The sequence below is a fragment of the Staphylococcus sp. FSL K6-3157 genome (assembly GCF_038005145.1).
Lineage (GTDB): Bacteria > Bacillota > Bacilli > Staphylococcales > Staphylococcaceae > Staphylococcus > Staphylococcus equorum.
In genome coordinates this window covers 2,675,686-2,773,065 of the sequence record NZ_JBBOSM010000001.1, presented here as the reverse complement: position 1 = coordinate 2,773,065, position 97,380 = coordinate 2,675,686, and the positions used below count along the sequence as shown (strand labels likewise).

General features: G+C 32.4%; 83 protein-coding genes and 2 pseudogenes (1 of these 85 only partly in view). 49 read left to right on the top strand and 36 right to left on the bottom strand.

Features of this window, described 5'->3' with window-relative positions:
* Nucleotides 1-736 precede the first annotated feature (736 nt).
* The 8 genes from rpmH to MHB47_RS13290 all read left to right on the top strand — a co-directional run bounded on the left by rpmH (nt 737) and on the right by MHB47_RS13290 (nt 8,864).
* Nucleotides 737-874, top strand: a complete 138-nt coding sequence (rpmH, locus tag MHB47_RS13325) for a 50S ribosomal protein L34 (protein WP_000240855.1) — start codon at nt 737-739, stop codon at nt 872-874.
* Between the two features lie 158 nt (nt 875-1,032).
* Entirely contained in the window at nt 1,033-1,377 is a 345-nt protein-coding gene (gene rnpA, locus MHB47_RS13320; protein WP_002511870.1) for a ribonuclease P protein component, read from the top strand.
* A 161-nt stretch (nt 1,378-1,538) separates the two neighbouring features.
* Nucleotides 1,539-2,918 (top strand): tRNA uridine-5-carboxymethylaminomethyl(34) synthesis GTPase MnmE, encoded by a 1,380-nt coding sequence (gene mnmE / locus MHB47_RS13315; RefSeq protein WP_340757350.1) that lies wholly within the window; start codon nt 1,539-1,541, stop codon nt 2,916-2,918.
* A gap of 16 nt (nt 2,919-2,934) precedes the next feature.
* Nucleotides 2,935-4,812: a tRNA uridine-5-carboxymethylaminomethyl(34) synthesis enzyme MnmG gene (gene mnmG, locus MHB47_RS13310; protein WP_340757245.1), complete on the top strand. Its 1,878-nt coding sequence runs from the start codon at nt 2,935-2,937 to the stop codon at nt 4,810-4,812.
* Between the two features lies 1 nt (nt 4,813).
* Complete coding sequence (rsmG, locus tag MHB47_RS13305) at nt 4,814-5,533, top strand: 16S rRNA (guanine(527)-N(7))-methyltransferase RsmG (RefSeq protein WP_002506210.1); 720 nt, start codon at nt 4,814-4,816, stop codon at nt 5,531-5,533.
* 41 nt (nt 5,534-5,574) lie between these two features.
* A complete protein-coding gene (locus tag MHB47_RS13300; RefSeq protein WP_107516578.1) occupies nt 5,575-6,414 on the top strand; it encodes a ParB/RepB/Spo0J family partition protein in 840 nt (279 codons plus the stop codon).
* Nucleotides 6,415-6,616: 202 nt separating this feature from the next.
* Nucleotides 6,617-8,071 carry a carbon starvation CstA family protein gene (locus MHB47_RS13295; protein ID WP_340757241.1) on the top strand — a complete coding sequence of 485 codons (1,455 nt, stop codon included), beginning with the start codon at nt 6,617-6,619 and terminating at the stop codon, nt 8,069-8,071.
* A gap of 232 nt (nt 8,072-8,303) precedes the next feature.
* Nucleotides 8,304-8,864 (top strand): helix-turn-helix domain-containing protein, encoded by a 561-nt coding sequence (locus MHB47_RS13290; protein WP_340757239.1) that lies wholly within the window; start codon nt 8,304-8,306, stop codon nt 8,862-8,864.
* Nucleotides 8,865-8,941: 77 nt separating this feature from the next.
* On the opposite strand, the gene MHB47_RS13285 is transcribed toward MHB47_RS13290, so the two are convergent.
* Both MHB47_RS13285 and MHB47_RS13280 read right to left on the bottom strand, forming a co-directional pair.
* A complete protein-coding gene (locus MHB47_RS13285; protein ID WP_340757237.1) occupies nt 8,942-9,835 on the bottom strand; it encodes an NAD(P)-binding domain-containing protein in 894 nt (297 codons plus the stop codon).
* A gap of 67 nt (nt 9,836-9,902) precedes the next feature.
* Nucleotides 9,903-10,724, bottom strand: a complete 822-nt coding sequence (locus MHB47_RS13280) for a sugar phosphate isomerase/epimerase family protein (protein WP_340757236.1) — start codon at nt 10,722-10,724, stop codon at nt 9,903-9,905.
* A gap of 343 nt (nt 10,725-11,067) precedes the next feature.
* Here MHB47_RS13280 and MHB47_RS13275 point away from each other — a divergent pair, with 343 nt between their 5' ends.
* The 3 genes from MHB47_RS13275 (at nt 11,068) to MHB47_RS13265 (ending at nt 16,318) form a co-directional block, all read left to right on the top strand.
* Nucleotides 11,068-12,429 carry a gluconate:H+ symporter gene (locus MHB47_RS13275; RefSeq protein ID WP_340757232.1) on the top strand — a complete coding sequence of 454 codons (1,362 nt, stop codon included), beginning with the start codon at nt 11,068-11,070 and terminating at the stop codon, nt 12,427-12,429.
* Nucleotides 12,430-12,923: 494 nt separating this feature from the next.
* Entirely contained in the window at nt 12,924-14,369 is a 1,446-nt protein-coding gene (locus tag MHB47_RS13270) for an MFS transporter (protein WP_340757230.1), read from the top strand.
* Nucleotides 14,370-14,383: 14 nt separating this feature from the next.
* Nucleotides 14,384-16,318, top strand: coding sequence for a right-handed parallel beta-helix repeat-containing protein (locus MHB47_RS13265; RefSeq protein ID WP_340757228.1), 1,935 nt, complete (start codon nt 14,384-14,386; stop codon nt 16,316-16,318).
* 204 nt (nt 16,319-16,522) lie between these two features.
* On the opposite strand, the gene MHB47_RS13260 is transcribed toward MHB47_RS13265, so the two are convergent.
* A complete protein-coding gene (locus MHB47_RS13260; protein WP_340757226.1) occupies nt 16,523-18,841 on the bottom strand; it encodes a CDP-glycerol glycerophosphotransferase family protein in 2,319 nt (772 codons plus the stop codon).
* Between the two features lie 313 nt (nt 18,842-19,154).
* Between MHB47_RS13260 and MHB47_RS13255 the strand changes: the two genes are divergently transcribed.
* The 6 genes from MHB47_RS13255 (at nt 19,155) to MHB47_RS13230 (ending at nt 27,372) form a co-directional block, all read left to right on the top strand.
* Nucleotides 19,155-20,231, top strand: a complete 1,077-nt coding sequence (locus MHB47_RS13255; protein ID WP_340757224.1) for an acyltransferase — start codon at nt 19,155-19,157, stop codon at nt 20,229-20,231.
* A gap of 771 nt (nt 20,232-21,002) precedes the next feature.
* The gene (locus MHB47_RS13250) at nt 21,003-22,283 is read left to right on the top strand and encodes a condensation domain-containing protein (protein WP_340757222.1); all 1,281 of its coding nucleotides are present in this window, start codon (nt 21,003-21,005) and stop codon (nt 22,281-22,283) included.
* 592 nt (nt 22,284-22,875) lie between these two features.
* Nucleotides 22,876-24,792: a hypothetical protein gene (locus MHB47_RS13245; protein WP_340757220.1), complete on the top strand. Its 1,917-nt coding sequence runs from the start codon at nt 22,876-22,878 to the stop codon at nt 24,790-24,792.
* A 103-nt stretch (nt 24,793-24,895) separates the two neighbouring features.
* Nucleotides 24,896-25,414 (top strand): hypothetical protein, encoded by a 519-nt coding sequence (locus MHB47_RS13240; RefSeq protein ID WP_340757219.1) that lies wholly within the window; start codon nt 24,896-24,898, stop codon nt 25,412-25,414.
* A 503-nt stretch (nt 25,415-25,917) separates the two neighbouring features.
* Nucleotides 25,918-26,736 (top strand): oxidoreductase, encoded by an 819-nt coding sequence (locus tag MHB47_RS13235; protein WP_277580372.1) that lies wholly within the window; start codon nt 25,918-25,920, stop codon nt 26,734-26,736.
* Nucleotides 26,737-27,075: 339 nt separating this feature from the next.
* Entirely contained in the window at nt 27,076-27,372 is a 297-nt protein-coding gene (locus MHB47_RS13230; RefSeq protein ID WP_340757216.1) for a hypothetical protein, read from the top strand.
* 275 nt (nt 27,373-27,647) lie between these two features.
* On the opposite strand, the gene MHB47_RS13225 is transcribed toward MHB47_RS13230, so the two are convergent.
* Nucleotides 27,648-28,481 (bottom strand): aldo/keto reductase, encoded by an 834-nt coding sequence (locus MHB47_RS13225; RefSeq protein ID WP_340757214.1) that lies wholly within the window; start codon nt 28,479-28,481, stop codon nt 27,648-27,650.
* Nucleotides 28,482-28,746: 265 nt separating this feature from the next.
* The gene (locus tag MHB47_RS13220; RefSeq protein ID WP_021339314.1) at nt 28,747-28,845 is read right to left on the bottom strand and encodes a type I toxin-antitoxin system Fst family toxin; all 99 of its coding nucleotides are present in this window, start codon (nt 28,843-28,845) and stop codon (nt 28,747-28,749) included.
* Between the two features lie 257 nt (nt 28,846-29,102).
* On the opposite strand from MHB47_RS13220, the gene MHB47_RS13215 reads away from it, so the two are divergent.
* The gene (locus MHB47_RS13215; RefSeq protein WP_340757212.1) at nt 29,103-30,524 is read left to right on the top strand and encodes an APC family permease; all 1,422 of its coding nucleotides are present in this window, start codon (nt 29,103-29,105) and stop codon (nt 30,522-30,524) included.
* A gap of 232 nt (nt 30,525-30,756) precedes the next feature.
* Here the strand turns inward: MHB47_RS13215 and MHB47_RS13210 are convergent, their stop codons facing one another.
* From MHB47_RS13210 to MHB47_RS13190, 5 genes are all read right to left on the bottom strand, one after another.
* The gene (locus tag MHB47_RS13210; RefSeq protein ID WP_340757210.1) at nt 30,757-31,680 is read right to left on the bottom strand and encodes an SMP-30/gluconolactonase/LRE family protein; all 924 of its coding nucleotides are present in this window, start codon (nt 31,678-31,680) and stop codon (nt 30,757-30,759) included.
* A gap of 363 nt (nt 31,681-32,043) precedes the next feature.
* On the bottom strand, nt 32,044-32,208 hold the full coding sequence (locus tag MHB47_RS13205) for a hypothetical protein (protein WP_340757209.1): 165 nt from the start codon (nt 32,206-32,208) through the stop codon (nt 32,044-32,046).
* A gap of 42 nt (nt 32,209-32,250) precedes the next feature.
* The gene (locus MHB47_RS13200; RefSeq protein ID WP_340757207.1) at nt 32,251-32,559 is read right to left on the bottom strand and encodes a hypothetical protein; all 309 of its coding nucleotides are present in this window, start codon (nt 32,557-32,559) and stop codon (nt 32,251-32,253) included.
* 31 nt (nt 32,560-32,590) lie between these two features.
* Nucleotides 32,591-32,776, bottom strand: a complete 186-nt coding sequence (locus tag MHB47_RS13195) for a hypothetical protein (protein ID WP_340757205.1) — start codon at nt 32,774-32,776, stop codon at nt 32,591-32,593.
* 23 nt (nt 32,777-32,799) lie between these two features.
* Nucleotides 32,800-32,994, bottom strand: coding sequence for a hypothetical protein (locus MHB47_RS13190; RefSeq protein ID WP_340757203.1), 195 nt, complete (start codon nt 32,992-32,994; stop codon nt 32,800-32,802).
* Between the two features lie 402 nt (nt 32,995-33,396).
* On the opposite strand from MHB47_RS13190, the gene MHB47_RS13185 reads away from it, so the two are divergent.
* From MHB47_RS13185 to MHB47_RS13165, 5 genes are all read left to right on the top strand, one after another.
* Nucleotides 33,397-34,992, top strand: a complete 1,596-nt coding sequence (locus tag MHB47_RS13185; RefSeq protein ID WP_340757201.1) for a xylulokinase — start codon at nt 33,397-33,399, stop codon at nt 34,990-34,992.
* A 55-nt stretch (nt 34,993-35,047) separates the two neighbouring features.
* Nucleotides 35,048-36,295 carry an MFS transporter gene (locus MHB47_RS13180; protein ID WP_340757199.1) on the top strand — a complete coding sequence of 416 codons (1,248 nt, stop codon included), beginning with the start codon at nt 35,048-35,050 and terminating at the stop codon, nt 36,293-36,295.
* 20 nt (nt 36,296-36,315) lie between these two features.
* Complete coding sequence (locus tag MHB47_RS13175; RefSeq protein WP_340757198.1) at nt 36,316-37,098, top strand: glucose 1-dehydrogenase; 783 nt, start codon at nt 36,316-36,318, stop codon at nt 37,096-37,098.
* Nucleotides 37,099-37,495: 397 nt separating this feature from the next.
* Nucleotides 37,496-38,296 carry a Cof-type HAD-IIB family hydrolase gene (locus MHB47_RS13170; RefSeq protein WP_340757195.1) on the top strand — a complete coding sequence of 267 codons (801 nt, stop codon included), beginning with the start codon at nt 37,496-37,498 and terminating at the stop codon, nt 38,294-38,296.
* A gap of 108 nt (nt 38,297-38,404) precedes the next feature.
* Nucleotides 38,405-39,781, top strand: coding sequence for an MFS transporter (locus MHB47_RS13165; RefSeq protein ID WP_445684164.1), 1,377 nt, complete (start codon nt 38,405-38,407; stop codon nt 39,779-39,781).
* Between the two features lie 192 nt (nt 39,782-39,973).
* On the opposite strand, the gene MHB47_RS13160 is transcribed toward MHB47_RS13165, so the two are convergent.
* The 4 genes from MHB47_RS13160 to MHB47_RS13145 all read right to left on the bottom strand — a co-directional run bounded on the left by MHB47_RS13160 (nt 39,974) and on the right by MHB47_RS13145 (nt 43,255).
* Nucleotides 39,974-40,591, bottom strand: a complete 618-nt coding sequence (locus tag MHB47_RS13160; RefSeq protein ID WP_340757192.1) for a flavodoxin family protein — start codon at nt 40,589-40,591, stop codon at nt 39,974-39,976.
* Nucleotides 40,592-40,663: 72 nt separating this feature from the next.
* Nucleotides 40,664-41,371 (bottom strand): peroxiredoxin, encoded by a 708-nt coding sequence (locus MHB47_RS13155; RefSeq protein WP_340757190.1) that lies wholly within the window; start codon nt 41,369-41,371, stop codon nt 40,664-40,666.
* Nucleotides 41,361-41,753 (bottom strand): hypothetical protein, encoded by a 393-nt coding sequence (locus tag MHB47_RS13150; protein ID WP_340757188.1) that lies wholly within the window; start codon nt 41,751-41,753, stop codon nt 41,361-41,363. The genes MHB47_RS13155 and MHB47_RS13150 overlap by 11 nt, the downstream gene beginning before the upstream one ends.
* A gap of 353 nt (nt 41,754-42,106) precedes the next feature.
* Nucleotides 42,107-43,255: an alcohol dehydrogenase catalytic domain-containing protein gene (locus tag MHB47_RS13145; RefSeq protein ID WP_277580557.1), complete on the bottom strand. Its 1,149-nt coding sequence runs from the start codon at nt 43,253-43,255 to the stop codon at nt 42,107-42,109.
* 311 nt (nt 43,256-43,566) lie between these two features.
* Here MHB47_RS13145 and MHB47_RS13140 point away from each other — a divergent pair, with 311 nt between their 5' ends.
* The 3 genes from MHB47_RS13140 (at nt 43,567) to MHB47_RS13130 (ending at nt 51,704) form a co-directional block, all read left to right on the top strand.
* Entirely contained in the window at nt 43,567-43,689 is a 123-nt protein-coding gene (locus MHB47_RS13140) for a hypothetical protein (RefSeq protein ID WP_340757186.1), read from the top strand.
* A 240-nt stretch (nt 43,690-43,929) separates the two neighbouring features.
* The gene (locus MHB47_RS13135; protein WP_340757184.1) at nt 43,930-51,474 is read left to right on the top strand and encodes an amino acid adenylation domain-containing protein; all 7,545 of its coding nucleotides are present in this window, start codon (nt 43,930-43,932) and stop codon (nt 51,472-51,474) included.
* Nucleotides 51,475-51,620: 146 nt separating this feature from the next.
* Nucleotides 51,621-51,704 (top strand): hypothetical protein, encoded by an 84-nt coding sequence (locus MHB47_RS13130; protein WP_445684163.1) that lies wholly within the window; start codon nt 51,621-51,623, stop codon nt 51,702-51,704.
* A 362-nt stretch (nt 51,705-52,066) separates the two neighbouring features.
* On the opposite strand, the pseudogene MHB47_RS13125 reads toward MHB47_RS13130, so the two are convergent.
* The 3 genes and pseudogenes from MHB47_RS13125 to MHB47_RS13115 form a co-directional block, all read right to left on the bottom strand.
* Nucleotides 52,067-52,351: pseudogene (locus tag MHB47_RS13125) on the bottom strand (recombinase family protein); the annotation flags it as partial.
* Nucleotides 52,352-52,506: 155 nt separating this feature from the next.
* Entirely contained in the window at nt 52,507-53,052 is a 546-nt protein-coding gene (locus MHB47_RS13120) for a DUF1541 domain-containing protein (RefSeq protein WP_340757182.1), read from the bottom strand.
* Between the two features lie 18 nt (nt 53,053-53,070).
* Nucleotides 53,071-55,098 (bottom strand): heavy metal translocating P-type ATPase, encoded by a 2,028-nt coding sequence (locus MHB47_RS13115; protein WP_445684159.1) that lies wholly within the window; start codon nt 55,096-55,098, stop codon nt 53,071-53,073.
* Between the two features lie 252 nt (nt 55,099-55,350).
* Between MHB47_RS13115 and MHB47_RS13110 the strand changes: the two genes are divergently transcribed.
* Together MHB47_RS13110 and MHB47_RS13105 are read left to right on the top strand one after the other, a co-directional pair.
* Entirely contained in the window at nt 55,351-55,602 is a 252-nt protein-coding gene (locus MHB47_RS13110; RefSeq protein ID WP_340757344.1) for a DMT family transporter, read from the top strand.
* A pseudogene (locus MHB47_RS13105) lies at nt 55,602-55,847 on the top strand (DMT family transporter); the annotation flags it as partial. The gene MHB47_RS13110 and the pseudogene MHB47_RS13105, both read left to right, overlap by 1 nt.
* Before the next feature lie 473 nt (nt 55,848-56,320).
* On the opposite strand, the gene MHB47_RS13100 reads toward MHB47_RS13105, so the two are convergent.
* The 3 genes from MHB47_RS13100 to MHB47_RS13090 form a co-directional block, all read right to left on the bottom strand.
* Nucleotides 56,321-56,548: a hypothetical protein gene (locus MHB47_RS13100; protein ID WP_340757180.1), complete on the bottom strand. Its 228-nt coding sequence runs from the start codon at nt 56,546-56,548 to the stop codon at nt 56,321-56,323.
* A 124-nt stretch (nt 56,549-56,672) separates the two neighbouring features.
* Nucleotides 56,673-56,915, bottom strand: coding sequence for a hypothetical protein (locus MHB47_RS13095; protein WP_340757178.1), 243 nt, complete (start codon nt 56,913-56,915; stop codon nt 56,673-56,675).
* 16 nt (nt 56,916-56,931) lie between these two features.
* Nucleotides 56,932-57,216, bottom strand: a complete 285-nt coding sequence (locus MHB47_RS13090; protein WP_340757176.1) for a hypothetical protein — start codon at nt 57,214-57,216, stop codon at nt 56,932-56,934.
* 187 nt (nt 57,217-57,403) lie between these two features.
* Between MHB47_RS13090 and MHB47_RS13085 the strand changes: the two genes are divergently transcribed.
* On the top strand, nt 57,404-58,303 hold the full coding sequence (locus MHB47_RS13085; protein WP_340757174.1) for an Mph(C) family macrolide 2'-phosphotransferase: 900 nt from the start codon (nt 57,404-57,406) through the stop codon (nt 58,301-58,303).
* 458 nt (nt 58,304-58,761) lie between these two features.
* Here MHB47_RS13085 and MHB47_RS13080 read toward each other — a convergent pair whose 3' ends face one another.
* Entirely contained in the window at nt 58,762-59,292 is a 531-nt protein-coding gene (locus MHB47_RS13080; protein WP_340757172.1) for an NAD(P)H-dependent oxidoreductase, read from the bottom strand.
* Nucleotides 59,293-59,604: 312 nt separating this feature from the next.
* On the opposite strand from MHB47_RS13080, the gene MHB47_RS13075 reads away from it, so the two are divergent.
* The 6 genes from MHB47_RS13075 (at nt 59,605) to MHB47_RS13050 (ending at nt 65,055) form a co-directional block, all read left to right on the top strand.
* Nucleotides 59,605-61,011, top strand: coding sequence for a glycosyltransferase family 2 protein (locus tag MHB47_RS13075; protein ID WP_340757170.1), 1,407 nt, complete (start codon nt 59,605-59,607; stop codon nt 61,009-61,011).
* A 566-nt stretch (nt 61,012-61,577) separates the two neighbouring features.
* Complete coding sequence (locus MHB47_RS13070; RefSeq protein WP_340757166.1) at nt 61,578-61,673, top strand: type I toxin-antitoxin system Fst family toxin; 96 nt, start codon at nt 61,578-61,580, stop codon at nt 61,671-61,673.
* Between the two features lie 276 nt (nt 61,674-61,949).
* On the top strand, nt 61,950-63,320 hold the full coding sequence (locus MHB47_RS13065; protein ID WP_119544565.1) for a CitMHS family transporter: 1,371 nt from the start codon (nt 61,950-61,952) through the stop codon (nt 63,318-63,320).
* Nucleotides 63,321-63,583: 263 nt separating this feature from the next.
* Nucleotides 63,584-63,655 (top strand): type I toxin-antitoxin system Fst family toxin, encoded by a 72-nt coding sequence (locus MHB47_RS13060; RefSeq protein ID WP_340757342.1) that lies wholly within the window; start codon nt 63,584-63,586, stop codon nt 63,653-63,655.
* Nucleotides 63,656-64,075: 420 nt separating this feature from the next.
* Complete coding sequence (locus tag MHB47_RS13055) at nt 64,076-64,621, top strand: NAD(P)H-dependent oxidoreductase (protein ID WP_340757162.1); 546 nt, start codon at nt 64,076-64,078, stop codon at nt 64,619-64,621.
* 200 nt (nt 64,622-64,821) lie between these two features.
* On the top strand, nt 64,822-65,055 hold the full coding sequence (locus MHB47_RS13050) for an Lrp/AsnC ligand binding domain-containing protein (RefSeq protein WP_445684158.1): 234 nt from the start codon (nt 64,822-64,824) through the stop codon (nt 65,053-65,055).
* A gap of 131 nt (nt 65,056-65,186) precedes the next feature.
* Here the strand turns inward: MHB47_RS13050 and MHB47_RS13045 are convergent, their stop codons facing one another.
* From MHB47_RS13045 to MHB47_RS13025, 5 genes are all read right to left on the bottom strand, one after another.
* Nucleotides 65,187-65,987, bottom strand: coding sequence for an ABC transporter permease (locus tag MHB47_RS13045; protein ID WP_340757160.1), 801 nt, complete (start codon nt 65,985-65,987; stop codon nt 65,187-65,189).
* Nucleotides 65,988-66,336: 349 nt separating this feature from the next.
* The gene (locus MHB47_RS13040) at nt 66,337-66,804 is read right to left on the bottom strand and encodes a DMT family transporter (protein ID WP_056935113.1); all 468 of its coding nucleotides are present in this window, start codon (nt 66,802-66,804) and stop codon (nt 66,337-66,339) included.
* A 12-nt stretch (nt 66,805-66,816) separates the two neighbouring features.
* Nucleotides 66,817-67,248 (bottom strand): DMT family transporter, encoded by a 432-nt coding sequence (locus tag MHB47_RS13035; RefSeq protein ID WP_069814958.1) that lies wholly within the window; start codon nt 67,246-67,248, stop codon nt 66,817-66,819.
* 59 nt (nt 67,249-67,307) lie between these two features.
* Nucleotides 67,308-67,619, bottom strand: a complete 312-nt coding sequence (locus MHB47_RS13030; RefSeq protein WP_340757153.1) for an ArsR/SmtB family transcription factor — start codon at nt 67,617-67,619, stop codon at nt 67,308-67,310.
* 155 nt (nt 67,620-67,774) lie between these two features.
* The gene (locus tag MHB47_RS13025; RefSeq protein ID WP_340757150.1) at nt 67,775-68,320 is read right to left on the bottom strand and encodes a TetR/AcrR family transcriptional regulator; all 546 of its coding nucleotides are present in this window, start codon (nt 68,318-68,320) and stop codon (nt 67,775-67,777) included.
* A gap of 244 nt (nt 68,321-68,564) precedes the next feature.
* Between MHB47_RS13025 and MHB47_RS13020 the strand changes: the two genes are divergently transcribed.
* From MHB47_RS13020 to MHB47_RS13010, 3 genes are all read left to right on the top strand, one after another.
* Nucleotides 68,565-69,134 carry a flavin reductase family protein gene (locus MHB47_RS13020; protein WP_340757148.1) on the top strand — a complete coding sequence of 190 codons (570 nt, stop codon included), beginning with the start codon at nt 68,565-68,567 and terminating at the stop codon, nt 69,132-69,134.
* Between the two features lie 84 nt (nt 69,135-69,218).
* Nucleotides 69,219-69,614 (top strand): MerR family transcriptional regulator, encoded by a 396-nt coding sequence (locus MHB47_RS13015; protein WP_285325167.1) that lies wholly within the window; start codon nt 69,219-69,221, stop codon nt 69,612-69,614.
* Nucleotides 69,611-70,546: an alpha/beta hydrolase gene (locus tag MHB47_RS13010; RefSeq protein ID WP_340757145.1), complete on the top strand. Its 936-nt coding sequence runs from the start codon at nt 69,611-69,613 to the stop codon at nt 70,544-70,546. The genes MHB47_RS13015 and MHB47_RS13010 overlap by 4 nt, the downstream gene beginning before the upstream one ends.
* 289 nt (nt 70,547-70,835) lie before the next feature.
* On the opposite strand, the gene MHB47_RS13005 is transcribed toward MHB47_RS13010, so the two are convergent.
* Entirely contained in the window at nt 70,836-71,456 is a 621-nt protein-coding gene (locus tag MHB47_RS13005; protein ID WP_069802645.1) for a hypothetical protein, read from the bottom strand.
* Nucleotides 71,457-71,889: 433 nt separating this feature from the next.
* Between MHB47_RS13005 and MHB47_RS13000 the strand changes: the two genes are divergently transcribed.
* The 11 genes from MHB47_RS13000 (at nt 71,890) to MHB47_RS12950 (ending at nt 86,654) form a co-directional block, all read left to right on the top strand.
* On the top strand, nt 71,890-72,756 hold the full coding sequence (locus tag MHB47_RS13000) for a LysR family transcriptional regulator (protein WP_340757143.1): 867 nt from the start codon (nt 71,890-71,892) through the stop codon (nt 72,754-72,756).
* A 126-nt stretch (nt 72,757-72,882) separates the two neighbouring features.
* Entirely contained in the window at nt 72,883-74,376 is a 1,494-nt protein-coding gene (gene tcuA / locus MHB47_RS12995; RefSeq protein WP_340757141.1) for an FAD-dependent tricarballylate dehydrogenase TcuA, read from the top strand.
* 354 nt (nt 74,377-74,730) lie between these two features.
* Complete coding sequence (locus MHB47_RS12990; RefSeq protein ID WP_340757139.1) at nt 74,731-75,711, top strand: tripartite tricarboxylate transporter substrate binding protein; 981 nt, start codon at nt 74,731-74,733, stop codon at nt 75,709-75,711.
* Nucleotides 75,712-75,725: 14 nt separating this feature from the next.
* The gene (locus tag MHB47_RS12985) at nt 75,726-76,169 is read left to right on the top strand and encodes a tripartite tricarboxylate transporter TctB family protein (protein ID WP_340757137.1); all 444 of its coding nucleotides are present in this window, start codon (nt 75,726-75,728) and stop codon (nt 76,167-76,169) included.
* Between the two features lie 13 nt (nt 76,170-76,182).
* Complete coding sequence (locus MHB47_RS12980; protein ID WP_340757135.1) at nt 76,183-77,682, top strand: tripartite tricarboxylate transporter permease; 1,500 nt, start codon at nt 76,183-76,185, stop codon at nt 77,680-77,682.
* Between the two features lie 250 nt (nt 77,683-77,932).
* Entirely contained in the window at nt 77,933-78,364 is a 432-nt protein-coding gene (locus MHB47_RS12975) for a universal stress protein (protein ID WP_340757133.1), read from the top strand.
* Nucleotides 78,365-78,703: 339 nt separating this feature from the next.
* Nucleotides 78,704-80,278 (top strand): fatty acid degradation protein FadX, encoded by a 1,575-nt coding sequence (fadX, locus tag MHB47_RS12970; protein ID WP_340757131.1) that lies wholly within the window; start codon nt 78,704-78,706, stop codon nt 80,276-80,278.
* A gap of 18 nt (nt 80,279-80,296) precedes the next feature.
* Nucleotides 80,297-81,823, top strand: a complete 1,527-nt coding sequence (gene fadD, locus MHB47_RS12965; RefSeq protein ID WP_340757130.1) for a long-chain-fatty-acid--CoA ligase FadD — start codon at nt 80,297-80,299, stop codon at nt 81,821-81,823.
* Between the two features lie 93 nt (nt 81,824-81,916).
* The gene (gene fadE, locus MHB47_RS12960) at nt 81,917-83,125 is read left to right on the top strand and encodes an acyl-CoA dehydrogenase FadE (RefSeq protein WP_445684157.1); all 1,209 of its coding nucleotides are present in this window, start codon (nt 81,917-81,919) and stop codon (nt 83,123-83,125) included.
* A 53-nt stretch (nt 83,126-83,178) separates the two neighbouring features.
* Complete coding sequence (gene fadB, locus MHB47_RS12955) at nt 83,179-85,437, top strand: 3-hydroxyacyl-CoA dehydrogenase/crotonase FadB (RefSeq protein ID WP_340757128.1); 2,259 nt, start codon at nt 83,179-83,181, stop codon at nt 85,435-85,437.
* Nucleotides 85,438-85,469: 32 nt separating this feature from the next.
* Complete coding sequence (locus tag MHB47_RS12950) at nt 85,470-86,654, top strand: thiolase family protein (protein WP_340757126.1); 1,185 nt, start codon at nt 85,470-85,472, stop codon at nt 86,652-86,654.
* A 90-nt stretch (nt 86,655-86,744) separates the two neighbouring features.
* On the opposite strand, the gene MHB47_RS12945 is transcribed toward MHB47_RS12950, so the two are convergent.
* The 9 genes from MHB47_RS12945 to MHB47_RS12905 form a co-directional block, all read right to left on the bottom strand.
* Nucleotides 86,745-87,815 (bottom strand): hypothetical protein, encoded by a 1,071-nt coding sequence (locus MHB47_RS12945; RefSeq protein WP_064783290.1) that lies wholly within the window; start codon nt 87,813-87,815, stop codon nt 86,745-86,747.
* A 161-nt stretch (nt 87,816-87,976) separates the two neighbouring features.
* Complete coding sequence (locus MHB47_RS12940) at nt 87,977-89,782, bottom strand: assimilatory sulfite reductase (NADPH) flavoprotein subunit (RefSeq protein ID WP_340757123.1); 1,806 nt, start codon at nt 89,780-89,782, stop codon at nt 87,977-87,979.
* A 101-nt stretch (nt 89,783-89,883) separates the two neighbouring features.
* Nucleotides 89,884-90,345, bottom strand: a complete 462-nt coding sequence (locus MHB47_RS12935; protein WP_340757121.1) for a DUF3021 domain-containing protein — start codon at nt 90,343-90,345, stop codon at nt 89,884-89,886.
* Nucleotides 90,342-90,782 (bottom strand): LytTR family DNA-binding domain-containing protein, encoded by a 441-nt coding sequence (locus MHB47_RS12930; protein WP_340757119.1) that lies wholly within the window; start codon nt 90,780-90,782, stop codon nt 90,342-90,344. Before MHB47_RS12930 ends, MHB47_RS12935 begins: the two co-directional genes overlap by 4 nt.
* A gap of 315 nt (nt 90,783-91,097) precedes the next feature.
* Entirely contained in the window at nt 91,098-91,838 is a 741-nt protein-coding gene (locus tag MHB47_RS12925) for a cyclase family protein (RefSeq protein ID WP_340757117.1), read from the bottom strand.
* A 26-nt stretch (nt 91,839-91,864) separates the two neighbouring features.
* Complete coding sequence (gene metE / locus MHB47_RS12920) at nt 91,865-94,111, bottom strand: 5-methyltetrahydropteroyltriglutamate--homocysteine S-methyltransferase (protein ID WP_340757338.1); 2,247 nt, start codon at nt 94,109-94,111, stop codon at nt 91,865-91,867.
* Nucleotides 94,105-95,946, bottom strand: a complete 1,842-nt coding sequence (locus tag MHB47_RS12915) for a bifunctional homocysteine S-methyltransferase/methylenetetrahydrofolate reductase (protein ID WP_340757115.1) — start codon at nt 95,944-95,946, stop codon at nt 94,105-94,107. Before MHB47_RS12915 ends, metE begins: the two co-directional genes overlap by 7 nt.
* Complete coding sequence (gene metC / locus MHB47_RS12910) at nt 95,900-97,075, bottom strand: cystathionine beta-lyase MetC (RefSeq protein ID WP_340757113.1); 1,176 nt, start codon at nt 97,073-97,075, stop codon at nt 95,900-95,902. Before metC ends, MHB47_RS12915 begins: the two co-directional genes overlap by 47 nt.
* On the bottom strand, nt 97,072-97,380 hold the 3' portion of the coding sequence (locus tag MHB47_RS12905; protein ID WP_002506150.1) for a PLP-dependent transferase. Its footprint extends 795 nt past the window's final position; the window shows 309 of its 1,104 coding nt (coding positions 796-1,104); the start codon falls outside the window, past its right edge — the gene reads right to left on this strand; its stop codon occupies nt 97,072-97,074. Before MHB47_RS12905 ends, metC begins: the two co-directional genes overlap by 4 nt.

The window sequence follows — 97,380 nt, the reverse complement described above, 5'->3', positions numbered from 1 at the left end:
ATGAATAAACTCCAACTTTCATAAATTTTAAAAGTTATACACAAAAACAACAGGCTTAAATAAAACTAATCACAGCATGTTGATAATTATCCACAAGTTACACACAATCAGTGGATAACTATTTACTAACTATGATTTATACACAGCTGTTTAGTATATAATTCAATAAAGTAAACCCTGTATCTATCAATATTTACATGACTTATCCACACAATTATACTTTTTAACAATGACCAATGTCAAATGGCTGTGAATATGTTGTTAAAACGTAGATAATCTTGTTAATAACATATATATTATCCACAAAAATAGAAAACGTAACTGTGCATAAGTGGATAACTTAGAGGAACAAACAGTATATCAAAAATTTAGCCATTTGTGAGCTTGGGAAATAATTTATAAAGATTGTATGGAAAATGTATAAAGAAAAATGAAGGTAATGCGGTTTATTTTTTAGATAGTGATGTTTCTACTATAATAGGGTGAAGTTAGGGAATTTATAATTCAACACTTCCTTATATGCAATTGAATTTGGAAGTGTTTTGATTTTGCCTATAAAATCGCAAAGACTCAAATTGATGCTTGCTTTATAAAATATATTTTGTTATATTGTAGAAGTTGCTTGAATTATGACTAGAAATTAATAACAGTTAAATCAAGACTTAAGAGCAGAAGCGTATATTAATTTATCTATTATAATAGTTAGATAACCGAATAAAGATGGAGGTGTTTTTGCATGGTAAAACGTACTTATCAACCAAATAAACGTAAACATAGTAAAGTTCATGGTTTCAGAAAACGCATGAGCACAAAAAATGGTCGTAAAGTTTTGGCGCGTCGTCGTCGTAAAGGCCGCAAAGTACTATCAGCATAAGATCACTGACTCATCAGTGGTCTTTTTTTTGGTTTTAATGAAGGAAAATGACAGGAAATTACGTTAATTTTCGTTAGTAATTTAAGAAAATTAGTGATATAGATTAAACATATATAAAATATAATACATCCAATGAAGAGATAAGTGAGTGATGGTTGGTGGAAAAAGCGTATCGAATTAAAAAGAATGGTGATTTTCAATTTATTTATAAAAAAGGGAAATCAGTCGCTAACAGACAATTTGTAGTATACACAAAACCCAACAAAAATTTAGAGCATTTCCGCCTAGGAATAAGTGTTTCTAAAAAAATAGGTAATGCTGTAGTCAGAACCCGTATTAAAAGAGCTATTCGTGAAAACTTCAAGGTACACAAAGAAGACATGCTACCATTAGATATTGTAGTAATAGCGAGGAAGCCAGCTAAAGATATGGATACGTTACAAATTCAAGCGAGTCTTGAACATGTATTGAAAATAGCCAAGGCTTTTAATAAGCGTATCTAAGTAGGGTAGGGGAGCGGTTAATTAGACTGTCGTCAGTCTAACCTCAGACAAACCTAAGACTAACTGTGTATTTTTTCAATCAAGATGTTCGCTTTTTGATAGGAAACTCTTTACAATATTATAATGATAAAATTTAGACAATAAAGGAGGCGAGATGGATGATGGATTTAGATACAATAACGAGTATATCCACGCCAATGGGCGAAGGTGCGATAGGTATTGTACGTTTATCTGGTGCTGATGCAGTTAACGTTGCTGACAAGTTATTTAAAGGAAAACAAAAACTTGTAGACGTAACATCTCATACAATTAATTATGGTCATATTATTGACCCGGAATCAGAAGAAGTTATAGAGGAAGTAATGGTTTCTGTGCTACGTGCACCGAAGACTTTTACGCGTGAAGATATTGTTGAAATCAACTGTCACGGTGGTATTTTAACAATTAATAGAGTGCTTGAATTAACAATGAGTAATGGGGCACGTATGGCTGAGCCAGGAGAATTTACGAAACGTGCGTTCTTAAATGGACGTATTGATTTATCTCAAGCGGAAGCGGTAATGGATTTTATTCGTTCTAAAACCGATCGTGCATCAAAAGTTGCAATGAATCAAATAGAAGGCCGTTTGAGTGATATGATTAAGCGACAGCGACAATCCATTCTCGAAATCCTTGCACAAGTCGAAGTTAATATAGATTACCCAGAATATGATGACGTAGAGGACGCTACTACAGAATTTTTATTAGGTAAATCAAATGAAATTAAAACAGAGATTAATAAATTATTAGAAACTGGTACGCAAGGTAAGATTATGAGAGAAGGCTTATCTACAGTAATTGTTGGTAAACCAAATGTTGGTAAATCATCAATGCTTAATAATCTAATCCAAGATAATAAAGCTATTGTTACAGAAGTGCCAGGAACGACAAGAGATACATTAGAAGAATACGTCAACGTTCGAGGCGTACCACTAAGATTAGTAGATACAGCAGGTATTCGTGAAACTGAAGATATTGTAGAGCGCATAGGTGTTGAACGTTCTCGAAAAGCATTGGGCGAGGCTGACTTAATCTTATTTGTATTAAATTATAATGAAGCACTCTCTGAAGAAGACCGTAAACTTTATGAAGTAATCAAAAATGAAGACGCGATTGTTATTGTAAATAAAATGGATTTAGATAAACAATTAGATATAGATGAAGTTAAGGCAATGGTTGGAGATATGCCGTTAATCGAAACTTCTATGTTAAAGCAAGAAGGAATAGATCAATTAGAAATACAGATTAGAGATTTATTCTTTGGTGGCGATGTTCAAAATCAAGATATGACGTATGTATCTAATTCAAGGCATATTTCATTGTTAAAAGAGGCTAGAAATACAATTCAAGATGCAATAGATGCAGCAGAATCAGATATACCAATGGATATGATTCAAATTGACTTAACGAGAACTTGGGAAATATTAGGTGAAATCATTGGAGAATCCGCAAGTGATGAATTGATAGATCAATTATTTAGTCAGTTCTGTTTAGGAAAATAATAAGGAGGAAAATAGTATGGCTCAAGAATATGATGTAATAGTAATAGGAGCCGGGCATGCTGGTATTGAAGCAGGACTTGCTTCAGCTCGACGTGGTGCAAAAACGCTGATGTTAACAATTAACTTAGATAATATCGCGTTTATGCCATGTAATCCATCAGTTGGTGGACCGGCAAAAGGAATCGTCGTGCGTGAAATAGATGCCTTAGGTGGACAAATGGCCAAAACGATTGATAAAACGCACATACAAATGCGTATGTTAAACACGGGTAAAGGCCCAGCAGTGAGAGCATTACGTGCACAAGCAGATAAAGTATTGTATCAACAAGAAATGAAAAAAGTGATTGAAGATGAAGAAAACCTTGATATTATGCAAGGCATGGTAGATGACTTAATGATTGAAGATGATGTGATTAAAGGCGTACGTACTAATATTGGAACAGAATACTGGGCAGAGGCAGTTATTATTACAACAGGTACATTTTTACGTGGTGAAATCATCTTAGGAAACATGAAATATTCAAGTGGGCCTAACCACCAATTACCATCTATTTCATTAGCTGATAATTTAAGAAACCTTGGCTTCGAAGTTGTTAGATTTAAGACAGGTACACCACCTCGTGTAAATGCGAAAACAATTGATTATTCTAAAACTGAAATCCAACCAGGTGATGATGTAGGTAGGGCGTTTAGTTTTGAAACTACTGAATACATCTTAGATCAATTACCATGTTGGTTAACATATACAAATGCTGATACACACCAAGTGATTGATGATAATTTACATCTATCAGCAATGTATTCAGGAATGATTAAAGGTACAGGTCCAAGATATTGTCCATCAATTGAAGATAAATTTGTGCGTTTCAACGATAAACCACGTCACCAATTATTCTTAGAACCAGAAGGACGTAATACGAATGAAGTTTACGTACAAGGATTATCTACAAGTCTTCCAGAACATGTACAAAGACAAATGGTAGAAACAATCCCTGGTCTAGAAAAAGCAGACATGATGCGTGCGGGATATGCAATTGAATACGATGCACTCGTACCTACACAATTATGGCCAACACTTGAAACTAAAAAAATCAAAAACTTGTACACTGCTGGTCAAATCAACGGTACATCAGGTTATGAAGAAGCGGCTGGACAAGGTATTATGGCTGGTATTAATGCAGCAGCTAGAGTACAAAATAAAGATGAAGTTGTATTAAGCCGTTCTGACGCATATATCGGCGTATTAATTGATGATCTTGTTACAAAAGGTACAAATGAACCTTACCGTTTATTAACTTCTCGTGCAGAGTACCGTCTATTAATAAGACATGATAACGCAGATTTACGTCTAACTGATTTAGGTCATGAATTAGGAATGATTTCTGAAGAGCGTTATGCACGTTTTAATGCAAAACGAGACATGATAAAATCAGAACAAGAACGTTTAGCTAGCATCCGAGTGAAACCACATGATCGCGTTCAAGAAATTATTGAAGCACAAGGTGGTTCTCGCTTGAAAGATGGTATTTTAGCATTAGAATTGTTACGTCGTCCTGAAATGACTTACGACCTAATTCTTGAAATTCTGGATGAATCACATGCACTTCCATCTGATGTTGAAGAACAAGTAGAAATTCAAACGAAATACGAAGGCTACATCAACAAGTCGTTACAACAAGTTGAAAAAGTAAAACGTATGGAAGAGAAAAAAATTCCAGAAGACTTAGATTACAGTGTGGTAGATAGTTTAGCGACTGAAGCGCGTGAAAAATTAACAGAAGTTAAGCCATTAAACATTGCGCAAGCTTCTCGTATATCTGGTGTGAATCCAGCTGATATCTCAATTTTACTTGTTTTTCTTGAACAAGGAAAAATCCAAAGGGTGAAAAATTAAGATGAGTGTAGAATGGTTAACTAAGCAACTCAGTACACAAGGAATAGAACTTTCTGAAGAACAACAACGACAATTTCAAACGTATTATCAAATGCTTGTTGAATGGAATGAAAAAATAAATTTAACAAGTATCACTGAAGAACATGAAGTGTATTTGAAACATTTTTATGATTCAATTGCGCCAAGTTTTTATACGGATTTGACTAAAGAATTAACAATCTGTGATATAGGTGCTGGTGCTGGTTTCCCAAGCATTCCTTTGAAAATTATTTATCCGAATTTAAAAGTTACAATTGTAGATTCGTTAAATAAACGTATAAAATTTTTGAATCAATTAGCGGAAGCGCTAGACCTTGAAAACGTAAATTTCGTGCACGATCGTGCCGAAACGTTTGGCAAAGGAGTCTACAGGGAGTCTTATGATATCGTAACTGCACGTGCTGTTGCTAGACTTTCAGTATTAAGTGAATTGTGTCTGCCTTTAGTTAAGAAAGGCGGTCAATTCATCGCTTTAAAATCTTCTAAAGGTGAAGAAGAATTAGAAGAAGCACGTTTCGGTTTAGGTATCTTGGGTGGTAAAGTTCGAGAAACAATTTCATATGAATTGCCAGAAGAAGCAGGCGAGAGACAAATGATCCTTATAGACAAGAGAAGTCAGACACCTAAGAAGTATCCTAGAAAACCAGGAACACCGAATAAGTCTCCATTGCTTAACAAGTAAATGCAAATCAATACAATTAATTTAGAGGGAGCGCATGGAAAATGAAGAAACCTTTTTCTAAATTATTTGGTTTAAAGAACAAAGATGACATTGTTGGTTATATTGAAGAAGATCATAATAATAGCGTTGAATCTATTCATATCGAACGTATTGTGCCAAACCGTTATCAACCAAGACAAGTATTTGAGCCAAATAAGATAAAAGAACTCGCAGAATCAATAGAAGAACATGGTTTGTTACAGCCTATCGTCGTACGTCCAATAGAAGAAGATATGTTTGAAATTATTGCTGGTGAACGTAGATTTAGAGCGTTTCAATCACTTGGTAAAACACACGCAGAAGTCATTATTAGATATTTAGATGATGAAGAGACTGCAGTGGTTGCACTTATTGAAAATATTCAACGTGAAAACCTATCTGTCGTTGAAGAAGCGGAAGCATATAAAAAGTTATTGGAAATCGGGGATACCACACAGAGTGAATTAGCTAAAAGTGTTGGTAAAAGTCAAAGTTTCATAGCTAATAAACTGCGTTTATTAAAATTAGCACCTAAAGTCATCGAACGTTTACGTGAAAGTAAGATTACTGAACGTCACGCTCGTGCAATGTTAAGTTTATCAGAAGAAGATCAAGAAATAATGGTTGAAACTGTTATTAGCCAGAAGCTAAATGTAAAACAAACAGAAGCACGAGTGAAACAAAAAGTTGGCCCTGAAAAGGTGACGGCTCAAACATTTGGATTTGAAAAAGACTTAACTGACGCACGTGATGCAGTTGGTAAAAGTCTTGAAAGTATTGAAAAAAGCGGTATTAAGTATGAACATCAAGCTAAAGATCATGACGACTATTATGAAATAAAGATTAAATTATACAAACGTTAATATAACCAAAATAAAACAATCTGGGAAATAGATCCTAGATTAAATCACTGACTGTTAGAATCCTAATTGGAAATCTAACAGTCTTTTTATGTTTAAATTTTATTAAGTTAATATAAAAATTCCATTGTAATATTGTGATAAATCAGAAACTGTGATTAAATTAAGAAAACGCTTACACATTATCTAAAGGGGGGATGATAATATGATTACGTTTATCGTATCTATTATTTTATTAGTTATAGGTTATTTCACTTATGGTAAATACATCGATAAGATGTTTGGCACGAAAGTAGAACGACCGACACCAGCATTTCATCAGAGAGACGATGTCGATTACTTACCGATGAAGACATCATCTAATTCACTGATTCAATTATTAAACATCGCAGGTGTTGGTCCTATTTTCGGACCAATTATGGGAGCACTTTATGGGCCTGTCGCATTTATTTGGATTGTTGTGGGTTGTATTTTTGCAGGGGCGGTTCATGATTATTTAACTGGGATGATTTCAATCAGAAATAAAGGGGCTCATTTACCTGAGCTTGCTGGTAAGTTTTTAGGAAAAGTGATGAAACACTTTGTTAATATCTTTTCTATTTTATTATTACTTTTAACAGGGACAGTATTTGTTACAAGTCCGGCATTATTATTACATAATTTATTAGACGGACGTATTGCTTTAGGTATCATTATTTTTGTTATTTTTGTTTATTACGTTCTTTCTACAATTTTACCTATTGATAAAATTATTGGTCGTATTTATCCAATATTTGGGGCATTATTATTAATCAGTGCGGTTGGTATAGGGTTCCGTCTTATTCAAACGGGCGCACCGATTCCAGAGATTAACTTAAAAAACATGCATCCTGATGGGGCGTCTATTTTCCCATTATTATTCTTCACGATTACTTGTGGCGCATTATCTGGTTTCCATGCGACTCAAACGCCAATTATTTCTAGAACAACGAAAAAAGAAAATAATGGTCGTTTTATCTTTTACGGGATGATGATTGCTGAAGGGATTATCGCTATGATCTGGGCAGCAGCAGGCATGAGTCTATTTAATGGTTACAATGGACTTAGTGATGTATTAGCCCGTGGTGAGGCAGCATTAGTAGTAAGTGAAGCTTCTCATCTATTATTAGGTTCTGTATTTGGAACAATTGCAGTATTAGGCGTAATCATCTTACCGATTACAAGTGGGGACACATCTTTCCGTAGTGCCAGAATGATTATTGCGGATTATTTAAATTATGGCCAACGTAGTATTGTAAAAAGAATTATCGTAGCTGCACCATTATTTGTAATTAGTTTCGGTTTGACTCAAGTAGATTTTACAGTACTTTGGCGTTATTTCTCTTGGGCTAACCAAACAACCGCCACTGTTGCTTTATGGGTAGGGGCTATGTATCTACTCATGGCTAAAAAGAATTTCTGGGTTGCAGCAATACCAGCCGTGTTCATGACATGGAATATATTTACGTATATTCTTAGTCAGCCAATTGGTTTAGGATTAGATCTTACATTAAGCTATGTGTTAGCGTTTGGCCTGACGATACTATGGATTCTGTACTTTGGTTATCAATATAAGAAAATCACTGCAGGTGAAGAATTTGAATTAGATCACCAAATTCAATATCAGCAACAAGCAACTTAAGTTCTCATATTGGCAGTATTTGGATAATAGTTAATTAGTCTTTAGGGAGCGAAATACGGAATCAGATTTTGATTTCTATCTCGCTCCCTTTGTGCTGTCTAAAGGTAGTCTTAAAAACGTTGATATCATAGGGTGTAAAAACATTTTTACAATTGAAAAGGTGCATACGTCAAAGAACTTTGGTAGTCTAATAATAATTTCCATATTAATCTCAAGTTAAAGGAGCATGACAATGAATTTAGGTTCTCAAATTAAGTATTTCAGACAGCGTGATTATTTATCTCAAGAAGATTTAGCTGAGAAATTATATGTTTCACGACAAACAATTTCTAATTGGGAGAATGATAAGAGTTATCCAGATGTTCATAATTTACTTATGCTTAGTTCATTGTTTGATGTTTCTTTAGACGATTTAGTCACAGGAGATGTGGAGATTATGGAACAGAAATTAAAGCAAACGAACTTTAACTTGTGGTCACATTTAATGGTGTGGCCGATGTTATTAGCAGCGATTTTATTTGGTCCAGCAATTTATTATTGGGGAACGATTGGCATAGTCATTGAGGTTGTGCTATTTATTATTGCGATGTACGCTTCTATCAAAGTAGATTTAATTAAGAAGTCTAATAATATGCAAACTTACGATCGAATCGTAGCTTTTATGAATGGTGAAGATCCTAATGAGGTTAATACTACAAAACTTAGAAATACCCTGACATTTATATATACTTTCATATTAATCGTAGGCGGTTTTTTAATCATTATGTTATTAAGTATGTATTTTTTTAAATAGCAAGTTTCACGTGAAAAAACACCTTCGTTGAATTCGTATATTAAAATGAATTCAACGAAGGTGTTTTATTTGATTCTTTAATTACTCGTTACGGGTATTTTATGATTGGCCATTTTTTCAAAGAAATCAATAATAAAAGAATGGTCTTTTTTACCATTTCCATTCACCATTTCTGAACTGAAAATCTCTTTTACTAAGTTGGTAACAGGCAAGGGTACACCTATCGCATTTGCGGATTGCTGTATATTCCCTAAATCTTTAAAGTTCGTTTCTATTTTTCCACCTGGCTCGTAATTCCCGCTAATTATAGAAGGCATTTTAGCATCCATTATTGCGCTACCAGCTAGTCCACCATTAAGTGCTTCAAAAAGTTTGTTTAAGTCGATGCCTGATTTACTTGCGTAAACACATGCTTCTGAAAGAGCTGCAAGATTGGCACTTACTATTATTTGATTGGCCAATTTAGCTGCAGAGCCATTGCCATTTTCTCCAAAATGAACAATGTTTTCTCCTATTTCTTGGAATAAAGGAAGAGCTTTTTTAAAATGCCTTTCATCTCCTCCCACCATTATTGAAAGTTTTCCTTCCAAAGCCATTGGTTCTCCACCACTTACTGGTGCATCCATACAATAAATACCAAATGCTTTTAATTTACTTGAAAACATTTTGGAATCTTCAGTAGATACGGAACTCATATCGATAACAATTGTTTCTGGAGCGCTATTATTGGCAATACCATCTTCAGAAAACAATACTTCTGAAACATGTTGCGATGTAGGAAGCATCGTGATAATAATTTCACTATTTTCAGCGATTTCCTTAACTGAGCTACATGCATTACCTCCAAGTGCATTTAATTCATTAACTGCATTTGTATTTATATCAAAAAGATAAGTTTCAAAGCCACTTTTAATTATATGAAGTGCCATTGGTTTACCCATAATACCTAATCCAATAAATCCTATTTTCATATTAAACACTCCTAATTTTAATAAGTTTAGTGAAATACTTAATTATGAATTTTAATTTGAAAAATTATTATTTACTTATAATTGGTTGAAGATTTTGTTTCGCATAATTTCCTAGGTCTTTAACAACTTGAGTCGTATTTGTATGCTCTTCACCAATCTCATCTTCTAAAATTATCCAACCTTCATAATCATTATTTTTTAAAATATCTGTGCATTTTGTTAAATCTATATTTCCTTCACCCATGTTCTTCCATATCAAATCCTGTGAAACATCTTTAAAGTGAACGTGTTTTATCAATGGTAATGCTTCTTTTATTATTTCAGGTGCGTTCATGCCACCCATTGCAATGTGACCAGCGTCTGGTGTATATCCCATATATTTAGAATCTAAACCGTTAAAAAGAACTTCATAATCTTCTTTATACTTCCAGTATGATGTTTCATAAGAAATCGGATGCATTGAAGTTATTATACCGTGTTCTTCATATGCACGTTTTCCAAGATGATTAGCTCCTTTTATTATTTCTTGCTGTCTTTGTAGTAAATGATTACGGTTTTCTCCACTTCTTGATGGCACGTTCATAATGGCACCAGGGAAATGCTTAAGATATTCAAAAAAATGATTTTCGAGTGCTTGTTCTTTTTCAGATGCATGTCCACCTTCAAAGGCGTGAGGTATTGTTAATGCCGCTAACTTTAGACCTCTACGATCAAGTTCTTCTTTTAATTTGTTGGGTTCGTTTTGATATTTACCGAGTAAAGTGATTTGTACATCAACACCTACAAGTCCAGCACTTTCAATATCATTCATGACCTGATCCATTTTATCTGCTGCTACATCATAATCTAGCACCCAAGTTGATCCTTGGCATCCAAAGTTAATTGTCATAATTTATCCTCCTAATAATTGAAATACTCAAAATCTAAATAATGGAATCATTTAGATTAAGTGATTATAAATTAATAAAGCTATTTAAGATTTATAAAAAATTAAAATGAAAACGCTATCAATATATTTCAACCCTAACATCGAATTTTCGTTTGTCAACTAATCATTGAAAACAAACGAAAAAATAAAAAATAAAAAGAAATAATTTGAAAATAAAAACAAACTATAATAAGATGCACTTATATTTGTAAGCGATTTCAATAATTATAAAATTTTACTTTCAAGTTAATAAATTTTATAAAAAATAATATTAGAACAATTACTTAGGAAGAGGGAGATTAAAATGTTTGAAGAAATATGGCCACTAATAGGTGTAGCTATTGGAGTATCTATTTTACTTATATTAATTATTGTATTGAAACTAAATACTTTTATCGCATTGATACTTACCTCTATGGTAACAGGGATTATTCTGGGTATACCGATAGATAAAATTGTATCATCAGTTGAAAAAGGCATGGGGGAAACACTTGGAAGCATTGCAATTATATTTGGTTTAGGATCCATTCTAGGTAAATTACTATCAGATGGTGGTGGTGCGACTAAAATCGCAGACGAACTGATAAATGCATTTGGTGAAAAATACGTGACATGGGCAATGTTGATTGCATCATTTATCATAGGTATTTCATTGTTTTTAGAGGTAGCGTTTGTATTGCTAATACCACTTGTTTTCACATTAGCAAAAAGAATGAATATTTCTAATCTTACGGTTGGATTACCTATGACGATTTCAATAGCTATAACACATGGTTTTTTGCCACCTCACCCAGGTCCAGTAGCTGTATCACAAGCACTTCATGCAAATGTAGGACAAGTATTAATGTACGGTATGATTATAGGAATTCCGCTAACAATTATTGTTGGATCATTTTATACAAAATTAGCATATAAAATTGCGCCAACTGCATTTTCAAAAATGGGAAAAAGAGCTAGTATTGGAGAAATTAGAACATTTGAAGAAAATAATATGCCCAGTTTTGGGTTAAGTTTATTAACTGCATTAAGCCCTGTAATCTTAATGTTGTTAGCAACAGCAGTGCAATTGATAACTGGTCATGAAGATGGTAAGGCTAATGGACTCGAAGGTTTCATTTATTTTATTGGTTCTTCAACCACGGCTATGCTTATAGCAGTTCTTTTTGCGATTTATACTATGGGGATTAAAAGAAAGCAGTCTATGAATCAAATTATGACAACTGTTTCAAATGCGATTACGCCTATAGCTATGTTGCTTTTAATCATTGGTGGAGGCGGTGTGTTTAAACAAGTATTAATTGATGGTGGAGTAGGTGATACAATATCTAAATTATTCCAAGGTACTGAAATGTCTCCTATTATTTTAGCTTGGTTAGCGACAGCTATATTGCGCTTAGCCTTAGGATCTTCTACCGTTTCGGCGCTATCGTCAGTAGGAATTGTATTACCATTAATACAATCGAGTGACGTAAATATCTCGCTAATTGTACTCGCTATTGGCGCAGGCAGTGTATTTTGTTCACATGTTAATGATGCAGGATTTTGGATGTTTAAAGAGTATTTCGATTTAAGTATGAAAGAAACGTTTTTAACATGGTCATTGCTAGAATCATTGCTATCTGTATTAGGCCTAGGATTCATATTAATTGTGAATGCTATTATTTAATTTAAATTTATACTTACGCATACCTTTATAAAGTTTTATACATTATAAAATATCAAAGTAAAGATATAAATGAGCAGTCTATCATAAAAAGATTAACACAATTTAATAAATTTAGTTATAAGTTATGTTGGTGACGAAATTCTACAGAAGTAAGACACAAAGCCTTGTCAGCATTTTTTTAAAAAATAAAAAAGAGCAAATAGTGATAATCTCAAGCGAACATAATATTTAATATTACACATAAAATATAATTAATAAAAAAAAAGAAATATATCCAGAAAAGAGAAAGCGTTTACAAAAAAGTTGCGAGGTGGTATATTTACATTAATTTGGTTAGTTAAATTAACAAACCAACCAAAATAAGGGGGAATCGCTAAAAGTTAACGTGTAAAAATAACTATACATATTACTGGTTTGGACATTCTAATTTATGAATAGTTGTTTTGTTAATCATCTATGAGCAGACATACATTAAAAATTAATGGGGTGGGGTTATGTCCGATAGTTATGATTCTAAACAAAGTGATAAGAATGAACGATTAGGAATGCCAGAGAAAATTACTTTTGGTATTGGGGATTTTGGAGCAAATTATAGTTGGACCTTTATTGCATCTTTTATAACAATTTATATGACTGATGTAGTGGGTATTGCTGGTGCTGTTATTGGTACTATCATTCTAATTTGTCGATTTGCAGATGGGTTTTCGGATTTATTTATGGGAAGTATTATTGACAATACAAATACAAAAATGGGTAAGGCAAAGCCATGGGTATTTTGGACTGCTCCTATATTAGGTATTTTAACCTTTTTATTATTTAACGTGCCACAATCACTTGGAGATACTGGAAAAATAACTTATATATTCGTAGTATACTCCTTGATATCATTCGTTTTTTACACTGCTAATAACGTTGCGTATTCTTCACTTGTGTCGTTCATGACAAAGAATGAAACTGATCGTATTTCATTAGGTAGTATTCGCTTTATTTTCTCTAATCTTAGTGTATTATGTATCACAACATTCACGACGTTTTTAGTTTCTGGATTTGGAGGTAATCAGCAAGGTTGGACATATACAGCAATAATTTATGCTGCATTATGTGCTATACCATTAATGATTACAGGTTATTTTGTAAAAGAAAGAAACGTTGCAACTAAGCAATATAAAGAAACAAGTAAAAATACAAATGACAATACTAACAAGGAAACAAATAAACGTATACCGTTTACCTTAATTCTTAAAGTGTTAATCACAGAAAAATACTTTATTATTGCGATTATTCTTTATTTACTTTGGTACTTACGTCAAACAGATAATAGTATGAGAATTTATTACGCTACTTATATATTTAATGATCCAAACATTATGGCAATTTTAAGTATTGCTACTTTGGTTCCTACAATTTTGGGCTTACTATTTGCAGCTAAATTTGCTGAGAAAGTTGGGATTAAGCAGAGTATCATTATTGGTATAATCATCTCAATCATTTCATATGTTGTAATGGCTGTATTTTCAGAGAATTTAACTATGCTAGTTATAGGACTAGCTATTCATGGTGTTGGATTAGTTCCATTTACCGCTGCATTAAGCGGTATCGTTGCAGATATTGGCGATATTATATATTGGAAAACAGGTGTTCCAGTACAAGGATCGGTGTTTAGTTTAGCTAGTGCTGGGATGAAGATTGGATCAGGATTACAATCAGCTATTGTGGGGTGGTCATTGTCTATCGGTGGATATGTTGCAGGTACAGCAATGCAGTCAGAAAAAACAATTTTTGCGATAAAAGCGATGCAAATATACTTCCCATTAGCTATGGTCACATTAATTTTAATTTTTACATTCTTTTTAAATTATGAAAAATTCATAGGAAAAGTTAAGAAACAAATAAGAAATAATGAAGTGGGCGAACTGAGAAATAAACAAATATATAAATAAGCGGAGGTTATATTATGACAAAAAAATTATATGTAGCTAAAACAGGATCAGATTTTTCAAGTGGGAATAAAGAAGAACCGTTGTTAACAATCAATAAAGCAGCATCGCTCGCATTACCAGGTGATACTGTAATTGTTCATGAAGGCACATATAGAGAAGAAATAAACGACATAAATTCAGGATCAAGCGAGTCTCGCAGAATTACATTTGAAAGTGCAAAAAATGAAAAAGTTACTATAAAAGGCTCTGAAGAAATAAACGATTGGCATCTTGTAGAAGGAAATATATGGAAAGTAGAAGTGCCTAATCAATTATTCAAAACATTTAATCCGTTTTCAGTGAAATTATTTGGTGATTGGCTTGAGGTTGATAATAACCAGACTTTAGGACAAGTATATTTAAATGGTTATGCACTATTTGAAGTAAGTGCTTTTGATAGATTGAAAAATCCACAAAGAATCGAAAAAGTATTTGATCATTGGACAGAAAAAGAAGTTGATTTTGATTACGCTGATTTATCGACATTTTTATGGTATGCGGAAGTAAATGAAAATAGTACAACAATTTACGCTAATTTTCAAAACAATAATCCAAATGAAGAATTAATAGAAATCAACGTCAGAGAACACGTATTTTCGCCAAATCAAACACATACTAATTATATAACGATTCGTAATTTTGAATTAGCGCACGCTGCAACACAATGGTCTCCACCTACAGCTAAACAAACTGGTTTGATTGATACGAATTGGAGTAAAAAATGGATCGTAGAAAATAATTATATACATGATTCAATGTGTAGTGGTGTTTCAATTGGTAAAGAGATATCTACCGGACAAAACTTTAGTTCAATTAGAAAAGATAAACCTGGCTATCAATACCAAATAGAAACAGTTTTTAGTGCTGTTAACGCTGATTGGAATAAAGAAACGATAGGTTCACACATCATTAGAAATAATAAAATTAGCGATTGTGGACAAAATGCTATTGTGGGACATTTAGGGTGCGCTTTTAGTGAAATATATAATAACCACATCTTTAATATTGGTAATAGAAGAGCGTTTTTCGGATATGAAATTGCTGGTATTAAACTACATGCGGCTTTAGATACACAAGTTTATAATAATTACGTTCATAACTGCTCTTTAGGTATGTGGTTTGATTGGCAAACTCAAGGAACAAGAATTAGTAAAAATATATTTAATGAAAATACAAGGGATCTTTTTGTAGAAGTGACAAGCGGACCTTATCTCGTCGATAATAATATATTAACTGCTGATTACGCTTTAGATAATCATGCACAAGGTGGTGCTTACGTTAATAATATTATTAACGGTGAAATGGTTCATAGATTGATGCTAGATAGATCAACGCCTTACCATGTGCCACATAGTACATTAGTCGCTGGATTTGCTCCAGTCTATGGAGGAGACGATAGATTCTACAATAATATATTTATAGGGAAAAATGCTGTAAATAATATTGGAACGGAACTGTATAATGGTTATACAACATCTTTAGAAGAATATAAGTATTTGGTCTCTCAAGAAGAAGGAGATCACCAAGCGTATCATAAAATAAAACAACCTGTTTTTATTAACAATAATGCTTATTTCAATAAAGCCAAACACTTTGAAAAAGAAGAAAATAATTTAATAGATGAGAACTTTAATCCTGCATTATCTTTAGAAGAAGAATCAGAAGGTTTATATCTTAACATTTCATTACCACCATCATTTTTTGAAATTAAAGGAGAAACCCAATCAAGTGATACTTTACCTAAAGTAAGACTAGTAGATGCAGACTTTGAAAGTCCGAACGAAATGCCAATCAGTATTAATACTGATTTAGTAGAAAATATGAGAACGGATACTACACTGTTAGGACCAATTGAAAGTTTACAAGCTGGTGAAAACAAAGTGTTAATTTGGAAACGTACTGAAATTTAAGAATATCTAAAGGACTAAGTCATTATGATACAGATAAAACGCACAAGATAATTAAAGTACTCTATCTTTAATAAATGTGATACGACCACAATTTGAATCCCCCCTATAAATTAGACTTAAAAATCTAAATTTTAGGGGGGATTTTTCATTTATCTGAAACATTGTTAGCTCAGAGACTGACTATTTTAATTTTGGTTTTTAAGTTTATGAAAAGACTTCTTTTAATATCTTTTTGCTGGTATCATGCTTATCTTTTGTCATAAGTCTGTTAATCAATTTAGAATATTGGATGTTTTTAATGTTCTTCAATTGATTTGCTAATTGTCTTTCATCAGACGGTACTTCAGGGAAATCACCTAATTCAAATATATCAAAGTAAAAACCAACATCATTTTGATAATTTTTATCATCTTCTTGAAGTAAAAATATAGGTTTACTTAAGTGAGCGTAATCAAATATTGTCGATGAATAATCTGTAATCATTGCATCAGCTATAATATAAAGTTCTTGAATATCTATAAATTCATTATAAAAGCAGTGTATTCTAGAACTTAAATTATTATATTTATTTCTCAACTTACTTTCGTTGGGATGAAGTTTGACGATGATTTCATAATCTTTTGGTAAATAATCGAGTAAAACTCGTAAATCCATGTTTGTTAAAGATTCTCTTTCATCGTTTCTCCATGTTGGACAGTATAAAATGATTGTTTTATTTTCAAAATCTTTAATCATATATTTATTTAAAATTCTTGTTTTTTCGAAATCATTATTATGTTCAAGAAGATATTCATTTCTAGGAGCGCCTAAAGTTAAAATATTTAAATGGTTATTTTCTTCTAATTTAAAAGCTGACTTTAATAGCAATTTATTGATATCTGAGGAAGTAAATAAATAATCCCATTTATTCATACGGGGTAAAAATTGTTTTAATTGTAATTCTTTATCTTGATTGTTTTCTAAATCATTAACCATTTTTTTGAGTGGAAAGCCATGCCAAGTTTGTATAAATACTTGTTTATCATGCTTATATACTTTGTCCCATGAATTGCCATTCATAAAGACATACTTACATCTACGGAATGATTTGACGTATTGATCAGTTCCGAACCTCACTGGTATGAAACCGTGATTTCTAATCTCAATATCTACTAATGAATTGATGGAGCTTACAAAAATCTTTTTTTCTTTATAAAGTTCTTTGATTTTCAATGCAATATACTTAGGATCTCCGCTAAAATTATTACCATGGAAGGATTCTATAAAAACCTTAGTTTCCTCAGGCTCAATTTTATCTAACACCTTTACTTGTAGCTTGTTTTTTCTATAATTATAAAAAGATTTCATTTTCTTGAAGAAATAATTATTAGTTAATAAATGCTTAAACATTTTATTCTTTTTCAATTTTTCATATAAATCTCTTTTACTATTTAATTTATTAAGTTTAGTGTCTGATTGATCGATATTATATTTTATCTCTTTATTCGTAGTTAAAAAAGTTTGTTGATTTTCATGTTCAGCGATTTTACTAATGTATTCATCTATATAAGAATCATTTTTAAATTCATTTGTTAGATATGTTACATCTTCAATTCTATCTTCACTGGTGTATTTATGATTTAATAATGTTAATAATTTTTTACTGTCTTCAACAATATCTTTTTGTAAAAACTCAATACAATGATATTTACTATATATTTCTTTTAAAACATCGTCTCTCCCAGGATAGATGAGCGCTCTATTTCCTAACATGATAGTTTCTAAAATAGAATAGCCTAAAGTCTCATAATGCGATGTAGAAATATAAATATAATTGAGCGGTTCTTTTTCATTAATAAAAACATTATGATCTAAATTGTAATATCTCACTAAGTTTTTATATAAATTTTCTGAAGGGCCATATCCAATAATGTATAAATGTATATCTTCATAATTTCTATTATTAACAATATAATTCATTAGTTTTATAATATAAGATATATCTTTTACACCATCTTCAAACCTAGATTTAATTAAAAAATTTCTTTTTGTATTAATAGGTTTGTCACATATATCTACATGTTCTGCATTTACGTATTGATTAAAGACAGATTTAAATTTATATTTCTTTTGGAATTTTTCTTTAATTGATGGTGTACTAACTCTAATTGAATCTATAGCATCTAAACATAAATCAATATCATCATTTATATATTCCAATGGTCCGTGTATTTCGCCAACAATTTTTATGTTATTCTTTTCTTCTTTAACTGATCGTGCGTATTTAAATAAATCCTCTCTAGTTATAATTAATATGTCTCCATCGGCTAAAGCTTTTGGGTTATTTAATTGAAAAACTCTAAAGTTCGCATAATCAATGTCTTCATGTATTATTAATTTCGTAATTTGATTAATTTCAAAATTATTATAGTTAAAATAGTTCACAGTATGACCTTTATTTAAAAACGCTTTTATTAAATTAATATTACTTCTAGAAGTGCCCCCTTTTGAAAAAATATTAAATCCCACTATATTAATATTCACGTTATCCCCCCATATCTCAGCATTCCCAAAATTAAATAAAAAGCATTGATAATACCTATATTTAATATCTAAATATTATGCGCGTGTAAATTATATGTAAAATTTGTGTAATTATACTTTAAGCATATCATAACAATATTTATTAAAATATGATATATAAAGTGTTTTTGAAATTTATAGTTTTGATTAAATCCTATTATTATTTTATACAGAAGCAATGTGCTTTAATGAATGATTGTGATATTATGGAATAATTGTTTTTTTATTTAATTTCTTTAAAAATTTTTATTAAAACCATAGGAGATATTAGTTTATGAAATATTATGAAGAAATCCCTGTTATAAGAGCTGTAGCCACGATGTTAGTTCTTTGTATACATTTAACTGCTCAATTGTATAATTCAAATGGCATCATAATTGATCCCATTTTGTCATATTTTAACCAAATATCGAGATTAGGAACACCTATTTTCGCAGTAATCAGTGCATTTTTGCTTACAAGTTCAACTTTGAATAGAAAATTTAGTTTATTATATTTTACCAAATCAAGATTCACTAAAATCTTGATACCTTATATACTATGGACAACTTTATATATAGTATTGAGGCATCTTTTTACTAATACATATTACCCTCCAGGAACGCCTATAATAAAATACTATATACTTGGTACAGCTGAAATACATTTGTATTTCATTTTAGTAGTAATTCAATTTTATTTACTATTTCCATTTGTACACAAATTCAAAAAGGGGCTACCATTAATAATTGCATATATCGTTGCCACCATAATAAATATAATTTGGTTGAGTTATGGTAAAGGTGAAATTACATTCCAAAATGATTGGCTAAACGCTTTTGTTAATAGTAAAGCATTTATATTGAACTGGATTTCCTTCTTTTTCCTTGGTATTTGCTATGCGAAACATTATAAAGAAATTAATAGTTCAATATTAAAATATAAAATTTATTTCAAAATAATAGGAATGATATTATTTTTTGATTTAATAATCAGTATTGATATTACAAATTTATATGGTTCAAGTAGTATAGCTAACATAATTTATATACCATTCTTTCTTGCGCTATTAATTATATTGTATAACCATATTAAAAATTATAAGTATTTAACAAAAACTTTAACAGTTATAGGAAATTATTCTATGGGAATATATTTGATTCATGTTTTATTAATTATGATATATAGACAGTACCCTTATGCAGATATTGTTAACAATTCATCTACATTTGTTATTTCTTATATCTTTATATTGTGTCTTTCTGTGATATCTATTCATTTAATAAGTAAATTGCCTTTTTCGAGCTATATTGTACCGATTCCGGCTAAAAAAACAATTATTAATAAGCGTATTCGAAATGAGAAGACGTAGTAAAGATTTAAAAAAGGAATTATTAATTAGTAAATAAAGGTATAAAAGCTAGTGAATAGCAAGATGAAGAGGTTATTTTTGAAGCTTCAATATGGGCATTAAGATGTTTAAGAAGGAAACAATTTTCGGGACCACAAATCCAAACACCTACAAACAAAAAGTAGATGTAAAAGTATGCTTTGGATGTCTTAAGACTATTTTAGGTTTTATACGCATGTCACTTCGAGCTACTAAAAACTTTACTATATATGTAAGTGGATTTTCTTAAAAGTATGTACGTGTTAGAATATAAAAGTTGGTGTGTTACTTTTGTGTTTTTTATTGATAAGGAAGGAAGCGACATATATTAAAAATTCTATTTATAGCATTTGTAACGCCCACTTATAGTAGGTATGAAACTCATGTTTTCATATTGGCCGAAAAAGCGTGATAAATAATAAAGCGACGATGGATTCAGCTTACCCAAAATAACCTGGTAACTGCAATTAAATAGTTACCGAGCTCTATGTTTAGCAGGTGAGCACTCTAATTTGTAAATACGTTGAAACACCATATATATTTTGTGTTTTAAGAAAGTAGTAAAAATTGTTGAAACTCATAGAATAAATAATTCAAAACAACTTAAGAAAATTAACTTATTTTAAATTATGATGAGCAAATTTAAAATTGGTAGTATAATGTAAAATTCCAATTTATAACAAGCAATTAACGAAGATTTAGTAAAAACATGTTACAGCATTTCAAAATGTAACAATTTTCGGAGGATAAATAATGGAAACAGTTAGATTATCAGATGCACAAACTGAAGTTATTAAAAAAGAGGAATTTTACGAAAATACTAGTATTAATAATATAGCTGGTATCATCACTATTAACGAAGATTTGAAATTAGAAACAATAGAAAATGCTATGAACAATATAATAAATCAAAATGATAGTTATAAAATAAGGATTACGAAAGTAAATTCTGAATATAGACAGTATGTTGATGAATATAAAAGAAAGCAGTTTGATTATATCGACTTTACTAATGATAAAGAAGGTTATGATCAATGGATTAAGCAACAAGTCAAAAAGAATATATTTGCAACGGACAGTGAATTATTCGAATTTACGATATTAAAACTACCTGACGCAAATATAGGTATATTCTCCTTACACCATCATATTATTTCAGATGGATGGAGCACAACATTAGGTGGAAATGCTTTATGTGAATATCTAATTTATGGGATTCAAGAAGAAACTTCTGAATTTTCATATTTAGATTCTGTTAACGATGAATTAAATTATAAAAACTCACATAGGTTTGAAAAAGATAAACAGTTTTGGTATGAAAAATTAAAGGGTTTTGAAAATAATGAGTTGTTCAAAAATAAACTTGTAACTAATGGTCAAGGAAGTAGACAAAGTTATGTTTTATCAGAAAACTGTACACAAAAAATCAAAGAATTTTGTGAAAGTAACAAAATGAGTATTAGTAATTTATTTTCTGCTGCTATGCTTATTTTAAAACATAAAAAAACTGCATCAAATAAGAATTCAGTCGGTTTATTAGTACATAATAGAAATGAACCGTTTGAAAAGAATATCATAGGGGTATACGCAAGGATCTTACCGGTTATAGTAGATATTGATAAGAATGCCTCAATTAACCATTTTCTAACAACAGTAAAAACAGAAACTTTCAATTTACTTAAACATCGAAAATATTCTTATAAAGAAATAGTGGAAAATAACGGAAACAAAAAAGGGTTATTAGACTGTACAGTTTCATTTCAAAAAACACAATATAACTCTGATTTTGTAGAAAAAGGTTATTCAGATGAATGGTTTAGTTCTGATACTCATAATGTTCCGTTAGGACTAAATATAAGTAATAGAAATGGGAACAGCATGATAGATATAGATTATAATTATCAAACAGATATTATGAATGAAGCTGAAGTTATGAATTTGCATAAAGATATCATGGGAATTTTAAATGTCGTAATAGAAACTCCAAATAAAGCGATTAAAGATGTAGCAATTTATACAGATAGAAGTCAGTAAAGCATTGAACGTTAGATCGTAGAATTTAAAACATAGACAATTATAAAATTTGAAAAAGAGTGTTCAGAAAATAATCATTTTCTGAACACTCTTTTTAATTATTTAACTAGTAAAGTAATTGAATGCAGTTTGTTTTATATTTTCTTCGCTAATATATCTTTACGCAGAGGTTGGAACACTCTTTTTTACAACCTAAAAAGCAAGTTCATTTTAATTTTCGAATAAAAATTAATTGTAAATATTTACGTTTACAATTAATAATCATAACAATGTTTTCTTTATAAAACTTCATATTATAAATTTAATTAATATGTTATCATAGAAATCTGACAATTAATAATTATTAATTTATGTAAATGTTACAATATGTATATAAGTTCGACTTTATAATATGTTTTTGTTGTGATATTTAAAATCTTATTTTACATAAACTTACCAACTGATCTACTTATTATCGAACATATTTTTATATACGTAACGATTCAATCAATTATTATATTGCTTCCTGAACAACCGATTAAGCATAAAATGAAACATTTAAGTATTATTTACAACATTTTAAACAATAACTCGAATGGAAGGATGACATGTAATGAGAAATAACGTTTTAGATATTAGTTCTTTAGAAATAGACCATGTACTTGCAGGAGAAACCGAAATATATATTGTGCCAATCGTTGCCCCAGTATTGAGAAAAGGATATTCCAAAGGAAATGCTGTTGAATCTTTCAAACAAATCTTAGGTTCCTCTAAAATTGTGCAATCTTTTGATGTGACGATAGATCACAATGATGAAAATGAGCCTTTTAAAATATTTGAAGATCGAGAATACTGTGTTACAGACCTAACTTCCTTACATAATATAAAAGAAAATAAACGCCTTGACTGTAATTTTGGTTTAAGGATTTATATACCACATGAAAATGAATTTAAAGTAAATGTTATAAATAATGATATCTTAAAAGAGCTAAACATGCCTGATTTTGATATTTCTGATATAAGTAAAGGCTTAAAATTTGAAACGTTACAACCATTGAAAGACGCGATTATAAAACAAATTCAAAATAAAAATAAGCGTGGTGCTAAGCAAAAATTGTCTAATGAAAAAAAGAAAAAACAAATTATGTCTATTAACAAAAACGAAGATTTTTCAGACGTTCAATTTTTAAAAGATAATCTATATAGCACGCTCGATTCACTTATAGATAAAGTTTATTTAGATGATGAAAATTTAGAATTTAGAAGTATTATCGACGATAAAGGTTATAATGAAAAAGTATTGCCAACTTACCAAAAGCTTGAACAATTAACTGAAGATGACTTTAATAAAACAAAAAACGACAAATTAGTAGTCTTACAAAAAAAGAGAGAAGATATTATAAACAGTATATTCAATCAACTTGTTACTGATTTGTGGAGCAAAAGTATTGAAGCGGATAAAACGCGTAATTATAAATCAAATGATTCTCAATATCATAAATCTTACACACAAATAGAAAGTAAATTCCAAGAAGATTTAGGAGTTATTCCAAATAAAGTTGAAGAACAAACCAAAAAATTAGAAAAAGAATTTGAAATAGGTAAAAATGAACGTAGCGAAAAAGCACGCCGAGACATGGAAGAAAAAATAGAAAGAGAAGAAAGACCTATTTTAACAAACCGCATTCGTGAATATGAAAAGACATTATCAAATAAAGCAAAAAATTCCTATAATAATCAAATCAAAGTATTAGATGCTAGTGTTAAAAACAACTATGATTTGCATGTTTCTAAAATTGTAGATGACATTGTTCAACATCATCAAGAGACGATTGATACTAAAAAGTCGGAACTGCAAAACATTATGGAAAAAGATGTAGAAGCATTAGTTCAAAAAAGAAGTGAAGATGTCGATAAACTTAGAGGCGAGATTAGTAAGTTAGAACAAGACCTAATTCATAACGAATCAACATTTAACGAACGTTTAGATTTAGCAGTGAATCAAAAAGTAACTGATTATGAATTAAAAGACTCACAAATGACAGATGAAATTAATTGGTTAAGAGTAGAATTAGAAAAATCGAAAAGAGAAAGTACTGATAAAGACGAATCAATTCGTTCTAAAGAAATGGAACTTCAAAATAATAGAAGTCATTTAGACCGCTTAAATCAGCAATTAGAACAGAGTAACCAAACAAGTTTAAGTATTTCAGCACGTGCTATGGAAATTAAACAACAAGCCTTAAGTTTTTCAAATAATGATTTAAATCAATCGAATTTTAATAAAGTTGTTGAACCGCAAAACATTGATATAGGCAACTTATTAGACGATGGTGTTGAAAAAGCAAAGCGCTATGAACGTAGAAAAAAACCAACATTCTTCACTTGGTTAGGTGGTCTCTTTTTATGTGCCTTGTTAGGTTCTGGTACTTTATTTGGTAGTCACGTAGCCAATGCACAAGACACCACTGCAGACACGCAAACTAAAGTTCAAAATTCACACAAAACAGAATTGCCACAAAAGAAATAATAATGTTTAGAAGCACCTATTGTTAACAAAATAGCAGCCCCAATAGATAAATGAGCTAGCTTAATAACGCGGATCAATATTAAACAATATGGGAGTGGAAACAATGAACCAACAAAAATTAGAAGAATTGAATCGACTTGCAAAGGGTACAGAAAAAGAAAAAAAAATTGCACTTACCTTTGGTTATCAACCAATCATTGAAGAATTAAAAAAAGATGATAATAAAGAAATTTCAGATTTTGCGCAAACGATGGATGCAAACGAAGATTTGAAATTATATAAAAACAATGTTCAATACAAGCGCTCTAAAGAACAATTTCAAAAAGATTTAAAACAAGCAACGCAATATATGTATGCTACGTTAATATTAATCGGTATTGCTGTAGTATCTATATTTATCGCTGTGATTATCTTTTTTGTTAATCCAGTTACGACTGTGACACCATTTATTACAATTACAGTGATAGCAATGTTAGGTTCACTAGTTACAGTTATACTTTCTAAGCGAACTGGAGTTTCCTATAATAATAGTAAGCAATCACTAGCAAAATCGGTATATTTACTCAATATTTCACGATCTAATTCACAATCGTTACAAGCACAAATCAATAATAATGAATAAGTAAATCTGAAAAGTTAGAACACGATATATAGTGTGATTTTAACTCCATGAATAGAATTTCTAGTGAGCGATTAGCTAGAGGGATTTGATTAAGCATTCTTAAAAAATTATTAATATTTAACTTAAAGTTGAAACTAGAACATAAGTCCTAGTTTTAATAAATGACTGTTAATTTTTAACTAAAAAATTAGCAGTCATTTTTTTATATTCAAAGTAATTTTAGACGCATTTGTCTATATTATATAGTGGTCAACGAGAATCTCTGATATACTCAAAACTTGTATTTCTTTTCATGTTTACACCCATTTAAATGGAGATATATCATAAATTAGTATAATGGGTGGAACTAAAATATTAAATTCTATATCGAGCCATTTAATATTATGCTATTTTTATTCAGAACGTTAACACATTAGAATAATTATTTCTAAACATTAATTTGTGGTATAGTAGCCCATATTGATTTGTATTAATTAAAACAATTAACTTAAAGGATGATAAAAATGAAAGTAGCTGTAGTTACAGGAGCAAGTAGTGGTATTGGATACGAAACAGCTAAAGCTTTAGCTAAAAAAGACTACTGTGTTTATGCCGCCTCAAGAAATTTAGAAAATATGAAATCTTTATTAGCTTATAATGTGAAAATAATACATCTAGATGTGACAGACCAAACTTTAATTCATAATTTGGTTGATCACGTCCTTAACACAGAAGGGCATATAGATATTTTAGTTAATAATGCTGGATATGGATCATATGGTGCTGTTGAAGATGTATCAATTGAAGAGGCAAGAAAACAATTTGAAGTAAATTTATTTGGTTTATCTGAGCTAACAAAGGCAATTATACCTTCAATGCGTCATCAAAATTCAGGAAAGATTATAAATATATCATCTATCGGTGGGCGTACGCCTAACAATTTTGGATCTTGGTATCATGCTTCAAAATACGCTTTAGAAGGGTATAGCGAAAGTTTGCGCTTAGAACTGTCTGATTTTGGGATAGACGTTATAGTCATTCAACCTGGTGGTATAAAAACGAACTGGGCTCCAATTGCAGCTAATCATTTAGAAACATCTTCAAAAGGTGGCCCATATGAATCGAAAGCTTCAAATATGGCACAATTGATGTATAAACAACATCAATCCGGCATGTTTTCTCATCCCTCTGTTGCTGCGAAACGTATTGTTAAAATTATAGAAAGCAATCATACAAAACCACGTTATACGGTTGGATTGATTGCCAAACCTATGCTTTTTTTACATGCTATATTACCGGTTAGAGCATTTGGTTGGCTACTTAAAAGAAAGATTTCTAAATAAAATTGAATGACCCATTAAATTTTGGGTCATTCAGTTAACTGTTGTTGCAATCGGCCTGTAACTTATTAAAATAAAACACAAAAATATATATTTATCTTAAACTTAGGGTATAGATAAATAAGCAAATATATTGTATTTTTACACACGGGATATTACACTTAAATAAACATCGAAATGAAGCGTTGCAGTTTTTTAGATATTTTGATTCGCAAATGTAGTTTTTAATACATAAAAATAAAGACACCAAGACGATTTGTTTTCAATCCAACAATAGCAATATGTAAATAGGTTATAAGCATTAAGGATTTGTAAAATGCGCATAATGTAGGAGGGATTCAAATGGTTATTCGTGAAAATAAACGTATCAAAGTCAAAAGATTGAATGAAACACGTTCTAGTGGTATTTCTGTGATGATTGAGGAAGGCGGATTGGGAGCCGATCAATACTATCAAATAGAAAAACACAATACGGAAACTTCAGAAGAGCATTTACACCAATTTGAAAATGAAGTTCGTGACAAGAGTGACATTGAACTTATAGATTTGTTAGTGGTAAATGCAAAAGAGAATACAAATACAGATTACAATGAAGCGTTGGGAATAATTCAAGAAGAGATACTGAACCGCATGAAATAGCGATTAATTTCATTACAATTGAATAATAAAATGAGCACATGAAGGCTATTGGTAGAGGGTGATTATAACTTTATCAGTAGCCTTTTTAGTGAGAGAGGGGTCTGAAGCACGTCTAGAATATTAGAAATATCAATGACAACACAAAAATAGGAGCGGAACAGAAATCAAAAATTGAAATTTGATTTCGTATTCTCGCCCCTATAAGTAAGGTTGACTAGATATTAGACTACTACTGTGCAATCGTTAATTTGTACTCATAGTATGCTGTATTTATGTTAACCATTTAATTCTAATGGATTAGGTCCAATTCTCTTATTTTCGTTTAATGCATCAATACGTTCCATTTGATCAGCTGTTAATGAGAAATCAAAGATATTAATATTTTCTTCTATTCTATGAGGTGTAATTGATTTAGGAATCGTCACGACACCATGTTCAATATTCCATCTAATAACAACTTGTGCTGGAGATTTTCCAATTTCTTCTGCAATCGCATTGATTGTTTCATCTGTTAAAATCTCCGCGTTCATTAATGGAGACCATGACTCCATGTATATAGATTCAGTATCTAAGTAAGTTCTCAATTCTTGTTGTGTAAAGTAGGGATGAAATTCGACTTGATTGATGACAGGTTTAATAGAAGTTTGTGATTTCAACACTTCTAAATGCTCAATATTGAAGTTACTTACGCCAATATTTTTAACTTTGCCTGATTCATATAAAGCCTCCATACCTTTCCAAGTTTCAATCATGACAGACTCATCTGTGCCCGGCCAATGAATGAGATAAAGATCTAAGTAGTCTAGACCTAAGTTATTTATAGAAGTTTGATATCCTTTTTCTACATTCTCTTTGCCAAAGCTATCAAACCAAAGTTTTGATGTGATAAATAAGTCTTCTCTTTGGATATCTGCTGCAACGATACCTTCTTGGATACCACGGCCCACCATTTCTTCGTTTCCGTAAACTAATGCGGCATCAATACTGCGATAGCCGTTAATAATTGCATGCTTCACTGCATCTTTTGCAGTGTCATCATTTTCTACTCTAAAAACGCCTAAACCAAGTTGAGGCATAGCATTGCCATTATGAAAATTAATATATTGCATAGTTGTTCTCCCTTTTCTGTTTTTGATTTAAAATTATTTTCAAATAATGTTTATATTAATTATATTACCGCTGATTGATTAGAAATGTGAGTACGCACTTTAAAGTAACCTAGGTATCTATTTTATGAATAATCATATTTTTAATTGATTTTTTAGATCGATGTGATTATAATATAGGTATAAAAAATATGACCATTTAGTTCACCAAGCCCTCACTATTATAGCCAATAGTGAGGGCTTTTTATGGTGTGGTTTACGCTATCGCCTATTGTTTTTCGCCACGATTACGAAGCCATTGCGTAAACATGGCAATGATGCAACCACTGATGATTGTGGCTAAGACATTTATAAAAAATATGCCCATTCAGCTCACCTCCTCTCAACGTCTAAATTGACGCCTGAGAGATAGGCGACATCCATATTATATACTAGGAATTCTACGCTTTTATCATATGTTTGAGCTTGTCACTTTATCTTCAAATATTTCCTCAATTATACAAATTACAACGAATATCATTCTCAATTTATTTAATTTCTTCTTAAAATAACATATACATTGTATTTGAAAATCATTATACTTAAGAACATGTTTATTTTTAAATCAACAAGGAGTTAGGCAAAATGAGTATCATTAAAAGAGTATTTCGGAAAGAAGATTTATCCCGTTATCAAAATAAAGATTCAAATTTAGAACGTACACTTCGTGTGAGAGACTTTTTAGCATTAGGCGTCGGAACGATTGTATCGACTGCTATTTTCACACTACCAGGTGTTGTTGCTGCAGATCATACAGGACCAGCTGTAACACTTTCATTTTTAGTATCAGCTATAGTAGCGGCCCTCGTAGCTTTCGTATATGCAGAGATGGCTTCAGTGATGCCCTTCGCAGGTTCGGCTTATACTTGGATTAGTATATTATTCGGCGAGTTTTTTGGTTGGATAGTAGGGTGGGCGCTCATTGCAGAGTATATTATTGCAGTTTCTTTTGTAGCGTCAGGTTTTTCAGCCAATTTAAGAGGGCTTTTAGACCCCTTCCATATATCATTGCCAAACGCATTATCCAATTCACTTGGAACTAACGGCGGCATAATGGATATTATTGCAGCAATTGTAATTATTATCACAGCACTGTTGTTAGCGAGAGGTGCATCAGAAACAGCACGCGTACAAAATATCCTCGTTGTGTTAAAAATATTAGCGATTTTATTATTTCTTATTGTAGGTTTATCTGTTATTAATATTGGAAACTACATACCGTTTATTCCTGAATATAAGGAAACAGCGGCAGGCGCCTTTGGTGGTTGGCAAGGTATTTACGCAGGCAGCTCGGTTATTTTCATTGCTTATATCGGTTTTGATTCTATTGCAGCCAATTCTGGAGAAGCAATTAACCCACAGAAAACAATGCCTCGTGGTATCTTAGGATCATTACTTATCGCAGTTGGATTATTTGTTGCTGTAGCACTCGTATTAGTGGGTATGTTTGATTACTCAGCATACAAGGATAATGCAGAGCCAGTAGGTTGGGCATTACGTATGAGTGGACATGGCACAGTTGCTGTTATCGTGCAGGCTGTCTCTGTCATAGGTATGTTTACGGCACTTATTGGTATGATGCTTGCCGGTTCACGCTTACTTTATTCATTTGGCCGTGATGGCATCCTTCCGTCTTGGTTAGGAAAGTTAAATAAGAAGAATCAACCTAATCGTTCTTTAGTTATATTAACGATTGTGGCAGTAATTATCGGATCTGTATTTCCATTTGGATTTTTAGCGGAATTGATTTCAGCAGGTGCGCTCGTCGCATTTATGTTTGTGACAATTGGAATTTATGCATTACGTAAAAGAGAAGGTAAAGATTTACCAGAACCAGCATTTAAATTACCATTTTATCCTGTTATGCCGATATTTATATTTATCTGTGTATTTGCAGTATTTTGGGGATTAAGCGGACAAGCCAAATTCTATACATTGATTTGGTTTATTATTGGTATTATATATTATTTATTTTATGCCATTAAAATGAATGGTCAACAGAAATAAATAGCTAATTATTGGTAAATGTGTAAATACATATTTTACCTCTAGGCTCTATAAAACACATTACAAACCCCCTTCACTAGTAAGTAGAGTGAAGGGGGTTTATCAGTTTATCAAATGAAGTAATTTGTGTTCTAAGTGTAGTTGTTTTTTCAAGTGAACAACAGCGGAAAAACTCAGCTTGAATATGGCAACATATCCTAAATTTTGTTTGTGAAATAAACTCTAAAAAATTTTAAGTTGTTCTGAATATATTCGTTTTGTATCCACCAACTTCTAAATCGACTGAGAACACGTATCCTGCTGTCGGTTCTTGGTGTCTTTCATACTCATTTAATGGTGCCAATGCCGTAGTCATAAATAAAGTTTTTAAATTTTCTCCACCAAATGCACAAGATGTAACGGTATAAGTTGGTAAAGTAATACTGTCTATCCATTTTTTCTGGAAAGGGTCAATTTTTGCTACTACGCCGCCTTTGAATAAAGCAACATACAACATGCCTTGTTGATCAATTGTCATGCCATCAGGTAAGCCATCTGATTCTTTAAAAGTATAAACAGTCTCTTCATTTGAAATTTGACCGGTTTTCGAATCATAATTAAATTGACTCACGGATTGGTTAGCAGAATCGATATAATACATAATATTTCGAACAGGGTCCCAATCAAGCCCATTAGAAAGTGTTACTTTCTCTTTTGCTGTTTCAATATTAGAAAAATCCTTTTCTACGCGATAAAGCTTAGCGATTTGCCCATGAAATTCAGTTTGAGTGCTATCTTGGCTTTCTTTAAACAATCTAAAATCATCATTAACTGTACCTGCCCAAAGTCTACCTTGAGGGTCACACTTAGCATCGTTTAAAAGTATTTTGTTATTTAAATCCATTGGTTTGAAAATTTCTTTTAACGTTTCCTTTTCTAAATCATACAGATAAAATCCATCTTTCATAATCACTATAAGTTCATTCTGTGAGGATTTTGCAAGTGACATTGGAGATTTTTCGAGTTGGTAAAAAGTATATTGATTAGTTTGAGGATAATATGCGCGAATTTTATTTTCTACATTATCTATCCAAAATAAACATTGATTTTCATCGTCCCACAAAGGACCTTCTGCAAAAGTTGATTGTACACTTTCTTGTAGTAATTTAGCTTGCATGATGTTCCTCCTAATTTTTTCTATAAAAGTGTCTTATAGGAAAAGCACCTTATAGTAAACAGATTGTTGATAAATGAAATTACCTAAAAGGTTTCTAATATCATACTATCAATATTTAATCTTGAATTACCAATATTGCTAAGTAGCACATAGCAAAGTTGTTTATAATTTAATTAATAAAGGTAAAGAAAGCATAGTTAAGCGTACTTTGATTTTATAAAAGGTGGATTGTGAATTTATATGACCAACAAAGACAAAAAAAGAAAATTTGATAAAGAAGATAAATTTAGTATTATGACTATTATTCTAGATATATTACTTTCAATAATTAGAGGCTTAATTACTGTGATAAGAAACATATTTTCATAACAACACCCGATCAAAAGCGCTTAACAGTTTATACTCTGTTAAGCGCTTTTGATTTTTTAATTTTAATGATTCATAGTTATCTTTCTTTTTCTTATTCATAGCTTTAACAAAAATCGGATAAAAAAGTAATAAACAAACGACTAACATTTTAGGTAACATATGTGACTTCCTCCTTTGATTTCATGTAATATACAAAAATTTTTAACTAATAAACACATTTATTATAAGCATAGCTAGACCAAAGTAAATATAAATCGGTTTAACTTTATTTTTATTTAATAGAGAAAGTTGAATCATTGCTATTCCTAGTAATATTAAAGTTCCTTCAAAATTTGACAGTTCAATAATTTTTAAAAGCCCTATGACTGCAAATATAATTAATAAAACGCTATTTAACATTAAAAACATAGCGGTTATTTTCTTCTTTAATCCTTCTGACTCGTTACGATCTATGAATAAAAACCACAAACTTATGGCGATACCATAAATTAGTGCAAATATCGCTACCATATTTTTAATCTCCTCATCTACATTTATTATGTTATCCATCATCATTCTTTTCTGGTTTTAAAAAGACAAAACAATAATAGATAGAAATCACCCAGGAAATACTTACAAATATAAGTATTATATAGTCTTTATCTGCAATGAATTTGGGTACAGCAATAGCTACTAAAATAGTAAATAAAATCATGGCTATGATAGTTATTAACTCAATTCTTTTCATTTTATATAATCTCTTTGACGCTTTTAACTATTCTCCGAATTATTACGCCTTTTTGGAGCGACAATATCACTTAAGATACCGATAACAGCAAAGCTTAATACGAATGCTAGTGACCAACCAAAAGAAATCCAGTCAGTCGATAGTAATAATATGCCGTAAACGATGGCATATATACATAGCCCTATATGCATGTAAAATCTTAATTTAGTTTTATTCATATTTTTAATGGCCTCCAAACAATTACTTTATCAATTAATACCAAAACAAAAATTAAAAAACATTTTATAATTAAATTAACATAAAGCTATTGATTTTAATACTTAATTTTAAGTATATCGTTAGAAATATAGTATTTAAAAAGAGAATAATAATTATTTATGTAATATAAATATTGCTATATTATTCCATCTAACAGACAGATCTGTAAAAGTAGATACTATATATTTTTTTGAAATTTCCTTTTTAATTCAAAATTAATGTCATATAGGATTTATGAATAAAAATATAGTCTACTTAAAATTTTAATTTTTTTATAAGGGCAAAACTTTGACTTTCTAGAAATTTAAGCGTAATCTACGTTTTTGACACCGTTTACATATTATAAAGAAAGAGGTAAGCAAATGGATATTGAAGTCTTGAAGGATTATGTTAACACTGGTCAACTTTCAGTAGGCATTGAATTTGGTTCGACAAGAATTAAGACTGTAGCAATTGACCCCCATTGCAATACAGTTTCTACAGGTTCTTATGAATGGGAAAATCAATATGAAAATGGTTACTGGACTTATTCAATGAATGATGTCTGGGTAGGTATTCAAAAAAGTTATAATGAAATGGCTCAAAAAATTAAAGATTTATGCGGTACACCTATCACTAATTTGTCATCTTTAGGCATTAGTGGAATGATGCATGGTTATTTAGTTTTTGATAAAAATGATGACTTATTAGTACCTTTTAGAACATGGAGAAATAACAATGCGAACGAAGCCGCTAAATTATTACGAAATGATTTTAATGTAAATATCCCTGAACGTTGGAGTATTGCCCAACTATACCAATCAGCTTTAAACAACGAAGATCATGTATCCAAAGTAAATTATATGACAACGCTAGCTGGTTATGTTCATTGGTATTTAACAGACAAAAAAGTGTTAGGTATAGGCGATGCATCTGGTATGTTTCCAATTAATACTGACAAAAAAGAGTTACGCGAAGATTTATTGGAGCGCTTTAACACACTATTTCAAGGATTAGGGTATCAACAAGATATTAAAGATATTCTGCCAGAAGTAATTGTAGCAGGTGAGTCAGCGGGATATTTAACAGAAACAGGTGCAAAATTGATTGACCCAAATGGCCAGCTGAAATCAGGTTGCCCAATGTGTGCTCCTGAGTCCGATGCAGCTACTGGTATGGTTGCTACAAATAGTGTCGCTCCTAAAACAGGCAACGTTTCAGCGGGAACAAGTATCTTTTCGATGATTGTATTAGAGCAACCAATTAAAAATGTATATCCAGAAGTAGACATAGTAACAACACCAGATGGTTATGATGTTGCTATGGTTCACGCGAATAATTGTACTTCTGATATTAATGCATGGATTGGACTTTTTGAAGATGTATTTAGAATAATGAATGTGAAATACGATAAAAATGAGTTATTTACAAAGTTGTTTGAAAGCGCTTTTAATGGAGACGAAGATCTAGGCAAGCTATTATCATACGGATATATCTCAGGTGAATTTATAACAGATGTAAAACAAGGTTATCCAATGTTTTTACGTCATGTTGATAGCGATTTCAATATAGAAAACTTTATGAAAACACATATTTTTAGTGCTTTTAGTACTTTGAAAATAGGTATTGATTTATTAAAAGAAAAAGAAAATATTCAAATAGATACCATGTTAGGTCATGGAGGTATTTTTAAAACAGAAAAAGTAGCGCAATCGTTTTTAGCAGCAGCATTAGAGAGTCCGGTTAGTGTGATGAAGACAGCAAGTGAAGGCGGCGCATGGGGGATAGCTGTATTAGCACGATATTTGGTAGAAGAACAGCATAATAATTTAACCGATTATTTAAGTACCCACGCTTTTAAACATACTGAGCAATTTACTATAGAGCCTAACGAGAATGATATAAAGAGCTTTAAAAAATACATTCAACGTTTCAAATCATCTCTTCAACTGGAACAACAAGTAGATGAACACGCTTAATGTAAGTGTTAGTCACAATGAATAAAGCATATTTTAATACGTAGGAGAGATTAGTGTGGAATCATTAAATGCAGATAAGCCGAAGCAATTTTTAGGTTTACCGAGAACTTTGATTTGGGGTTATGTTGCAATAGCCATCTTTATGACAGGTGATGGAATAGAGCAGGCCTTTTTATCTAAGTACATTGTTAATATTGGGTTTGAAGCCCATCAAGCTTCTACCGTTTTAACGCTTTACGGCTTAGTAGTAGCAATCGCATCATGGCTTTCTGGTATTTTAGCAGAAATTTTCAGTCCAAGAAAAATTATGATATTAGCTTTCATTATTTGGATTGTCTTTCATGTTGGTTTCTTAACTTTAGGTATAGAGCAGCATAGCTATACAATGATGCTAATCATGTATGGTATCCGTGGCTTCGCATATCCAATGTTTATTTATAGTTTCGTTGTGTGGATTACTTATTCAGCACCACGACATCGTTTAGCTTCTGCGATGGGATGGTTTTGGGCCATGTACTCTGTTGGTATAGGTTTCTTAGGAACATATATACCTAGCTTTTCCATTCCTTGGATTGGCTTTATGGGAACATTGTGGTCATCAATAATCTTTATTTTAATCGGTGGATTGATGGCGATGTTCTTAGTTAAAGATAAAAAAGGTGAAGACAAAGAAGCTGATAAATTAACAGCAAAAGAAATGTTAATTGAGTTTGCTAGAGGTATTACCATTTTGAGAAATCCTCAAATAGCAATTGCAAGTGTTGTTAGAACCATTAATCAATTAGCCCTCTTTGGCTTAGTCGTTATTATGCCTATTGTATTTACAGACACCGTAGGATTTACAACATCAGAATGGTTACGTATATGGGGTCTCATGTACATTGTAACTATTTTCACTAATCTATTTTGGGGTGTTGTTGGTGATAAAATCGGTTGGGTTAGACAAGTTCGGTGGTTTGGTTGTATAGGTATGGTTATTTCAACATTAGCCTTTTATTACTTACCTATTTGGTCAGGACCTAATATTTGGATTGCTGGCAGTGTAGCTGTTATGTTCGGTTTTGCTGTAGCAGCTTTTGTACCGATGTCTGCGATTTTCCCTATTTTAGAACCTAATCATAAAGGTGCTGCGGTATCTATTCATAATTTATCCGCAGGCTTAAGTAACTTCATTGGACCTGCTATTGCAACAATAACAGTTCCTATAGCAGGTCCTGAATTAACTATTTGGACATATGCAATTATTTATTTTATAGGATTTATTTTAACTTTCTTTATGAAAGTTAACCAACCTAATCATTAATTATAGAAAGGTGATATATTATGACAAACGTTTTAGAACAATTTAAATTAGATGAAAAAGTAGCAATCGTAACAGGAGGCGCAATGGGTCTAGGTAAATCAATGGCTACAGCATTAGCGCAAGCAGGTTCAAATATAGTTATTGCAGATATAAATATAGCGGTAGCTGAAGAAACAGCAGAAGAAATTAAGAAAAACGAAAATGTTGAAGCAATTGGATTAAAAGTTGATGTTACAGATCCTGATGCAGTTAATAAAATGGTCGAAGATGTTTTAGAACAATTTGGTAAAGTTGATATTTTAGTAAATAATGCAGGGATGACGATTAATGCAAAAGCAGAAGAAATGTCATTTGCAGATTGGAATAAGGTTATCAATTTAAACTTAAATGGCATCTTTTTAGTAGCACAAGCTGTTGGTCGTGTCATGATTAAACAAGGATATGGTTCAATCATTAATACATCTTCAATGTCAGGTTTAATTGCGAATAAACCTCAAGAGCAAAGTTCTTATAATGCTTCTAAAGCTGGAGTAATCATGTTAACGAAAAGTTTAGCAATGGAATGGTCAAAATATAATATTAAAGTTAATACTATTGCACCTGGCTACATGAAAACAGAACTAACAAAACCATTCTTTGATCAAGGTGGAGAAATGATCGAAGATTGGATGGGCTTCACACCAATGGGACGTCCAGGTATGCCAGACGAACTAGGTGGTATTGTTGTTTATTTAGCATCAGATGCATCTTCGTTTGCACAAGGTAGTGTATTTACTATTGACGGTGGTTATACGGCACTTTAATTCAACATATGATAATTATTAAATAGTAGAAATTACTTCAAAGTATCTAATATGAGGCTAAGACATCATACATGTCTTAGCCTCATTTATTATATCGGGGGTAGCTGACTGATTTGAAAATGCACTTATATTAAGCTTTTAAAGAACCACTACCTCATTTATGAATACAAGTAGTTCTTATGCAGAATCTGTAACTCATACACTATAAGTAATAATGGTGATATATATTCTGAAGTGGAGCCATTGGAAACTATACACAAATCAATATAGACAGTCTAAGGTAGCTCATAGAGTTACCTTTTTTATTTGGATTGACGTATCAAATAAAGATAAATATTATGGTTTTCATTTATAAACCGATACAATTATCTTAATTATGGTTAAAGGGGAATTTACAATGGATATTAAACTGATTGTTGCGGATATGGATGGAACATTTTTAAATAATGAAAGTCAATTTAATAGTGAATCGTTTCAATTATTAAAAGAAAATTGCGAGAAACACAATATTCGGTTTGTGTTTTGTACGGGGAAACAGTGTGAGCGTGTTGAAAGTATTATTGGGGATTTAGCACAAGATACGTTTATCGTAGGAGATAGCGCAACAAGAATTAAATTTAACGGTGATTTTATTTATAATGCCACGATTGAAAATAGTAAAGCTAAAGAAATTATTCAAGTAATTAAAGATATTGATCCAACGCAAACTGTACTTGCATGTACCGCATCTGGTGCATATGTCTTACAAGATACACAAGAATCAGAGAAGAGATTGGTACATGGCTCATTCCAAAATGTAATTTATATTAATAGTTATGATGAAATTGAAGAAGATATTTTAAAAATTTCTGTACACGATGCAGCAGGTAAGTGTAAAGAGACTGCAAATCAGATTAAACACTATGAGTCAGAGGTTTATATCATCGCATCTGATGAAGAATGGATTGATATTGCAGATTTAGGGGTTAACAAGGGGACAACTATTAACCGAATTCAAAGTTTACTTCAAATCAGTCCAGCAGAAACAATTGCATTTGGTGATGGCTTAAATGATATTGATTTATTTAAAGCAGCGAAATATAAAGTGGCCATGGATAATGCATACCCAGAGTTGAAAGCAGAAGCCAATTTAATAGCTATGAATAATAATGCTGATGGCGTAGTACAAACATTGAATTTATTACTAAATTTTAAATAATAAATATATATAATAGTTTTTAACAATAAGTAGTTGTTTGTGTGATATTATCTATCTAGTACATATGTTTTTTAAATATATGAATTATATAAGATGGAGGCATAGAACATCATGAGTACGAAACAACAATCTGGCAACAAATTAATTTTAGCTATTGTATTAAGTGTATTAACGTATTGGCTGTTTGCTCAATCGTTTATAAATATATCTACCCCAGTGCAACAAACATATCAAACAACGCCTGGTATTATTAATTTATCAGTGAGTATCACTTCTTTCGCAACTGGTATCTTTATGGTGGGCGCAGGTGATGTGTCAGACAAAATAGGGCGACTCAAAATGACCTATTTAGGCATCATTTTAAGTATTATCGCCTCATTATTAATTATTATTTCTGATATTACGGCACTACTTATTATAGGGAGAGTCATTCAAGGTATATCAGCAGCCATACTCTTACCTGCAACAGTAGGTGTGCTGAAAGATCAATTTGAAGGTAAGGATTTACGTAAAGCGATTAGTTACTTAATGATTGGTACTGTTGGAGGCGTAGGTATCGCTTCATTGGTTGGTGGATTTATCGCTACATATATCAATTGGCAGTCTAACTTCATCTTGTCTATTATTATCGCTATCATAGCATTTGTACTATTACTTGGTACGAAAGAAGAAGCTAAGGAAGTAATCGATAATCGACCGTTCGACTATATAGGTATGTTAATCTTTGCCGTTTTAATAGGGAGCATCACTTTATTTGCAACGCAAGGCTTTGAACAAGGCTGGACGAGTCCTTTTTCAATTACTTGTGGTAGTGTATTTATTATTTCTGTAATTGTATTTTACTTTTTTGAACGTCGAAAGCGTGCCCCATTTATTGATTTTGCATTATTCCGTAACCGTGGGCTCGTTGGGTCATCTTTGGTTAACTTTGTACTTAATACAGGTATAGGGGTAACAACAGTATTTAATATCTATGCTCAGACAGAATTGGGCTTAACGCCGTTTCAATCAGGTTTAGTGACAGTGCCGTATGTCATCATGGCAGTGTTAATGGTTCGCTTAGGGGAAAAAATATCACTGCGTCATGGAGGTAAACCAATGTTACTTGTAGGACCGTTATTTCCTGCAATAGGCATTATTTTCGCCAGTTTAACCGTATTGCCATCTGACTGGTATATTGCAGCTGTAACATTTGGTTTTGTTATTTTTGCTATTGGCAATGGTTTATGTGCGACACCTGGTTTAACTGTAGCTATTTTAACGATTCCAGATGAAAAAATTGGACTAGCTTCAGGTCTGTATAAAATGACTTCTTCACTCGGTGGGGCGTTTGGTATTGCAATGAATACGACAATATTTGCGGCGGTACAAGTGACACATAGTGCAAGCGTGGCAGCGACTTGGTCTTTCATGGCAAGTATAATATTAATGATCATTGGTGTGATTTTAGCGCAGATTATTATACCGAAAAATATAAAAGCTTAAACAGTACGCGAAAAAGGGAGTGGGACAGAAATCTAATTTTTTCAATAAAATTTCGTCGTCCCACCCCGGCACAGCTGACTAGAACTGAAAAAATCTTGATATAAGCGCATTTTCAATTCAGTCAGCCACTGCCAATATAAAAATTGAGGCTGAGACATGTGATATGTCCCAGCCTCTTTTTGATATTATATTTTACAATTGGTTACCTTCATTGGGAATAGGATGATTCTTGAAAACTTTAGCTAAGTGCATTGTATTATAGGCGAGCATTTCAACGTGTTTTTTGGTAAATTCGTTTACGTGCTCGATGTCTAAATAAGAAGGGCCTGGGCCTGCTTCACCAACCCAATAAGCGTCAACATTTGGAGGTACTGTTAAGCCAATATGAGATAGGGCATATAGTATTGAAGCCGCGGCATTTTTTGCGCCATCTTCGTTACCAGTAATAATCGCACCGCCCACTTTATTATAAAAAATGGATTGACCGTCTTCATTGGTTAAACTTGTACTGCCATAAAGACGTTCAATGGCAAGCGTTGCGATACTACTTTTCTCACCTAGCCATAAAGGTGTACCAATAATTAAAATATCTGCGTTTTTAATTTTTTCTAAAATGAGGGGCCATTCGTCGTCACCACCCATATCATCAGAGATGCCATAAGAAATATTATAATCACTTAAACGAATCATCTCACTCGCTACATTTTCTTTATGATAGATGTCAGTGACTTCTTGCGCTAACCCTTCTGTATTGGATAGTTCATCGCCGTGTTTTAGAGATGCATTTAAAATAATTGCTTTCAAGGTCATAACTTTGCCTCCATTTTATCTTTTTATTTTGAATAATAGAGAGAAGTAATAACTCATCTTATTGTAGTAAGACTAATTGTTATATAAAAATGGGTTATAAAATTTTTTAGAGCTTTGTTCATCATCTTTTTCACAATAATACCAATTTTTACAGTCATAATTAGAATCTTTCATTTGTTTTTTAGCATCTTCTAACGTTTCTGGTGGGGTAGCTAATAAATTATCTCCCTTTTTCCAATTAGCAGGTGTGTTATCTCCTGTTTCATCAGAAATCTTAATCGCTCTAGTAACACGTAAGAGTTCATTGATATTACGGCCGGTAGTCATTGGATAGTAAATCATAGCGCGGACCACAGCATCGTCATCGATAATGAATACTGCTCTTGAGCTTTCTGTATTACCCGATTCAGGTGCCAACATACCATAGGTTTCTGATATAACCTTGTTGGAATCTGAAATTAGTGGGAACTCAATTTGTACATCAAAAGACTCTTCGATGCTGTTTAACCATGCCACATGTGAGGCAAGACTATCTACACTTAAACCAACCAGTTTCACACCTAAATCTTGAAATTCCGAATACTGGTTTTGTAACGCTACAAACTCCGAAGTGCAAACTGGCGTAAAATCAGCTGGATGGGCAAATAAAATCATCCAGTCATTTTTGTAATCATCTAAAGTTATTTCCCCTTGTGTGGATTGCCCTTTAAAAAACGGGGCTTTTTCGCCAATGCGTGGCAGACGTTTTGTGTCGGAATGTAAATCTGAATTAAGTGGCATGTACATCACCTACAGTTGAAGAATGGTTGAAAAACTTCACTTGCATTTTATTTATATTTAAATTAAATAATGGCGTATTTTGATCGCCAACGATTTTGAATTCTGTCTTAAGATAAGAATTATTTTGATCAAAAGAATATTTCACTATATATTTATCGCCATCTTTAAAATACTCGTATTTGTAAAAAGTAGTTACTAAACGTGTGAGTTTTTTTAAGTATTTATCTTTTATATAACGATTTACACCAAGGTGTCCTGTTTTTATATATAGTTTTTTTCTTAAAAGAGATAAATCTTTAGGGCATAATAAACTACAAAATAACTCTGGATCTTTTTTAATAATACTTTTTATAAAATCTTCTATACATTGTTCTATTTTCATAATTATCACACCTAAACTTTGAATTTTATATCGTAGCTTTGGAATTGAAAATTTAAAACTGTAATGGAAATTGTTAAAAAGGTTAAAAAAGTCGTTTATACAAAAGGAATATATTGAGTCGTTTATTTATAGACACGAATTTTTAAAATAATATCGTAGATTGAGGAAATGTGCTTATTTTTTATGACATTATAAAATGTTCATTATAGTGTATATATTCCACTATTTTAATATATTAAACTTTTCGCAATAAATACGTATTATATTAATTGTTTTGTGTAGCAATTAAAAATGCTCCCCAATTCTTTGTGAATTGGGGAGACATTATTTATTAGATGAAATCTTTGTTTTGTTTAAGGTTTTAAAATCACTTTAATATTATTATCTTTTTTCTGATCGAAAATTTCATAAGCTTCTGCCGCTTTATCTAATGGCATAGTATGTGTAAGAATGTCAGTTGGATCAAATGTACCTTCGCGAATCATCTCGTATAATTTAGGCATAAGATGAATCACTGGCGCTTGACCTGTCTTAACTTGGACATTACGGTTGAAAATCAAATTGAGTGGGAAATCATCAGCTGGCGTGGCATAGATACCTGTTAATTGAATCGTACCGAATTTACTTACAGCTTCTGCGGCAGTATCAATGGGACTGATTGTGCCACGTTGTGCAGAATCTGGACTCAAGTCACGTTCAGATGCTTTGACTTGTCCATCCATACCTACACAATCAATTACGATATCCGCACCGCCATGCGTAGTATCACGCAGTAACTTACCGATTTCTTTTTCTTTATCAAAATTATAGATTTCGACTTGGTTATATTCTTTGGCATGTTGCAGTCTGTGCTCAATATTATCTACAGCGATGATACGTTTCGCACCTTTAAGTTTTGCGAATTTTTGTGCCATAAGGCCAATTGGACCACAACCTAAGATGACAACTGTATCACCTGATTTAACACCAGAATGTTCTACACTCCAATATGCAGTAGGTGCGACATCAGATAAAAATAAAACATCTTCATCTTTCATATCATTATCTGGAACGATAAACGAAGAAAATTCTGCATAAGGGACTCTTAAATATTCAGCTTGGCCGCCCCAATGGTTACCATGCATACTGCCGAAACCAAACAAACCACCATTATCCATTTGCCAATTCGCTTGCTCTTGATTTGAATTATCACACTGTGATTCCATTTCGTGATTGCAATAGTAACAATCACCACAGCCTATATTAAAAGGAATCACTACACGATCACCTTTTTTGAGTTTTTTAACGTCTTTACCAACTTCTTCAACAATGCCCATTGGCTCATGGCCAATGACAAACCCTGGGTCCATCATTAAATCACCTTGATGATATAAATGTAAATCAGAACCACAGATGCCCGATGCTGTTATTTTAATAATAGCGTCTGTTGAATCCTCAATCTTTGGGTCATTGACTTGCTTAACTTCCATTTGTTTTTGACCTTGAAAAGTAACAGCTTTCATAAATAACGCCTCACAATTTTCATAGAATTTCTCGTGATCAAGTGGCATAAATATAATCTGTTTCTTTCAATACATTCCCGTCGCCTATATGACTAAACTTTATGGAAGTATAAAGAAGGAGAATGTTATAGTTTGTTTGTTGAGTATTGAAATAAATATGAGTGATTTGGTATGTCAGGCACAAGTAGACAAGCAACATTTGGAGGTATCATGTGTAAATGACTTAAGACTGTAGAGTAAGAAAATCAGAGAAAGCGATAAAACAATCATTTTTGTAATTACTGAAAGAAGTACATTTTGAAGATACCAACGTGCAACACCTTATTGTTTTAGTAGATATTAACCGAGCTACATTTTATGCGTGTTATGTAGATAAATATGATTTATTAGAAAGTATGGAAAATGAAAAAATAGATGCGCTTCAAACATTATAGGAATGCGGTAGAAGCACCAAAAGCACTGAAGAAATTATATATAAGAGAACAGTTGGGGTAGCGAGCACCTATGAATTAGGGCGATCGGGTTATCTATGGACTTTCTATTCATTATTTGTATTATAACATCATAGTGTAGAGGGGTGAAAAATGATAGGCTATCTAAGACTTTTGTTTAAGTTATATTATGTATAATTACATGTTAATATTACGTAGATTGAAAATATGGAGGTTAAGTTAATGGCAGAGTATATATTATCTGAAGCGCAACGTGAAATTATTCAATTAGAAGAATATTATGAAAATACTAGCATTAATAATATAGCAGGAATTGTTAATATTAAAGATAATGTGAAAATATCAGAAATTGACAAATCGCTAAACAATTTAATAAAAACACATGAGAGTTATAGAATTAAAATTAAAAAAGTGAACTCCGAATATAAACAATATATTGATGAATATAAAAGTAAAGAATTTGATTATATTGATTTTAATAATAATCAAAAGGGTTTTGATGAATGGGTTAATACACAGGTGAAAGCAAATATATTTGCTTTGAATAGCGACTTATTTAAATTTGTGATTTTAACACTCCCTAAAGGAGATGTTGGAATATTATTATTACAACATCATGTTATTTCAGACGGATGGAGTATGACTATAGCTGGAAATACATTATGCGAATCTTTAATATACGGGAACGAAAATAAAAATGAAAATTTTGAGTATACGTATTTAGATTGTGTTAAGGATGAAATGAATTATAAAAATTCATCAAGGTTCGAAAAAGATAAACAATTCTGGTTTGAAAAGACAGAAAATTTAGAAGATAATGAGTTATTTGAAAAAAAACGGGTGAATAATGCCCAAGGAGATAGGCTGAATTATAGATTATCAGACACATACACACATAAAATAATGGAGTTTTGTGAAAGTAACAAATTAAGTATTAGTAATTTGTTTTCTGCTGCTATGTTGATTTTAAAATATAAAAAAACTTTAGCAAATAAAAACTCAATTGGAATAGCATTACACAATAGAAACAAGCAGTTTGAAAAGAAAATGACAGGGGTTTATTCAAGAGTCTTACCTATAATAGTTGAAATTGATAAGAAATCATCTATCAATGAATTTTTAGGGACAATGAAAAAGGAAACTTTCAAAGTATTGAAACATAGAAAATTCCCGAATAGTTATATAGTAGAAAATAGTGGTAACGCAAAAGGATTGCTAGACTTCGTGGTTTCGTTTCAGAACACTCAGCACAATCCTGATTTTATAAAAAAAGGTTATTCGGAGGAATGGTTAGATTCCGGCACAACCAATGCTCCATTGGGCCTAAATATAAGCAATAGGCATGGAGAAGATAAGCTAGAAATAGATTACGATTACCAGGTAGACGTTGTTAGTAAAAAAGAAGTTGTGACATTACACACAAATATTATAGAAATTTTAAATGTAATATTAGAGAATCCAAGACAAAAAATTAGTGAAATAGAGATCATTGCAGAAGAAGAAAAGTCACTCATTTTACATGATTTTAACAATACACAAGTAGCACTAAATAATAATCAGACATTTGTTGAATGTTTTGAGCAACAAGTAGAAAAAACACCAGAGAAAAAGGCAATTACTTACGAAGGTAAAAGTCTGACTTATCAAGCGTTGAACGCTAAAGCGAATCAAGTCGCGCATCAATTGCGACATGAAGGCGTAAAACCGAATCGTCTTGTAGGTATAATGACAAATCGACATTTAGAAATGATAATTGGTATTTACGGTATTCTAAAAGCAGGCGGTGCTTATGTACCAATCGATCCAAACTATCCAACTGAACGTATTAATTATATTTTGAGTGACAGCAACCCCCATACGTTATTAACAGATCGAATTTTAGACACCTCTATTGAATTTAATCAAACAGTTATAAATTTAATGGAAAATATAAGCACATCAATACAACCAACCGAGAATCAATCACACGTCACAGATGTATCTAATTTATTATGTGTTATTTACACATCTGGTACAACAGGTAAACCCAAAGGCGTTATGGTACCTTATAAAGGTGTGATGAATAATCTTAATAGAAGAATTAAGCGATTTGATATTAGTAGTGACGATAACATTTTATTCAAAATGCCATTTACCTTTGATCCGTCAATATGGGAAATATTTGGATGGGCCATGGTTGGTGCACAAGCAACGCTTTTACCTTCCGGTGAAGAAGGGGATCCAGAAACAATTACTTCATTAATTCAAACATCTAAGGTAACGATAGCTGTATTTGTACCCTCTATGTTTAATCCATTTATCAATTACATTAAGTCGACAAAACAAGCACACTTGCTTTCTAGCTTAAGCTACGTCTTAGTTGGTGGTGAAGCAGTGAAACCAGAATTAGTGAATCAATTTAATGAGGCGATTGGTAAAAAAAATAATACACAATTAATTAATGTATACGGCCCTACCGAAACTACGATTGATGTGACAAATTTTGATTGTGAAAATAATGTTATCTATGAAGCTATTCCAATTGGTCAACCTATTGCGAATACGCAAGCGTATATTATGAACGAAGATAATAATCTCGTGGGCATTGGTACGCCAGGAGAGCTTTGTATCGGGGGTGCAGGTGTAACTGACGGTTACTTAAATCGCCCTCAATTAACGAAAGAAAAGTTCATTGATAACCCATTTGGTGAAGGGAAATTATATCGTACAGGTGATTTGGCGAAATGGCAGGAAGACGGAAATATTATATGTTTAGGGCGTATCGATGACCAAGTGAAAATACGTGGTTATCGAATTGAACTTGGTGAAATTGAAAGTACTTTACGTCAAAATGAGGACATCATAGATGTGGCGGTCATTGCCAAACCAATGGGCGGGGAAGAACTAGCGATTTGTGCTTACTTAGTTTCAGACAAACAAATACCGTTTGATGATATTAAAACAAAGTTAAGTGCAAAATTACCGAATTATATGGTTCCATCATACTTGGCACAAATCGAAAAATTACCAGTAACATCTAACGGTAAATTAAATATAAAACAATTACCTGAAATTAAAATTGAAAGTAAATCGTATGTTGCGCCTAGAAATAATACAGAAGTGATGCTTACTAAGATATTTGAAAATGTCTTGAATATTGAACGTGTAAGTATTGATGATAACTTCTTTGAAATGGGTGGTCATTCACTTAAAGCAATTAGCGTTATAAATGAAATTGAAAGTGAAATCGGTGTTCGTTTACCCTTAAAAATTATGTTTGACTATGAAAAAGTGATACAACTCGCAAAAGTGATAGACGATTATGATAGTGATGCGCATACACAAAGTATTCCACAAGCTGAAACAAAACCGTATTATTTGGCATCTTCACCACAAAAACGGTTATATATTTTAAATGAAATGATAGATAATCAAACGGCGTATAACATGCCAGGAATGTTTGAAATCCAGGGTTCAGTGGACGTTAAACGTGTTGAAAACACATTTCAAAAACTAGTAGAGCGCCATGAGGCGTTAAGAACGCACTTTGAAACAATTGATGGTACACCAGTTCAAGTAATCGAAGATGATATAACTATTAGTGTAGACTATGAAGACACATTGAATGTTGATTATGACAGGCTTTCAAAAGATTTTGTGAAACCGTTTAATTTAGCAAAAGCACCTTTATTAAGAGTAAAGCTAGTGAAAATTGCTGCACAGCGTTATATGTTGTTGTTTGATATTCATCATATTATTTCAGATGGTTTCTCTATTACCTTGTTTATGAAAGAATTTTCAAAATTGTATCAAGATCATCCATTAGAAAAACTAAAAGTGCAGTACAAAGACTATAGTGAATGGATGCATTCTCATGACTTAAGTAATCAACGTGCGTTTTGGTTATCTCAATTTGAAGATAAAGTACCGGTTTTAGATTTACCCTGTGATTATACAAGATCAGATCAGCAAAGTTTTGAAGGTCGAACAATTACTGTAAATATGCCTAAGGAAACAAAATTTGCGATTAGCCAGCTATCACAAGCAACAGGTAGTACAGATTATATGATTTTACTAACATCTTTTATGACTTTACTTCATAAGTATAGTCGTCAAGAAGACATTGTCATTGGTAGCCCAATTTCTGGCCGAATACATAAAGACACTCAAGGTGTATTCGGTATGTTCGTTAATACCCTTGCGATGCGTGGTTATCCAGAAGGTCATAAGTCATTTCATCAATTATTAGCGGAAATTAAAGACTTATCATTAAAAGCTTTTGATAACCAAGAATATCCGCTAGAAGCATTGGTAGAGGAAGTTGTAGACAAACGTGATTTAACACGTAATCCATTATTTGATGTGATGTTCACCTTACAAAACAATGATTACTCAATGTTTACAGTCAATGATTGGTCAGTTAACCAAAAAGAACTATCAACTTCGAGTGCCAAAGTTGATTTGAATATGAGTGTAGTTGAGGACAGTGGCTATAAAATTTCATTAGAGTTTTCAGATAAATTATTTAATCAAGCGACCGTAAAACGTATGTTAGAACATTATTTAGAAATTTTATCTAATAGTGTTCAAAATCCTGAACAAAAAATTAGCGATATAGAAATGATTACAAAGGAAGAAAGAAAAACGCTACTTCATGACTTCAATGACACACAAGTAGATTTAAATAATTCACAAACATTTGTGTCACGCTTTGAAACCCAAGTAGCGAAAACGCCTAATAAAATGGCGGTCACTTACGAAGGTGAAAGTTTGACTTATCAAACATTGAACGCTAAAGCGAATCAAGTCGCACATAAATTACGACACGAAGGCGTCAAACCGAATAGTCTCATAAGTATAATGACTAATCGTCATTTGGAAATGATTATTGGAATTTACGGTATATTGAAAGCAGGAGGAGCCTATGTACCCATTGATCCTAATTATCCAAGTGACCGTATCAATTATATTTTGAATGATAGTAAACCCATAGTCATGTTAACGGATCAACCTATCGACCATTCTATTGTATATAACGGTGTGATCATTGATGTGACGGATAAAGCGATGTTTGAAGAGTTACCAACCGACAATTTACTCAATGTTACAGATGTATCAGACCTGATGTATGTTATCTATACATCGGGGACGACGGGTAAACCCAAAGGAGTGATGGTTTCAAACGAAGGTGTAATGAACCGCCTTAACTGGATGATTAATCAATATAATATTGGTGAAAAAGATGTAATTCTTTTCAAGACTCCTTTTACCTTTGATGTTTCTGTATGGGAAATTTTCGGCTTTTCGTTGGTTGGTGCGCAATTAACCCTGTTACCTTCAGGGGAGGAAGGTAACCCAGAAAAAATAAATTCTTTGCTTCAGATATCTGGAATAACAATCGTTCACTTTGTACCTTCTATGTTTAATGCATTTATTACTTACGTTGAGTCAACGAAACAAGCGCACTTACTTTCTAGTTTGAGATATATTTTAGCTAGTGGCGAAGCATTGAAAACAGAATGGGTGAATCAATTTAATGAATCAATAGGCAACGAAAACAGAATACAATTAATTAATTTATATGGTCCGACTGAAACTACTGTTGAAGTGACGCATTTCGATTGTGAGAATAATGTTATCTATGAAGAAATACCAATTGGTCAACCAATTGCAAATATACAAGCCTATATTATGAATTCAGATAAGAATCTCATGGGCATTGGTGTACCAGGTGAACTGTGTATTGGCGGTGTTGGTGTGACAAGAGGATATTTAAATCGTCCTGATTTAACATCAGAAAAATTCATCGACAATCCATTTGGTGAAGGTAAATTATATCGTACAGGTGACTTAGCGAAGTGGAGTGCTACAGGTGATGTAGAATATCTCGGTCGTTTAGATGAACAAGTGAAAATCCGTGGTTATCGTATTGAATTGGGTGAGATTGAAAGCTTATTACGTCAAATCGATTTTATTTCTGATGTTGCAGTAGTTGCTAAACCAATGGCAGGAGAAGAATTAGCGATTTGTGCTTACTTAGTTGCAGACGAGCAAATCGATTTTTATGATATCAAAACGCAGTTAAGTAAAAAATTACCAGGTTACATGGTTCCGTCGTACATGAGTCAAATCGATATATTACCTGTAACATCAAATGGTAAATTAGATAAAAAGAAATTACCTGAAATTAAAGTTGAAAGCAAGACTCACGTTGAACCTACAAATGATGTAGAAAGAATGCTTGCTAGTATTTTTGAAAACGTTTTAAATATTGAACGCGTAAGTATACACGATAACTTCTTTGAAATAGGAGGACATTCACTTAAAGCGATTGGTGTTATAAATGAAATTGAAAGTGAAATCGGTGTTCGTTTACCCTTAAAAATCATTTTTGAAAGACCAACAGTTTTACAATTGGCTGAAGTTATAAAAAATAGTGCCAACGATAAGAATATTCAAGATATTCCAAAAGCTGAAGATAAGCCATTTTACTATATATCTCCAATACAACAGCATATATATATATTAAATAAAATGGTAGATAGCCAGACGACAGCATATAATATGCCTGGAATATTTGAAATTAAAGGTAATGTAGATATTGAACGCGTACAATATGCGTTTCAATCTTTAATTAATCGACATGAGACGTTAAGAACGCGCTTTGAAACGATTGATGGAGAAACTATTCAAGTAATCGAAGATAATACACAGATTAGGGTAGACTATGAAGAAAAATCAAAAATTGATTATGACGTACTGTCAGAAGATTTTGTAAAACCGTTCAATTTAACACAAGCACCATTATTAAGAGTTAAAGTAGTGAAATGTGATGAACAACGTTATATTTTATTATTTGATATCCATCATATTATTTCAGATGGCGTATCTATCAATAATATTATTAAAGAATTTTTAAAATTGTACCAAGGTCATACTTTAGAAAAAATGAAGCTACAGTACAAAGATTACAGTGAGTGGGTTAAAAACCGTGATTTAAGTAAACAACGCACGTTCTGGTTATCACAATTTGAAGATAAATTACCTGTTTTAGATTTACCTTTAGATTACTTAAGACCAAAGCAACAGACTTTTGAGAGTAAAACAATCGCTGTAAACATGCCAAATGAAACGAAACTTGCAATTAATAGACTTGCACAAACAACCGGCAGTACTGACTATACAATTTTATTAACATCATTAATGATTTTACTTCATAAATATACTCATCAAGAAGATATAGTAATTGGTAGTCCTGTTTCGGGACGTACACATAAAAATACCGAAGAAGTGATAGGTGCATTTTTTAATAGGCTCGCGATGCGTGGTTATCCAGAGGGTAATAAATCATTCAATCAATTATTATCGGAAATTAAAAGCTTATCATTAAAAGCTTTGGATAACCAAGATTATCCTATTGAGAAATTGAAAGATGAAGTGATGGAAAAACATGGTTTAACACGTAACACATTGCATGATGTAGCGTTTGCATTTCAAAATTTTAATAATCAATCATTTAAAATAGATGGTTGGGAAATTGAAGAAAAAGAAGTTTCTGACACAAATGTTAAATTTGATTTACACATGATAATTGAAGGCGATGAAGCTTATAAAGTATCATTAAAATATGCGAATGAATTATTTGATCCAATAACAATTCAACGTATGTTGAATAAATTTATAGATATATTGGATAGTGTTACAAAAGACCCTGGACAAAAAATAAGCGAAATTGAAATATCGAACAAAGAAGAAAAACGTGATCGTGATAATGAAACGCAAGTTTAATATACATCATTTTATTAAATAAAAAGAATGTGCAGAAAATGACAGATATTCTTGTTAAATGAATTGTAATATCATAGAGTGTGGAAATGCAAAATCAATATCTTATGTAAGTAGAAACTGTTATTACACTTGGATGATATGGTGCAATATTCTGGATGTGGTTGGCTGAATTATTAGGTACAGATACAAAATATGTAGTAGTATTATTAGCAATGAAATTCTGTTTATGACATTATATATATAACTACTACTTTTATTGAAATAGTAACGAATTTGAAAACAATTTGGATAATAGCAAAAAGTGAAAATAGGACTTAGATTTAATGAGAATATACGCATATAAGTAAAACTTGGTAATTTTCAAATAATATATACATTATTTTTAATGTAAGGAGGTGATTATATGACAGCTACACCTTTGCTTTTGAAAGTGCTTGAACTGATTGAAAAGTCTTTTCTATAAACATAAGTTATTGTTTTGATTAAAGTTGAATATTCCTATTTTCATTAGAAAATGAACGCTATTTTATTTAGTAGTAAATGAGCCCTTACAGTATATAACTGAAAGGGCTCATGATAATTCGGTCTATTTTTAATATAAAGTTGAAAAAGCTTTCTTAAACCCTATAATAACTTCTTTAAATTTTGATGTAATTTTTAGTTCATCATATAAAACTTTGATTTCTCTTTTCTTGTGGTCAGGTAATGATGGATGACCGTCCACCTTTTCTACTTCTTGCTCATGCTGCTTCTAATCTTTTTTAGTTGGTTCACTTAATAAGTTAGCTTCAAGTTCAGCAAATACACTCATCATGGTAAAGAACATCTTGCCCATTGCATCTTTTGTTGTATGTCCAAGACGATCTAGTTTATAGACTTAAATAACCAAGAAAATCTTCTTAATAAATTAAATAGATTTTATATTGTTGGTTAAATTAATGGTTTAGATATAAAAATGGACTGTTGTTTTCAACAGTCCATTTTTAAAAGTATATTCTTAAAGGATTAATTTATAGGTGTTAATAATACGTTTTAACGGGATTTAAGTTCATCACTTGTCATCCATTTATGATTTTTTACCATCTTGTCATTTTCAGTTGATTTATAATCAACTACATAAACAGTTGTCTTATTTACATCATCTATTTTTGCTTCTGCGCCCTTCATACCAGGCATGTGGTCAGCTTCTAATTTAACTGTATCACCTTTCTTAAATCCATTTTCAGGGGCGTCGGCAACTTCTTCGTTAACGACCCATTTATGGTTTTTCACTTTTTCATCGCCATTTGTAGGTGTATAGCTTACGACATAAGCGTAAGTTTCATAAGCACCATTCACAGTACCTTGGGCGTTTTTCATACCAGGCATGTGTCCTGCTGCAATAGTAACTTCATCACCTTTTTTAAATGTACTTTCTTCTGTGCGCTTCATATCCTCTGGAACTTTACTTTCACTTTTATGTTCCATATGTTCCTCGTGTTTTTGATCTTTAGAATCTTTTTCTTCTTCACTGCCATTTGAGCAAGCTGATAATACGAGCCCTGATGCTAATATAATAAAGCTTAATTTTTTAATCATAATTTAAACCCCTATCATTTATTTTAATTTTAAAGTAAAAGCGTTAATTGCTACGATAACTGTACTTAAAGACATGAGTATTGCACCTATAGCTGGCGATAATATTAAACCAATAAAAGCTAATATACCTGCTGCAAGAGGGACAGCAATCACATTATATCCTGCACCCCACCATAAATTTTGAACCATTTTTCTCATCGTATTTTTAGAAAGAGTTAAGAAATTAATAATATCGGATGGATTACTTTTAACGAGTATGACATCACCTGATTCAACAGCTACATCTGTTCCTGCTCCAATTGCCATACCAATATCTGCTCTAATAAGACTAGGTGCATCATTGATACCATCGCCGACCATCATTACTTTACTACCATTGTTTTGGTAATCTTGAATAATATTTTCTTTATCTTCAGGCATTAATTGTGCATGTACATCACGAATACCTAATTCTTTAGCAACTGTTTGCGCCACTTCTTTATTATCGCCTGTAAGCATGACTGGCGTAATATCTCTTGATAATAAGTCTGAAACCACTTGTTTTGAACTTGCTTTGATTTTATCGCCTTGTGCAATAATACCAATTACTTGTTGATCATGAATTAAATAACTAACAGAGTTACCTTGTTGAGCTAGAAGTGTAAATTGTTCTTTTTTATAATCGAAATTGTTTTTATCCAGGTAAGAAGCATTCGTTATTTTGAGTGTTTTATTATCAACTTTCCCTGCTAATCCTACACCTGGAATATTATTAACTTCTTGAGGGCTAGAATATGAAATGTTTTTCTCTTTAATAAAATCAATAATACCATTAGCAAGTGGATGATTAGAGCTACTTTCTAATGAAGCAAACAAACTCAATACTTCTTCATTGTTTAACTCGTCTGTAAAACTTTCATAGTGATTAACCGAAAAATTGCCTTCAGTTAGCGTTCCAGTTTTATCCATCATGATGTAATCAATATGTTGAGCGATTTCTACAGATTCTCGGTTTTTTATGATTAAGCCATTATGTGCGCCTATAGAAGTAGAACGTGCTGTAACTAATGGAATTGCCAATCCCAATGCGTGTGGACAAGCAATGACTAATACAGTTACGAGTCGTTCAAGTGCGAAATCAACGTCTTTTTGAATTAGCATCCATACAATGAAGGAAATCAAACCAATACTTACTGCAAAATAAAATAAATACCCCGCAACTTTATCTGATAGTAATTCAGCTTTTGATTTATCATTTTGAGCTTGGTTAACAAGTTCCATAACTTGGGATAAGTAACCATTTTCACCAGTAGCTGTCACTTTAACTTGTATTGTTCCTGAACCATTGATAGAGCCGCCAATAACATCGTCATTATGCATTTTAGAAACTTTTTTTGATTCACCAGTAACTAATGATTCATCAATTGATGTCTGTCCCTGAATAATTATGCCATCTGTAGGTATACTTTCACCAGCTCTAACTTCAACGATATCATCGATATTGATGTCTCCAATTTTAACTTCATGACGTTGATCATCGTCCGTAATTTTAACTGCAGTATTAGGTAACAGTTCTGCCATTTTTTTCAATGCATTCCCGGCATTACCTACTGCATCCATTTCAATCCAGTGACCTAATAACATAATTAAGATTAATGTTGCTAATTCCCAGAAAAAATCCATTGTATGAGTCGATGAACTACTAAAGTTATTCATATAAAAAGCGTATAAACTATAGATATAAGCTACTGAAATACCTAGAGCAACTAGTGTCATCATTCCAGGTTTTTTAGTTGAAATTTCATCTCTAGCTCCTGATAAAAATGGCTTGCCTCCATAAAAGAATAAAATAGTAGCAAGGATTAATACAATCCAATCTGAACCTGTAAATGAAAATTGAAACGGTAATTTAACGCCCATCATCGGCGATAGAATAATAATAGGTATCGCAAAAATCAAAGAAATAAAAAATTTACTTTTAAAATTACCATGATGGTGATGTGCATGGTCACCATGATTCTCATGTTCTTGATGATTATGATTTTGGCCTGTTTCTTTATTATTCACAATATCCCCCCTGAGTTTACTTTCTAGTAATAGGATAGTATGAGTGTAACATATACGGGGTGGGGGTATGAATATTTTTGCTTTTTCTTGTATTTTTCAGAGTAAAAATAGTGAAGGAACTAATATCGTATTATGTAATAATAACTTTCAAAACACTACTTAAAAATTATAATTAGTGTTTTGAACTAATATAAAAATTGTTATTTTAATACTCGATAAACTGTAGAATGAGTCACTCCTGTTTGATTAGCAATCTCTTCGCTTGTATGTTTCTGTTTATTGACGATTGCTGGTAAAAAATTACCAATTGGCACACTATATGCAGTTTTTGCCGGAATAGGCACAGCGGCCACAGTCTTAGCGGAAATGATTGTATTCGGAGAACCTACTATCCCGATGAAGATATTACTTATATCTACACTACTAGGTGGTGTTATCGGATTAAAATTAATAAGTAGCAAGGAAGAATTATCAGAATCTAATGAACAGGGAGAGTTTGTATAGTGTCTTGGTTAGCGTTAATAGTCGCAGGGTGTTTAGAAGTAGTGGGTGTATATAAAGTAAAAAGATTAGGAGAAAAACAAAAGTCAGCTCTTTATTATATGATTTTATTTTTTGGATTAAGCTTTCTGTTGTTATCTTATGCAATGAAAGAGATTCCAATGGGTATGGCTTATGCGATTTGGACAGGTATTGGCACTGTAGGTTCTGCTGTAATGGGGATGTATTGGTTTGGTGAACCAAAAGAATGAAAAAGGATGCTATGCATTGCGATTATTTTAATGTCCGCCATTGGTTTAAAATTAGCTGTTTAAAAGTATTGTCTTTTCCGGTCATAATGAGGGTTAGAGCGAAAGTTAGTTCAAATAGACAATTTTAGTCACGAGGATAAAATTATTATTAAAATAAAGGGTATTTAATAGCTTCATTATCAGAAGTTTTCAATATTCGTTTCTCTGTAATTTTGGGTAGTATAGCTATGTTTTATCTATTATATAACTTCTGTTTTATATAAAGAAAAACAGAGTGCGCAGAGAATAACCATTCCAACCTCTGATTGATTAAGAAGAATGGTTGTTTTTTATTCACTTAAAGCTTACGAGGCTTTCAAATGCAAAAAAGGTAACATGCTATTACATGTTACCTTTTTTGCATGTCATCGTATGTGATTGCTTAATTTGGTTTTTAATTCTAAATTTTAATAGGGAAAAGTAATTCAAAATCATCGAGAAAGTTTATGTTTCAATAATTTATTAATTAATATATTATTTTCATTATTAATATTATTTAACTTCAGTATTATAGAGTCGATTTCTGCATTGCTTAATTCTGAATCATAAGTAATTTCGATTGGTTGTAAATTATTGTTATTTTCTTTAACCCCCTCTATCATAAGGTTATTCATAACTTCTTCTAGCTTACCAGGTTGCAATAAAATATTATTCCCCATTATATTCCCACCTTTTTAAAATATATAGTTTTATATTACCCCCTTTTTAATCACTCTATACACTGTAGATTGACTTACGTCAGTTTTTTAGCAATTTTTTCACTCGTTACTCATAATATTTCGTCTATAGTTTTTTATGAAAATTATAACCGAGCCTATCAAAATACATAAACAAGAAATGTGCCGACAATAAAATATCAAATTCATTATCTATATAGGGTAGCTTTGGTAATGATGATTCTTTATAGGTTTCTGGGTGATGACTCATATCGTAACTACACTCTTCTAATGCTTGTATACGGTGTTTCTTTAAATCATTGATACTTTTAAAATAATCCCAAGTATAATTTGATTTTGATAATGCCATTTTTCTATCGTATGCTTTATATCTTCTCTACCTTTATTGTATAAAGCTGTAGTATTAAAAGCATTTGGGAAGACACGGTAAAGAAATGGAATATAGCTGAAACACCTATAGTTTTTAATTCTAGCTTTGGTCTTAATGAATCCAAGTGTGTAATTCCATATGGTGTTATGGCTGAAATAGATACTGTAAATAAAGAATTTAACATTATAAGCAATACTATTTCAGAATCATTTTCATAATGCTCAGGAAGTGCAATAGTTAATAGACACTCATTCCATAAATTTTTTTGTACCTCTTCCAAACCCATCTACTCGTATCGTTATCAATATCATTAATTGAGAAGTATTATCATTTATAATATCGTAACATGAAATACGTTTATACGTTATATCACAAAGTCTTACAGCTACCGTTTGCATATAAACTTCTTTTACATCAAGATAAAAATACGTTCACAAAAAATATAATAGAAATAAGGAGGAAATAAAATGACTCAACATAATGAAATCATTAAAATTGCAGAAAAATATCAATTACACATCAAATCTCAAACAATATCATTGAATGAATCAGGGCTAGATTTCCAAGTTGCATTTGGAGAAGATGAACACGGAATAGAGTGGGTTTTAAGACTACCAAGAAGACCTGACGTTTATAAACGAACAAAACCCGAAAAACAAATGGTAGACTTCTTACAAAAAAATGTTTCGTTTGAAGTACCGAATTGGAAAGTACATACAAAAGACCTTATTGCTTATCCAAAACTTACAGGCAAACCCGCAGCCACAATAGATCCAGAAATACAAAATTACGTATGGGAAATTGAACACAAACCAGTAACAAAAAATTTTATTAACACATTAGCTGAAACACTCGTAGATTTACACAACATACCAGAGGAAAATATTACCGCACACCATATAAATATCAAAACTATACAAGAAATAAAAAATGATTTTCAAAGAAGAATGAATAAAGTTAGAGAAACTTATGGCGTGGCAGATGGATTATGGAACAGATGGAAACAATGGTTAGAAAACGACGAACTGTGGCCTCGACGTGCAACCATGATACATGGAGACTTACATCCAGGACATATAATGGTAGATAACCAAGCAAATGTCACAGGACTCATAGACTGGACTGAAGCAACCTACTCCGATCCGTCAATGGACTTTATGGGATACCATCGTGTATTCGACGACGAAGGCTTAGAGCAACTCATAACAGCATACGGTAAAGCTGGAGGAGAAACATGGCCACGAATGAAAGAGCATATAATAGAACTCAATGCAGTATTCCCAATGTTTATCGCTGAGTTTGCTATGGAATCAGGAGAACCGGCGTATGAAAAAATGGCATTGCAAGAGTTAGGTATGGAAGAGTAGAAACATAAAATTTAGTCAGAAATAACAATGTGCTTTATAAGAATAATTAAATATACAGCAAAGGGTAGTGAATATCTACATTCTCTAACCACTGATTATCAAAAGTTATATAAATAAAGAACGTTTAAATACTTAATTTTTAAGTGAAATCAGTGATGACTAACTTACCTTTGGTTTCATTGCTTTTCAATTTTTTAAATTATCCTTCACATCGTTTTGCTTAAATAGCGATAATAATGACGTCTCGAGGAATTCATTATTATATATAAAATTTACCACATCATAATTAACATAACCTATGGTTATCGTAATCTATGCTAAAAGAGGCTTCCTTAAAAAGGAAGCCTCTTTTAAATTTCATAATCAAACTTTATATTTAGCGGTAATATAAGAAACTTATCAATTGCTTCGCTCTAAATAATAGCATCACTTAAATTTAATAAAGGTTTTAAGTATCTCTACGTCTTATTTTGATTTTGTTCTAAATGTTGGACAAAGTTTTGCAATTTATTGTTAGTCTCTGTATAAAAGAATTGACCATTTTCATCACGTAATCTTTTTCCTCCTGATAACAATAGCATGCCATCTTCATGAAGCTTTGGGTTGAGGAATTTTAAAAATGTAATCAAGTTATCATAACATGCGTCACCATGCGCACTGCTTACTATAAAAGAAACAGGCTTTTTATAAAGTATATTTGAGGCTAATAGCCATTCAATTGCATTTTTTAGAGTAGCTGGGACACCCCGAATATATTCAGGTGTTGCAATGACAATATGATCACTGTTGTCTAACTTAGCTATATATTCTTTTATAATCTTTGGATAATCTTCGTATTCTATACCAGAATGAAATAATGGAAAATCATATATTTCATCATATATTTCAAAAGTGTGTTCATCTGAGAGGTTCTGCTCTATATCAATTAACAACTTTTTGTTTAGTGAATTTTTACGTTTACTTCCACATAATGCTAAAAAACGGGTCATATTCAATTACAACTCCTTTATATTTCATACCTTAGCCACTATTAGCTTAACTAAAATTATACAAAAATTAATCTTACTTCACTAAACATTTGTTTCAGATACTTTACTTTCTAGTTTCTAAAGGAAATATTTTAATTTTATATGACTTTAAGTTTTATAAAAAAGTAATGACAAAAATTAAATATTTAGTATGCTTAAATAGTTATAATTTAAATATGGGGCAAGTAATTATAAATATAATAAAGAAGTGTAAAATTTCTTGAAGAATATATTATTAATTGTCACGTCTCATTTATTTGGAGTAGAGGAAAAATGGAAGTTATTAAAAGTAATCAAAAAAGCAAAAATATAAAAGTCAGTATTTTAATTAGTACATACAACAAAGGTAAATTTATTGAAAATACACTAAATAGTATTTTAAATCAAACTATGGATAAACATGATTTTGAGCTCATTGTTGTAGATGATTGTTCAACAGATAATACAGTAAGTATTGTATCTTCAAAAATCGAGTCATTTTCCAATTATAAGCTTGTACAATTAGATGAAAATTCAGGGACGCCAGCAAAACCTCGTAATTTATCAATTGATTTATGTCTAGGTGAATTCTTAATGTTTGTGGATGGTGATGATTGGTTGCCATTAGAATCCGTAGAAACTTTATATAATCTTGTGAAATTAAACAAGACAGACTATGCTACAGGTCTTACAAAGTATGTATATAATGACCGTGTCGGGCGTAGTGGAGTTGCATTATCCAAAATTTCACAAAAAAGTATAGATTTAAAAAATTTCAGAAAATCATTCTATCATTTAGCTCCTGCTGGAAGAATAATCAAAACCGATATAATAAAGAAAAATCATATTCGTTTTCCAGAAATGATATTTGCAGAAGATTTACAATTCTTTGCAGAAGTTTTCTTCAATATTGATAAACTAAGTACCACAAGCGAAGTTGTTTATTGTGCTAATCGATACACAGAAAATGTTTCCTTAGTAAAATCAAAAGAATCAACGACGTTAAATAGAATGAAATATCAAACAGAAGCGTATCGCTATTTATCAAATAAATACAAGGATAATAAAGTCTTTGAAAATTTATTATATCGATTAATAAACAAAGATATTTTAGATGCTAAATTTTACAAAAAAGGGTTTATAAAAGAGATTGATACGTTACTCCCAGCACTACAGAGCGCTTTAATTGAAATAGAGAAGGATTTTGATCCTAAAGCATTTTCAGATGATGAATTAAATCAAGAAGCGATAAAGTTGATTAAAGCGGGCGATAAGAAGGAAATTATAAAATTCATTAATTGGTATTTGCAAAAAGATAACGAAGATCTTTGCTTTGTGAAAAATAAAGCATATTATACATTTAATGGAAATTTATATAAAAAAAACATATATGCTTTTTTACATAGCTCATCTCATAAAAAGGGAAATGTGACTTTGAATCTGTACTCTAAAAACACTGATATAAAATATATAGAGATAAAAAGTAGAAAAAATCCTGAAAATTATAAAATTATAAAACTTAAAAAGAACCTTTTAAAACCAGGTGAGTATAAAGCTCAATTTCAAACGGAGAATCTTCCAAAAGGAAAAATAGCATTAACAGTCTTAGATGAATATTTGAATACTTCGGTTATTAAAACAAGAAAGCAATCAGGTTTATATGAAACAGTTAATGGTAATTTAGGTTTTATAAATAAATAGTATTATATAAAAATTATAAAACGCTAAAGTTCCGTTATGTAATTGATACAAGCAAGATGTAATATTTAAAAAATGATGGCCATATAATTTGGTCATCATTTTTTAATTTATTTTTAAGGGTTAATAGAATTTAATAGTAATAATTTAGTTGAAGTGTTTGAAAGAATCATAGCAAGTCGAAAAATATATTGAAGATACCAAATTATACAGATCAAGTTATTTGCACAAAATGGAATAGGATAGGTATTCACGATAATATATAACAGCGTGAATGATTTTATAGTAAACATTATTATCTAGTTTAGGAAAGGAACTAAAGATTTTGATGAACTGGCAAGTGTCATCAATTCTATATATGGTTAATGTTGAAAATATCAAAAATAAATGGATATGAGTTTGTACTCACGAGTTTCAAGATTTAAGCCACTTTGATAGTAAGCTAATAATTACTAAGTTAATATATTTCAACTTATCGAAAGCCAATATGTTTGCAGATTCTCAGGTGTATAATAATGGTGTCGCCTATCTCTCAGGCGTCTAATTGACGTAGAGAGGAGGTGTATAAAGTGACGCTTATTTTCGTTCACATCCTAGCGCCAGTCATCAGTGGCTGTGCCATAGCGTATTTTACTTATTGGCTAAGTAAGCGCAATAAAAAATAGGTGACATTAAGCCACACCAACAAAAATCCCCTCACTACTCGCAATAGTGAGGGGATTGGTGTATAAGTGAATACTTATTTTCGTTACATATATTATAACATCATAGCGGAGAGGAATGCAAGAAGAGAAGATTAATATTAGTTTATTTGTATAAAAATATAGTTAATTGTGTAATTATTCTGATTCTTTGTTACAATTAACAACAAATATTATTATGTTTATATAAAAGCGCTAACATTTAATGTTAGCGCTTTTAAAGTTTAAAGGGGGATTTTTATGCAACAAGATAGTATTTGGTTAACAATTGTTGGATTGATAATTATCATATCTATTGTAGGTTTGTTAATTGCAAAACGTATTAGTCCAGTGGTAGGTATGATTTTAATACCTAGTATTGGGGCATTAGTATTAGGTTATAGTATTGGAGATTTAGTGGAGTTTTTCAATAGTGGTTTGGATCAAGTGATAAATGTCGTTATTATGTTTATTTTTGCTATTATTTTCTTTGGTATTATGAGTGATAGTGGTTTATTTAAACCTCTCGTAAAGAAATTAATTTTGCTAACAAGAGGCAATGTAATTGTTGTTTGTATTGTAACTGCATTAATAGGCACTTTTGCTCAACTTGATGGTGCTGGAGCTACGACTTTTTTACTTTCTATTCCTGCTTTATTACCTTTATATAAAGCACTTAACATGAACCGTTATCTGCTATTATTACTACTTGCTTTAAGTGCTGCAATTATGAATATGGTGCCTTGGGGAGGGCCAATGGCGCGTACTGCATCAGTTTTAGGTGTTAAAAATGTTAATGAGTTATGGTATGGTATCATTCCTATACAAATCACAGGATTTATTCTGGTGTTACTTTTCGCAGTATTTTTAGGTTTTAGAGAAAAATTACGTATTAATCAAGCTATTAATAAAGGTGAAGTAGCTGATACACAACACTTAGATATAAATAAAATAGTTGAAAATTATGAGCGTGACCAAGATATAAAATTTCCGGTACGTGGTGTAGCTATTAATAATCCATGGATGAATTGGATTAACGCTTTACTTACAATTGCAATTATCGTAGTAATGTTAGCAAACATCGCGCCTCCAGAATTTGCTTTTATGATTGGTGTAGCAATCGCATTAGTTATTAATTTTCCGAATGTAGATGAACAAATGAGTCGTTTGAAAGCACATGCACCAAATGCATTAATGATGGCCGCTGTGATTATTGCAGCAGGTATGTTCTTAGGAGTATTGAATGAAACAGGTATGTTAGAAGCTATTGCAGTTAACTTTATTCATATTATTCCTAACGCTGTAGGCCCTTATTTACATATTATTGTTGGTATTTTTGGGGTGCCACTTGATTTACTCACAAGTACAGATGCTTATTATTTTGCAGTCTTACCTATAGTTGAACAAACAGCAAGTCAATTTGGCGTGCCCGCTATTTCAACTGCCTATTCTATGGTTATAGGTAATATTATTGGTACATTTGTAAGTCCATTTTCTCCAGCATTGTGGTTAGCTATTGGACTAGCAGAAGCGAATATGGGTACTTATATTAAATATGCATTTTTCTGGATTTGGGGATTTGCGATTATTCTGTTGATAATTGCTATTCTAATAGGTGTAGTAACAGTTTAATGGATAAATAAGTGTAGCTGCCAAGGTAAATCTTGGCAGCTACACTTATAAACAAAATCAAACGGGCAATTGAATAAATTAATCAACTAGACACTATAATGCGAATACGCTTTTTGATTATAAATGTATCATAGTTTGTTAGAAATCTATTCAGCATAATTCAACTTATCGGAAGTCCATATGCTTGTGCATTTACAGATGGTATAATAGTTGAGTCGCCTATCTCTCAGGCGTCAAGCCGACGTAGAGAGGAGGTGTTATCTATGTTGGAATTCCTTGTTCACATCACGACCACAGTCATCAGTGGTTGTATCATTGCCTTATTTACGCATTGACTGCGTAAACGTAATGAAAAATAGGCGACAATAGCCACACCTACAAAAAGCCCCTCACTACTCGTAATAGTGAGGGGCTTGGTGTATCCATATTGGATTCCTTGTTAAATGCATTATAACATCATAATGGTTGGAAATGCAAAATACAGCCATATATCTATACGTGTTTTAGAACCTGTTTTATTTCCTTCCAAGCTCTTTTTCTATGAGATTCCATTAATTGGGGTCAGTTCATTATATACTCTTCATTTTAGACTCTATATTAAGATAAAAGTTAAAAGTTAAAAGCTATGATAGTTAGTATCCCTAGTTTAATGTCAATAAATCTATTGGAATAAATTTATTTAGGATAAGCCTAGTTCGTTTTTATTTTTTAAATTTTTGGTATAATGTTTAGATTAATCATTTGGAGGAAATTTTATGTCTACGTTAGTTGTTCTTGTACATCCCAATATAGAGGAATCTATAATCAATAAAAACTGGCGTGATGCTTTATTAAGTGAAGGTATTGATGTTCATGATTTATATTTAAAATACTTAGATAAGGATATAAATGTTAGTGATGAGCAAATTTTATTAGAAAGCTATGATAATATTATTTTTCAGTATCCTATGTATTGGTATAGTTCACCACCATTGTTAAAAAAATATTTAGATGAAGTGTTACTTTATGGCTGGGCATATGGTTCTAATGGGAATGCATTAAAAGGTAAGAATATAGGTATTGCTGTTTCCATTGGAGCTGAAAGTGATAAATATGATTCGGAGAAATATACAAGATATTCGCCTGAAACTTTGCTGTCTCCTATGATCGCTACAATCAATTTTATAGGGGCTAATTATATAGGATTACATAAATTATATGGTGCATTAAATATATCTGCTGAAGAACTTGAAAAAAGTACTATGGAATATTTATTATTTGTTCGTAAATTTGAAAATTCAGGTTTATTTTTAAATGAGTAAAACAGATTTCTTTTTGTCTGGATACTATATATAAATGACGTTCTTTTGAAATAAGCATTGATAGATAAAATCTATCAATGCTTATTTACTTAATAATGTACTTGGAATTTATCTTTTGAAAAGTTTTAAGAGACTTAAACAACCCCACAAAATTAAAATAAAGAGTATATAAGGAACGATTGATTTAGATACAAAAGAGGATGTTTTTGTCTCAGAAACACCGAATCAAAATGAACAAAAACGATCTATATAGAGATTTTAAAATATTTATAGCGAAACAAGATAATGTGGAATTTTGCTATAGAGTCTCTGGAGATAGTTGTTTTATTTTTAAAGTGCGTTTTAAAAATATGATGGATGTAGAACAATTCATTGATAATTTACAAAGTTATGGACACACAAAATCACATTTCATATTTTCAAAAACTGTATAATTACAATTCTAAAAGAGCATGCAGACACCACTGGTTTCTGCATGCTCTTTATTATAGATTAATGGTTAAATTTAATTTCTAAATTTTCACATCACTAATTGGAGTCAGCCCATTAATTTTCAATGCTTTTATTACATATAATCGGCAAATCTATCTCTAAAGCGCATATGTAGAATTGATCCTAAGCTAAAAATTAGAAGACAAAGGAAGATATTATACACTGCGAGTTCCCAATGCGTAATAAAATACCATTCGTGGTGCAATATGGCTGCCCTATATCCTCCAGCTAAAAAGTATATCGGATTAAATTGCATGACTGCCCCAACTATGTGATTATTTGGTAAATAGAGTATAGAAGAGACGAAAAATATCATTCTCATTAAAGCTTGTAGAATTAAATGTATGTCTCTAATTAACATACTTAATGTTGAAGCTAATAACGCTATAGCGTTGGTTAAAACTAACGCATAAAACAAGTATATAAATAATTGTAAAGTATATATAGAAGGCTTGTATCCTCCAATGAAACAAACACCTATAATAATTACTAGTAGAAAAATATGACCGTAGAATTTACTAAAAACGACATAACTAGGAATAATAGAAAGTGGAAAATTCATTTTAGCTACTTGATTAAATTTAGAAGTAATAGACTTACTACCTTCTAGAACACCTTCATTTACGAAAAACCACATACTAATCCCAACAATGAGCCAATATATAAATGGAACGCCCTCCATAACCTTATTGCTTCTTAGAGCTAAACCAAACACAAACCAAAAAACAGCAATTTGCATAGTAGGATTAATTAATTCCCACGCCATTCCTAAATAATTCTTTTTATTTGAAATCCTTAATTGAAATTCCGCTAATCTTCTTATTAGATATAAATTTTTCAGTTGTTCTTTTAATACAAACCATATTGAATTCATTTAACCCTATCTCACTTTCTAGGTGTAATGTTGATCTTGCAAATAAATTAGAAATAATTTCAAAAATATTATTTTGTATTATAAATTTTAAATTCATTACGCATATATTTTTAATATTACTAAACTTTACAATAACTTAATAAACGACACAACTATTTAAATATCCTACTCTTGAAATTAAATAACATACTAAGTATATATGTATTAAAAAAGACTTCTATATATAATATTATCGGTAATTATCAAAACAATAAAGGCGCTTCTTTTAAGAAAGAGGCGCCTTTATTGTTTCAAAATTTGTATTAACAAACACATTGGTAATTGCAATTTTGAACAAACTGTAGATAGTTTAAGTTAACTTTTCATGTAAGCTATTTTTGATATCAGCCTTATAAATCAATCTTAATGCGATAACCATTAAAATTAATGCGATAATTCTTTTTACATCAAAGTGAATGACCATCCCTTCAAATAAACCAAAATGATCGATGACCATACCCATTGTTAACTGTCCGATAACGGCAGAGATATTTGTTGCTATAACACCTATTTTAGGAATTGCTACAATTGTTAAAAATAAGTAACCAACACCAAACCAAACAGCAGTTAATTGCCATTTAGGCGCACTAAAGAACTCTAAGAAGTTACCTTCTCCAAAAAATAAAGTAATAATGAATAAAATCATACCACCTGTTATAAATGTTAAAAAGGCACTTTCTAACGTTCCTGCTTTTTTACTAAAGGCCCCGTTTACTGATGATTGTGTACTTAAAGTGATACCAGCTATTAAAGCTATGACTACTAAAACTACTTGCATTTTATACTCCTCCTAATAAATAAGTGTTAATGCAACTATCATTAGTATAATTGCCACTACTTTTTCAATTCTTAATGGTCGTTTTTCGCTACCTAGTATGCCGTAATGTTCTATTAATGCACTCATAATCATTTGGCCAACTACAACGCTTCCCATTGCTAGTCCAACACCTATCATAGGAATGATGAAGACTAAAACAGTTAAGTAAATAACGCCTAATATGCCGCCAGTTAATTGCCATTTAGGTGCTTTAATTGCGTAAGATAGTTTGCCTTTGCCTAAAAACAATAATGCAATGCCTAATATGATTGTTCCTATGGCAAAATTGTATAAACTACTTTCTAATTCTCCAATAGAATCACCTAATACTGCATACATGGCACCTTCGATACTCAAAAATATACCTGCTACTATAGCAAGGATATAAAATATAAATTTATTCATAATTTACCTCTTTTCCTCATTTCGCGAATTATCGAATTATAATCAATAAAAAAAGACCTCTAAAGATCTTCTTTTATTAGATTGGCTAATTCATTAATACTTTCTTCGTTTCTTCTATAATAAGTCCATTGACCATATCTTTCAGATTCTAATAGCCCTACTTGCTGCATCATTTTTAAATAATGTGAGACAGTAGAAGGGGACATATTGGCTTTTTCTTGTATATCTCCTACACATACGCCTCCTTTTTCTTTTAAATATTCACCTGTATAAATATGTCCAAAATGTTCACTAGGATGTTTTAGCCAAACTAAAATATCAACACGGGCATAGTTACTTAATACTTTAAAAGTTTCTACTAAATTTTTCATAACACATATACTATTCGAGAATATTCGAAATGTCAACACTAAATTACTTTCTAGAATAAGAATGGAAAATTTTTAAATATTATTTCCATTAAAAAATTAACATGTTGAGTCTTTTAATCGTTTCCAAATTAAATGCTGTCTTAAAAACGATTGTTTTATAAATTTCTTTCTGTTAATACTCCCAATTGTTTTGATACATCTTCAATTGACTCCGCCATACCTTTTAAAAGATAATTTTCTACTACACCAACAATAGCTGATCCAAGAAAGCTAAGCATTAGTTCTTCATCAATGCCCTGATTTTTCCCTGTGCTCAAATCATTTTTTGATTTTATTTCTTCAATAATTAAATTTAAAAAGTGCTTTCTAAAAGCAAAAGCGCCTTGCCCTGATAACATAGTTGAAAAAAAGAGATAATGTGTTTTTAAGTATTCAAACCATATCATATGGGCTGTTTTATAATTATTATCTGATACTGGCTCACATAATCTCTTTAATTCTTCCATATGACCTTCAACGAGCTTATCTAATAAATCGTATTTATCAAGATAATGTAGATAGAACGTTCTATTTCCCACATTTGCTTCAATGCAAATATCTTTTACAGTGATTTTACCAAATTCTTTTTGAGACATTAGTTTTACTAATGCACTTTTTATAGCTTCTTGAGATTTCAGTATCCTTCTATCGATTGCTACCAATTTATCACTCCTGATTTTTAAGTAAATACACATTTATGTAAAATTCGCGCATTAATGCATATATAAGATGAAATTGACGTTTGAAATCAGCTTGTAACTCCATTATATTAATATGTACAAATGCATTAATACATTACCAAGCATTATTTGTTTTGTCTATAGTTTTAATGAATTATAGTAACAACTATAACAACATTAGTGTATTAACAAATAAATATTATTAAAAGAGGAGTGTTTATAGAACATGAGAAAACCAATTGAAGATCCAATATGGTATGCATATCCAGGTTTAGTTGCTATAGTTACATCTAAATATAAAGGTGAACAAAATATTATGTCTGCCGGATGGCATACTTTTATGGGCACAAACCCACATACGTATGGTATTTCATTAGATACTAATACGCACACTTACGACTTAGTTAAAAATAGTGGCGTGTTTGGCGTCCAATTTTTACCAGCACATTTAACGCAACTTATTACTGACGTCGGTACAACTAGTGGATCTGATATAGATAAGTTTCATGAATATAATATTCTTTACGATGATGGATTAAAGACAGGTGTTCCAATTTTGAAAGATGCTTACTTTGCTTATGAATGTGAAGTTAAATCGATGACAGGCGTAGCAGGTTCAGAATGGGTAGTGGGCGAAATTGTTCAACGTTATCAAGATACTGATCTATTTATAGATAAAGGTATGCCGGACTTTTCTAAGTTGGAGGTTCCTTTATATATTGGACGTTCGAATTATCGCGTGTTGAATGAAAATGCACCTCAAAAAAACCATCCATCTATTTTGGATAATTACTAAAAATAATAGTAGGAGTCTTATCACTTACCTTAAAGTAACTTCAATGTTTTATACTCAAGTTATAACTTTTATGGAGGTGCAATGTTGAAAATAAAGGAAGTTTCAGAATACTTTAATTTACCATCAGAGACGATACGTTATTGGGAAAAAGTGGGAATAATTCCACACATATCAAGGAACGAGTCTGGTTATAGAGAATTTAATGAAGAAGTAGTAAATTGGATTAAGTTAGTTAAATGTATGAGAGAAATTAAAATACCTGTTGAGCAAATTCAATGTTATCTATCCCTTGTGGTTTCTGAAAAAGATACTACTAAAGAAAGAATCGATATTTTAGAACAACAGAAAACACAGCTTTATAAAAAAATACAAGAATATAATAGCGCTCTAGAAACAATCACTTATAAAATAAACAATTATGAAAACGTGCTTCAAAATTATGAAAACGCATTGAATAAAAACGGAGGAGATTTAAAATGAGAAATTTTACTTTTGAATTAAATGAAAATGTTGAAAGAAAAGAAATTAGATTTACCAACCGTTTTGGCATAGAAATAGCTGGTGATTTATATTTACCTAAAAATATCGACAACAACAGTTTACCTGCACTTGTTGTTGCTGGACCTTTTGGGGCTGTCAAAGAACAAGCTTCAGGTCGATATGCTAATCAAATGGCTTCACTTGGCTTTGCGTCACTTGCATTTGATGGTTCTTATACAGGGGAAAGTGGTGGTACACCACGTAACGTTGCCGCTCCAGATATAAATACTGAAGATGTTATGGCTGCGGTGGATGTCATCGGTGTCCAACCGAATATTGACCGTAATCGTATTGGCGTTATTGGCATATGTGGCTGGGGATCACTAACACTAAATGCAGTTTCTGTAGATAAACGAGTAAAAGCGATTGCCACAGTGTCTATGTATGATAATTCTGCTGGATTAGGTAGTCTACCCGCAGAACAACGATCTCAATTTTTGGAAGCTTTAAGTCAACAAAGATGGACAGATTTTGAAAATGGTTCATATGCTCCTATGGAAGATCAATTGCCATCTGAATTACCAGATAATCCAGATAAAGATACATTAGAAACTTTCGAATTTTATAGAACATCACGCGGTTACCATGAAAATTCTATTTTATCTAATGGTAATTGGAATGCCACTATGCCACTTTCATTTATGACTACACCTGTCATGCAGTATATAGATGAAATATCTCCTAGACCAATTTTATTTATAGCAGGGGAAGTAGCATTTTCTAAACCCCTTAGTGAATCAGCATACGAGCAAGCTAAGGAACCTAAAGAACTTATAATTATTCCTGGAGCTGCGCATTCAACATTGTATGACAATATGGAAAAAATTCCATTTAACAAATTAAAAGAATTTTTCGAATCTAACTTGAAATAGAAGTGACTTCATTCATATAAAAATATAAGTTCACAATTTCATATTATTTTGATCGATATCAATAAAAATCTCCCTTCAAAGTACACACTTAAAATGTGAAAACTTTGAAGGGAGATTTTTTAGTTTAGAAAATATAAATAAGCAGTTATTAAGAGATAAATATTTCGCACATATACTATGTTTTTAACATATAAAAAAATAAACATCATATTTTAATGAAGCGACTTAATTGTTTCAAAATCAAATTTACCCCTAATAACAAAGATTACTGATGATTGTTATTAACTATCTAAATAGCTTTTAACTTTTCATTAAAGCTTTTTATTTTTTCAGCTCTTAGATTTGTATAATATTCAATATCTTCTTCTCTAGTCTCTAAAGGAAATATATTATAAATATCTTGATAAAATTCAATACTTGATTTATTACGTTGGCCTTCTAAAGATATCCTTGTACTATCAGGCTTAGTAGTTGATAATTCATAATTAGGTATCACACTATGGTACACGTTTACTATTTTGCCATCTTTTATCAAATCTGATGTATTTATAAATTTAACCTCTATATGATGTTGATGTGATAATTCACTAGTTAACATTGCTAGCATTACGTCACAAAACATGATGGTCATAACGCCTTTATTTTCAAATGTAGAGGTTACTTCTAGTTCTTCGATACAAAATTTTTCAGTTTCTCCATAATGATAAAATCTAGATTTGAATTCCTCGTTGTCTACACCATCACACTTACTAATAACACTTTTTGAAATATAATCAAATGAAGTATCTTTTAAATAATAATAAGCACTTCCATAATTTATTAATCTATTGTACGTGAAGGCATTTGTTTCTTCATATTTATTTTTACAAATTATATTAAATGGATTGGTAATACTATCCTTTATAATCATACATTACGCTCCTTATAAAATTTTTGCTTATAAATAGATAGTCTTCACAACATCTATTATTAAACGTTGATTTGAAACATAGAAAAACACCCCACATTAAAATGTGAAGTGCTAAAGTCGATTTTTTTGAATAGAAATAATATTTCAAAGAAATAAAAATCGCTTGTTTTTAATATAATTCTGATATTTTATATTCAATATCCGACTATATCAAAGTTCAACATTTAAAGAAACATAATTGATTCATTCGAATTTTGTTAAGCATGCTTAACTATTTAATAAAGCATTTTTATATTTAGAAAATATAAAATAGTAACTTTTAAAGGTTAATATAATGAGCTTAATGACATTTCATGATAGGTTTTAATATAGATACATAACGAAACGCGATAAAAATAAATTATAATTAACGCGATCAAAGGGGAAAACAGCCATGGATTTTAGAGATTTAGAGATAATAAAAACATTGGATGATGAAAGAAATATTACAAGAGCAGCGACAAAATTATACGTATCTCAACCTTCGCTAAGTTATAAAATTAATACACTTGAACAAGAACTTGGCGTGCCGTTAATAATACGTACTAAGAAAGGTATTAGATTCACTTCTCAAGGTAGCCATCTCGTTTATTATGCTAGAAAAACATTAAATGGATTTAATAAGATGAAAGATTATCTTCACAGTATAGATAATGAGGATGAGGGAGTCATCAGGCTCGGTGTCTCGCAAAATTTAGCTAGATATGATCTGCCTGAATTACTTAGTAGTTTTACGAATGATTTTCAAAAAGTTCAATTCAAAATTGTTACTTCTTGGAGTCAGTCTATCTATAAATTAATAGAATCTGATGAAGTTTCTCTTGCAATCGTAAGAGGAGACGTATCTTGGAAGGGCTATAAAACCCTGTTAAATAAAGAACCAATATGTATAATCAGTAAAGATGAGATTGATTTAGAAAAATTACCTTCCAAGTCTAGGATAGCTTTTAAGACTGATACAAGATTACAAAATACTATCGATAACTGGTGGAAAGAATCTTACAACGAGCCTCCGAATGAAGCGATGTTAATTGATAACTTAGAGTCTTGCTTAAAGTTAGTAGAAAAAGGTATGGGCTATGCAATTGCTCCAAACATTGGTGTCAGAGAATATAAAAACTTAAATATTGTACCTATTAAAGATAAAAAGAATGAAATAATTTATAGAGATACTTGGTTATTATATAGAGAAGAAGAGGATTATCCCTTAATGCAAAAGTTTATTAGACATATTAAAGCCTATTATAAAGATAATAGTTAAGAAAAATGAAATGTCATAAAAATATTTTATGATGATGAATAAAATATATGTATTTTCCTTCCTATATTTTATTAAGTAATCTAAAGAGAGATACTTTTAGATTACTTTTTTTATGGAGGGATATTTTTGAAGAAATATGACGTAATTGTAGTTGGAACAGGAAATGCTGCACTAAGTTCAGCAATATCAGCAAAAGAGAATGGTAGTGAAGTGCTTGTATTAGAAAAAGCGCCCAAAGAAAAAAGAGGGGGCAACTCAATATTTACTGATGGCGCAATAAGGTTTGCTTACAATGATTTGCAAGGAATAAAAGAAGTTGTTACAGCACTATCCGAAAATGATTTATCAGAAATACAAATGCCTAATTATAATACTGAAGATTTTTATGAAGATATTTTAAAAGTAACTAATGGTGAGAGTAATCCAGAATTAGCAAAATTTTTAGCAAACGAGTCATTTGAAACTATTTTATGGATGAAAAAACAAGGAGTAGAATTTCAATTAAATGAAAATCAATACTTTGAGATTAATGGCAATAAAAATTTTTGGGGTGGCTTACCGATAAAAACAGTAGATAAAGGGATAGGATTAATGAACACTTTATTTAAAAGGTCCCAAGAACTAGGTATTGATATTATATATAGTGCTGAAGTTAACAAAATCGAAATGGATCATAATAAAGTATCAGCAGTAACTTACCTAGATAATAATAAGCAAAAGGTGACTGTAAATACTGAGGCTATTGTATTAGCATGTGGTAGTTTTGAAGCGAGTAAAGATAAAAGGGTTAAAAACTTAGGTGAAGAATGGGAAAAAGCAATCGTTAGAGGTACTGAATATAACACAGGCGACGGAATAGAAATAGCGACAGAAATCGGAGCTAATAAAGCAGGTCACTATGATGGTTGTCATGCACATACTACAGATTATAACGCTCCTAAGGTGGGCGATTTTTCAAAACCTGGTGATATCTATAAAAAATCATCTTATCCACTGGGATTAATCATTAATAAGAATGGTAAGAGATTTGTAGATGAAGGTGCTGATTTCAGAAATTATACTTATGCAAAATATGGAAAAGAGACTTTGAGACAACCTGACCAAAAAGCTTTTCAAATTTTTGATTCTCAAGTCAGCTCTATGTTGAGAAAAGAATATAATTTAACAGAAGCGACTAAGATTGTAGCGGACACATTAGAAGAACTAGCTACAAAAATGGATATCAATCCTAATGATTTTGTTGAAATGATTGATGAGTACAACGCTAGTGTTCAAGACGGAGACTATAATCCAAGTGTGAAAGATGGTAAATCTACAAAAGGTATTAGTCCAGAAAAAACGAATTGGGCTTTAAAATTTGATCAGGCCCCTTATTATGCGTTTCCGATTACATGTGGTATTACTTTTGCTTTTGGCGGTATTTCTACAAATACTAAAGCTGAAGCTTTAGATGAACAAAACAATCCAATAGATGGATTATTTGTAGCAGGAGAAATGGTAGGGGGATTGTTTTATCATAATTATCCTGGAGGATCTGGTTTAATGTCTGGTTCAGTTTATGGAAAGAGAGCTGGAAAATCAGCAGCAGAATATGCGCAAAAGACCAAAATAGATAATTGAGCATCATTTTTACACAATATATAAACATATGTGCTATTACATTTTGTAACAGCTAAATTGACTAGGTGTTGCAAATAAATATCCATTAGCGACAAGCGTGCATAATGAATTCTTTAGGAACCAGTTGCTCTTGATTGCTCTGGATATTTCAACGCAATACGAAATAATGCGGATGCAAGAATGCCATTAAATAATCTAATTATATTAGTATACGTAGACGACATTCGACTGTTATAAAAAAACAGAATTTTCAGTTAAATACAACTTATTTAATGAATGAATATGTCCCACTTAACACTTTTAATTAGAATATAATGCGAATTTTTGTAAACGCTTTCAATAAGGGGGATTCCGATGAAAAGATGGGGGATTTTACTTGTCATTTTTTCAGTTGTATTAGCAGGTTGTGGCAATGACAATAAATCAAGTGCATCAAACAAGCAATTTCCTGATGAAACGGTTGAAATTGTTGCACCAGCTTCTCCAGGAGGCGGCTGGGATACTACAGCGCGTGCGATACAAAAAATTATGATTGATGAAGACTTAACTAAACAAAACGTTAATGTGATTAATAAACCTGGAGGTGGTGGAGAAGTCGGCTGGCAATATTTAAAATCACGTTCACCGAACACCATATCTATCAACTCAAGTTTGTTATTATCTAATAATGAATTAGGGTTAAGTGATTTAGGTGCGGATGATTTTACACCTATTGCGATTTTAGCCACTGAATGGATTAGTTTAACAGCATCTAATCAATCGAACTTAGATTCTGGTAAGGGTGTAATGGAAAAATTAAAAGAGGATCCAGAATCCTTAACTATAGGTGTTGCACCAGGTTTAGGTAACAATGATCACTTAGCTTTTGTACAGGCAGCTAAGGCGTATGGCGTTGATATAGATAAAATAGATTTCCTTGTATATAAAAGTGGAGGAGATCTACAAACTGCTTTATTAGGTGGACATGTAGATGTTGCCTCTACTTCTGTCTCTGAAGTAAAAGAACAACACCAAACTGGAAAATTAAAAATGTTGGCAGTGACTTCTGATAAACCAGTTGAAGGTATTGAAGAGGTGCCTACATGGAAAGAACAAGGCATTGACGTTGTCTTTCCACATTGGCGTGGTGTGATGGGGCCGAAAGATATGACGCCAGAACAAATTGCCTATTGGGATAAAACTATGCAAGATGTAGTGAAATCAGATAGATGGCAAAAAATAAGAAAGAATAATGATTGGGAAAACTACTATAAAGATAGCGAAGAAAGTGAGAAATTTTTAAAAGAGCAACGTAAAAAGTATAAAGCATTAGTCAAAGATTCAGGCATGAAATAAAGGGGGGAGTAATAATGTCGCGATTTGTCTTTCCAGTATTATTAATATTATCTGGTGTTATTTATCTAATGTTGACTTTAAATATACCTAAATCAAACATTGGGGACCCTAATAGTCCGATGTATTTTCCAATGTTAGTTGGTTTATTGCTTTTGATAATGAGCATTGTTTATTTCTTTCAAGAATTTAAAAAACGTCATGAAGATTTTACAGCTTTTTCACAATTACTAGAGAGAAAAACACTTATACGTATCGTCTTAACAATTGTTTTAACAGTAATATACGCTTTAATATTCGAACGTCTTGGCTTTTTAATTTCAACAATTATATTCTTAGGCGTCATTATGTTCTTAATAAACGGATATAAAAGATGGTTACAGAATATTTTAGTTACGGTGATTTTTTCTGGCATTGCATGGTACACATTCGCACAATTATTGAATGTCAGTTTACCTTAAGGAGGGTGATTAAATGGGGATTGATGCAGGTAGTTTTTTAGAAGGATTATCAACTGCGTTTCATCCGATGAACCTTTTATGGGTCCTTATCGGTGGTTTTCTAGGTACTGTGGTAGGTATGTTACCTGGATTAGGACCTGCGACTGCGGTTGCAGTACTCATACCTGTGACATTTGGTATGGAACCAGTAAGCGCATTGATTTTAATGGTTTCAATTTATTATGGTGCCATGTATGGTGGCTCAAGAAGTTCGATTTTATTAAATACGCCAGGTGATGGCTCAGCCATTGCAGCTACATTTGATGGTTATCCAATGACCAAAAATGGAGAGGCGGGTAAAGCACTAACAATCTCAGCTATAGCTTCATTAATCGGTGGTATTACTGCGGTGTTTGGTTTTATCATTTTAGCTAAGCCATTGTCTGCCTTTGCTTTAAAATTTGGCCCACAAGAATATTTTTTATTATTCTTATTTACGCTTTCAGCTATTGTTACTTTATCGTCAGGTAAGATGGTCAAGGGGTTTATTGCGACAAGTATTGGTTTAATCATCAGTACGGTAGGTGTTGATTTACAAACAAGTATTTATCGTTTCACTTTTGATATTCCTCATTTAAGTGAAGGTATCAACTTCTTAGTCGTTATCATTGGTGTATATGCCGTAGCAGAAGTATTATATAATTACTTACATTTACACGCATTGAAACCACCTAAAGCTGATGTAGGATCAATGAAATTATCTAAGGAAGATATAAAGAACACAAGAGGCGCTATGCTTCGCCAAAGTCCTATTGGTTTCTTAATCGGTGTATTACCAGGAGCCGGTGGCTCTATTGCGGCAATGTTAAGCTATTCAACCGAAAAACAAATATCTAAAAATGGTAAGAATTTCGGGAAAGGTCAAATAGAAGGTGTAGCTGCGCCAGAAGCTTCTAATAATGCTGCTTCCGTAGGTGCTTTAATCCCGTTATTAACGATGGGCGTGCCAGGATCAGGAACAACAGCTGTAATTTTAGGTGCAGTCGTTATGCTAGGTTTACAACCAGGACCTTTATTATTTGCAAATGAGCCTGAAACGATATGGACACTCGTTAATAGCATGTTTATTGGTAATATATTCTTAGTCATTTTGAACATTGCTTTAATAGGATTACTACTCAAGATATTACGTACACCACCCAAAGTGTTATATCCTATTATTTTAGTGTTGGCGTTTATCGGTACATACACATTAGGTTATAGTATCACTGATTTCTATATTCTAATTATTTTCGGTATTATCGGATTAGTTATGAAATTATTAGATTTCCCGGCTGCGCCTTTAATTTTGGCAGCAATCGTAGGTTCGGATATGGAGCAGAATTTTCGTAAAAGCTTAATCGTTAGTAATAACAATGTAGGAGATATATTTTGGGGATCCCCAATTAGCCTCGTGTTAACATTGATGACTATTTTAGCGCTGTTCTATCCGCTGATTATAAAAGGATTCAAAAGAATGAAATTGAAAAAATAACATAAAAAAAACCGTTCATTTTACAAGGAACGCAATCATTAAATTAGGAACGCAACGAAAAACTAGGTAATTTCCTGAATGCTATAGGAGATTACCTAGTTTTTTTTCATGCTTTTGGCCCCGACTATTTTTGAATTTTTCTCTCTAATCCAATTAGTTGGCATTTGTTGTTACTAAATTAAAAAATATTTTTGAGGGTATTATATAAGTAAGCGGTATCTAAATACTTGCTACTAGGAGGTTAGTGTATATGTTTAAAAATATATTATTACCCTATGATTTTGAAAATGATTTTAGTGCGATTCCTGACCATTTAGCAAAAATGGTTGATACAGATTCAATTGTTACAGTTTATCATGTTGTTGAAGAAGCTAATTTTGCAACTAATTTAGAAAATTATATTGAACAAAAAAGTGATATTATTAGAGAAAAAGAAAGCAATCTTGCTCCATTTTTACACGAATTAGATGAAAAAAAGGTTCAATACAAAGTAGATATTGATTTTGGACCTGTTAAAGATACAATCTTAGACAAAATTACTTCTGGCGATACAGATAAAGGTGAATACGATTTAGTAATTATGAGTAATCATAGAGTGAGTTTGAATATTAAACACGTTTTAGGAGATGTTACGCATAAGATTGCTAAAAGAAGTTCTGTCCCAGTATTAATTGTTAAATAAAGATTAAAAGCATAGAAACCTTATTAAACTAAGCATCATGCTAAAATTTTTAATATATGCTGACCTAAAAAGCACTACAATCTTATAAAGGTATGTGTTCCTTCAAGGTGTGCGCTGAAAAAGTGTGGATTTTGAAGGGATTTTTAATTCGCTAATATATGCCCGTCATTATCTGATTTATTTATTAAATTACTATGTAAAATAAAGAATTTTTGCATAATTTTCAATAATAATGGTATATTACATGTAAGGGCTTACATTTATTGAAAAGGGAGAGATTATTCAAGGGGAAAATGATAGATAAAATAGCCGGATTAAACAAAGATAGGAGTCGCAAGTATGAAAATTATTCCGTTTTCAGATTTGAAAGACATCATTAATGAAGGTGATGTGATAGCCCTAGCAGCATTATCAACGGCTAACTTACCAGCTGAGATACTCAAAACATTAGTCGATCAATATGATGAGCATCAAACGCCTAAAGCCTTCACCTTTATGTTGGCAAACGATATTAGTGATTATCGAGGTGACAGTTATGATTTAGATTCTTTTGTATCAAGGGGTATGATTAAACGATTAATCACAAGTATTATTACTGGTTCACCTAAGACTATCAATGCAATGCGCAATAATGATATTGAAGCCTATTACGTGCCTCAAGGTGTGATTACGACGCACTATCGTAGTCAAACATCTGCTTCACCAGGAACTATTACTAAGATTGGGCTGAATACCAATGTTGATCCTAGATATTCTGGTGGCAAAGTAAATACGCGTACGACAGAGGATCTAGTATCTTTAATTGAAATCAAAGGAGAAACATATTTAAATTATGATTTTCCAGAAATTGATGTCGCATTGTTACGAGGTACATATGCCGATACAGAAGGTAATATTTATATGACGCATGAAGCACATCTTGGAGAGGGTTACAGTGTTGCAGCAGCTACACATAAGAATAAAGGTAAAGTGATTGTGCAAGTGAAAGCAGTCATCCAAAGTGGGCGTTTCAATCCGAATGATGTATTTATTCCGGGTAAACTTGTAGATTACGTTGTAGTTAATAGCAATCCGAAATATCACAGACAGGTTGTCCAAACACAATATGACCCAGCACTTTCAGGACATTATCAGATTACTGAAATGCGAGAGCCATATATAGCATTAGGTACCCGTAAAGTGATTTTGAGACGTGCAGCTCAATATTTACTTGAAGGAGACGTAATCAGTATTGGTTTTGGCATTAATAATGAATTGTCGAATGTGTTAGAAGAGGAGCAGGCCAATCATTTAGTTCAAACGAATATAGATACAGGCGTTTTTGGTGGCTTAATTAGTAGCGGTAATTACTTTGGTATGAACTACAATCTAAGTGCACGCATGAGACACGAGTTAACATGGGATTTTATCTATAACGATGGCATAGATGTCGCATTCCTAAGCTTTGCTGAAGTGGATCAATATGGCAACGTTAATGTGTCTAAGTTCGGAGACAAAATGAATGGGTGTGGTGGTTTTATTGATATTAGCCAATCAGTTAAAAGGATTGTTTTTTCAGCTTCAATGGTTGTTGGGGGTCAACTAAATTTTGTGAACGGTGAAGCCCAAGTGGAAACACAAGGTAAGTCACCTAAATTTGTAAAAGAAGTTGGCAACATAGATTTTAATGTTGAAAATGCACGAAAATTAGCACAGGAAGTTTATTTTGTTACTGAACGCGCAGTGTTTGAACTGACGGACAAAGGTATTAAATTAATTGAAATTGCACCTGGTTTAGATTTAGAGCGAGATATTTTAGCGAATATGGAGTTTCAACCAATCATTTCTGACGAGATTAACATAACACAGAATGATATTTATCAAAAAACATGGGGAGGTCTGTCTCAGGTAATTAAGTCGGAAGATCGTATTTAAATTAAGGGGGAGAAAAATATGAATTACGACTGGATTAAAACGAGAGCAGTATTTGATGAGGAAAAGCCAGCAATTATCGATCCATTTAAAGGTACTGAATGGACATATCAAGATTTAAATAAACGTGCAGAGAACTTAGCAAATCATTTACAAGATCAAGGCATAGAACGCGGGGATGTCGTTGGTATTTTCTCACCAAACGATGTAGCTATTCTGGATTTATTATTCGCTACATTTAAAATAGGTGCAGTATATTTACCTATGAATTGGCGTTTGAAAACACAGGAAATTGAAAGTGTGATTCAAGATTCTGATGTAAAATTAATTTTTTATTCACAAAAGCATTTATCAAGTTTAGAAGGAATCGCAGACGAACTCATTCATATGGATGTCGATTCAAAACAATATGATGATATGGTCGATCCAAACAATCACCGTCCATTCAAAACGGTACATGTAGAAAAAGATGATTTAGCAGCGTTAATGTACACAAGCGGTACAACAGGATTACCTAAAGGCGTTATGTTTACGTATGAAACTTTCGTCAATAATCCAATAAATACGGCGCTCACTTATAAAATAAATTCTACGTATAAGACGATTGTTTCAACACCAATGTTTCATGTATTAGGTTTTAATGATTTGACGTTACCATTGCTAATGGCAGGCGGCACACTGATTATACAACGCTACTTCAATGGTGAAGCATTAAATGATCTCATGGCACATTACAAACCAAATTATTTAATACAGATACCAACGATGTATTATGCAATGTTAGTTGCAGAGAATTTTGACCGTAAAAACTTCGAGAACATTGAATTCTTACTTCAAGGTGGGTCAGCACCACTACCTGCTGTGCAAAAGAAATTTAACAGTATGGGACTATCTATCGTTAATGGTTACGGTTTGACAGAAGCGCCACTGACAATGGTTAACACGCCAGAAAATGGCGCTGAAAAACCTGGTAGTATTGGACAGCCTGTCATGTTTGTGGACTATCGTATTTTAAATGATGAATTTGAAGATATACAAACTGGAGAAATTGGCGAATTAGCTGTTAAAGGTAACAATGTTACACCAGGTTATTGGAAGAAACCAGAAGAAACAGCGAAAAATTTCAAAGATGGATATTTCTTAACAGGAGATTTAGCAAAAATAGATGAAGACGGTGATATCTATATCGTTGATAGACGTAAAGAAATGATTATCACTGGTGGTGAAAATGTGCTGCCTTCTGAAGTAGAAGCGGTCTTATCAACACATCCATTAGTAGCACAAGGTGTGGTAGTGAGCTATGAAAGTCCTAAATATGGAGAATCTGTTTCAGCAGCAGTGGTATTGACTGAAGATGATTCAGACTTTGAACAAAAATTAGACGCACACATGAGAGAACACATAGCTGGGTATAAGATTCCGAGAATGTATTTAAAATTAACAAATATTCCGCTGAACTCAACTTCAAAACCAGATAAGCTAGAGTTACAGAAGAAGATGAATAGCAAAGCTGACAAAGCGCGTCAACAAGATGATGAATTAACTTAAATAACTTATGCTTTTATAAATATTTTAAAATAATAACTATAAAATTTTTTGACAAACTTTGTAAGCGTTAACATTAAAGTGGAGGTTTTAATTATGCCAACAAAAGAAGAAGTAATCAAAGCATTATATCCAGAGGATATTTTAAGTATTGCAAAAGATTTAACTGAAGGAGAAGTTAAATTATTAAAACAGCTTAATGATATGTTAGAAGAAAAATATAGAGACTCAGTTAATGAGCATTGGTTAAATGCGACTGAGCCAGAAGACTATTTTGAAGAATTGGGTAAACTAAACTATTTCCAAAATCCGTTACTATTTGAAGGGCGTGAAGGGGAAAAAACACCTAGTCAATTATTCCAATTCTTTATGTCATACACTATAGCCAAATTTGATGTTTCTTTAGCGACATTACTCGGTGTACATCAAGGCTTAGGTCATAATTCATTTTGGTTTGGTGGTAGTGAAGAGCAACAAGCTTATTATTTACCCAAATTACAATCACACGAATTACGTACGTGCTTTGCATTAACAGAACCGGAACATGGCTCTGATGTCGCGGGTGGATTAGAAACTACTGCGAAACGTGAGGGCGATCAATGGGTTATTAATGGCGAGAAAAAATGGATTGGTGGTGCAAATGTAGCCGACGTTATGCCAGTATACGCAGTAGATGTAGATACTGGTAAACCTAAAGGCTTTATTGTCGAGCCTAGTCAAGAAGGCGTAGAAATCGAACTTATTGAAAATAAAATTGCACTCCGTATCGTTCCTAACGCCAAAATTCGTCTAAAAAATGTGGTCGTGAAAGAAGAACAAAGGCTGCAAAATATTAATAGCTTTAAAGACATTGCGAAAGTATTATATTCTACTCGTGCAGGCGTGGCGTACATGGCTACAGGAGCGATGGCAGGCGCATTAAAAGCTACGACAGACTATGTAACGCAACGTAAACAATTTGGTAAGGAAATTAGTAAGTTCCAATTAATTCAAGAGAAATTAGCTATGATGCAAGGCAATCTAGCTCAAGCAATGGCGACATGTGCGCAACTTGCACGTATGCAAGCAAAAGGTGAATATGATGAAGTGGCAACTTCAACAGCTAAAATGATGAATGCTCTGAGATTAAGAGAAACAGTATCAATGGGTCGTGGTGTGCATGGTGGAAATGGTATTTTAGCAGGGGAGTACGATATTGCAAGATTCTTTGCAGATGCTGAAGCGATTTACACATATGAAGGCACACATGAAATCAATGCACTCGTAATTGGTAGAGCAATCACGGGAGACTCAGCATTTATTTAATATAAAGCATGAACGACTGAAGATATAGAAAAAAACAATTTGGAGGTTTTAGTATGACGATAAGAAAAGCAACTGTGTTAGGTGCAGGCACGATGGGTAGTCAAATCGCTGCGCTCCTTGTCAACGCAGGTTTAAAAGTAAAATTATTAGACATTGTGATTGATGAGAATGAACCTAATAAAATTTCCAAAAAAGCTTATGAAGTAATAACTAATCCAAAGCGTCCACAGCTATTTGACTTAGCCTTTGCCTCAAATTTATCTTATGGCAACTTTAATGAAGATTTAGTTGAGCAAGATGACGCTGACATTTATATTGAAGCAGTAAAAGAAGAAGTGGATATTAAGCATAATGTTTGGGATAAAGTGAAAAAGGTAGCAAAAGATGATGCTATATTTGCGACGAACACATCAGGTATTCCAATAGAGTCGATTGCTGATGTATTTGAAGGAAAAGATAAAGAACGATTTTTCGGAATGCATTTCTTTAATCCACCACGCATTATGAAATTGGTCGAAGTAATTCCAAATGAAAAAACGTCTGAAGCGGTAGTGGAACGCGTACAAGCATTTGCAGAAGATGTATTAGGGAAAGGTGTCATTGTTGCAAATGACGTCCCAGGATTTGTGGCTAACCGTGTTGGTACACAAACGATGAATGACATTATGTACAGAGCAGAAAACCAAGACTTTTCTATTACAGAAGTGGATGCTTTAACTGGCCGTAGTATTGGACGACCAAAAATGGGGACGTATGGTCTATCAGATTTAGTTGGTCTTGATATTGCTATGACCGTAATTAAAGGCATGCAAAGCGTTCCAGATGAACAACCATTTTTCCACGATGTAAAACTTTCGGAAAAATTAGCGGCAAAAGGAGCATTAGGTAATAAAACGAAACAAGGATTTTATAAAAAAGTAGATAAAAAACGTTTCGTCTTTGATGCAGAGCAAAATGATTATGTACCACCGCAACCACCACAATTAGAAATTTTAGGCAAGTTTAGTAAAGACTTGGCTTCTAACTTAGACGTTATCTTTAATGCACAAGATGATGCAGGCGTATTTCTATGGGAAACATTGAGAAATAATTTCTATTATTCAGCGATTAACGTGCCGAAAGCGGCAACTGATTTTAAAGATATTGATCGCGCATTAGTATGGGGCTTTAACTGGAAACAAGGACCATTCCAATTGTGGGACTTAATGGGCTTCGAACGTGTGAAGTCACGTATGAAAGAAGAATTAGGATCACTTCCAGATTGGATAGAGCAACGCAATGAACCATTCTACAGTGAAGGTGAATCTATTGAACGTGTTACACCAGTAGCAGAGTATATTGATCAAGAAATTTGGGAAAGAGCAGATTCTAACTTATCTGTGGCGAATAAAGATCAATTACTTTTAAAATTACAAAGTAAAAATAATGTGATTACTGGCGGATTCCTTGATGATTTATTAGAATCTATTAACAAATTAGAAGATGAAGACTATAGTAGCATGGTCATCTATGCAGGCGGTAACAACTTTAGTGTCGGTGCGAATTTGTATCAAATGAAAAAAGCACATGAAGAAAACCAAGTGGTATCTGGAGTAGGCGCCATGGTCGAAAAACTTCATTATATATTCACTAGACTGAAACATGCGTTGAAACCAGTTGTTACTGCAGTTCAAGGCAGAGCATTAGGTGGCGGTTGCGAACTTGTACTTCATTCACCATTTGTGGTAGCTGCAAGTGAATCTTATATTGGTCTTGTCGAGACAGGCGTAGGCTTACTACCAGCTGGTGGTGGACTCGCAGAATTAACGGATAGAGTATTGCGCACAAATCATAAAAACAATGATAAACAAGATTCAATTACTAAAATTTTAATGCAAGTTGGTTTCGCAAAAGTTTCTACAAATGCATATGAAGCAGTAAAATATGGTTATTTGAGAGAGACGGATACTGTAATATTGAATACTGAAAGACGTGTTGAAGTTGCGTTAAATAGAGCGCGTTACGAATCAGAAACTAATTATGTACCTACACCAAAATCACAATATATTGCTTTAGGCAAAGACTTTAAGGCATTAGCTGAAGGTCAGTTAGATGCACAACGTATGGGTAACTTTATCAGTGACTACGATTATGAAATTACGTTGAAAGTGGCAGAAGTATTAGCAGGTGGCGACATTCCTCGTAACACATACGTGAATCAAAGATATTTACAGACACTTGAAAAAGAAAGATTTTTAGAGCTTTTACAAAATAAAAAAACGTATGACAGAATTTCACACATGTTAGAAAAAGGAAAACCATTACGTAATTAATAGTTGAGAGTAAAAAGAAAGGGTGAACTTAAATGCGAGATGCATATATTGTAGCTTATGGACGTTCAGCAGCTGGTAAGGCAAAGAATGGGGCAATGGCTCACGAAAGACCAGATGAAGTGGCAGCAAAAGTATTAAAAGGTGTATTGGAAAGAGTTGGAGGTTCATTTGATCCTAGTATGGTAGAAGACGTTATCGTCGGCAATTCGTTTCCAGAAGGCTTACAAGGACAGAACATTGCAAGAACAATTGCATTACTTGCAGGCATGCCAAACGAAGTACCAGGACAAACGGTTAACCGTTACTGTTCATCAGGCCTTCAAACGATTGCGCATGCAGCAAACCAGATTAACGCGAAGCAAGCAGACATCCTTGTAGCAGGTGGTATTGAATTGATGAGTGCAGTACCGATGGGTGGTAATGAACCAACAAACAACCCGATCCTGCAAGATGAAGATTCAGGTGTTTCTTATCCAATGGGACTAACTGCAGAAATGGTAGCAGAAACTTACAATGTGTCTAGAGAAGACCAAGATGCATATGCAGTACAGAGTCATCAACGTGCTACAAAAGCACAACAAGAAGGTAAATTTGATGACGAAATTATACCGATTGAAGTGAATAAAGTCACTTATGATCAAAATGGTCCAGTCGTTTCGAAAGAAGTATTTAAGGATGATGAATTAATCAGACCAGATACAAATAAGGAGACTTTAGCTAAATTACCTACAGTGTTTAAGGCTAACGGTACAGTGACCGCAGGCTCCTCGGCACCCTTAACAGATGGTTCAGGGTTTGTCGTAGTCATGTCTGGTGAAAAAGTAAAAGAATTAGGCGTGAAACCCATCGCACGCTTCGTTGGCTTTAAAGCCGTGGGTGTAGATCCTAAGTTAATGGGTATTGGTCCAGCCTATGCGATTCCAGAAGCATTGAAATTAGCAAACTTGGATGTTAAAGATATTGATTTAGTTGAGTTAAACGAAGCATTTGCATCTCAAACATTAGCTTCCATTAGAGAAACAGGTTTAGATATGGAGAAAACTAATGTTAATGGTGGTGCAATTTCACTAGGACATCCGCTTGGCGCAACAGGCGCGATGTTAGTAGGCAGACTACTATCTGAAATGAAGAAACAGCCAGATACAAAATATGGCATGGTTACGATGTGTATCGGTGTCGGTATGGGTGCTGCTGGCATCTTTGAATATGTAAGATAATCGTAGTTTGAATATGTAATAAATAACCCCTTAAGCGTAAGATAAATGCTTAAGGGGTTTTAATTTATGATTTGTTATTTTATTATGGTTTTAATTCAAAGTGATAAATTGATGTGCATGTTGATGTGTAAGTGATTCAGGCCATTCGATTGCTAATGATGTCCAGCTTTTTCCACCGCTTTCAGAATAGAAAACACCTTTATTATTAGCAATGTAAAATATACCATCCTTTTCGGAGATAGCTGAAATTAAGGTGCCCTCTGGTGCAGGTAAACCTTCATCAGCTTCTGTCCAAGCACTTTCATGTTCTTTATCAACATAGTAAATCGTTGAAAACGTGTCATCATCATAATTATGTGCGTTAAATGGTGAGTTCGATGTAGCGATGACAATATTACTGGAATTGTTAGAATTAACCGCTAATCCATAGCCGTATCTATATTTTATACCATCAATGAATGTCGTCCATGTTTGACCATAATCATCGCTTTCAATAAATGTATCTCTACCACCTTCTAAAAAGGCATCTCCTAAAACGCCGTACAATTGATTTGGGTAATCAGGATGGCTCTTAAGCACATGAATATCTATAGGTAGCACACGATCTGTGCGTGGGAGCTCCCAATGTTGACCATAATCTCTGGATTGAATAAATCCGCCGGCTTCAATAGTTAAATTGATTGTTCCGGGAGATTTAATATTAGTATCAAACCATTTTACATGATGCGTAAATGGTCTAGGCGGGAAGAACCATTGATTTTTACCTTGTATATGTTCAAAATCTGTAAGGAGTTCAAATGTTTGTCCCTCATTATAGGAGATGAAAAGCGCACTTGGTTCCGTGCCAACAATTACGGTGCCAGAAGATTTACCAGTATCAACCACTGTGACTGCTGTGATTGATGTCATATGAATATCATCTTTCTTAAATGGGCTATTGTAAGTGAACCTTGTGCCTATTGGAGCCCATGTATCACCCTTGTCGGTACTTTTCCATAAACCACGGTCAAACGTGCCACAATATAATATATTACTATTTAGAGGATCTTGAGCTATTGAAATCGGGTTAGTGCCCTCTAATTTAAATGCTGTATGAAGGCCTTGTGCATCATTTTTAATAAGCAATAATGCATTGTCATAAGTGATTGCGCATTGAGCCATATTTATCACGCTACCTTTGGGTAAGTTTATGATTTAAAGTATCGTATCAGACTTGTTTAACAAAAAGAAATTGAGTTACAAATACCTTAGATAATTATGCTGTTAGAAAACAACAGAAAATGAATTAATGTTGTTTTGTTCTTGGCTATAGTACATACATACTAATAAACATCACGTTGGTAACGTTGATTTTTAATTAAATCTCTTAAATAGTCTTCTGCACTATCTTGGCTGTAATTACCATGTTTAATCAGTACATTCACTAATGCTTGATGGACACCTGAAGCCATCTCATCTTTATTTCCACATAGATAAATCGTAGCGCCCTCTGTTATCCATTTATAAAATTCAGCACTATTATCTTCAATACGATGCTGGACATAAATTTTAGTTTCAGTATCTCTTGAAAAAGCTAAATCTAATTTACTGAGTACACCGTCACTCAGCCAGCCCTCTAAATCACTCTGATAAAGGAAATCTGTATTATAATTTTGGTTACCAAAAATAAGCCATTGTGATCCTTTAAGATTTAAGTGTGCGCGTTCTTGTAGATAGGCTCTGTAAGGTGCGATACCTGTGCCAGCACCAATCATAATGACAGGTGTTGTTTCTTCATAAGGAAATTTGAAGTTTGGATTCTTTTTAAGATAAACAGGCATATGATCACCAGGTTGTGTACGTTCAGCAAGTTGAACGGAACAAACGCCTAGACGTTCACGACGATGCGCTTCATATTTCACGACACGTACTGTGATTTGTACACGATTTGGATTAACGTTGTTACTACTTGCAATTGAATATTCTCTTGGTGGTAATTTTCTTAATAATTGCGGTAACATTTTTGGTTGAAGTGCTACGGGTGTAAAGTCTTTAATCAAATCGATGACATCTCGACCATAAATATAATCTTGAATCCAATCATTTTTTTGAACATTTGCGTTTAACATTGGATTACTAAATAACTCAGCAGCACTTTTCATTAGGGCAGGTGTTATTTTTGAAATTTCAAAGTAATGTGTCAATGCATCTTGTAATGTTAATGGTTGTTCATCTTTATCAACATAAACAAGTGTTTCAGCGTCCCAACCTAAAGTATCGATAAAGTGTTCAACAAGGGCAGGGTCATTTTCAGGGATTACTACTAAACTATCTCCAGGCTCATATGATTCGTTGTAACCTTCAAGAGATAATTCAAGATGTCTGACTTCGCGTGTTGCATTGGCTTCAGTCAGTACATTATTTTGTATTACTTCAGCTTGAAATGGGTTTGATTTGGAATACTGACCATGAGGTTCTTCAATTGTGACTTCATCGTCTATCACATCATTTGAATCTGTGTTTGGCGAAACGTTGGTTAATAGCTCTAGCATATCTGCAATCCATTGTTCTGCTACTTCTTCAAAATCAAAATCACAATCTACCCTTTCAGCTAATCGATGACCGCCTAATTTTCCAAAGATTTCATCAAAGTCTCTTCCTGCCTGACAAAAATCTGGATAGCTTTCGTCTCCCAATGCGAGTACAGAGAAGTTTAATCCATCTAATCGTGGGGCTTTATCACTGTGCATAAACTCATGAAAATCTATCGCGTTGATTGGGGGCTCTCCCACGCCTTGTGTAGAACATATGATAAACAGGTAATCTATATTTGTCAGTTCATCTAACGGGAAATCATCCATCTCCGACAAATGAACATTTAAATTGTGTTCCTTTAATTTTGCTTCAAATTGATCGGCAACTTCTTCAGCATTACCTGTTTCAGTACCAAATAGAACATGTACTTCTAAAGGTTCAGCTACGGAACTATCAGTTGCGTTTGATGGTGTCACCTCATCATCCTGCGTTTCAGGATTAACTAAATAACTGCCTAACCATTGTTGCTGACTTGAAGATAATGTTGGCAGAAGTTGATTTATAAGTGCCAATTGTTCTTTGTTAAAAGGAGTATTGGTTTCATTTAGTTGCAAATCATTCACCTCGTCTTCTTTTATTGTATGAGGTTTGTGTAAACATCATGTCCTTAAATCATAACATCATTGAATTACTTTATTAATTAATTGAAATAGGATTAATGTTTTTGATTCTCTGAAATGATCTTGTTTATTTCATTTATATCTCTTTGTGCTCTTCTACTTTCAATAGACCAAATAATAAAGTAAATCATTGTATATATGAGTATAAATACGATGATGACCGAGATTCGGAGTGGAAACCAACCTGCTAATATACCTAAAGGAAACATCACTATCAACATTACACTAAAATGAATCACCGTCTTTTTAAAAATTGAGAGGCGGGTATGTGAGAATATCAGTTCACCGAAACTAAATGTGACACCGATGAAAGCCCATATTAGAACAGATATCAGCATAATTTGTAACTCGGTGAAGTGTTCATAGTAAAATCGTCCCATTGTCGATATTGGAGAAACAGGCATAAATTGCGTATGCGAAAATATAAAAGAAAATAATAGCGAAATCATCGTACCAATCGAAACACCTATAGTTGCACCATGTATTAACCTTTTCATAGTTTTAGAGCCTCCTTTATTATAGATAAGTATCTTCTAGAAGAATATGTGAAGTCATCGTTTGAAAAGCGAATTTCTATAGTTCCATTTTTATTGAGTTTCAAATGGTCGATATAATCGATATTGATGATTTCTGATTTAGATATTTGTAGGAAGTTTGAACTTAATTGTTTTTTAATAGTATATAATCTTTCGTTCAGGATAAAGTGTTGATTCCATGTATAGATGGTTAGTATTTTATTTTCCATCCTGAAACATATAATATCTCGCTGTTTGATAAAGTGAATTTCATCATTATGTTTGCCTGTAAATGTTTTTCGGTTGGATAATTGTTTGATGTATTGCACGATATCTGGCAAATTTTCTGCGTTTTCATTAGCTTGTATTATAACTTCATCTTCGGATAATGCATTGTTGTATTTAACTCTGACCTTCATATGCAACGCCTCCTGTTAAGTTAAGTAAAACAAATATTAGCATTGAATACTACATAGTTTAATTAAGCGGTCAGTATTGCTAACTAAGTGGTTACAAATGCACATTAAGCGGATGATCTTTAAAAATGCACATATAAATTCCCCTAAATCATTCTTGGTAGAAAATGATTTAGGGGATATAATTTATATATTTTAAAAGGAGATGTTGATATATAAGAAGTGCTCAATTTCTTAATATCTTTTTATATTATAATAGCTAGAGTTTTAAGTTTGGGTTGCTCGTGTATATCTAATGATATCTTAAAGATTTAGCCATTAGGGTGTAATAGCGAATGCGCGTACAGGAAATCCTGGCGCGTCTTTAGGTTTAGGGCTAATCGTGTAAATAAGGGCGCCGCGTGTGGGTAGTTGATCTAAATTCGTCAACAGCTCAACTTGGAATGTATCTTGTCCTAGGACGTAACGTTCACCAACGATATCACCATTTTTGGCTACATCTATCGAAGCATCTGTATCAAATGTTTCGTGACCAATGGCTTTGACTTGTCGTTCTTCGAGCAAGTATTTTAAAGCATCCAGGCCCCAACCGGGTAAATGGAGGTTGCCATTGCTGTCTTTATTCTCGAATTGTTCGATGTCTGGCCAACATTTCGACCAATCACTGCGTAAGGCGACAAATGTGCCGGGTTCAATTGTTTCATGCGTTGCTTCCCATTGTTCGACATGTGTGCGAGTTAAGATAAAATCTGCATTCTCTGCTACTTCTTGTGAAAAATCTAAAACGACAAGTGGTAGGACGAGTTCTTTTAAATCTAATTCATGTAAATAGCGTGTGTTTTCCACAAAATGAATAGGTGCATCAATATGTGTACCGTACTGACTTACTATATTCCAATTTTGAACATAAAAGCCATCGTCTGCTACGTTAAACAGGGTAGAAACTTTAGCGCGTTCAAACTCACTGAAGCATGGAATAGTTTCATCAAATGTGTGGGTCAAATCGACCCACTTTGATGATTTTAATTGTTCTAATTGTTCCCATAATGGATAACTCATGTGTATCACCACCATTTTTTTAATCGTTATACTGTTGCTGTATTTGTTGATTTTCGTAACTTATCAACGGCATTAACTAAGACACTTAATGCTTCTTTTACTTCATCTTCTTTACGTGTCTTCAAGCCACAATCTGGGTTGACCCAGAATAACGAACGATCAATTTCTTGTAAGGCACGATGGATTGCTTCTGTAACTTCTGATTCAGTCGGAATACGTGGACTATGAATATCATATACCCCTAAACCAATACCTAAATCGTAAGTAATATCTTCGAAATCTTTAATCAAGTCACCATGGCTACGAGATGTTTCAATAGAAATCACGTCTGCATCTAAGTCGTAGATTGCGTGTATGATTTGTCCAAATTGCGAATAGCACATATGTGTATGAATTTGTGTTTCATCGGCCACGGAAGATGTTGCAAGTTTAAACGAATGCACAGATTTGTTTAAGTAGTCTTCGTGATATTCTGAACGAAGCGGTAAACCTTCTCTTAAAGCAGGTTCGTCTACTTGAATAATTTGAATACCTTCATTTTCAAGTGCCAATACTTCTTCATTAATAGCGAGCGCAATTTGATCTTGTACTTCTTCACGCGGTAAGTCTACACGTTCAAATGACCAGTTCAGAATTGTGACAGGTCCAGTGAGCATACCTTTTACAGGCTTGTCTGTTAAACTTTGTGCATAAAGTGTCTCTTTCACTGTAAGTGGTTCAGCCCATTTCACATCGCCATAAATGATAGGTGGTTTCACCGCACGTGATCCGTATGATTGTACCCAACCGAATTTAGTTACTAGGAAACCTTGTAGTTTTTCACCAAAGAATTCGACCATATCATTACGTTCAAATTCACCATGTACTAAGACGTCTAAACCAATATCTTCTTGAATTTTAATCCAGCGTGCAATCTCATTTTTTAAGAATGATTGGTAACTTTCATCTGAGATGCGGTCATTTTTCCAATCAGCACGGTATTTACGTACTTCTTGAGATTGTGGGAATGAACCAATTGTTGTCGTTGGTAAATCTGGTAAATTAAGGCGTTTGTCTTGTGCTTGTTTACGCGTTTTAAAAGCAGATTGTCTTGAAGTACGTACGCTGTCAAAATCGTATTCAAGGTTTTTAAATGATTGATTCTGGAAACGTTCATAGCGTGCTTTTAATTGATTATATTTTTCAGCATCATTGTCATTAAATAGGCGTCTCAAGGCATCTAATTCGTCTAATTTTTCAGTTGCGAAACTTAATCCTTCGGCAATTGATTCTTCAAGTGTTTCGTCATCTAATGATACAGGAACATGCAATAATGACGCTGATGGTTGAATAACAAGATCATTTGTATAATTTTGTAACGTGTCGATAAGTTCTTTTTTAGCTTCAATGTCAGCAGCCCAAACGTTACGACCATCGATAATACCTGCATAAAGTGTTTTGTTTTTATCAAAATCGCCAGCTTTAATTTGTTCAAGGTTAAAGTTATGGTCATGAACGAAATCTAGGCCAAGCCCTTTAACAGGTAAGCTGTTTAAAAATTGTAGATTAACACGTTCGAAATAGGTTTGTATCACGATATGATTTTCTAAACCAGCCTCAGCGAAATATTTATATGCTGCTTGTGTAATAGATTCATAATCTGCGCTGTCATCTGTCACTAATGCAGGTTCGTCGATTTGAATATATTCAGCACCAGCTTCTTTTAGTGATTGTAGTACTTCTTTATATAAAGGTAACAGTGTGTTTACTTTTTCTTCGAAAGATTGGTCGCCACCTTTAGATAATTTAACAAATGTAATCGGACCTACAATGACAGGATGTGCGTTTACATTTAAAGATTTTGCATAATTAAAGCGTTCTAATAAGACATTGTGATTAAGTTTCGGTTCGGCATGATCCCATTCTGGAACGATATAATGATAGTTTGTGTTGAACCATTTGATTAAGGCACTTGCAACATGTTCTTTATTACCTCTAGCAATATCGAATAATAAATCATCATCTATGTCTCTACCTTGGAAACGTTCAGGAATAATATTAAAAAGTAAAGATGTATCAAGAATATGGTCATAAAGTGAAAAATCGCCGACAGGAATACTTGATAAATTGTAATTTTTTTGTAGTAATAAATTTTCTTTATGCAAATCTGTTAATTGTTGATGTAATGTATCTAAATCTAATTTTTTAGACCAGTAACCTTCGATTGCTTTTTTCCACTCTCTTTTTCTACCTAATCTTGGAAAACCTAAGTTTGATGTTTTAATAGTCATAATATTGCCTCCTGTTTAGTTGAAGTAATTGATTTTGAATAAGCTGCAAGTTCTAATGTGTAATCTGCTTTTTGGAATGGTGTAATTAAATACAAACCATTAAAGTATTCATGTACTGTGTCAATCAGTTCTTTGGATAGTTTCAAGCTCAGTTCTTTTGATTTTTCTTTATCATCTTTAACGGCTTCAAATTGTTCTAACACTTCTTCTGATAATTTAATACCAGGTACTTCATTGTGTAAAAACAAAGCGTTATTATAACTTGTCACTGGCATAATACCGATAAAGAAGGGAACATTTAAATGTTTCGTTGCTTCATAGACTTCTTTAATTTTTTCAGTACTATAAACCGGCTGTGTAATAAAGTAGTGCATACCGCTTTCTAATTTTTTCTCTAAGCGTTTTACTGCGCCGTCTAATTTTCTTACATTTGGATCAAAGGCACCTGCGATGTTGAAGTTTGTCTTTGTCTTCAGCGCATCACCATCTGTGTTAATGCCTTGATTGAAACGCGATGCAATTTCGGTTAAACCTTTGGAGTTTACATCGTATACGTTTGTAGCACCAGGTAAGTTACCAATCTTAGAAGGGTCACCTGTGATGGTTAATATTTCATTGATGTCTAGTAGTGATAGCCCTAATAAATGAGATTGTAATCCGATAAGGTTACGGTCGCGACAAGTGATGTGCACTAATGGTTCGATATCGTATTGTTGTTTAATAATGCTTGCTGCAGAGACATTACTAATTCTTACAGTTGCTAAAGAATTGTCTGCTAAGGTGACAGCATCGATATTGGCGTCATCAAGTTTTTTGATATTTCTGAAAAATAAGTCTGTATCTAAGTGCTTCGGTGTATCTAATTCAACTATAATTGTCGGACGTTGCTTTACTTTTGATGTTAGGCTCTGAGGTTGTGTTTTTTTCGATGTAGTACTTGTATATTTTGTGATCGGTATTACATTTTTCTGTGCTACAGGCTTCAAATTAGCTATAGAGGATTTAATGAATTCAATGTGCTCAGGTGTTGTACCGCAACAACCACCAATGACGCGAACGCCTTCGTTAATAAGTTTCTGTGCAACGTTACCAAAATACTCGGCGTTATCGCTGTATTTAAATTGGCTGTTTTCTATATCAAGCAAACTTGCGTTAGGATAGCACGATAAGTATGCGCCTTCTGGTAATTCAATATGTGAGAATGATTGTTGCATATGGTGGGGGCCATGATGACAATTCAATCCCACAATATCAGCGCCACTTGCTGCTACTTGTTGTAATGCGATATTAATCTCTGTACCATCTCTTAAATAATTTGTATTCAAAGCAGTGAGTTGTGCAATAATCGGTATATCGTGTTTACGTTTTGTCGCTTTTATAATATTTGTAAGTTCTTCTAAATCGTAATAAGTTTCAAAGAGTAAACCATCTACGCCAGATTCTACTAAAGTATCCACTTGAATTTCTGTATGATATTGAATCGCAGATAGACCTAAATCTTCTTGTTTAACACCTCTAAATCCTCCAACAGTACCTAATATGAATGTGTCATCTTTTGCAGCTTCTTTTGCGATTTTTACAGCAGATTGATGAATTTCTTTCACTTTATGTTCTAAGCCAAAGTCTTTTAACTTTTCAAAATTTGCGCCATACGTATTGGTTTGTATAATATCAGCGCCAGCTTCAATATAAGAACGATGGATATGTGCTACTTTCTCAGGATGTGTTAAGTTGTAAGCTTCGGGACAAGTATCTAGGCCTTCAGAGTAAAGAATTGTGCCGATAGCGCCGTCAGCTACTAATATGTTGTTCTTCAGTTTGTCGATGAGTTGACTCATTGAAAGCCTCCTTAATTGCGTAATTTAAATCTGAAATTAATTCATCTGCAGATTCTAAACCAACACTTAATCTAAATAACCCAAATGTAATGTTACGTTCTTCGCGTACTTCTTTAGGTACTGCTGCGTGTGACATTGTAGCTGGGTGCGAAAGGATTGTTTCTACGCCGCCTAAACTTACAGATACAAGTGGTAATGATAATGCGTCTACAAATGCTTGTGCTTTGGTTTCGTCTTTCAATCTAAATCCTAATACTGCACCGCCATGACGTGCTTGTGATAAGTGTAAGTCGTCATTTCCCGGGTAATATACTTCAGCAATTTCATCACGCTGAGCTAAAAATTCATAAAGTTGTTGCGCATTTTCCACAGATTGATTGAATCTCACTGGCAACGTTTTTAAATGTTTTGCTAAAGTCCAGCTATCGTGAGCAGATAATGCTGTACCTGTACCATTTTGTAATAAATAAAGTGCATCTGCTACGCTTTGATTATTGGTAATCGCTACACCGGCAATAATGTCGCTATGACCACTTAAGAACTTCGTTGCACTATGAACAACGATATCTGCACCAAGTGCTAATGGTGATTGACCAAGCGGTGTCATAAATGTGTTATCCACTGCGAGTAAGAGTTGATGTTGTTTTGCGATGTGAGCTGCACCTTTAATATCTGTAATTTTGAATAATGGATTAGATGGTGTTTCTACGTAAATTAGTTTTGTGTTGTCTTGTATCGCATCTTCTACCTCATTTAAGTTTGTCGTATCTACTGTTGAAAATTGAATATTAAAACGTGTTAATATCTGTTCAGTTAGTCTGAATGTGCCCCCATAAACATCATCAGGTAGGACGACGTGATCACCAGCATTTAACGTAAGCAATACTGCTGAAATTGCGGCGATACCTGAAGCATAAGCAAATGCGTGACTGCCACCTTCTAGTTTGGCTAATTTTTCTTCTAATAATGCTCTATTAGGATTACCACTTCGTGCGTAGTCGTATTTTGCATTGCCACCTAACACCTTTTGATGAAACGTAGAAGAATCATATAAAGGAGGGTTCGCCGAATCATAATCTGTACCTCTGTGTGCATCGAATATTACTTCTGTCTCTTTTGATAAACTCATGAAATCACTCCTTGGTTAGATTTTTGTAATGCTTGTACGATGTCTTTCTCAATATCTTCATAATTTTCAATTCCGATAGATAGTCTAAGTAAATGTTCGTCAATGCCACGTTTGTCTTTTTCCTCATCTGGCATATCGACATGGGTTTGGGTATATGGAAATGTTATAAATGTTTCAGTACCACCGAGACTTTCGGCGAATAAACAAACTTCCAAATGTTCTAAGAATTTGTCAGCTTTATAGGCTTTGTTTAAACGTAAGCTCAACATGCCAGTACGTCCGCTATAAAGTACTTTATCAATTGC

Bases quoted from the DNA above. Each gene is read 5' to 3' on its own strand.
- MHB47_RS13045 (WP_340757160.1), bottom strand. From the start codon at position 65,987: ATGAATTCAATATGGTTTGTATTAAAAGAACAACTGAAAAATTTATAT.
- fadD (WP_340757130.1), top strand. From the start codon at position 80,297: ATGAATTACGACTGGATTAAAACGAGAGCAGTATTTGATGAGGAAAAG.
- MHB47_RS12950 (WP_340757126.1), top strand. From the start codon at position 85,470: ATGCGAGATGCATATATTGTAGCTTATGGACGTTCAGCAGCTGGTAAG.
- MHB47_RS13270 (WP_340757230.1), top strand. From the start codon at position 12,924: ATGTCCGATAGTTATGATTCTAAACAAAGTGATAAGAATGAACGATTA.
- MHB47_RS13185 (WP_340757201.1), top strand. From the start codon at position 33,397: ATGGATATTGAAGTCTTGAAGGATTATGTTAACACTGGTCAACTTTCA.
- MHB47_RS13170 (WP_340757195.1), top strand. From the start codon at position 37,496: ATGGATATTAAACTGATTGTTGCGGATATGGATGGAACATTTTTAAAT.
- rsmG (WP_002506210.1), top strand. From the start codon at position 4,814: ATGAGTGTAGAATGGTTAACTAAGCAACTCAGTACACAAGGAATAGAA.
- MHB47_RS13095 (WP_340757178.1), bottom strand. From the start codon at position 56,915: ATGGCATTATCAAAATCAAATTATACTTGGGATTATTTTAAAAGTATC.
- MHB47_RS13235 (WP_277580372.1), top strand. From the start codon at position 25,918: ATGAAAGTAGCTGTAGTTACAGGAGCAAGTAGTGGTATTGGATACGAA.
- MHB47_RS13005 (WP_069802645.1), bottom strand. From the start codon at position 71,456: ATGATTATAAAGGATAGTATTACCAATCCATTTAATATAATTTGTAAA.
- MHB47_RS13040 (WP_056935113.1), bottom strand. From the start codon at position 66,804: ATGCAAGTAGTTTTAGTAGTCATAGCTTTAATAGCTGGTATCACTTTA.
- mnmG (WP_340757245.1), top strand. From the start codon at position 2,935: ATGGCTCAAGAATATGATGTAATAGTAATAGGAGCCGGGCATGCTGGT.
- MHB47_RS13300 (WP_107516578.1), top strand. From the start codon at position 5,575: ATGAAGAAACCTTTTTCTAAATTATTTGGTTTAAAGAACAAAGATGAC.
- MHB47_RS13230 (WP_340757216.1), top strand. From the start codon at position 27,076: ATGGTTATTCGTGAAAATAAACGTATCAAAGTCAAAAGATTGAATGAA.
- metC (WP_340757113.1), bottom strand. From the start codon at position 97,075: ATGAGTTTATCAAAAGAGACAGAAGTAATATTCGATGCACACAGAGGT.
- rpmH (WP_000240855.1), top strand. From the start codon at position 737: ATGGTAAAACGTACTTATCAACCAAATAAACGTAAACATAGTAAAGTT.
- MHB47_RS13135 (WP_340757184.1), top strand. From the start codon at position 43,930: ATGGCAGAGTATATATTATCTGAAGCGCAACGTGAAATTATTCAATTA.
- MHB47_RS12915 (WP_340757115.1), bottom strand. From the start codon at position 95,946: ATGAGTCAACTCATCGACAAACTGAAGAACAACATATTAGTAGCTGAC.
- MHB47_RS13240 (WP_340757219.1), top strand. From the start codon at position 24,896: ATGAACCAACAAAAATTAGAAGAATTGAATCGACTTGCAAAGGGTACA.
- MHB47_RS13160 (WP_340757192.1), bottom strand. From the start codon at position 40,591: ATGACCTTGAAAGCAATTATTTTAAATGCATCTCTAAAACACGGCGAT.
- MHB47_RS13195 (WP_340757205.1), bottom strand. From the start codon at position 32,776: ATGAAAAGAATTGAGTTAATAACTATCATAGCCATGATTTTATTTACT.
- MHB47_RS12945 (WP_064783290.1), bottom strand. From the start codon at position 87,815: ATGGCTCAATGCGCAATCACTTATGACAATGCATTATTGCTTATTAAA.
- MHB47_RS13225 (WP_340757214.1), bottom strand. From the start codon at position 28,481: ATGCAATATATTAATTTTCATAATGGCAATGCTATGCCTCAACTTGGT.
- MHB47_RS12935 (WP_340757121.1), bottom strand. From the start codon at position 90,345: ATGAAAAGGTTAATACATGGTGCAACTATAGGTGTTTCGATTGGTACG.
- MHB47_RS13295 (WP_340757241.1), top strand. From the start codon at position 6,617: ATGATTACGTTTATCGTATCTATTATTTTATTAGTTATAGGTTATTTC.
- MHB47_RS13050 (WP_445684158.1), top strand. From the start codon at position 64,822: ATGTTTTTGTCTCAGAAACACCGAATCAAAATGAACAAAAACGATCTA.
- MHB47_RS13000 (WP_340757143.1), top strand. From the start codon at position 71,890: ATGGATTTTAGAGATTTAGAGATAATAAAAACATTGGATGATGAAAGA.
- MHB47_RS13085 (WP_340757174.1), top strand. From the start codon at position 57,404: ATGACTCAACATAATGAAATCATTAAAATTGCAGAAAAATATCAATTA.
- MHB47_RS12975 (WP_340757133.1), top strand. From the start codon at position 77,933: ATGTTTAAAAATATATTATTACCCTATGATTTTGAAAATGATTTTAGT.
- MHB47_RS13030 (WP_340757153.1), bottom strand. From the start codon at position 67,619: ATGAAAAATTTAGTAGAAACTTTTAAAGTATTAAGTAACTATGCCCGT.
- MHB47_RS13190 (WP_340757203.1), bottom strand. From the start codon at position 32,994: ATGAATAAAACTAAATTAAGATTTTACATGCATATAGGGCTATGTATA.
- MHB47_RS12930 (WP_340757119.1), bottom strand. From the start codon at position 90,782: ATGAAGGTCAGAGTTAAATACAACAATGCATTATCCGAAGATGAAGTT.
- MHB47_RS12925 (WP_340757117.1), bottom strand. From the start codon at position 91,838: ATGAGTTATCCATTATGGGAACAATTAGAACAATTAAAATCATCAAAG.
- MHB47_RS13120 (WP_340757182.1), bottom strand. From the start codon at position 53,052: ATGATTAAAAAATTAAGCTTTATTATATTAGCATCAGGGCTCGTATTA.
- MHB47_RS13020 (WP_340757148.1), top strand. From the start codon at position 68,565: ATGAGAAAACCAATTGAAGATCCAATATGGTATGCATATCCAGGTTTA.
- MHB47_RS13220 (WP_021339314.1), bottom strand. From the start codon at position 28,845: ATGGGCATATTTTTTATAAATGTCTTAGCCACAATCATCAGTGGTTGC.
- MHB47_RS13080 (WP_340757172.1), bottom strand. From the start codon at position 59,292: ATGACCCGTTTTTTAGCATTATGTGGAAGTAAACGTAAAAATTCACTA.
- MHB47_RS13010 (WP_340757145.1), top strand. From the start codon at position 69,611: ATGAGAAATTTTACTTTTGAATTAAATGAAAATGTTGAAAGAAAAGAA.
- MHB47_RS13210 (WP_340757210.1), bottom strand. From the start codon at position 31,680: ATGCAAGCTAAATTACTACAAGAAAGTGTACAATCAACTTTTGCAGAA.
- MHB47_RS13075 (WP_340757170.1), top strand. From the start codon at position 59,605: ATGGAAGTTATTAAAAGTAATCAAAAAAGCAAAAATATAAAAGTCAGT.
- MHB47_RS12990 (WP_340757139.1), top strand. From the start codon at position 74,731: ATGAAAAGATGGGGGATTTTACTTGTCATTTTTTCAGTTGTATTAGCA.
- MHB47_RS13275 (WP_340757232.1), top strand. From the start codon at position 11,068: ATGTTTGAAGAAATATGGCCACTAATAGGTGTAGCTATTGGAGTATCT.
- MHB47_RS13065 (WP_119544565.1), top strand. From the start codon at position 61,950: ATGCAACAAGATAGTATTTGGTTAACAATTGTTGGATTGATAATTATC.
- MHB47_RS13215 (WP_340757212.1), top strand. From the start codon at position 29,103: ATGAGTATCATTAAAAGAGTATTTCGGAAAGAAGATTTATCCCGTTAT.
- MHB47_RS12985 (WP_340757137.1), top strand. From the start codon at position 75,726: ATGTCGCGATTTGTCTTTCCAGTATTATTAATATTATCTGGTGTTATT.
- MHB47_RS13285 (WP_340757237.1), bottom strand. From the start codon at position 9,835: ATGAAAATAGGATTTATTGGATTAGGTATTATGGGTAAACCAATGGCA.
- fadB (WP_340757128.1), top strand. From the start codon at position 83,179: ATGACGATAAGAAAAGCAACTGTGTTAGGTGCAGGCACGATGGGTAGT.
- MHB47_RS13290 (WP_340757239.1), top strand. From the start codon at position 8,304: ATGAATTTAGGTTCTCAAATTAAGTATTTCAGACAGCGTGATTATTTA.
- MHB47_RS13155 (WP_340757190.1), bottom strand. From the start codon at position 41,371: ATGCCACTTAATTCAGATTTACATTCCGACACAAAACGTCTGCCACGC.
- MHB47_RS13245 (WP_340757220.1), top strand. From the start codon at position 22,876: ATGAGAAATAACGTTTTAGATATTAGTTCTTTAGAAATAGACCATGTA.
- mnmE (WP_340757350.1), top strand. From the start codon at position 1,539: ATGGATTTAGATACAATAACGAGTATATCCACGCCAATGGGCGAAGGT.
- MHB47_RS13035 (WP_069814958.1), bottom strand. From the start codon at position 67,248: ATGAATAAATTTATATTTTATATCCTTGCTATAGTAGCAGGTATATTT.
- MHB47_RS13150 (WP_340757188.1), bottom strand. From the start codon at position 41,753: ATGAAAATAGAACAATGTATAGAAGATTTTATAAAAAGTATTATTAAA.
- fadX (WP_340757131.1), top strand. From the start codon at position 78,704: ATGAAAATTATTCCGTTTTCAGATTTGAAAGACATCATTAATGAAGGT.
- MHB47_RS13280 (WP_340757236.1), bottom strand. From the start codon at position 10,724: ATGACAATTAACTTTGGATGCCAAGGATCAACTTGGGTGCTAGATTAT.
- MHB47_RS13255 (WP_340757224.1), top strand. From the start codon at position 19,155: ATGAAATATTATGAAGAAATCCCTGTTATAAGAGCTGTAGCCACGATG.
- MHB47_RS13100 (WP_340757180.1), bottom strand. From the start codon at position 56,548: ATGGGGAATAATATTTTATTGCAACCTGGTAAGCTAGAAGAAGTTATG.
- MHB47_RS13145 (WP_277580557.1), bottom strand. From the start codon at position 43,255: ATGAAAGCTGTTACTTTTCAAGGTCAAAAACAAATGGAAGTTAAGCAA.
- MHB47_RS13265 (WP_340757228.1), top strand. From the start codon at position 14,384: ATGACAAAAAAATTATATGTAGCTAAAACAGGATCAGATTTTTCAAGT.
- MHB47_RS13205 (WP_340757209.1), bottom strand. From the start codon at position 32,208: ATGTTACCTAAAATGTTAGTCGTTTGTTTATTACTTTTTTATCCGATT.
- MHB47_RS13200 (WP_340757207.1), bottom strand. From the start codon at position 32,559: ATGGTAGCGATATTTGCACTAATTTATGGTATCGCCATAAGTTTGTGG.
- MHB47_RS13250 (WP_340757222.1), top strand. From the start codon at position 21,003: ATGGAAACAGTTAGATTATCAGATGCACAAACTGAAGTTATTAAAAAA.
- MHB47_RS13175 (WP_340757198.1), top strand. From the start codon at position 36,316: ATGACAAACGTTTTAGAACAATTTAAATTAGATGAAAAAGTAGCAATC.
- MHB47_RS12980 (WP_340757135.1), top strand. From the start codon at position 76,183: ATGGGGATTGATGCAGGTAGTTTTTTAGAAGGATTATCAACTGCGTTT.
- fadE (WP_445684157.1), top strand. From the start codon at position 81,917: ATGCCAACAAAAGAAGAAGTAATCAAAGCATTATATCCAGAGGATATT.
- MHB47_RS13055 (WP_340757162.1), top strand. From the start codon at position 64,076: ATGTCTACGTTAGTTGTTCTTGTACATCCCAATATAGAGGAATCTATA.